The 113,701-nt window shown below is 51.7% G+C and carries 113 protein-coding genes, 2 pseudogenes and 1 other annotated feature (1 of these 116 only partly in view); of the genes and pseudogenes, 73 read left to right on the top strand and 42 right to left on the bottom strand.

The window, feature by feature from the left end:
* Window positions 1-598 carry the 5' portion of a quinone oxidoreductase family protein gene (locus PGR29_RS03895; protein WP_316424090.1) on the bottom strand. The gene continues 350 nt to the left of window position 1, outside the view, so the window shows 598 of its 948 coding nt (coding positions 1-598); its start codon is at window positions 596-598; its stop codon lies beyond the left edge, outside the window.
* Window positions 599-673: 75 nt separating this feature from the next.
* On the opposite strand from PGR29_RS03895, the gene PGR29_RS03890 reads away from it, so the two are divergent.
* The gene (locus tag PGR29_RS03890) at window positions 674-1,129 is read left to right on the top strand and encodes a MarR family winged helix-turn-helix transcriptional regulator (protein ID WP_316424089.1); all 456 of its coding nucleotides are present in this window, start codon (window positions 674-676) and stop codon (window positions 1,127-1,129) included.
* Window positions 1,130-1,159: 30 nt separating this feature from the next.
* On the opposite strand, the gene trpA is transcribed toward PGR29_RS03890, so the two are convergent.
* From trpA to PGR29_RS03865, 5 genes are read right to left on the bottom strand one after another with little or no spacing between them, the layout of a single operon-like run.
* A complete protein-coding gene (gene trpA, locus PGR29_RS03885; protein WP_087859362.1) occupies window positions 1,160-1,969 on the bottom strand; it encodes a tryptophan synthase subunit alpha in 810 nt (269 codons plus the stop codon).
* Window positions 1,969-3,162, bottom strand: a complete 1,194-nt coding sequence (gene trpB / locus PGR29_RS03880) for a tryptophan synthase subunit beta (protein WP_015366207.1) — start codon at window positions 3,160-3,162, stop codon at window positions 1,969-1,971. The genes trpA and trpB overlap by 1 nt, the downstream gene beginning before the upstream one ends.
* A 14-nt stretch (window positions 3,163-3,176) precedes the next feature.
* The gene (gene trpCF, locus PGR29_RS03875; RefSeq protein ID WP_316424088.1) at window positions 3,177-4,535 is read right to left on the bottom strand and encodes a bifunctional indole-3-glycerol-phosphate synthase TrpC/phosphoribosylanthranilate isomerase TrpF; all 1,359 of its coding nucleotides are present in this window, start codon (window positions 4,533-4,535) and stop codon (window positions 3,177-3,179) included.
* Between the two features lie 3 nt (window positions 4,536-4,538).
* The gene (gene trpD / locus PGR29_RS03870) at window positions 4,539-6,134 is read right to left on the bottom strand and encodes a bifunctional anthranilate synthase glutamate amidotransferase component TrpG/anthranilate phosphoribosyltransferase TrpD (protein ID WP_015366209.1); all 1,596 of its coding nucleotides are present in this window, start codon (window positions 6,132-6,134) and stop codon (window positions 4,539-4,541) included.
* Window positions 6,134-7,696, bottom strand: a complete 1,563-nt coding sequence (locus PGR29_RS03865) for an anthranilate synthase component 1 (protein WP_087859366.1) — start codon at window positions 7,694-7,696, stop codon at window positions 6,134-6,136. The genes trpD and PGR29_RS03865 overlap by 1 nt, the downstream gene beginning before the upstream one ends.
* A 35-nt stretch (window positions 7,697-7,731) precedes the next feature.
* Window positions 7,732-7,827: a sequence feature (Trp leader region), on the bottom strand.
* A gap of 159 nt (window positions 7,828-7,986) precedes the next feature.
* On the opposite strand from PGR29_RS03865, the gene rnm reads away from it, so the two are divergent.
* The 8 genes from rnm to PGR29_RS03825 all read left to right on the top strand — a co-directional run bounded on the left by rnm (window position 7,987) and on the right by PGR29_RS03825 (window position 20,918).
* Window positions 7,987-8,868 carry an RNase RNM gene (gene rnm, locus PGR29_RS03860; RefSeq protein ID WP_316424087.1) on the top strand — a complete coding sequence of 294 codons (882 nt, stop codon included), beginning with the start codon at window positions 7,987-7,989 and terminating at the stop codon, window positions 8,866-8,868.
* Entirely contained in the window at window positions 8,865-9,485 is a 621-nt protein-coding gene (locus PGR29_RS03855; protein WP_020078571.1) for an L-threonylcarbamoyladenylate synthase, read from the top strand. Before rnm ends, PGR29_RS03855 begins: the two co-directional genes overlap by 4 nt.
* 327 nt (window positions 9,486-9,812) lie before the next feature.
* The gene (locus tag PGR29_RS03850) at window positions 9,813-12,293 is read left to right on the top strand and encodes a bifunctional diguanylate cyclase/phosphodiesterase (RefSeq protein ID WP_316424086.1); all 2,481 of its coding nucleotides are present in this window, start codon (window positions 9,813-9,815) and stop codon (window positions 12,291-12,293) included.
* Window positions 12,294-12,320: 27 nt separating this feature from the next.
* Window positions 12,321-14,903, top strand: coding sequence for a bifunctional diguanylate cyclase/phosphodiesterase (locus PGR29_RS03845; RefSeq protein WP_316424085.1), 2,583 nt, complete (start codon window positions 12,321-12,323; stop codon window positions 14,901-14,903).
* A gap of 207 nt (window positions 14,904-15,110) precedes the next feature.
* Window positions 15,111-16,013: a 23S rRNA pseudouridine(2605) synthase RluB gene (gene rluB, locus PGR29_RS03840; RefSeq protein WP_045393170.1), complete on the top strand. Its 903-nt coding sequence runs from the start codon at window positions 15,111-15,113 to the stop codon at window positions 16,011-16,013.
* A gap of 177 nt (window positions 16,014-16,190) precedes the next feature.
* Window positions 16,191-17,552, top strand: a complete 1,362-nt coding sequence (locus PGR29_RS03835; protein WP_087859370.1) for an MFS transporter — start codon at window positions 16,191-16,193, stop codon at window positions 17,550-17,552.
* Window positions 17,553-17,570: 18 nt separating this feature from the next.
* Complete coding sequence (locus tag PGR29_RS03830) at window positions 17,571-19,922, top strand: beta-glucosidase family protein (RefSeq protein ID WP_316424084.1); 2,352 nt, start codon at window positions 17,571-17,573, stop codon at window positions 19,920-19,922.
* A gap of 21 nt (window positions 19,923-19,943) precedes the next feature.
* Window positions 19,944-20,918 carry a helix-turn-helix transcriptional regulator gene (locus tag PGR29_RS03825; RefSeq protein WP_271032385.1) on the top strand — a complete coding sequence of 325 codons (975 nt, stop codon included), beginning with the start codon at window positions 19,944-19,946 and terminating at the stop codon, window positions 20,916-20,918.
* Here the strand turns inward: PGR29_RS03825 and cobO are convergent.
* On the bottom strand, window positions 20,890-21,480 hold the full coding sequence (gene cobO / locus PGR29_RS03820) for a cob(I)yrinic acid a,c-diamide adenosyltransferase (protein WP_015366219.1): 591 nt from the start codon (window positions 21,478-21,480) through the stop codon (window positions 20,890-20,892). The genes PGR29_RS03825 and cobO overlap by 29 nt on opposite strands.
* Entirely contained in the window at window positions 21,477-22,238 is a 762-nt protein-coding gene (locus PGR29_RS03815; RefSeq protein WP_316424083.1) for a YciK family oxidoreductase, read from the bottom strand. The genes cobO and PGR29_RS03815 overlap by 4 nt, the downstream gene beginning before the upstream one ends.
* 251 nt (window positions 22,239-22,489) lie before the next feature.
* Between PGR29_RS03815 and sohB the strand changes: the two genes are divergently transcribed.
* Window positions 22,490-23,536, top strand: coding sequence for a protease SohB (gene sohB, locus PGR29_RS03810; RefSeq protein ID WP_063447169.1), 1,047 nt, complete (start codon window positions 22,490-22,492; stop codon window positions 23,534-23,536).
* Between the two features lie 88 nt (window positions 23,537-23,624).
* Here the strand turns inward: sohB and PGR29_RS03805 are convergent, their stop codons facing one another.
* Window positions 23,625-23,876 (bottom strand): YciN family protein, encoded by a 252-nt coding sequence (locus PGR29_RS03805; RefSeq protein WP_015366222.1) that lies wholly within the window; start codon window positions 23,874-23,876, stop codon window positions 23,625-23,627.
* A gap of 410 nt (window positions 23,877-24,286) precedes the next feature.
* Between PGR29_RS03805 and topA the strand changes: the two genes are divergently transcribed.
* The 4 genes from topA (at window position 24,287) to acnA (ending at window position 31,627) form a co-directional block, all read left to right on the top strand.
* Window positions 24,287-26,884: a type I DNA topoisomerase gene (topA, locus tag PGR29_RS03800; protein ID WP_045393156.1), complete on the top strand. Its 2,598-nt coding sequence runs from the start codon at window positions 24,287-24,289 to the stop codon at window positions 26,882-26,884.
* Between the two features lie 312 nt (window positions 26,885-27,196).
* Entirely contained in the window at window positions 27,197-28,171 is a 975-nt protein-coding gene (cysB, locus tag PGR29_RS03795) for an HTH-type transcriptional regulator CysB (RefSeq protein ID WP_015705738.1), read from the top strand.
* 244 nt (window positions 28,172-28,415) lie between these two features.
* Window positions 28,416-28,574: a YmiA family putative membrane protein gene (locus tag PGR29_RS03790; RefSeq protein ID WP_072056445.1), complete on the top strand. Its 159-nt coding sequence runs from the start codon at window positions 28,416-28,418 to the stop codon at window positions 28,572-28,574.
* 380 nt (window positions 28,575-28,954) lie between these two features.
* Window positions 28,955-31,627 (top strand): aconitate hydratase AcnA, encoded by a 2,673-nt coding sequence (gene acnA / locus PGR29_RS03785; RefSeq protein ID WP_087859375.1) that lies wholly within the window; start codon window positions 28,955-28,957, stop codon window positions 31,625-31,627.
* A 46-nt stretch (window positions 31,628-31,673) separates the two neighbouring features.
* Here the strand turns inward: acnA and ribA are convergent, their stop codons facing one another.
* Entirely contained in the window at window positions 31,674-32,264 is a 591-nt protein-coding gene (gene ribA / locus PGR29_RS03780; protein ID WP_015366227.1) for a GTP cyclohydrolase II, read from the bottom strand.
* A gap of 163 nt (window positions 32,265-32,427) precedes the next feature.
* Between ribA and pgpB the strand changes: the two genes are divergently transcribed.
* The 5 genes from pgpB (at window position 32,428) to yciH (ending at window position 36,071) form a co-directional block, all read left to right on the top strand.
* A complete protein-coding gene (gene pgpB / locus PGR29_RS03775; RefSeq protein ID WP_087859376.1) occupies window positions 32,428-33,186 on the top strand; it encodes a phosphatidylglycerophosphatase B in 759 nt (252 codons plus the stop codon).
* A 142-nt stretch (window positions 33,187-33,328) separates the two neighbouring features.
* Window positions 33,329-33,637, top strand: a complete 309-nt coding sequence (locus tag PGR29_RS03770) for a LapA family protein (protein ID WP_087859377.1) — start codon at window positions 33,329-33,331, stop codon at window positions 33,635-33,637.
* A gap of 6 nt (window positions 33,638-33,643) precedes the next feature.
* On the top strand, window positions 33,644-34,813 hold the full coding sequence (lapB, locus tag PGR29_RS03765) for a lipopolysaccharide assembly protein LapB (RefSeq protein WP_087859378.1): 1,170 nt from the start codon (window positions 33,644-33,646) through the stop codon (window positions 34,811-34,813).
* Window positions 34,814-35,007: 194 nt separating this feature from the next.
* On the top strand, window positions 35,008-35,745 hold the full coding sequence (pyrF, locus tag PGR29_RS03760; protein WP_045393148.1) for an orotidine-5'-phosphate decarboxylase: 738 nt from the start codon (window positions 35,008-35,010) through the stop codon (window positions 35,743-35,745).
* Window positions 35,745-36,071: a stress response translation initiation inhibitor YciH gene (yciH, locus tag PGR29_RS03755; RefSeq protein ID WP_015705734.1), complete on the top strand. Its 327-nt coding sequence runs from the start codon at window positions 35,745-35,747 to the stop codon at window positions 36,069-36,071. Before pyrF ends, yciH begins: the two co-directional genes overlap by 1 nt.
* Before the next feature lie 113 nt (window positions 36,072-36,184).
* On the opposite strand, the gene osmB is transcribed toward yciH, so the two are convergent.
* From osmB to PGR29_RS03720, 7 genes are all read right to left on the bottom strand, one after another.
* Entirely contained in the window at window positions 36,185-36,403 is a 219-nt protein-coding gene (gene osmB, locus PGR29_RS03750) for an osmotically-inducible lipoprotein OsmB (RefSeq protein WP_032688354.1), read from the bottom strand.
* Between the two features lie 267 nt (window positions 36,404-36,670).
* Window positions 36,671-37,420, bottom strand: a complete 750-nt coding sequence (locus PGR29_RS03745) for a DNA-binding transcriptional regulator YciT (RefSeq protein WP_087859379.1) — start codon at window positions 37,418-37,420, stop codon at window positions 36,671-36,673.
* 70 nt (window positions 37,421-37,490) lie between these two features.
* Window positions 37,491-37,673: a hypothetical protein gene (locus PGR29_RS03740; protein WP_015366235.1), complete on the bottom strand. Its 183-nt coding sequence runs from the start codon at window positions 37,671-37,673 to the stop codon at window positions 37,491-37,493.
* A gap of 149 nt (window positions 37,674-37,822) precedes the next feature.
* On the bottom strand, window positions 37,823-39,757 hold the full coding sequence (locus PGR29_RS03735) for an exoribonuclease II (protein WP_113373659.1): 1,935 nt from the start codon (window positions 39,755-39,757) through the stop codon (window positions 37,823-37,825).
* Between the two features lie 81 nt (window positions 39,758-39,838).
* On the bottom strand, window positions 39,839-40,999 hold the full coding sequence (locus tag PGR29_RS03730) for a CMD domain-containing protein (RefSeq protein WP_213794813.1): 1,161 nt from the start codon (window positions 40,997-40,999) through the stop codon (window positions 39,839-39,841).
* 191 nt (window positions 41,000-41,190) lie between these two features.
* The gene (fabI, locus tag PGR29_RS03725; protein ID WP_061154898.1) at window positions 41,191-41,979 is read right to left on the bottom strand and encodes an enoyl-ACP reductase FabI; all 789 of its coding nucleotides are present in this window, start codon (window positions 41,977-41,979) and stop codon (window positions 41,191-41,193) included.
* Between the two features lie 242 nt (window positions 41,980-42,221).
* The gene (locus PGR29_RS03720) at window positions 42,222-42,764 is read right to left on the bottom strand and encodes a HutD/Ves family protein (protein ID WP_316424082.1); all 543 of its coding nucleotides are present in this window, start codon (window positions 42,762-42,764) and stop codon (window positions 42,222-42,224) included.
* 198 nt (window positions 42,765-42,962) lie between these two features.
* Here PGR29_RS03720 and PGR29_RS03715 point away from each other — a divergent pair, with 198 nt between their 5' ends.
* A complete protein-coding gene (locus PGR29_RS03715) occupies window positions 42,963-44,393 on the top strand; it encodes a purine-cytosine permease family protein (protein ID WP_316424081.1) in 1,431 nt (476 codons plus the stop codon).
* Window positions 44,394-44,437: 44 nt separating this feature from the next.
* Here PGR29_RS03715 and sapF read toward each other — a convergent pair whose 3' ends face one another.
* Genes sapF through sapC form a run of 3 tightly spaced genes read right to left on the bottom strand, consistent with a single transcriptional unit; the run spans window position 44,438 to window position 47,131 of the window.
* Window positions 44,438-45,247, bottom strand: coding sequence for a peptide ABC transporter ATP-binding protein SapF (gene sapF, locus PGR29_RS03710; RefSeq protein WP_047044986.1), 810 nt, complete (start codon window positions 45,245-45,247; stop codon window positions 44,438-44,440).
* 1 nt (window position 45,248) lies between these two features.
* Window positions 45,249-46,241, bottom strand: coding sequence for a putrescine export ABC transporter ATP-binding protein SapD (gene sapD / locus PGR29_RS03705; RefSeq protein WP_015366243.1), 993 nt, complete (start codon window positions 46,239-46,241; stop codon window positions 45,249-45,251).
* Window positions 46,241-47,131 carry a putrescine export ABC transporter permease SapC gene (gene sapC / locus PGR29_RS03700; RefSeq protein ID WP_316424080.1) on the bottom strand — a complete coding sequence of 297 codons (891 nt, stop codon included), beginning with the start codon at window positions 47,129-47,131 and terminating at the stop codon, window positions 46,241-46,243. The genes sapD and sapC overlap by 1 nt, the downstream gene beginning before the upstream one ends.
* 146 nt (window positions 47,132-47,277) lie before the next feature.
* On the opposite strand from sapC, the gene PGR29_RS03695 reads away from it, so the two are divergent.
* The gene (locus PGR29_RS03695) at window positions 47,278-48,495 is read left to right on the top strand and encodes a tyrosine-type recombinase/integrase (protein ID WP_316424079.1); all 1,218 of its coding nucleotides are present in this window, start codon (window positions 47,278-47,280) and stop codon (window positions 48,493-48,495) included.
* 220 nt (window positions 48,496-48,715) lie between these two features.
* On the opposite strand, the gene PGR29_RS03690 is transcribed toward PGR29_RS03695, so the two are convergent.
* The 10 genes and pseudogenes from PGR29_RS03690 to PGR29_RS03645 all read right to left on the bottom strand — a co-directional run bounded on the left by PGR29_RS03690 (window position 48,716) and on the right by PGR29_RS03645 (window position 55,804).
* Complete coding sequence (locus PGR29_RS03690; RefSeq protein ID WP_071890774.1) at window positions 48,716-48,955, bottom strand: DUF4060 family protein; 240 nt, start codon at window positions 48,953-48,955, stop codon at window positions 48,716-48,718.
* Window positions 48,956-48,962: 7 nt separating this feature from the next.
* Window positions 48,963-49,271 (bottom strand): hypothetical protein, encoded by a 309-nt coding sequence (locus PGR29_RS03685; RefSeq protein ID WP_316424078.1) that lies wholly within the window; start codon window positions 49,269-49,271, stop codon window positions 48,963-48,965.
* Complete coding sequence (locus PGR29_RS03680) at window positions 49,268-49,924, bottom strand: hypothetical protein (RefSeq protein ID WP_316424077.1); 657 nt, start codon at window positions 49,922-49,924, stop codon at window positions 49,268-49,270. The genes PGR29_RS03685 and PGR29_RS03680 overlap by 4 nt, the downstream gene beginning before the upstream one ends.
* The gene (locus tag PGR29_RS03675; protein WP_316424076.1) at window positions 49,917-50,270 is read right to left on the bottom strand and encodes a hypothetical protein; all 354 of its coding nucleotides are present in this window, start codon (window positions 50,268-50,270) and stop codon (window positions 49,917-49,919) included. Before PGR29_RS03675 ends, PGR29_RS03680 begins: the two co-directional genes overlap by 8 nt.
* A 34-nt stretch (window positions 50,271-50,304) precedes the next feature.
* Window positions 50,305-51,464: pseudogene (locus PGR29_RS03670) on the bottom strand (RecT family recombinase).
* Window positions 51,427-54,423 (bottom strand): RecE family exodeoxyribonuclease, encoded by a 2,997-nt coding sequence (locus tag PGR29_RS03665; RefSeq protein WP_316424075.1) that lies wholly within the window; start codon window positions 54,421-54,423, stop codon window positions 51,427-51,429. Before PGR29_RS03665 ends, PGR29_RS03670 begins: the two are co-directional and overlap by 38 nt.
* A 138-nt stretch (window positions 54,424-54,561) precedes the next feature.
* Window positions 54,562-54,720 (bottom strand): YdaE family protein, encoded by a 159-nt coding sequence (locus tag PGR29_RS03660; protein WP_045419483.1) that lies wholly within the window; start codon window positions 54,718-54,720, stop codon window positions 54,562-54,564.
* 8 nt (window positions 54,721-54,728) lie between these two features.
* Window positions 54,729-54,920, bottom strand: coding sequence for a DUF1482 family protein (locus tag PGR29_RS03655; protein ID WP_047053495.1), 192 nt, complete (start codon window positions 54,918-54,920; stop codon window positions 54,729-54,731).
* Window positions 54,920-55,114, bottom strand: coding sequence for a hypothetical protein (locus PGR29_RS03650; protein ID WP_072056187.1), 195 nt, complete (start codon window positions 55,112-55,114; stop codon window positions 54,920-54,922). The genes PGR29_RS03655 and PGR29_RS03650 overlap by 1 nt, the downstream gene beginning before the upstream one ends.
* Window positions 55,115-55,381: 267 nt before the next feature.
* Window positions 55,382-55,804, bottom strand: coding sequence for a helix-turn-helix domain-containing protein (locus PGR29_RS03645; protein ID WP_049031737.1), 423 nt, complete (start codon window positions 55,802-55,804; stop codon window positions 55,382-55,384).
* Between the two features lie 102 nt (window positions 55,805-55,906).
* On the opposite strand from PGR29_RS03645, the gene PGR29_RS03640 reads away from it, so the two are divergent.
* From PGR29_RS03640 to PGR29_RS03405, 48 genes are all read left to right on the top strand, one after another.
* Window positions 55,907-56,137 (top strand): transcriptional regulator, encoded by a 231-nt coding sequence (locus tag PGR29_RS03640; RefSeq protein WP_047053493.1) that lies wholly within the window; start codon window positions 55,907-55,909, stop codon window positions 56,135-56,137.
* A gap of 2 nt (window positions 56,138-56,139) precedes the next feature.
* Window positions 56,140-56,676, top strand: coding sequence for a toxin YdaT domain-containing protein (locus tag PGR29_RS03635; protein ID WP_086630298.1), 537 nt, complete (start codon window positions 56,140-56,142; stop codon window positions 56,674-56,676).
* 349 nt (window positions 56,677-57,025) lie between these two features.
* Entirely contained in the window at window positions 57,026-57,940 is a 915-nt protein-coding gene (locus PGR29_RS03630; RefSeq protein ID WP_163331573.1) for a replication protein, read from the top strand.
* Window positions 57,937-58,680 carry a replication protein P gene (locus PGR29_RS03625; protein WP_163331574.1) on the top strand — a complete coding sequence of 248 codons (744 nt, stop codon included), beginning with the start codon at window positions 57,937-57,939 and terminating at the stop codon, window positions 58,678-58,680. Before PGR29_RS03630 ends, PGR29_RS03625 begins: the two co-directional genes overlap by 4 nt.
* Window positions 58,673-59,032, top strand: coding sequence for a DUF977 family protein (locus tag PGR29_RS03620; protein WP_153676844.1), 360 nt, complete (start codon window positions 58,673-58,675; stop codon window positions 59,030-59,032). Before PGR29_RS03625 ends, PGR29_RS03620 begins: the two co-directional genes overlap by 8 nt.
* 179 nt (window positions 59,033-59,211) lie before the next feature.
* Window positions 59,212-60,516, top strand: coding sequence for an N-6 DNA methylase (locus PGR29_RS03615; protein WP_163331575.1), 1,305 nt, complete (start codon window positions 59,212-59,214; stop codon window positions 60,514-60,516).
* Window positions 60,497-62,695 (top strand): sensor histidine kinase, encoded by a 2,199-nt coding sequence (locus PGR29_RS03610; RefSeq protein ID WP_316424073.1) that lies wholly within the window; start codon window positions 60,497-60,499, stop codon window positions 62,693-62,695. Before PGR29_RS03615 ends, PGR29_RS03610 begins: the two co-directional genes overlap by 20 nt.
* Window positions 62,696-62,702: 7 nt before the next feature.
* Window positions 62,703-63,335, top strand: coding sequence for a hypothetical protein (locus tag PGR29_RS03605; RefSeq protein WP_163331577.1), 633 nt, complete (start codon window positions 62,703-62,705; stop codon window positions 63,333-63,335).
* Between the two features lies 1 nt (window position 63,336).
* Complete coding sequence (locus PGR29_RS03600; RefSeq protein WP_163331578.1) at window positions 63,337-63,969, top strand: HNH endonuclease; 633 nt, start codon at window positions 63,337-63,339, stop codon at window positions 63,967-63,969.
* A 721-nt stretch (window positions 63,970-64,690) separates the two neighbouring features.
* Complete coding sequence (locus tag PGR29_RS03595; protein WP_047053477.1) at window positions 64,691-64,924, top strand: DinI family protein; 234 nt, start codon at window positions 64,691-64,693, stop codon at window positions 64,922-64,924.
* Window positions 64,925-65,032: 108 nt separating this feature from the next.
* Window positions 65,033-65,254: a hypothetical protein gene (locus PGR29_RS03590; RefSeq protein WP_047047353.1), complete on the top strand. Its 222-nt coding sequence runs from the start codon at window positions 65,033-65,035 to the stop codon at window positions 65,252-65,254.
* A gap of 83 nt (window positions 65,255-65,337) precedes the next feature.
* A complete protein-coding gene (locus PGR29_RS03585; protein WP_048228854.1) occupies window positions 65,338-65,934 on the top strand; it encodes a DUF1367 family protein in 597 nt (198 codons plus the stop codon).
* Between the two features lie 4 nt (window positions 65,935-65,938).
* Window positions 65,939-66,139 carry a hypothetical protein gene (locus tag PGR29_RS03580; RefSeq protein WP_049056602.1) on the top strand — a complete coding sequence of 67 codons (201 nt, stop codon included), beginning with the start codon at window positions 65,939-65,941 and terminating at the stop codon, window positions 66,137-66,139.
* Between the two features lie 2 nt (window positions 66,140-66,141).
* A complete protein-coding gene (locus PGR29_RS03575) occupies window positions 66,142-66,723 on the top strand; it encodes a recombination protein NinG (protein ID WP_049056601.1) in 582 nt (193 codons plus the stop codon).
* A complete protein-coding gene (locus tag PGR29_RS03570) occupies window positions 66,720-66,860 on the top strand; it encodes a YlcG family protein (RefSeq protein ID WP_049056600.1) in 141 nt (46 codons plus the stop codon). Before PGR29_RS03575 ends, PGR29_RS03570 begins: the two co-directional genes overlap by 4 nt.
* A complete protein-coding gene (locus PGR29_RS03565; RefSeq protein ID WP_116548388.1) occupies window positions 66,857-67,678 on the top strand; it encodes an antitermination protein in 822 nt (273 codons plus the stop codon). Before PGR29_RS03570 ends, PGR29_RS03565 begins: the two co-directional genes overlap by 4 nt.
* A 157-nt stretch (window positions 67,679-67,835) precedes the next feature.
* Complete coding sequence (locus PGR29_RS03560; RefSeq protein ID WP_116548389.1) at window positions 67,836-68,258, top strand: hypothetical protein; 423 nt, start codon at window positions 67,836-67,838, stop codon at window positions 68,256-68,258.
* Between the two features lie 180 nt (window positions 68,259-68,438).
* The gene (locus PGR29_RS03555; RefSeq protein ID WP_058675830.1) at window positions 68,439-68,738 is read left to right on the top strand and encodes a phage holin family protein; all 300 of its coding nucleotides are present in this window, start codon (window positions 68,439-68,441) and stop codon (window positions 68,736-68,738) included.
* Window positions 68,735-69,277, top strand: a complete 543-nt coding sequence (locus PGR29_RS03550) for a glycoside hydrolase family 108 protein (protein ID WP_143830238.1) — start codon at window positions 68,735-68,737, stop codon at window positions 69,275-69,277. Before PGR29_RS03555 ends, PGR29_RS03550 begins: the two co-directional genes overlap by 4 nt.
* A complete protein-coding gene (locus PGR29_RS03545; protein ID WP_047077968.1) occupies window positions 69,274-69,621 on the top strand; it encodes a hypothetical protein in 348 nt (115 codons plus the stop codon). Before PGR29_RS03550 ends, PGR29_RS03545 begins: the two co-directional genes overlap by 4 nt.
* On the top strand, window positions 69,618-69,893 hold the full coding sequence (locus tag PGR29_RS03540; protein ID WP_048228851.1) for a hypothetical protein: 276 nt from the start codon (window positions 69,618-69,620) through the stop codon (window positions 69,891-69,893). Before PGR29_RS03545 ends, PGR29_RS03540 begins: the two co-directional genes overlap by 4 nt.
* Complete coding sequence (locus PGR29_RS03535) at window positions 69,844-70,038, top strand: hypothetical protein (protein WP_048228850.1); 195 nt, start codon at window positions 69,844-69,846, stop codon at window positions 70,036-70,038. Before PGR29_RS03540 ends, PGR29_RS03535 begins: the two co-directional genes overlap by 50 nt.
* A gap of 156 nt (window positions 70,039-70,194) precedes the next feature.
* Window positions 70,195-70,392: a hypothetical protein gene (locus tag PGR29_RS03530; RefSeq protein ID WP_143830239.1), complete on the top strand. Its 198-nt coding sequence runs from the start codon at window positions 70,195-70,197 to the stop codon at window positions 70,390-70,392.
* A gap of 445 nt (window positions 70,393-70,837) precedes the next feature.
* Entirely contained in the window at window positions 70,838-71,083 is a 246-nt protein-coding gene (locus PGR29_RS03525) for a DUF2560 family protein (protein WP_047053459.1), read from the top strand.
* Between the two features lie 200 nt (window positions 71,084-71,283).
* Complete coding sequence (locus PGR29_RS03520) at window positions 71,284-72,276, top strand: terminase small subunit (protein ID WP_116548391.1); 993 nt, start codon at window positions 71,284-71,286, stop codon at window positions 72,274-72,276.
* Window positions 72,254-73,558 (top strand): terminase large subunit domain-containing protein, encoded by a 1,305-nt coding sequence (locus tag PGR29_RS03515; protein WP_047053455.1) that lies wholly within the window; start codon window positions 72,254-72,256, stop codon window positions 73,556-73,558. Before PGR29_RS03520 ends, PGR29_RS03515 begins: the two co-directional genes overlap by 23 nt.
* A 4-nt stretch (window positions 73,559-73,562) precedes the next feature.
* Complete coding sequence (locus tag PGR29_RS03510; protein WP_045419392.1) at window positions 73,563-74,987, top strand: DUF4055 domain-containing protein; 1,425 nt, start codon at window positions 73,563-73,565, stop codon at window positions 74,985-74,987.
* Complete coding sequence (locus tag PGR29_RS03505; RefSeq protein ID WP_116548393.1) at window positions 74,971-76,083, top strand: phage minor head protein; 1,113 nt, start codon at window positions 74,971-74,973, stop codon at window positions 76,081-76,083. Before PGR29_RS03510 ends, PGR29_RS03505 begins: the two co-directional genes overlap by 17 nt.
* 105 nt (window positions 76,084-76,188) lie before the next feature.
* The gene (locus PGR29_RS03500) at window positions 76,189-76,953 is read left to right on the top strand and encodes a DUF6651 domain-containing protein (RefSeq protein ID WP_045419387.1); all 765 of its coding nucleotides are present in this window, start codon (window positions 76,189-76,191) and stop codon (window positions 76,951-76,953) included.
* A gap of 87 nt (window positions 76,954-77,040) precedes the next feature.
* A complete protein-coding gene (locus PGR29_RS03495; protein ID WP_045419385.1) occupies window positions 77,041-78,177 on the top strand; it encodes a P22 phage major capsid protein family protein in 1,137 nt (378 codons plus the stop codon).
* 39 nt (window positions 78,178-78,216) lie between these two features.
* Window positions 78,217-78,429 carry a hypothetical protein gene (locus PGR29_RS03490; RefSeq protein WP_045419383.1) on the top strand — a complete coding sequence of 71 codons (213 nt, stop codon included), beginning with the start codon at window positions 78,217-78,219 and terminating at the stop codon, window positions 78,427-78,429.
* Window positions 78,430-78,432: 3 nt separating this feature from the next.
* Window positions 78,433-78,843, top strand: a complete 411-nt coding sequence (locus PGR29_RS03485; RefSeq protein WP_048228845.1) for a hypothetical protein — start codon at window positions 78,433-78,435, stop codon at window positions 78,841-78,843.
* Window position 78,844: 1 nt separating this feature from the next.
* Window positions 78,845-79,078 carry a hypothetical protein gene (locus tag PGR29_RS03480; RefSeq protein WP_048228844.1) on the top strand — a complete coding sequence of 78 codons (234 nt, stop codon included), beginning with the start codon at window positions 78,845-78,847 and terminating at the stop codon, window positions 79,076-79,078.
* Window positions 79,065-79,448 carry a hypothetical protein gene (locus PGR29_RS03475; RefSeq protein ID WP_045419377.1) on the top strand — a complete coding sequence of 128 codons (384 nt, stop codon included), beginning with the start codon at window positions 79,065-79,067 and terminating at the stop codon, window positions 79,446-79,448. Before PGR29_RS03480 ends, PGR29_RS03475 begins: the two co-directional genes overlap by 14 nt.
* Before the next feature lies 1 nt (window position 79,449).
* Entirely contained in the window at window positions 79,450-80,001 is a 552-nt protein-coding gene (locus PGR29_RS03470; protein ID WP_045419374.1) for a hypothetical protein, read from the top strand.
* A complete protein-coding gene (locus PGR29_RS03465; protein ID WP_015705691.1) occupies window positions 79,998-80,390 on the top strand; it encodes a phage tail terminator-like protein in 393 nt (130 codons plus the stop codon). Before PGR29_RS03470 ends, PGR29_RS03465 begins: the two co-directional genes overlap by 4 nt.
* Before the next feature lie 23 nt (window positions 80,391-80,413).
* On the top strand, window positions 80,414-81,586 hold the full coding sequence (locus tag PGR29_RS03460) for a phage tail tube protein (protein ID WP_058655343.1): 1,173 nt from the start codon (window positions 80,414-80,416) through the stop codon (window positions 81,584-81,586).
* A gap of 54 nt (window positions 81,587-81,640) precedes the next feature.
* Window positions 81,641-82,123: a hypothetical protein gene (locus tag PGR29_RS03455; RefSeq protein ID WP_058655344.1), complete on the top strand. Its 483-nt coding sequence runs from the start codon at window positions 81,641-81,643 to the stop codon at window positions 82,121-82,123.
* 68 nt (window positions 82,124-82,191) lie between these two features.
* Window positions 82,192-82,455, top strand: a complete 264-nt coding sequence (locus PGR29_RS03450) for a hypothetical protein (RefSeq protein WP_226938417.1) — start codon at window positions 82,192-82,194, stop codon at window positions 82,453-82,455.
* Between the two features lie 70 nt (window positions 82,456-82,525).
* Window positions 82,526-82,882 carry a hypothetical protein gene (locus tag PGR29_RS03445; RefSeq protein ID WP_047053439.1) on the top strand — a complete coding sequence of 119 codons (357 nt, stop codon included), beginning with the start codon at window positions 82,526-82,528 and terminating at the stop codon, window positions 82,880-82,882.
* A 47-nt stretch (window positions 82,883-82,929) separates the two neighbouring features.
* The gene (locus PGR29_RS03440) at window positions 82,930-83,349 is read left to right on the top strand and encodes a zinc ribbon domain-containing protein (protein WP_227818865.1); all 420 of its coding nucleotides are present in this window, start codon (window positions 82,930-82,932) and stop codon (window positions 83,347-83,349) included.
* Between the two features lie 71 nt (window positions 83,350-83,420).
* Window positions 83,421-86,123: a phage tail length tape measure family protein gene (locus PGR29_RS03435; protein WP_058655345.1), complete on the top strand. Its 2,703-nt coding sequence runs from the start codon at window positions 83,421-83,423 to the stop codon at window positions 86,121-86,123.
* A gap of 1 nt (window position 86,124) precedes the next feature.
* On the top strand, window positions 86,125-86,598 hold the full coding sequence (locus PGR29_RS03430) for a hypothetical protein (protein WP_087867641.1): 474 nt from the start codon (window positions 86,125-86,127) through the stop codon (window positions 86,596-86,598).
* The gene (locus PGR29_RS03425) at window positions 86,585-87,067 is read left to right on the top strand and encodes a DUF1833 family protein (protein ID WP_087867642.1); all 483 of its coding nucleotides are present in this window, start codon (window positions 86,585-86,587) and stop codon (window positions 87,065-87,067) included. The genes PGR29_RS03430 and PGR29_RS03425 overlap by 14 nt, the downstream gene beginning before the upstream one ends.
* A 9-nt stretch (window positions 87,068-87,076) precedes the next feature.
* Window positions 87,077-87,457: a nitrite transporter gene (locus tag PGR29_RS03420; RefSeq protein WP_087867643.1), complete on the top strand. Its 381-nt coding sequence runs from the start codon at window positions 87,077-87,079 to the stop codon at window positions 87,455-87,457.
* A complete protein-coding gene (locus PGR29_RS03415) occupies window positions 87,454-90,522 on the top strand; it encodes a host specificity factor TipJ family phage tail protein (RefSeq protein ID WP_116548394.1) in 3,069 nt (1,022 codons plus the stop codon). Before PGR29_RS03420 ends, PGR29_RS03415 begins: the two co-directional genes overlap by 4 nt.
* A 77-nt stretch (window positions 90,523-90,599) precedes the next feature.
* A complete protein-coding gene (locus tag PGR29_RS03410) occupies window positions 90,600-92,528 on the top strand; it encodes a hypothetical protein (protein ID WP_227592447.1) in 1,929 nt (642 codons plus the stop codon).
* Window positions 92,525-93,277, top strand: a complete 753-nt coding sequence (locus PGR29_RS03405) for a hypothetical protein (protein ID WP_116548397.1) — start codon at window positions 92,525-92,527, stop codon at window positions 93,275-93,277. Before PGR29_RS03410 ends, PGR29_RS03405 begins: the two co-directional genes overlap by 4 nt.
* Window positions 93,278-93,323: 46 nt before the next feature.
* Here PGR29_RS03405 and PGR29_RS03400 read toward each other — a convergent pair whose 3' ends face one another.
* Entirely contained in the window at window positions 93,324-94,022 is a 699-nt protein-coding gene (locus tag PGR29_RS03400) for a LamG-like jellyroll fold domain-containing protein (protein WP_116548396.1), read from the bottom strand.
* Window positions 94,019-95,785, bottom strand: coding sequence for a GDSL-type esterase/lipase family protein (locus tag PGR29_RS03395; RefSeq protein ID WP_116548395.1), 1,767 nt, complete (start codon window positions 95,783-95,785; stop codon window positions 94,019-94,021). The genes PGR29_RS03400 and PGR29_RS03395 overlap by 4 nt, the downstream gene beginning before the upstream one ends.
* A 91-nt stretch (window positions 95,786-95,876) precedes the next feature.
* Here PGR29_RS03395 and PGR29_RS03390 point away from each other — a divergent pair, with 91 nt between their 5' ends.
* The gene (locus PGR29_RS03390; protein WP_316424070.1) at window positions 95,877-96,449 is read left to right on the top strand and encodes a recombinase family protein; all 573 of its coding nucleotides are present in this window, start codon (window positions 95,877-95,879) and stop codon (window positions 96,447-96,449) included.
* A 431-nt stretch (window positions 96,450-96,880) separates the two neighbouring features.
* On the opposite strand, the gene lpxP is transcribed toward PGR29_RS03390, so the two are convergent.
* The 3 genes from lpxP to PGR29_RS24895 form a co-directional block, all read right to left on the bottom strand.
* Window positions 96,881-97,789, bottom strand: a complete 909-nt coding sequence (lpxP, locus tag PGR29_RS03385; RefSeq protein ID WP_047053427.1) for a kdo(2)-lipid IV(A) palmitoleoyltransferase — start codon at window positions 97,787-97,789, stop codon at window positions 96,881-96,883.
* Between the two features lie 200 nt (window positions 97,790-97,989).
* Entirely contained in the window at window positions 97,990-98,262 is a 273-nt protein-coding gene (locus tag PGR29_RS03380; protein WP_186277838.1) for a hypothetical protein, read from the bottom strand.
* 79 nt (window positions 98,263-98,341) lie between these two features.
* The gene (locus tag PGR29_RS24895) at window positions 98,342-98,518 is read right to left on the bottom strand and encodes a YnfU family zinc-binding protein (RefSeq protein WP_222103347.1); all 177 of its coding nucleotides are present in this window, start codon (window positions 98,516-98,518) and stop codon (window positions 98,342-98,344) included.
* Window positions 98,519-98,671: 153 nt separating this feature from the next.
* Between PGR29_RS24895 and PGR29_RS03375 the strand changes: the two genes are divergently transcribed.
* Entirely contained in the window at window positions 98,672-98,905 is a 234-nt protein-coding gene (locus tag PGR29_RS03375) for a hypothetical protein (RefSeq protein ID WP_004132711.1), read from the top strand.
* A 19-nt stretch (window positions 98,906-98,924) separates the two neighbouring features.
* Here PGR29_RS03375 and PGR29_RS03370 read toward each other — a convergent pair whose 3' ends face one another.
* The 3 genes from PGR29_RS03370 to cspF form a co-directional block, all read right to left on the bottom strand.
* Complete coding sequence (locus PGR29_RS03370; RefSeq protein ID WP_143830241.1) at window positions 98,925-107,507, bottom strand: GH36-type glycosyl hydrolase domain-containing protein; 8,583 nt, start codon at window positions 107,505-107,507, stop codon at window positions 98,925-98,927.
* A gap of 156 nt (window positions 107,508-107,663) precedes the next feature.
* Window positions 107,664-107,828: a YnfU family zinc-binding protein gene (locus PGR29_RS03365; protein WP_213191361.1), complete on the bottom strand. Its 165-nt coding sequence runs from the start codon at window positions 107,826-107,828 to the stop codon at window positions 107,664-107,666.
* A gap of 81 nt (window positions 107,829-107,909) precedes the next feature.
* Window positions 107,910-108,122, bottom strand: coding sequence for a cold shock-like protein CspF (gene cspF, locus PGR29_RS03360; RefSeq protein ID WP_071787615.1), 213 nt, complete (start codon window positions 108,120-108,122; stop codon window positions 107,910-107,912).
* Between the two features lie 279 nt (window positions 108,123-108,401).
* Here cspF and PGR29_RS03355 point away from each other — a divergent pair, with 279 nt between their 5' ends.
* On the top strand, window positions 108,402-108,620 hold the full coding sequence (locus PGR29_RS03355) for a cold shock domain-containing protein (protein WP_023279058.1): 219 nt from the start codon (window positions 108,402-108,404) through the stop codon (window positions 108,618-108,620).
* 380 nt (window positions 108,621-109,000) lie between these two features.
* Window positions 109,001-109,228 carry a hypothetical protein gene (locus tag PGR29_RS03350; protein ID WP_072051401.1) on the top strand — a complete coding sequence of 76 codons (228 nt, stop codon included), beginning with the start codon at window positions 109,001-109,003 and terminating at the stop codon, window positions 109,226-109,228.
* Between the two features lie 433 nt (window positions 109,229-109,661).
* Here the strand turns inward: PGR29_RS03350 and PGR29_RS03345 are convergent.
* From PGR29_RS03345 to PGR29_RS03330, 4 genes and pseudogenes are all read right to left on the bottom strand, one after another.
* Window positions 109,662-110,319 (bottom strand): annotated as a pseudogene (locus PGR29_RS03345) (SOS response-associated peptidase).
* Window positions 110,320-110,520: 201 nt separating this feature from the next.
* Complete coding sequence (gene sapB, locus PGR29_RS03340) at window positions 110,521-111,486, bottom strand: putrescine export ABC transporter permease SapB (RefSeq protein WP_015366265.1); 966 nt, start codon at window positions 111,484-111,486, stop codon at window positions 110,521-110,523.
* Entirely contained in the window at window positions 111,483-113,135 is a 1,653-nt protein-coding gene (gene sapA / locus PGR29_RS03335) for an ABC transporter substrate-binding protein SapA (protein ID WP_316424069.1), read from the bottom strand. Before sapA ends, sapB begins: the two co-directional genes overlap by 4 nt.
* A 238-nt stretch (window positions 113,136-113,373) precedes the next feature.
* Window positions 113,374-113,658, bottom strand: a complete 285-nt coding sequence (locus tag PGR29_RS03330) for a hypothetical protein (RefSeq protein WP_015366267.1) — start codon at window positions 113,656-113,658, stop codon at window positions 113,374-113,376.
* Between the last annotated feature and the right edge of the window lie 43 nt (window positions 113,659-113,701).

Raw genomic sequence — 113,701 nt, 5'->3', positions numbered from 1 at the left:
CTTGCCCGGCGCTGGCGGCGGCGAATTGTGCGCTAAGCGTCTGCTCATCGGCGGTTAAATCAATACACTCATCGGCTGCGAGGGCGGTCAGCGTCTGCGTATTGCGCCCGGTAGCAATGATTTTTTTCGCACCGAGGTAGCGGGCAATTTGCACCGCCAGCTGTCCGGCGCTGCCGGTGGCGCCGTTAATCAGTACCGTTTCGCCGGCCTGAAACTGCGCCCGCTTAACAAGCGCAGCCCAGGCAGACATGCCCGGATTGGCCATTGCCGCGGCGCTGATGTCGTCAAGCTCATCCGGCAGCGCCAGGCAATTCTGCAGCGCGACCGGCGCGCGTTGCGCCATACTGCCGAACGGCGCGTTGGGGAAAGCAAAATAGACGCGCTGGCCGTCAGGGGTCATACCGACGCCATCGATACCGACGACAAACGGCAGAGTACCGTCAAAACTATAATGATGTCCCGATGCCCGGCCCTTAACCACGTGGCTAATGGCGGCGGCGCGAACGTCAATCAATAACTGTCCGACTGCAGGCTGCGGTTCGCTAAAATCGGCCCATACCGGGCCTTCGTTAAGATCAAATACCACGGCTGCTTTCATAACATTACCTCCTGAAGATAATTATGTGTAAAATGCACATATCGTTCAGGAGCACTATACGCGGTTAACTAATATATGCAAGATGCACATAATGATTACGACATCACCGACTTTCACGGCGCGCTGCTGGATATCATCAGCGTGATGAATCAACCTCTGCGCGATGAGCAGATATTACAGGCGGCAGGGGTGCAGCTTGAACAGATGCTGTTTCCGCTACTGGTGGCGGTAGGGCGCTATGGCCCGGTGGGGGTAGTTGAGCTGGCGGATCATTTAGGCCGCGATTACACCACCGTCAGTCGTCAGGTGAAAAAGCTGGAGGCTCAGGGGCTTGCCTGCAAGCAGGCCAATGCCAAAGACCGGCGGATTAGCGAGGTGACGCTCAGCGAAAAGGGGCAGCGGATGATCGACGCTATTGCCGTTGCGCGGCGGCGGTTAATGAATCAGGTGCTGGATGGATGGTCTGAAGACGAGGTGTCGGCGCTGTTTCGCCTAACGCGAAAATACGCCAACAGCCTGCAGCAGAAATAGCCGCCCGGGGTGAGGCCGGGCGACGAAGGGTCAGATGGTTTTGGTCGCCGCTTTCAGACCATGCACGAAGCTTTTTAGCTCTTCGAGCATTTTTTGCGGCTGCTCAAGGTTGCGCTCGATAATCTTGACGATGGCCGAGCCGGATATTGCCCCGGCGGCGCCGGCGTCAATGGCGGCGGAAACCTGCTCCGGCGCCGAGATGCCAAAGCCCTGCAGCGGCGGCGCGGCGTTATATTCCGCCAGTTTTTCAATCAGATGATGTAGCGGCAGCGCGGCGCGGTTTTCCGCGCCTGTCACGCCAGCGCGCGATAGCAGGTAGGTATAGCCGCGGCCATAGGAGGCAATCTGGCGCAGTAAATCGTCATCGGCATTTGGCGGGCAGATGAAAATCGGCGCAATGTTATGGCGCAGGGCGGCCTGGCGGAACGGGGCGGACTCTTCGACCGGCACGTCGGCGACCAGCACGGAATCCACGCCGACACGCGCGCATTCGGCGTAGAACTCATCAATCCCCGGGCTGAACACCAGGTTCGCGTACATCAAAAGGCCGATTGGGATTGTCGGATGCTTGTGACGGATTGCCGCCAGCATTTCGAAGCACTGCGCCGGGGTGACGCCGGCGGCAAAAGCGCGTAATGTCGCGCCCTGAATCGTCGGGCCGTCGGCCAGCGGGTCGGAGAAGGGGATCCCCAATTCCAGCGCATCGGCGCCGGCTTCAATCAGCGCATCGATGATTTTTAGCGACTGCTCCGGCCCCGGATCGCCAAGGGTGACGAAGGGAACAAAGGCGCCTTCCTGGCGGTTTTTTAACTGTGCAAATAGCGTCTCGTAACGTTCCATCAGATTTCCCCTCGCGCTTTCAAAATGTCGTGTACGGTGAAGATGTCTTTATCGCCGCGGCCGGACAGGTTAACCACCAGCAACTGCTCTTTATCCGGGTTCTCGCGCATCATCTTCAGCGCGTGCGCCAGAGCGTGGGACGATTCAAGCGCCGGGATAATGCCTTCATGGCGGGAGAGCGCTTTAAAGGCATCCAGCGCTTCGTTGTCGGTAATTGACACATACTCGGCGCGCCCGGTGCTGTTAAGGAACGCATGCTGCGGACCCACTGACGGGAAATCCAGCCCGGCGGAGATAGAATAAGATTCTTCGATCTGCCCGTCGGAGGTTTGCATCATCGGCGACTTCATGCCGAAGTAAATGCCGACGCGACCGTGCTTCAGCGGCGCGCCGTGCTCGCCGGTTTCGATACCGTGGCCGGCAGGCTCGACGCCAATCAGGCCAACGCGGGATTCATCAATGAAATCAGCGAACATGCCGATGGCGTTAGAACCACCGCCAACGCAGGCGATCACCGCGTCCGGCAGGCGTCCTTCTTTCTCGAGGATCTGCGCTTTGGTTTCTTCGCCGATCATGCGCTGGAATTCACGCACGATAGTCGGGAATGGGTGCGGGCCAGCGGCGGTGCCGAGCATGTAGTGCGCCTTCTCGTAGCTGCCGGACCAGTCGCGCAGCGCTTCGTTACAGGCATCTTTCAGGGTGGCGGAACCGCTGTGCACTGGAATGACCTCCGCACCCATCAGGCGCATGCGGAAGACGTTCGGCGACTGACGCTCGACGTCTTTGGCGCCCATATAGATGCGGCATTTCAGACCGAGCAGGGCGCTGGCCAGCGCCGAGGCGACGCCGTGTTGGCCGGCACCGGTTTCGGCGATAATTTCCGTTTTGCCCATACGTTTGGCCAGTAGCGCCTGGCCCAGCACCTGGTTGGTTTTGTGCGCGCCGCCGTGGAGCAGGTCTTCACGCTTGAGGTACAGCGTGGTGCGGGTGCCTTCGGTCAGATTGCGGCATTTGGTCAGCGCCGTCGGGCGGCCCGCGTAGTTTTTCAGCAGGTCGGTGAATTCAGCCTGAAACTCAGGATCTTTTTGCGCGCTGACGAAAGCTTCTTCCAGCTGGCGCAGGGCGGGCATCAGGATCTGCGGAACGTACATACCGCCGAATTCGCCGAAATACGGGTTCAGTAAAGTGCTCATTATTGCATTGCTCCTTAATATGCGCGCAGCGTCTGGAAAACGGCAGCCACCAGGCTTGCCTCTTTGATTCCCGGCTGCGACTCTACGCCTGAGTTGAAATCGAGTCCGGCACAGCCGCTTTTCGCGGCTTCTACGCAGTTATCGGCGCTGAGGCCGCCTGCCAGCATCACGTTACGCAGGTCCTGGCCCTGCAGCAGCGACCAGTCGAAGCGTTGACCGCTCCCGCCCTGACCGTTGTCAAAGACATATCTGTCCACATGATTGAGGTTACGCGGCGGCAGCGTTTCGCCGACGCTCAGCGCCTTCCAGATTTGGATCTGCTCCGGCAGCGCCGCGCGCAGGGCATCAATCCAGGCCTGATCTTCGCTCCCATGAAGCTGGACCGCGGCGAGTTTCAATTTGGTCGCACGGGTGACGATCTCTTCAATGGCTGCATCGCGGAATACGCCAACGTAGCTGAGCGGCGCGGCGGCCATTACCGCCTGTGCCTGCTGGTCGTCAACGGCGCGCGGCGAACTGGCGACGAAAATCAAGCCGCCGTAGATAGCGCCCGCCTCCCAGGCGACTTGCGCATCCTGCGGACGAGTCAGGCCGCAGACCTTGTTCTCACCTAACAGCACGCGCTTCACCGCAGCGCTGAGGTCCGGTTGCTCCATTAGCGCCGAGCCAATCAGGAAGCCGTTGGCAAAGTGGCTCAGTTCGCGGACTTCGCCGTAGGTATGGATTCCGGATTCGCTTATCACGGTGACATCCGGGCCGAGACGCGGCGCCAGTTGACGCGTGCGGTTCAGGTCAATCGACATATCGCGCAGATCGCGGTTGTTAATGCCGACGACTTTGGCCTTCAGCGCAATCGCGCGTTCCAGCTCCTCTTCGTTGCTGACTTCTGTCAGAACGCCCATATTGAGGCTGTGGGCGACGGCGGCGAGCTGGCGATATTGATCGTCATCGAGCACCGAGAGCATCAGCAGGCAGGCATCAGCCTGATAGTAACGCGCGAGGTAAATCTGGTAAGGATCGATGGTGAAGTCTTTACACAGTATCGGCTGCGGCGCGACTTTGCTGACAATCGGCAGAAAATCAAAGCTGCCCTGAAAATATTTCTCATCACACAATACCGAAATTGCCGAGGCGTAGTGCTTATAAACCCCGGCGATGGTCGCCGGGTCGAAATCTTCACGAATCAGTCCCTTCGACGGCGACGCCTTTTTGCATTCAAGAATAAAGGCGGTGCGGGCGCCGGCCAGCGCATCGTAAAAATGGCGTTCGGACGGCACGATGTCATTCTGAAAACTGGCTAACGGTTGTTGTTGTTTGCGGGCTTCTACCCAAATCGCTTTGTCGGCAACGATTTTTGCTAAAACGGTCTGCATTATTTACCCTCTTGCCGCTAATGCGGTCACTCTGTCATAGGCCGCTCCGCTGTGCAGCACATCCAGTACCTGCCGGGCGTTGGCTTTCAGGTCTTCATGCCCGTGTAAACGCATCAACATGGCGACGTTGGCGGCGACGGCGGCTTCGTGAGCGGCTTCACCTTTACCTTGTAGCAAGCGCGTGAGAATGTCACGGTTTTCTTCCGGCGTGCCGCCAGCCAGTTGATCCTGATGATAAGGCGTCAGACCGAAGTCGGCGGCGGTCAGCTGATAGCTCTGGATTTCGCCGTTATTGAGTTCGGCGACCACGGTCGGCGCATGCAACGAGACTTCGTCCATGCCGCCGCTGTGTACCACGGCGGCGCGTTGATAGCCGAGTACCCGTAAGGTTTCTGCAATCGGCAACACCAGTTCCGGGCTATAGACGCCAATCAACGCCAGCGGCGGGTGCGCAGGGTTGATAAGCGGCCCCAATACGTTAAACAGGGTGCGCGTTTTCAACTGTTGGCGGACCGGCATCGCATGGCGGAAACCGGTGTGGTACTTCGGCGCGAACAGGAAGCAGACGCCCAGTTCATCCAGCGCGGCGCGCGATTTATCGGCATTCATATCCAGGTTGATGCCAAACGCGGCCAGCAGGTCGGACGAGCCCGATTTACTGGAGACGCTGCGGTTGCCGTGTTTCGCCACCTTTAAACCGCAGGCGGCGGCGACAAAGGCGCTGGCGGTTGAAATATTAATGCTGTTGCTGCCATCGCCGCCGGTGCCGACAATATCGGCAAACTGATAATCCGGACGCGGGAACGGCGCGGCGTTTTCCAGCAACGCGGTTGCGGCGCCGGCAATTTCCTGCGGTTGCTCGCCGCGCACTTTCATGCTTACCAGCGCGGCGGCCAGCTGTTCTGGCTTCACTTCGCCGCGCACGACGGCGGAAAACAGCACGTGGCTCTCCTGCTGGCTCAGCGTCTCTGCCTGGTACAATTTTTCCAGAATCGGTTGTACGACATTGGTCTGTTCCAGTTTCTGCAGCGCCCATGCCAGCGTTTGCTCCAGCAGCAGCGCCCCTTGAGTAGTCAGAATCGACTCCGGATGGAACTGGAAGCCGCAGACGCGATCGGCGTCATGGCGAACCGCCATCACCATACCGTTGAAATTGGCGTTAATGGTGAGCCCGGCCGGAATATTGCTGCCGACCAGTGAATGGTAGCGGGCCACCGGCAGCGGGTTGGCAAGACCGGCGAACATCGCCTGGCCGTCATGCTCAATGCTGGAAGCTTTGCCGTGAAGGATTTCGCCCGCCTGGCCGACATAGCCGCCGTAGGCTTCCACGATGGCCTGGTGGCCGAGGCAGATACCGATAATCGGTAACTTGCCGCGCAGGCGGGTCAGCAGCTCCGGCATGCAACCGGCTTCGCTTGGGGTACCCGGCCCCGGAGAGAGCATCAGCACCGGATTATCCATAGTGCCGATACGTTCAATCAGCGATTGCGCCGGAACGGTATTACGATAAATGACCACGTTGTGGCCGTTAGCCCGCAGCTGGTCGGCGAGGTTATAGGTAAAGGAGTCGATATTATCGAGCAGCAGGATGTCGGCCATTAGAAAGTCTCCTTCGCGTGATGGGCCTGAGCAATGGCGCGCAGCACGGCGCGAGCTTTATTACGGGTTTCATCCGCCTCGGATTGCGGAACGGAATCGAGCACGATACCGGCGCCCGCCTGCACGGTGGCAATGCCGTCCTCTACGTAGGCCGAGCGGATCACGATGCAGGTATCGAGGTCGCCGTGGGCGGTAAAGTAGCCGACCGCGCCGCCGTAGCTACCGCGACGCTTGCCTTCCGCGGCGGCGATTAGCTGCATGGCGCGAACTTTCGGCGCGCCGCTAAGGGTGCCCATATTCATGCAGGCGCGATAGGCGTGCAGGACGTCGAGGTCGCGGCGCAGTTCGCCAACCACGCGGGAAACCAGGTGCATCACAAAGGAATAGCGATCGACTTTGGTCAAATCCGCCACGTAGCGGCTACCCGGGGTACAGATGCGGGCGAGATCGTTACGGGCCAGGTCGACCAGCATCAGATGTTCAGAGAGCTCTTTGTGGTCGGTACGCATCTCCAGTTCAATACGGCTATCGAGGTCGCGATCCAGCGAACCGTCGGCGCGGCGGCCGCGCGGACGGGTGCCGGCAATGGGGTAGATCTCAATCTGGCGGCTGACGGCGTCGTATTTTAGCGAGCTTTCCGGCGAGGCCCCGAACAGCGTGAAATCGTTATCCTGCATAAAGAACATATACGGGCTGGGATTGCTCTTTTTCAGCACATCGTACGAGGCCAGCGGCGACGGGCAAGGGAGGGAGAAGCGGCGCGACGGCACAACCTGGAAAATTTCGCCCGCGCGAATGGCGCGCTGCATTTTGCGCACCACGGCGCCGTACTCTTCATCGCTCTGATCGACGTCGCAGCGCATTTCGGCAACCGTCGTCACTGGCAGCGGCGCGGGCGGCTCATTTAACTGCTGGCGTAGCTGGGCGATACGTTGCAGAAGACGCTGTTTCTCATTCTCCAGCGGCGTGAACAGGCTCGCCTGAATGCGGGTGTTTTTGGTCTGATGGTCGATGACCAGCAGCGTCTCCGCCAGGTAGAAACAGTAATCCGGGCAGGCGGTATCGGCGTTAAGCGGTGGTAAATCTTCAAAACCGGCCACCAGGTCGTAAGCGAACAGGCCGCCGAAGAACATCGCTTCGCGCTCGGCCTGCGGGACGCTGACCAAATCCTGTAACAGACGAAACGCATCGAACACCGATAACGAACACAGGCGAGCGTCTTCATCCAGCAGGGCGCTAACCGGTGGGAAGGTGAGTACCCGGCTGTTCGGCTGGCGCAGATTCTCAATGCCGGACGGCAATGCGTTATCCAGCAGTTCAAGCAGCGCGGCGCCGTTCGCTGACAGCGCCTGGACAGTGACGGTATTGCCAAGTGCGGTAATACGCAGGGCGCTATCCACCAGCAGCAGGCTTTTTAAATCGTCTTTACTATCGATGTCGGCCGATTCCAGCAGCAAGGTTGCCGGGCGCGCGCCGCATAATTGATGGAATAACGCCGTCGGGTTTTCGCGATAGATAGCGTCGCTGGTGAGAAGCTCGAGCGCTGGTTTTGATGTTTGCATTATCATTCTCGCCTGTTCTGTTCATTATTTTGTTCAAAAAAAAGCCCGCTCAGTGGCGGGCCCGGTATCTGTTTGCTGAGTGCAAAACGCGATCACGCCGCCCGATTCCAGGAACGACGCCACCAGCTATGAAGAGTAATAATTTGCGTTTTCATCAGAGATACCCGTTGTGTGAACTTGCGTACTAGTTAACTAGTCCATGAAAATAAAGTCAACCCTTGTTTGCAGATTTTCTTTCTCAGTCGTTATCATAATGCGCTTATTTCAGTTCAGGTCCACCAGGAGCCATTTTGAGCGACACTAATTACGCGGTCATTTATGACCTGCACAGCCATACCGTCGCCTCCGATGGGCGATTGACTCCAGAAGAGCTGGTACATCGCGCGCATGAGATGCGGGTGGGGACGCTGGCAATCACCGATCACGATAGCGTGGCGGCCATTCCGGCAGCGCGTGCCGAAATTGCGCGGGCTGAACTGCCGCTCACGCTTATCACCGGGGTAGAAATTTCCACCCTGTGGGAAAATCACGAAATTCATATCGTCGGACTGAATATTGATATCAACCATCCGGCGATGACGCAACTGCTCTGCGAACAGAAAGCGCGGCGCAACCAGCGCGGGCAGATGATTGCCGAACGGTTGGAGAAAGCGCGAATCCCCGGCGCCTGGGAAGGGGCGTTAAAGCTCGCCGATGGCGGCGCGGTTACCCGCGGCCATTTTGCCCGCTTTTTAGTTGAAGCCGGCTTTGCGAGCAATATTGCCGATGTATTCAAAAAATATCTCGCCCGCGGGAAAACCGGATACGTTCCGCCGCAGTGGTGTACAATAAAACAAGCGATTGATGTCATTCATCATTCTGGCGGCAAAGCGGTGATCGCCCATCCGGGGCGTTACGATCTTTCCGCCAAATGGTTGAAACGGCTGTTGGCCCATTTTAGCGAGCAGGGCGGCGACGCGATGGAGGTCGCCCAATGTCAGCAGGCGCCGCATGAGCGCGCGCAGCTGGCGGGCTACGCGAAACAGTTTGGTTTAATGGCGTCGCAGGGTTCGGATTTCCACCAGCCCTGTCCATGGATCGAACTGGGGCGCAAACTTTGGCTACCCGCTGGCGTAGAAGGGATCTGGCGCAGTTGGGAAGTGGCCGCTGAACAAATTGAGAGGGAAGTATGAGCCAGTTTTTCTATATCCACCCCGATAACCCGCAGGCGCGGTTGATTAATCAGGCGGTGGAAATCGTACGTAAGGGCGGGGTTATCGTTTATCCAACGGACTCTGGTTATGCTCTGGGGTGCAAAATTGAAGATAAAGGGGCGATGGAGCGGATCTGCCGTATTCGTCAGTTGCCGGATGGCCACAATTTCACCCTGATGTGCCGCGATCTCTCCGAGTTGTCGACCTATGCGTTTGTCGATAACGTGGCGTTTCGTCTGATCAAAAACAATACCCCGGGCAACTACACGTTTATTCTTAAAGGAACGAAAGAGGTGCCGCGCCGCCTGTTGCAAGAAAAGCGTAAAACCATTGGTATGCGCGTGCCGGCAAATCCTATCGCCCAGATGCTGCTGGAAACGCTTGGCGAGCCGATGCTCTCGACATCCTTGATGCTGCCGGGTAATGAATTCACGGAGTCCGACCCGGAAGAGATTAAAGACCGTCTTGAGAAGGTGGTCGATCTGATTATTCACGGCGGTTATCTCGGCCAGCAGCCGACGACGGTTATCGACCTGACCGAAGACGCGCCGGTGGTGCTGCGTGAAGGCGTTGGTGATATTAAACCCTTCCTGTGATGTTTCTCGCGGGCGGCGTTTCATGTGTCGCCCGCGGCTTAAATTTATTTTAAAATTCTTTCCGCATTGAGTCGCTCCTTTCTTCTTTATATTATTAGTCCGCTTACGATATCACTCACTGATATTGCTTCCAGAAAGAAATTCAACATTATGTATAAGCTGACTATTTAACCCTCCGACGTGTTTAAGAGGAAGAAAGTACTGTTGATTTTTTTTATGTTTTCCAGTGTTGCCGTTACCTTATATCTGGCGGGTAAAGTCATACATTAAGCCCTGGTGGTATTCAGTGATAATAATCTTATAATAGTGATTAAATACCGTTAATATATGCCAAAGCTGACCTCAAATACCTATCCCATCACCCTGGTAAAAAGCGTACTGGTTGTTTCGCTGCTGGCGTTAATGCTGATTGTTGTCAGCCTGACCAGCCTGTTTAACTATCAGTCGCGTCAGGTCAGTAGTGCCATTGATAAAAAAATCATTGGTTCTCAGTATACGTCTATTCAGCTTAAACTTGAGGATGCTGTCGATCGCCCACGACAAATAACGAATCTATTTTTACAATATATTCAGGGCGAAAGTAACAACATCGATAAGGATACTTTAGTTCCTGAAATGGTGTATTTGACGGCGAGCGCGTTTAAAACCATGCCCGCCTTCCAGAGCCTGTCGTGGTATGCGGAAAATGGCTCCAGTATTGCTGTTATTCGCGATAATCATAGTAATCAAATTTATTTACAGCGAACCCAGCGCGATAATCATCACTCCCTGGTTAAATACAGCGGGTTAAGCCCGCAGACCAATATTGTCAACGTCAATAACGCGTTTAATGTTGCTGATTTACCGCAGTTTCGCCGCGCTCGCCAGCAAACGCACGGGTTCTGGCAACGCTCTCTCTTTACCGGCAGTTTGATCATGAGCTGGAACCAGCCAGTGTACGATAAACAAGGCCGCTTCGTCGGGGCGATCGCCAGCGGCGCCACACCTGCAGATATGACCGCTTATTTACAGAGTCTCCTGCCGGATAAAAGCTATGCTCTTCTACTTATCGATGACAACAATCGCATTGTCGCGCGTTCCGGCAACCAACATAAATGGCAGCAGGATCGCCAACTGATGGCAAAGCTTACCTCGGCGCAGCCGTCGCCGACGTCATTTTCCTTGCGTACTGAGGACGAGTCTTTGTTGGCGACCGCCTTTAGCGTGCAGGACCGCCAACATCTGCTGAACTGGAAGGCGGTACTTATCGCACCACAGCATGCGGAAATGGCGGAAATGAATAAACAGCGTCTACTTGTGACCTTCGCCACGACACTGTTTATTTTTATTCTGATGTTGATTCTGTTGATGATTATTTCTCATTTCACCGGCGCCTTAAAAGACGTTACAGATAAAGTGCATCTGGGGTTAATGCCGTGGAAGAAACCAACTAAACGAGTATTTCCGGAAATAGCCTCGTTGGATGCAGCATTGAGCAACCTATATGCAATTATTCCAGACACTTTCGAATCTAAACGCCGGAAACTGGAAGAAGATAGCGAAACCGGTTTTTTAACCCGTAGCGGTTTACTGCATTGTGAGTCGCTGTACCGTCATCGCAATATGCTGGCGATGGTATACGTTAACAACTACAACTCGGTTAAGAATGTGCTCGGTACGACTCAGGCCCGACAGTTTATTCACCAGTTTACTTTACGCATTCGCAAAATATTGCCTGAAGGGGCACTATGTTGTCGTGATCGAGAAGACTTGTTCATTATCGCTTTTGATGGCATGTATGCCGAAAAGGATGTCGACTGGTACAGCGCGCTACTTGCTTCTGTTTTTCGTATGTCTGCTTCTGATATGTCAGGCGAATCGCATATATTTACTGGCCATATTGGCATGTTGATTGAATCATTAACCCCAGAGAACATCGGCGAATGTCTGATGAATGTTAGTCTGGCTTTACAGCATGCCCAGATGCAGCGTAGCGGTACGAGTAAACTTTTCACGGCCGCCATGCGTGAAGAGGAAGTGAATAATCTGCGTCTGCATCAGGCGTTATGCGACGATCTCCATTCGGAAGGTTTCCATCTCGTTTTGCAGCCGATCGTTTCATTTGAATCGCAGCGGCCTTGTAAAGAAGGTGAATGCCTGATCCGCTGGCAATCAAATGTGTCGGGTTTCGTGCCGCCCGACAAATTTATCGCCCTTGCCGAGCACACCGGCATGATTGTGCCGTTAGGGAAATGGATAATTGAAACCGCCTGTCGTGAACTTGCCGCGTTTATCACGCGCGGCGCGCCGCGTGATTTTAAACTGCACGTCAATATCTCGGCAATTCAGCTTCAGCAACCTGATTTTGCTCAGCATTTGCTGGAGTCAATTCACGCTAATGATTTGATGAACCGCAATATTTGTCTCGAAATCACCGAAAGCGTTTTGCTACATGACACGTGGCGGATTGTCGAAATACTGGCTTATTTACGCCGCCTCGGCGTTTGCGTCGCGATTGACGATTTTGGTTCCGGTTATTCCAGCCTCTCGTATCTGCATTCACTGCCGTTTGACTGTCTGAAGATTGACCGCGGGTTTGTTAGCAATGTGCTAGACGATAAAAAAAGCGAAGCGGTTATTGCCTCGGTGTTAATGCTGGCGCGAAGTTTTTCCGTGCCGCTGGTGGCCGAAGGCGTTGAAACGCGCGAAATGGCGGAAAAACTGCAGGAGATGGGCTGTGATTTGGCCCAGGGATATCATTATTCCCGGCCGAAAACGTTTGATAGTTTTGACGTCGCCAATGGGTTTTTCGTTGTTGAACCGGAATGATGACAAAGACGAGCGGCGATAATAACGATGCAAATATTAAAAAAACAGCTTTCGGTCAACAGTTACCCGTTCACCCTAACTCAGGCCATCATATTTACCTTAGCCACGACAATTCTCGTCGTGCTGCTGACGACATATGCTTTTCTCTACTACGAAGGTTATGCTTTTTTTGATGAGGTGAGTGAGGATATTCTGCGAGCGAAAAGAGTCAATATCGAGGAAGTCATCCACGATTATATTGATGTTCCCGCGCAATCGAACGCGATACTGGTTCATGCGATCGGACGTCAATCCAGTACTGCGATCCCGGTTCGCAGCCTGATCGGCGAAATGGTCAATACCACCAATAACGTCTTCAGCAACAAACATTATCTCAATCTGGTCGGATTTGGCGCAGTAAATGGCGATTTTATTCAAGTGGCGCGCGGCCAGGCCGAGTCGAATGATTATCTTGCGGTAAAAGATGCGCAAACAGGTCACCATCTGACGGCGTATAGCCACCTGACGGTGAACTCATTGGTAAAATCGGTGCTAGCGGATTATCAAACAACGCAACGCGAATGGTATGCGGCGGTTGCCAAAGACCAGAGCTCGCACTGGACAAAACCCTTTCGCGATTATGAATATGAAAATGAAATTGGCGTTGCGTTCAGCTCGCCGGCATTCAATCGCCAGGGACAGTTTGTTGGCGTCGTCGCCAGCGAGTTGCACCTCAACGAACTAAATAAAAGCCTGGAAAAATTTAAACCCCATCCGGAAAGTATTCTGCTGATTGTTAATGAAAAAAATGAGCTCATTTCTTCATCAGTGCCATCATTGACGCGAAATATGCTGGCTGGGGGAAAACACTCACGGTTGAATCTACAAACGCTTGAAAACACTCATTTACCGGTTGTTGTGGCAGCCAGTCACACCTTAAAAACGCATAAACGCACGGGATTGCAGTTTTTTAGCTCCGGCAAAGAAGAATATTATGTTGATGCTTTCCCAATCACCGACCGTGATGACATACTGCACTGGACGGGGATTGTGATTAGCCCAGCGAGAATGATTACCCGTACCATCGTTAAATATATAGCTATCACCATGAGCATGCTGTTTGTCATTTTTACACTTGGTCTGCTGGTGGTTTTCTGTGGCCTGGCGAAGGTGGTAAAACCGCTGCGGGATATTGTCCGTAAAGCGGATCAGCTTGCGACGCACCGCTGGACGCCGCCAGATAATAAGCGTCATTTCCCGGAAATAGCCTCTCTGGAAACCACATTTATGGCGCTATCGCATAAGCTGGCGGAAAGTTTCGACGCCCAACGGCGCGAAATAGAAGAGGATAGAACCACCGGATTATTCTCGAGGACGGGGTTACTGCGTCAGACATCGCTATATCAAGGTAGAAACCTGCTCGCGCTGCTGCATATCAGTAATATGAACGCTATTATCAATTCCTTAAGTACGGAGTATGGTGAAAAATTCATTAGCGATTATATTCTTCGCCTGCGTAATTTACTGCCGACGAATACGCTGATCTCCCGCGATACAGTAGATAAGCTTATCGTGGTTTTTCCAGGACAAACTCAGCCAAAAGAGCATCAGCGCTACAGAGAACTGCTCTCCTCACTATTTATCGACGTCAATAATGAAGCGTCTCCTACGGCAAGCAAATACGTTTATACCGGCAATATTGGCCTGGTGACGGCTGAGATCCACGCAGAGAATATTGAACAAACGTTGCGTGAGGCATGGATTGCATTACGCCATGCGCAGAAACAGGGAAACGGCGTCGCGACGTTTTTCAGCGGCGAGATGCATGAGGCTGAGCTTTATAATATCCAACTCCATGAGCATCTTCATGATGCGATCCAGCAACATGAATTTCATCTGATGCTACAGCCAATTGTGGATTTGCAGGATCAAAGCGCTTTTCAGGAAGGAGAATGTTTGCTTCGCTGGCGCTCCGAAACGGTAGGCGAAATTCCTCCCGAGCGTTTCATCCCACTGGCGGAAGAGAGTGGGCTGATAATCCCGCTGGGGCGCTGGGTTATTGAAGAGGCCTGTCGGGAACTGTCCGCTATGATTCTCCGCGGGGCGCCGGCGAACTTTATTCTGCATATCAACGTATCGGCGATTCAACTCCTGCAACAGGATTTTGCCTGGCATTTAATGGATGTTATCTATCGTAATGGGCTGGTCACGGGCAATATTTGTCTTGAGATAACCGAACGGCTATTGATGAACGATGCTACCAGAATGAGCAGAATGATTGCTTATTTACGTCGCCATGGTATTGCCGTCGCGCTGGATGATTTTGGCGTCAATTTATCCAGCCTCTCTTATTTACATACGCTGCCATTTGATAGCATCAAAATTGATCGCCGTTTGATCTGTCAATTCGCCGATGATGACAAAGCGGAATCGGTGATTGCATCGCTGATTGTGCTGGCACAGGGTTTTAAGGTGCCCGTCGTTGCTGAGGGTATTGAAGATGAGGAGATAAAAGACCAGTTACGCGACCTCGGTTGCCAGAAAGCGCAAGGATACCTGTTTAGTCATCCGGCGCCATTTGCCCACTTTCCCCTTAAGGCAAGTTCATTGACGGCGAGCGATAATCCATAGACAGAGAAATGTATCGCAGTGAAGCATTCATTTTGAAGTTAGTGTAGTATGTTCGCCCACGCAGGCGCGCGCGCTGTTTAACAGTGCTGACGAACGGCGCCTTAAAATGTGTAAAGTATTTATATAACAACAGGTTGGTGGTTTTAATGGCCTGTTGTCGCCAAAGCATATCAGACGCCTGGGAAGGCGACACCTAAAGGAAGCTCTATGAGCGAGAAATTACAGAAAGTGCTGGCTCGTGCTGGCCATGGCTCCCGCCGTGAAATTGAAACTATCATCGAAGCTGGCCGCGTCAGCGTGGATGGTAAGGTCGCAACCCTCGGCGATCGCGTAGAAATCGTGCCTGGTTTGAAAATTCGTATCGACGGCCATCTTATTTCGGTAAAAGAATCTGCCGAGCAGATTTGCCGCGTATTGGCCTATTACAAGCCAGAAGGCGAACTCTGCACCCGTAACGATCCGGAAGGGCGCCCGACGGTATTTGACCGTCTGCCGAAACTGCGCGGCGCGCGCTGGATTGCGGTGGGTCGCCTTGATGTGAACACCTGCGGCCTGCTGCTGTTTACCACCGATGGTGAACTGGCGAACCGTTTGATGCACCCGAGCCGCGAAGTCGAGCGTGAATACGCCGTTCGCGTTTTCGGCCAGGTTGATGAAGACAAGCTGCGCCAACTGGCGCGTGGCGTACAGTTAGAAGATGGCCCTGCAGCGTTTAAAACGATTAAGTTCACCGGCGGTGAAGGGATCAACCAATGGTATAACGTCACCTTGACCGAAGGGCGCAACCGCGAAGTGCGTCGCCTGTGGGAAGCCGTCGGCGTTCAGGTCAGCCGTCTTATTCGCGTACGCTACGGCGATATTCTGCTGCCGAAAGGCCTGCCGCGCGGCGGCTGGACGGAACTGGATCTGGCGCAAACCAACTATCTGCGTGAACTGGTGGAGCTGCCGGCGGAAACCGAAAGCAAAGTGGCGGTGGAGAAAGATCGCCGTCGCATGAAAGCGAATCAGATTCGCCGTGCCGTCAAGCGTCATAGCCAGACCAGCGGCAATCCTCGCCAGGGTAATAACGGCAACCGCCGTTCCAGCACTCGCAACAAGACCAACGGCTAATGCTGTACGTTCCGGCGGTTCCCGCCGGAACGCTCCTCTTTTTCCCTTCGCTTGTGACATTTTTCACACTTTTGCATAAAGACAAGAAACAGGAATTACGCAGACAAATAACGCAAAGTGATGTTATTAGCGTCGCCATATACTGTCGGCACTGATTACAAAAACAGGTAGCCCGCAATGAGTACAACAACAAAGTTATCGGCAAGCTATGTGGTCATCGGCGTAAAAGAAAAGATAGGCTATGGCTTAGGTGATTTCGCCTCTAATTTATCGTTCGGTTTTGTCTCGTTATTCTTACTGTTTTTTTATACAAATATTTATGGCATCAGCGCGGTACAGGCGAGCCTGATCTTTGTGATCGCCCGGGTGATTGATGCAATATTTAATATTTTGATTGGTTTTGCAATTGATAAGACGCAGAGTAAATATGGCAAGCTGCGTCCCTGGCTATTATATGGTGCGATACCGTTAGGTTTTTTAACCGTGTTGTGTTTTGTGCCATTTGGCGGGGAAGCTAAATTTTATTTCGCGCTGGCTTCCTATACCATTTATTGCCTGGCCTATACGGCGGTTAACACGCCTTATTCAGCATTGACCAACCGCCTGACGCAGCATGAAGCCTCGCGCTCGTCGCTGTCCGTGTACCGCTTTGTGTTGGCGATTGTCGGGTATCTGATTGTTTCCACAACCGCCGACTGGCTGATTTCGCCCTTTAACGACAAACAGATGGGCTATGTCTTTGCCGTTTCCTGCTTTGCGCTGTTAGCGACTTTTATGTTTCTTGCCTGTTTTGCCATGACCAAAGAACGAGTTGGCGAAGAGGATGAAATGAATGCGCCGACGCTTCGTGAAATGTTCCGTGCGGTATTAGGCAATGCTCCACTAATTCATCTGTCATTATTTACCGTATTTTTCTATATCGCCTATACCGTCTGGATGGCGATCGCCATTTACTTTATTAAATACATTATCGGCAGCGAAGGGTTTACCGCAACTTTCTTCATGATTCAATCAGGTGCTTATATCGTTGGAACCATCATTTCCGAGAAAGTGATTGCGCTGATAGGAAAAAAGAAAATGGCGCTTCTGGCGTTGTTAATTGGCGTGCTGGGGGTGCTGATGCAATATTTCATCGCTGGTAATAACCTGTGGCTGATAATGAGCGGTGTATGTCTTTACAGCATCACATTAGGTATGGGCTTTGTCGCCATGTGGTCGATGATTGCCGACACTGTCGAATATGCTGAATGGCATCACGGCGTACGCTCTGAAGGCGCAATCTACGGTTTCTTTAACTTCATCACCAAAATTGCGATGGCTATTGGCGGCGGTTGCGCGGGCTGGATGCTGGATCTCTATCACTATGATGCGGGTAATGTGACCAGCGATGCGATTAATGGCATCAATATTCTGATGACGCTCTTCCCCGGCGCGATGTTCGCTATCAGCGCCATCTTCGTAGCCTGCTACTCGTTGGATGAAAATACCTATCGCGATATCGTGCAAAAAATCAGCCTGCGTAAGCAAAGCGCGCTTTAACCTCAAGGAGTCAGAGAGATGAATAACGATTTTAGTACCCTTATTGCCGCCATGTCGGTAGAGGAAAAAGTGGCGCTGCTGACCGGCAGTGGCCTGTGGCGTACGGCATCGTTGCCGCAGCATGGTATCCCCGATATCGTGATGACCGATGGTACGTACGGCGTGCGCTATAGCAGTGCGCAAATAGATGGCAATGAAAAGTGGAGCATGGATGACTTCATCTCGGTGATAACTCAAACCGCCGACCAGGCCAGCGCCGACGAGCCTGTAGCGAAGGGCGGCAGCGAAGCGTTGTTCAGCGCCTCGCTGCCGGCCACCTGTTTTCCGAATGGCTCCAGTCTGGCCTGTAGCTGGGATGTTGAACTAGTGCAGGAAATGGGCGCAGCGCTGGGACGCGAGTGTCAGCAGATGGGAGTGGGTATTTTATTGGGGCCGGGAATTAACATTCGGCGCACCCCGCTGGCTGGACGCGGCTATGAATACTATTCAGAGGACCCGGTCGTCAGCGGGGATATCGCCGCGGCGCTGATTAACGGCTTACAGGCCGAAGGCGTCGGCGCCAGTCTTAAACATTTTGCCGCCAATAACTCCGAGTATCGGCGAACCGAAATGGATTCGATTATTGAGGAGCGGGCGCTGCGCGAAATCTATCTCGCCGGTTTTCAACGAGCGATTGCCAAATCCCGGCCCTGGACGGTGATGTCTTCTTATAACCGTCTTAATGGCGTACAAACATCGCAGGATCCGTTCTTACTGACCCAGGTATTGCGTGAGGAATGGGGATATGACGGTCTGGTGATGTCCGACTGGTACGGTATTAAAGATCGCCCGGCATCGCTGCTTGCCGGCAACGACCTGGCAATGCCGGAAACCCGCCGGGACAAACAAACCCTGCTGGCGGCAATCTCTTGCGGCGAGGTTCCAATGCCGGTGGTAGACCGGGCTTGTTTGCGGATGCTTGAACTGGTCGATAAAGTGCAACGACATCGCCGGCCGCAGACGCGCGCTGACTTTGCCGCACACCATGCGTTATCGCAGCGTTTAGCGGCAGAATCCATCGTATTGCTGAAAAATGAACACAACCTGCTGCCGCTGAAGCCACACAAAACGCCGCGCATCGCGGTGATCGGTAAGCCCGCTCAGGAGCCGGTGATACAGGGCTCAGGTTGCGCCACCACGGTTCCCTATTTACTTGACCGTCCGCTGGATGAGATTTTCGATCTTGCCGGGGATGACTTTAAGGTCTCGTGGGCGCCGGGCGCGCCAGACGACAATCAAAGCGATGAGCAGGCTCTGGCGCAGGCGCGCGATGTCGCCGGTGCCGCCGATGTAGCAGTGGTTTTTGTCAGCACGGCGGTCGGTGAGGATGGCGAGAATGGCGATCGCCAGGATCTGAATATTCTGCCCGCGCATGAACGGCTGATCCGCGAGGTCGCTGCGGTACAGCCAAACGTGGTGGTGGTGCTGGCCAACAGCGACGCGGTGGTGATGCCATGGCTTGGCGAATGCCGGGCGCTGCTGGAAACCTTCTTCGCCGGACAGGGGATGGGGCGCGCCGTGGCTGAAATTCTGTTCGGTAAATGCAACCCCTGCGGTAAGCTGACCGTAACGGTGCCAAATACGCTCGAAGAGACGCCCGCCTGGCTACAGTATCCGGGGGAAAACCTGCGCCATCATTATGGCGAGGGATTATTTGTCGGCTATCGCTATTACGATAAACGCCGTCTTTCGCCGCGTTTCCCGTTTGGCTTTGGCCTGAGCTATACCCAATTCCGCTATGCCAATCTTTCGCTCTCCGCCTCGCGGCTTGCCGAAGGCGAAACCCTGCATGTAGCGTTTGATTTAACGAATATCGGCGACTGTGAGGGCAAGGAGATTGTACAACTGTACGTTGCGGCCCCGGAGGGAGAACTGATCCGCGAGGTTCGCGCGCTGAAAGCCTTTAGCAAAGTGTCGTTGCTGGCGGGAGAGACGCGTCGCGTCGCGCTCGCGCTGCCCGTCGCTGATTTAGCTTGCTATCATCCGGGGCTGGCGGATTGGCTGGTGACGCCAGGGCAGTGGCAAATCTACGTGGGTGCCTCGTCACGCGATCTTCCATTAACGGCAAGCGTTGAGATTGATTGCCCTGCGCGCTACGTACCGCTGCGCGACGACAATTCTCTCCAACAGCTTATTCAACAGCCGGAAGCCTTTGCCCGCGTGGTGGCGCTGATTTCGGCGAAAAGCGGCGTAGCGCCAGACCAGGTACGTGAAAAGCTTATCCGCCTGGCGCCGGATCTGTTCTGTGGTTTGCTCATTGCATTGACTGAATTCCTGGCGCTGGATATCGACCGCGATGAACTCAATGCCGTGCTGGCGGATCATCAATAACAAAAGTTCAGGAGGTAACCCGTGTTCCCGTTTTCAGTGACGCATCCTCGTCAGGTAACGCAAAGCGGGCAGCCGGCGACCGGTAGCGGTTATGAGCTGATCGCCTTCGACGCTGAGAAACTCAACGTTTTTGCCGCTGAGGTGCGCTACTGCGAACCTCACTGGCACCCGGCGCCGGAGCTTATCACCGTCCTTCATGGCGGTTTTACGCTGGCCGTCGGCCAGCGGGAGTGGCTACTACGCGAGGGCGATATGTTGTATATCAACGCGGAGGAAGTGCATTCACTCAGCGCGGAGATGGCTGGTAGCCAGCTGGTTACCGTACAGTTTTCGCCGGGTCTGTTTGATGAAATGCATCCCTCTCCGCGGCTGGAATGGTGCACCGCCGGGCGTGTTGCGCAGAATGCGGATTGGCAGGTGCGCCAGCGGCTCACGGCGCTGCTGCAACAGCTAGTCGATAACCGTACGCCATTCCAGCGTATCGCAGCGATATATTTGCTGCTTGATGCATTGGTGACGGCAGGCGAGCCGCAGGAGCGGGAGGAGAGTTCGCTACGCGAAGAGTCGATGATTAAAAAAGGCATCGATTATATTAATCTGCATTACGACCGGCCACTGACGTTAAGCGAAGTGGCCGAGCACAGCGGGATGAGCTATTCGTGGTTTTCCCGGCTGTTTAAGCGGGTGAGTCGTTACAACTTTAAAGAGTATCTGACTCTGGTACGGCTGAATAAGGCTCGTAATCTACTACGCGATACGCGCACGCCGATCACCGAAATCAGCCATAGCTGCGGTTTTCAGGAGCACAAATACCTGATAGCCGCCTTTAACAAATACTGCGGACTGACGCCGACCGAATACCGCAAACGCTTTGTTTCGCGGCAAAACGTCCTCGACCAGCAACTGGCGCTCGGCGAGGACTGTTTGTGTCTGCCGCTCAATAGCCAGCTCCTGGCCCGACTGGCGCTTAGTAATCAATCCCCATCTGCGCTTTAACCCCGGCGTCAAAGGCGTGTTTTACCGGGCGTAACTCGCTGACGGTGTCGGCTATCTCGATGATCTCGCGGTGGCAGCCGCGACCGGTAATCATCACCGTTTGATGCGCTGGACGGTTGCGCAGCGCCGTCAGCACCTCTTCCAGCGGCAGATAATCATAGGCCACCATGTAGGTAAGTTCATCCAGCAGCACCAGATCCAGGCTGTCGTCGGCCAGCATTCGGCGCCCGTGCTGCCAGACATCGAGGCAGGCGGCGGTATCGCTGTCGCGATTTTGCGTATCCCAGGTAAAGCCGGTGGCCATGACCTGAAACTCCACGCCGTGCGGCTCCAGCAAATTGCGCTCGCCGTTAGGCCAGGTACCTTTGATAAACTGCACCACGCCGGCTTTTTTGCCGTGTCCAACCGCGCGGGTGACGGTACCGAAGGCGGCAGTCGTTTTGCCTTTGCCGTTACCGGTAAAGACCATGATTAGCCCGCGTTCTTGCTGGGCGGCGGCGACCCGCGCATCGACTTTGTCTTTTACCCGCTGCTGGCGCTCGCGGTAGCGTTGATCGCTCATTGGGAGATCCCTGGTTTACGCCCCGGCTGGGCATCAAAGGTCATACCGGTTTTACGCCGGCTATCGTCGCCCATCAACCATAAATAGACCGGCATGATATCGGCGGGGGTTTTCAGTTTTTGCGGATCTTCGGTCGGGAAGGCGCTGGCGCGCATTTTGGTGCGAGTCCCGCCAGGATTGATACAATTTACCCGCAGATGACGGCTTTGGTACTCTTCGGCCAGAACCTGCATCATCCCTTCGGTGGCGAATTTAGAGGCCGCGTAGGCGCCCCAGTTGGCGCGGCCCTGGCGGCCAACGCTGGAAGAGGTAAACACCAGCGAGCCGGAATCGGACTTGAGTAATAAAGGAAGAAGCGCCTGGGTGAGCATAAACGTGCCGTTAACGTTTACCTGCATCACCTGCTGCCATACCTCAGGATCCTGCTGATCCATCGGACATACGTCGCCGAGCAGGCCCGCGTTGTGCAGTACGCCGTCAAGGCGCGGGTAGTGAATGGCGATTTTCTGCGCCAGCTGCTGGCACTCCTGCGGCGTGCATGTCAACAGGTCGAGAGTGAACCAGCGTGCGGCAATGCCGCCGGCCTGTTCAATTTCTTGCGCGACGCCGCACAGCTTTTCTTCATTACGGCCGACCAGTACTACGCTTGCGCTGTAGCGCGCATAGGTGAGGGCGGCTTCGCGGCCGATGCCGTCGCTGGCGCCGGTGACCAGAATGATACGGTCTTTAAGTAGGTGATATTGCGGTTGATAATGCACGGCGACTCCTCTGCTGGCCTGCGTACGGCCACATCTTATTCGGTATCTTACTTTTGCGCTTTATGCCTTAAACGATTGATGATTGCAATCAGTCAAAGGGAAAGTCTTCGCAGAATTAATATCTTGCAACGATTTCATTGCGACAAAAAAAACGGGAATGCGCCTCGCAGCGCACGGAAAGCGCAGAGACTTGATGATAAAGGCTGATGTACACTGTGCGTCAACGTCAGTGCTTTACACAAGGTGAAAACGTGGAATTACTTGCTCAATACGGCTTATTTTTAGCCAAGGCTGCGACTATCGTCGTCGCCATTGCGGTTATCGCCGCCATAATCGTTAATCTGACTCAGCGTAAGAAGCAGCGCGGCGAGCTGCGGGTAACGAATCTTAGCGAGCAATATAAGGAGATGAAAGAAGAGCTGGCGGTGGCGCTGCTGGATGGCCCGCAGCAAAAACTCTGGCATAAAGCGCAGAAGAAAAAACATAAGCAGGAAGCCAAAGAGGCCAAAGCGCGGGCAAAATTGGGCACCGCGGAACCCAGCGGCAAGGCGCGTATCTGGGTGCTGGATTTTAAAGGCAGCATGGATGCCCACGAGGTAAGCGGTCTGCGCGAAGAAATCACGGCGGTGCTGGCTTCGGCGAAGGCGCGTGACCAGGTGGTGGTGCGTCTGGAAAGCCCCGGCGGCGTGGTTCACGGTTATGGTCTGGCAGCTTCGCAGCTGCAGCGCTTACGTGATAAACAGATCCCGCTGACGGTTGCGGTCGATAAGGTCGCTGCCAGCGGCGGCTATATGATGGCCTGTGTGGCGAACAAAATCGTCTGTGCGCCGTTTGCTATTCTTGGCTCGATTGGCGTAGTGGCGCAGATCCCCAACATCAATCGCTTCCTGAAAAACAAAGATATCGATATTGAACTCCATACCGCCGGGCAATATAAACGCACGTTAACCATGTTGGGCGAAAATACCGAGGAAGGTCGGCAGAAATTCCGCGAAGATCTCAATGAAACCCATCAGCTTTTTAAAGATTTCGTGCATCAGATGCGCCCGTCGCTGGATATCGAAAAGGTGGCGACCGGTGAACATTGGTACGGCGTGCAGGCGCTGGAAAAAGGGCTGGCGGATGCGGTACAGACCAGCGATGAACTCCTGTTGAGCATGATGGATAACCACGAAGTCATTAGCGTGCGTTATCAGCAGCGTAAGAAGTTGCTCGACCGCGTTACCGGTAGCGCGGCGGAAAGCGCTGACCGTCTCTTGTTGCGCTGGTGGCAGCGTGGACAAAAACCGTTAATGTAATATGTAATTAAAACAACGCGAGGCTGATACCTCGCGTTGCTGTTTCTGGCTGGCTTAAGCCGAGAGCCGGTCCATCAATGACTGGCGATTAATCGACCAGGTGATACTTATCTGACAACTCATGAGCGAGATACTTGAACATGTTGAATACGGCAGTGCTCTTCGCCGTCGGTAAACCTTGTTCATCAAGATAAAACTCGCCGCTGAACACCAAAACCCCGTTACGCTGAACGACGTTGGTGGCTTCAATTCCGGCTAACGTATCTTCATGATCGCGAATGAGTTGGTTGGCAATTTCAAGTAACGCCTGGCGTTCGATGGGTTGGGTTGTACCTTGCATAACGGACTCCTGTAGTTCTTCGCGGGTAGTCTACGCCGCGAGAGGGCAACGGGCAAATTTTCCATTGATTGTGCAGGGGTAATTGTAACCGGCTAAGAAACATCACTTTACTGGCGGAGTTGGCTTTTGCATGCTAATAAAGTTGCGTAACGAATTTTATCAGGTAGAGTGTGACGCTTTCAGCGATCTGGCAACAGATTTGCTTGACATTCGGCCAAAAATTCTTCGTGCTATGCAACCTGGCTCGCAAAAGCCAGCAAACTCAGCTATCTGGTTTTATGGATGTGAAACTGGGCGTGCAGAGGGTTGATATCCATCGACGTGGCCGCAACATATCAGGCACGTCGCTAGTGGATGGTGAATCAATGTGCGATGTATTCCTGGATGAATTAAATTAGGTAAAGGTGAATATGGGTAAAGCTCTCGTTATCGTTGAGTCCCCGGCAAAAGCCAAAACGATCAATAAGTATCTGGGTAATGACTACGTGGTGAAATCCAGCGTCGGTCATATCCGCGATTTGCCGACCAGTGGCTCAGCTTCCAAAAAGAGCGCCGACTCTACCTCCACCAAAGGGGCTAAAAAGCCTAAAAAGGATGAACGTGGCGCTCTGGTCAACCGCATGGGCGTGGACCCATGGCATGACTGGAATGCGCATTATGAAGTACTTCCGGGTAAAGAAAAGGTAGTTTCAGAACTCAAACAGTTGGCGGAAAAAGCCGACCACATCTATCTCGCAACCGACCTTGACCGCGAAGGGGAAGCCATTGCCTGGCACCTGCGGGAAGTTATAGGTGGTGATGAGCAACGTTACAGCCGCGTGGTGTTCAACGAAATCACCAAAAACGCGATTCGTCAGGCCTTTGAGAAGCCGGGCGAGCTGAATATCGATCGTGTTAATGCCCAGCAGGCGCGCCGCTTTATGGACCGTGTGGTGGGGTATATGGTTTCTCCACTGCTGTGGAAAAAAATTGCGCGCGGTCTGTCCGCTGGCCGCGTGCAGTCTGTCGCAGTCCGTCTGGTCGTTGAACGCGAACGCGAAATTAAAGCCTTCGTTCCGGAAGAGTTCTGGGAGATCGACGCCAGTACTACCACGCCGGGCGGCGATGCATTACCGCTGCAGGTAACTCACAAGAATGACAAGCCGTTCCGTCCGGTTAACCGCGACGAAACCATGGCTGCCGTCGCGCTGCTGGAAAAAGCGCGATATAGCGTGCTGGAGCGCGAGGATAAGCCGACCAGCAGCAAGCCGGGCGCGCCATTTATCACCTCCACGCTGCAGCAGGCCGCCAGTACCCGTCTTGGCTTCGGCGTGAAGAAAACCATGATGATGGCCCAGCGTTTGTATGAAGCCGGCCATATTACCTACATGCGTACCGACTCTACCAACCTGAGTCAGGATGCGCTGAACATGGTTCGCGGCTATATCGGCGACAACTTTGGCAAAAAATATCTGCCTGAAAGCGCTAATCAGTACGCCAGCAAAGAAAATTCACAGGAAGCGCACGAAGCGATACGTCCTTCTGACGTGAACGTGATGGCGGAATCGCTGAAAGACATGGAAGCCGATGCGCAGAAATTATACCAACTGATTTGGCGTCAGTTCGTCGCCTGTCAGATGACGCCGGCAAAATACGACTCAACCACCCTGACGGTACAGGCTGGAGAGTTCAAACTGAAAGCCCGCGGTCGTACGCTGCGCTTTGATGGCTGGACGAAAGTGATGCCAGCGCTGCGTAAAGGCGATGAAGACCGTACGTTACCGGTGGTCAATCAGGGCGACAGCCTGAGCCTGGTGGAACTGACCCCAGCGCAGCACTTCACCAAACCGCCTGCGCGTTTCAGCGAAGCCTCGCTGGTGAAAGAGCTGGAAAAACGCGGCATCGGTCGTCCGTCCACTTATGCGTCGATCATTTCGACCATCCAGGACCGCGGCTATGTACGCGCCGAGAACCGTCGCTTTTACGCTGAAAAGATGGGCGAAATCGTCACCGACCGTCTGGAAGAGAACTTCCGCGATCTGATGAACTACGATTTTACCGCACAGATGGAAGACCGCCTCGATCAGGTGGCTAATCATCAGGCCGAGTGGAAACAGGTACTGGATAACTTCTTCGGCGATTTCACCTCCCAGCTACAAACGGCTGAGAAGGATCCTGAAGAGGGCGGCATGCAGCCGAACCCAATGGTGCTGACCAGCATCGACTGTCCGACCTGCGGGCGTAAAATGGGCATTCGTACTGCCAGCACCGGGGTATTCCTCGGTTGCTCTGGCTACGCGCTGTCGCCGAAAGAACGTTGCAAAACCACTATCAACCTGGTACCGGAAAACGAAGTTCTCAACGTGCTGGAAGGCGATGATGCCGAAACCAACGCGCTGCGCGCTAAACGTCGCTGTCAGAAATGCGGCACCGCGATGGACAGCTACCTTATCGATCCGAAGCGTAAACTGCATGTCTGCGGCAACAACCCGACCTGCGATGGCTACGAGATTGAAGAGGGCGAGTTCCGTATCAAAGGTTATGACGGCCCTATCGTGGAGTGTGAGAAATGCGGCTCTGAAATGCACCTGAAAATGGGGCGTTTTGGTAAGTACATGGCTTGCACCAACGACGAATGTAAAAATACGCGTAAGATCCTGCGTAATGGCGAAGTGGCTCCACCGAAGGAAGATCCGGTGCCTTTACCGGAACTGCCATGCGAGAAGTCCGACGCTTACTTCGTCCTGCGCGATGGCGCGGCGGGCGTTTTCCTGGCGGCAAACACCTTCCCGAAATCACGTGAGACGCGTGCGCCATTAGTGGAAGAGTTGTACCGCTTCCGCGATCGTCTGCCTGAAAAGCTGCGCTATCTGGCCGATGCGCCGCAGCAGGATCCGGAAGGCAATAAAACGCTGGTACGCTTTAGTCGTAAGACCAAGCAACAGTACGTCTCCTCCGAGAAAGAGGGTAAAGCGACCGGCTGGTCCGCCTTCTTTATCGACGGTAAATGGACTGAAGCGAAAAAGTAACCTTCTCAATGGGCCGCAATGCGGCCCATTTTCTCTCCTGTTTTCCTCGTATTACCGCCTCGTGGCTCCCACGTTATAACCGACTTATTATTTTTTGTTAGCATCTATACACTGTAGATATAAATGATATAGTGGTTATAGCGAATCACTTTTTTATTATCAAATCGTCTTATACATCATCGTTTTCAGGACGCATTGTGGCGCTGGTTCGGCGCGCCGCAGGGAATGTCTGGCGTTTTGCCGCCGGCAGGCAGCAGTCTGAACATAATGGGTATTAAGCGGATTCATTTGACGCGTTTACGGATATCAGCCATGAAACTACAGCAACTCCGCTACATCGTTGAGGTTGTTAACCATAACCTGAATGTCTCCTCTACCGCCGAAGGCTTGTATACTTCGCAGCCTGGCATCAGCAAGCAGGTGCGCATGCTGGAAGATGAGTTGGGAATTCAGATATTTGCCCGCAGCGGTAAGCATTTAACTCAGGTCACTCCAGCCGGGCAGGAAATTATTCGCATCGCGCGCGAAGTGCTGTCCAAAGTTGAGGCTATTAAATCCGTGGCAGGGGAGCACACCTGGCCGGATAAAGGCTCATTGTACGTTGCCACCACCCACACGCAGGCGCGTTATGCGCTGCCTGGGGTGATTAAGGGCTTTATTGAGCGTTATCCTCGGGTTTCTTTGCATATGCATCAGGGATCGCCGACGCAGATTGCAGAAGCGGTTTCTAAGGGCAATGCTGACTTTGCGATTGCTACCGAAGCGCTGCATCTGTACGACGATTTGGTGATGCTGCCGTGCTACCACTGGAACCGTTCCATTGTGGTGACCCCGGATCACCCGCTCGCTTCTAAAGGTTCGGTGACCATTGAAGAGCTGGCGCAGTACCCGCTGGTGACTTATACCTTCGGCTTCACCGGGCGTTCCGAGCTGGATACCGCGTTTAATCGCGCCGGGCTCACTCCGCGTATCGTCTTCACGGCGACTGATGCCGATGTTATCAAAACCTATGTGCGTTTAGGGCTTGGCGTTGGGGTCATTGCCAGCATGGCGGTCGATCCGGTGTCCGATCCGGACCTGGTAAAACTTGATGCCAATGGTATTTTCAGCCATAGCACCACCAAGATAGGCTTCCGCCGAAGCACTTTCCTCAGAAGTTATATGTATGATTTTATTCAGCGTTTTGCGCCACATCTGACGCGGGATGTGGTAGATACGGCCGTGGCGCTACGTTCGAATGAGGATATAGAGGCGATGTTCAAAGATATTAAACTGCCGGAAAAATAATCGTATCGATAAATGGCATTTCCTCTGGGGAGTGCCATTTTCTATTATGGACCTTATCAGAACTTATAAACCTCGTTGTAATCACATTTCTGCGGATTTTACCTCATCCCTTTTCCATTATACCCGCTGCGATCAAAATAACGGTTAAAAGCCTTTTAGCTGTTCCTGAATTAGCTGGATCTATTTTATATATCTTATTAAGATTTATCTGTACCTGATGATTTTAGCAATTGGTGGTGATGAAATGATAAACAATATCGATTATGCAAAGCTCGCGATGTCGTACGAACGTCATAAAGCGGAAATCGATCCAACGCTGCGCAGTCAGGTTTGGGGCTCGCTACTGATGGGGCTTAGCGCTTTCTGGTGCATCGTTGCATTATTCATCTGGATTATTAGCTAAAGCAGTTTATCAGAGAAGGTTATATTTCACTTTTGTGACAAAAGGAGGTTGGTAAAATTAGCACCCGGAATTGTGGAACACGGTGGAAGAAATTATTTTCCGACTTATCAGCTTTAAATGTTAATCCATCCTGAGCTAATCATTGCATATCGGTGATTAGCTCTTTTTCTATTCCCGCTTAGTGAACAGGTTCGGAACTTACTCACCCTCATCAAATATATCCGTGCTGTAATACTATTCTCGTCAAAATTTCTGAACTGTACGGTTTTGTCAATTTTAGCAATTTGAGTTGTTATCAAAGTGTTATGCCAAGTTTGTGTTATCTTTAATAAAGACCCTGAGGAGTTCAGGGCATGTATCCCTGTGATAAAGGAGGAGCTATGTCGTCAACACTACGAGCAGCCAGTAAGGATACGCTACAGGTCAAAGACAAAACCTACCATTACTACAGCCTGGCTCTGGCCGCTAAACACCTGGGCGATCTCACCCGACTGCCCAAATCTCTCAAAGTTCTGCTTGAAAACCTCCTGCGCTGGCAGGACGGCGACTCGGTGACGGAGCAAGACATTCAGGCGCTGGCCGGTTGGCTGGCCACAGCGCACGCCGACCGCGAAATTGCCTACCGACCGGCACGCGTGCTGATGCAGGATTTCACCGGGGTACCGGCGGTGGTGGATTTAGCCGCTATGCGCGAAGCGGTAAAACGCCTGGGCGGCGATACCGCGAAGGTGAACCCGCTCTCTCCGGTTGACCTGGTCATCGACCACTCGGTGACGGTAGACCGTTTTGGTAATGAAAACGCTTTTGAAGACAACGTGCGTCTTGAAATGGAACGGAACCACGAGCGTTATGCATTCCTGCGCTGGGGGCAGCAGGCCTTCAGCCGCTTTAGCGTCGTGCCGCCGGGAACCGGGATCTGCCACCAGGTAAACCTTGAATATCTTGGCCGTGCCGTCTGGAGCGAACTGCAGAATGGCGAATGGGTGGCTTACCCGGATACGCTGGTGGGTACCGATTCGCACACCACCATGATCAACGGTCTCGGCGTATTAGGGTGGGGCGTCGGCGGGATTGAAGCGGAAGCCGCGATGCTTGGTCAGCCGGTATCCATGCTCATTCCCGATGTCGTTGGTTTCAAACTGACCGGGAAACTACGTGAAGGGATCACCGCGACCGATCTGGTGCTGACAGTGACCCAGATGCTGCGCAAACATGGGGTGGTTGGCAAGTTCGTAGAATTCTACGGCGACGGCCTTGACTCGTTACCGCTGGCCGACCGGGCGACCATTGCGAATATGTCGCCGGAATATGGCGCGACCTGCGGATTCTTCCCGATCGATGCAGTGACTCTCAGCTATATGCGCCTCAGCGGACGCAGCGAAGAGCAGGTGGCGTTGGTTGAAGCGTATGCCAAAGCGCAGGGCATGTGGCGCCAGACGGGCGATGAGCCGGTCTTTACCAGCACCCTGGCGCTGGATATGGGGACGGTTGAGGCCAGCCTCGCCGGGCCGAAACGGCCGCAGGACCGCGTCGCGTTGGGCGATGTGCCGAAAGCGTTTGCCGCCAGCAACGAACTGGAAGTGAATCAAACGCAAAAATCGCGTCAACCGGTTGATTACACTCTCGATGGGCAACGCTATTCGCTGCCGGAAGGCGCGGTGGCGATTGCGGCAATCACCTCCTGCACCAACACCTCCAACCCAAGCGTGTTGATGGCCGCCGGCCTGCTGGCGAAGAACGCGGTTGAGCGCGGCCTTAAACCGCAGCCGTGGGTAAAAGCTTCGCTGGCGCCGGGTTCGAAAGTGGTTTCCGATTATCTGGCGCATGCGGGGTTGACGCCTTATCTTGATGAGTTGGGCTTTAACCTCGTTGGCTACGGTTGTACAACCTGTATCGGTAACTCCGGGCCGCTGCCGGAACCTATCGAAGAGGCAATCAAAAAAGGAGACCTGACCGTGGGGGCGGTACTCTCCGGCAACCGCAACTTCGAAGGTCGTATCCATCCGCTGGTGAAAACCAACTGGCTGGCGTCGCCTCCGCTGGTCGTAGCCTATGCGCTGGCCGGCAATATGAACATCGACCTGACCCGTGAACCGCTTGGGGTTGGTAAAGACGGTAAGCCGGTGTTCCTGAAAGATATCTGGCCGAGCGGCGAGGAGATTGCTCGCGCTGTGCAGCAGGTTTCTACCGAGATGTTCCGTAAAGAGTATGCCGAAGTCTTTGAAGGTACCGAGGAGTGGAAAGCGATTCAGGTTGAGCGTTCCGATACCTATCGCTGGCAGGATGACTCTACCTATATTCGCCTGTCGCCATTCTTTGATGAGATGGGGGTTGAGCCGAAACCGGTGGAAGATATTCATGGCGCTCGGATCCTGGCGATGCTTGGTGATTCCGTCACCACCGACCATATTTCCCCGGCAGGAAGTATCAAGGCTGACAGCCCGGCAGGACGCTACTTGCAGGAGCACGGCGTGGCGCGCGGCGATTTCAACTCTTATGGTTCGCGACGCGGTAACCATGAAGTCATGATGCGCGGTACCTTTGCTAATATTCGTATCCGTAACGAAATGGTGCCGGGCGTGGAAGGGGGAATGACGCGTCATTTGCCGGACACGCAGCCTATCGCCATCTACGATGCGGCTATGCTGTACAAAGCCGAAGGTACGCCTCTGGCGGTAATCGCCGGTAAAGAATATGGCTCAGGCTCCAGCCGCGATTGGGCGGCGAAGGGGCCGCGTCTGTTGGGCGTGCGGGTGGTCATTGCCGAGTCCTTCGAACGTATTCACCGCTCCAACCTTATCGGCATGGGGATATTACCGCTGGAGTTTCCACAAGGCGTGACGCGTAAAACGCTACAGTTGACCGGCGAAGAGCGGATTGATATCAGCAACCTGCAGGCGCTGCATCCCGCGGCACAGGTTCCAGTCACGATTACCCGCGCCGATGGACAGCAGGAGGTCATTCAGTGTCGCTGTCGTATCGATACCGCGACTGAGCTGACTTACTATCAGAACGACGGCATTCTGCATTATGTGATTCGTAATATGCTGTAAAAGAAAGGGCCAGCGAATGCTGGCCCTGATTCATTCTGGAACTGAATTATTTATTCAGCAGATGCCCCATCTTGGCAGCCTTGGTATCGAGATAGTGTTCGTTTTTCGGGTTACGCCCGACGATGAGCGGCACGCGTTCGACGATATTGATTCCCGCCTCGGTCAGAATTTCGACTTTCTTCGGGTTGTTAGTCAACAGGCGAACCTGCTCGACGCCGAGCAGCTTGAACATGTCGGCGCACAGCGTAAAGTCGCGCTCATCGGCGGCAAAACCAAGCTGGTGGTTGGCTTCGACGGTATCGTAGCCTTGATCCTGTAGCGCGTAGGCGCGAATTTTATTCAGTAAACCGATATTTCGGCCTTCCTGACGATGATAAAGCAGGATCCCGCGTCCTTCTTCAGCGATGTGCGACAGCGCCGCTTCCAGCTGAAAACCGCAATCACAACGCAGACTAAAAAGGGCATCGCCCGTCAGACATTCTGAGTGTACGCGAGCCAGTACCGGGGCTTGCCCCGAAATATCGCCATACACCAGCGCGACATGATCCTGCCCGGTTGCCAGTTCTTCAAAGCCCACCATCAGGAAATCGCCCCAGGGGGTTGGCAGTTTGGCTTCTGCCACACGTTTAAGCTGCATGTGATTCTCCAGATTCTGACAGCACCTGAATGTGCTTTCTGTTTACTACTATTTTGCCACAACGCCGCGACGTTCTCCTAATTACCAACGACCGCCTGCGCGGAAAGCGCACAAACGATCTACTTTCCGTTATGATATTCAGAAGGAAAGAGAAGGAGATACGATGCTGTTAATTGCCAAAAGGACCGCCATCGGGGCGGCGCTATTGCTTGTTATGCCCGTTATGGTCTGGCTCTCCGGCTGGCAGTGGCAGCCGGGTCAAGCCCCGGCCATGTTGAAAATGTGGTACTGGGTGACTGAAACGGTAACCCAGCCGTGGGGAATCATTACCCACGTAGCGCTATTTGGCTGGTTTTTGTGGTGTTTACGTTTTCGTCTGCGCGAAGCGCTGGTGCTGTTTCTCATTCTCGGTGCTGCTATCCTGGCAGGACAGGGGCTAAAATCCTGGATCAAAGAACGGGTGCAGGAACCACGGCCGTTTGTGATTTGGTTAGAAAGAACCCAGCAGGTTCCTGTGGCGCAATTCTATGAGTTAAAACGTAAAGAACGCGCTAAACTGGTGCATGAGCAATTGGCTGAACAACAGACAATACCGGGGTTCTTGCGTAAACACTGGCAAAAAGAGACCGGTTTTGCCTTTCCGTCCGGCCATACCATGTTTGCCGCCAGCTGGGCGCTGCTGGGCGTCGGGCTGTTGTGGCCGCGTCGGCGCTGGGTGACTATCGGTGTGCTGTTAGGGTGGGCGACGGCGGTCATGGGCAGCCGCCTGGCGTTGGGCATGCACTGGCCGCAGGATCTTATCGTGGCGACCAGCCTTTCCTGGCTGCTGGTTACCGCGGCGACCTGGCTCACGCAGCGTTTTTGCGGCCCGTTAACCCCGCCTGTCGAAGAGGCGACGGATATCAAAAAACGCGCAACCTGACGCTGTTTATGTTGATTTTCGCGACACCCGGCCGCATATCATGACGGGTGTCATGCTTTTCCATTTCACCACTGCGGTGAAAATGATACTTTATAGGGCTTGAACGCGTTTTACTCGCGCAACCCACAGAACGGGAAGTCATGTGAAATATTTACTTATTTTCTTACTGGTGTTAGCTATCTTCGTCATCTCTGTGACGCTGGGTGCGCAAAATGACCAACTGGTCACGTTCAACTATTTGCTCGCGCAGGGTGAATTCCGCATCTCCACGTTGCTGGCGGTGTTATTTGCTGCCGGGTTTGCGATTGGCTGGCTGATTTGCGGCCTGTTCTGGTTACGGGTACGAGTATCGCTGGCCCGCGCCGAGCGTAAAATTAAACGCCTGGAGCAGCAGATCGCGCCAGTGACCGTAGCGCCTGCTGATGCCGGCGTCTCTGCGGTCAAGGAATAACCGTCTATGCTGGAGTTGTTGTTTCTGCTTCTTCCCGTTGCCGCAGCCTATGGATGGTATATGGGGCGCAGGAGCGCACAACAGTCCAAACAGGACGATGCTAATCGCCTGTCGCGCGATTATGTCGCTGGGGTCAACTTCCTGCTGAGCAACCAGCAGGATAAAGCCGTGGATCTGTTCCTTGATATGTTGAAAGAGGACACCGGCACCGTTGAAGCCCACCTGACGCTTGGCAACCTGTTTCGTTCTCGCGGCGAAGTTGACCGCGCTATCCGCATTCACCAAAGCCTGATGGAGAGCGCCTCGCTCACCTACGACCAACGCCTGCTCGCCGTCCAGCAGTTGGGCCGTGATTATATGGCCGCGGGCCTGTACGATCGCGCGGAAGATATGTTCAAGCAGTTGGTAGATGAAACCGACTTCCGCCTGGGCGCGCTACAACAACTGCTGCAAATTTACCAGTTAACCAGCGATTGGCAGTCCGCTATTGAAGTTGCCGAACGGCTGGTAAAATTGGGCAAAGAAAAGCATCGCAGCGATATCGCCAACTTCTGGTGTGAGCTGGCGCTGCAGCAGATGGCCAGTAACGATCTCGATAAAGCAATGACGCTGCTGAAAAAAGGCGCGTCAGCGGACCGCAACAGCGCCCGCGTCTCGATTATGATGGGGCGCGTGTGGATGGAAAAAGGCGACTACGCGAAAGCGGTAGAAAGCCTGGAACGGGTGATTGGCCAGGATAAAGAACTGGTTGGTGAAACCCTGGAAATGCTGCAAACCTGTTATCAGCAGTTGGGTAAGCATGAGGAGTGGGAAGCGTTCCTGCGCCGCTGTGTAGAAGAGAACACCGGGGCGACCGCGGAGCTTATGCTGGCGCAAATTATCGAGCAGCAGGAAGGCGCCGAGGCCGCGCAGAGCTATGTGACTCGCCAGTTGGAACGCCACCCGACGATGCGCGTGTTCCACAAACTGATGGACTACCATCTTAATGAGGCGGAAGAAGGGCGCGCGAAGGCGAGCCTGGGGGTTCTGCGCAATATGGTTGGCGAGCAGGTGCGGAGCAAACCGCGTTACCGCTGCCAGAAGTGCGGTTTTACTTCTCACACCCTGTACTGGCACTGCCCGTCCTGCCGTTCTTGGGCGACTATCAAGCCGATTCGCGGCCTTGATGGCCAGTAACTTCTAAAAAAAACCTGACTTTAGTTACAACATACTTGTCTGGGTTTTAGCGTATCCATTTCTGCAGCCGCGTGCCCGCTTTTGTCTGTAGACGGGCAAAACCAGCCTGTCATTTTCCCCACTTCGCAGGTAGAATGCTGCCCGTTTACCTTTTTTGCGCCCTGGCGGCGCTCATCCACAATTAAGGTCCGGTCATGACGTCTACTGCTAGCTCTTCTCCTCGCGTTATCACATCCTCTCCCGTCGTTGTTGCGCTTGATTATGATAACCGTGACAAGGCGTTAGCCTTTGTTGATCGAATCGATCCGCGCGACTGCCGGTTAAAGGTAGGTAAGGAGATGTTCACGCTGCTGGGGCCGCAATTTGTTCGCGACCTGCATCAGCGCGGCTTTGAAGTGTTCCTTGACCTGAAATTCCACGATATCCCGAACACCACCGCACGCGCGGTCGCCGCAGCCGCGGAGCTTGGCGTATGGATGGTGAACGTTCACGCCTCCGGCGGCGCGCGCATGATGACGGCTGCCCGCGAGGCGTTGTTACCGTTCGGAAAAGAGGCGCCGCTACTGATTGCGGTCACCGTATTGACCAGCATGGAAGCCAGCGATTTGCAAGACCTTGGCATCACGCTTTCACCTGCCGATCATGCTGCTAAACTGGCGGCGCTAACCAAACGCTGTGGTCTCGATGGCGTAGTCTGTTCCGCGCAGGAGGCCGTCCGCTTTAAACAAGAGTTAGGACAAGAATTTAAGTTAGTTACCCCAGGGATCCGCCCCACAGGCAGCGATGCGGGCGACCAACGCCGGATTATGACTCCGGAACAGGCGCAGCAGGCGGGGGTTGATTACATGGTGATCGGCCGGCCGGTTACCCAGTCTGCCGATCCGGCTGCAACGCTTGCGGCTATCAACGCGTCGCTGAAATTGGAGGCGTAATGAGCGATTCTAACAGCCGCCTGGTTTACTCTACCGATAGCGGACGTATCGAAGAGCCGAAAGCGGCGCCGCAACGTGCGAAAGGCGATGGTATCGTGCGCATTCAACGCCAGACCAGCGGGCGCAAAGGGAAGGGCGTCTGCTTGATTACCGGCATCGATCTCGATGACGATGCGCTGGCGAAGCTGGCCGCGGAGCTGAAAAAGAAATGCGGCTGCGGCGGTTCACTGAAAGATGGAGTGATTGAAATTCAGGGTGATAAACGCGACTTGCTGAAATCACTGCTGGAAGCTAAAGGGATGAAAGTAAAATTAGCGGGTGGCTAAGATAATTTCTACGAAATAAACAACAAGGCCACGGTAAATACCGTGGCCTTAATTATTGGTAGATGCGTGAGTCAGTAACTACGAAATTATTATTAATTTAATACGCGGGGTGGTTATTTACCAACCTGGTGGCCAATGATGCCGCCAACCGCTGCGCCGCCCAGGGTACCCAGGGTGCTGCCGTCGGTTAATACCGCGCCGCCCAGTGCGCCAGCGCCTGCGCCGATTGCGGTATTACGGTCGCGTTTAGACCAGTTGGAACAAGCGCTCAGGGACATTACTACAGTAACCGCCAGTACGGCCGCAGCCATTTTTTTGCTCATTGAAGTCATCATTTTATTCTCCTGAATAATCTATTCATGGATACACCTTCCTTTAAGCATAGCAACTGGCTATGACTTAAGGGTTATTCCATGAAACTTAAGTTGCGCAGGTGTTGCTCTAATCACGCAGGTGATAGTCACTTCCTGTTATATCGCTAATAATAATTCTACTTATTTTAAAATTTAACGTCAGGTAAAAAATCTTAATTGCGGGTCAGAATACTCTCAGACGCAGAAAGGCTGCCAACGCCATTCTACGGGCGCTGGCGGAAGCGATCAGGCGGGGTCGACTATATCGAGCGTTAAACCGCTCCCGGAGAGCTGCCGGCGGATAGTTTCGCTCAGGTTGTTGTCGGTTATGACGCGATTGAAACGGGCAATCGGGCCCAGTGGATAAGGATGCACAACGCTGAACTTCGAACTGTCGCTGAGTACGATAGCCTCGCACTGCTTTTCCAGCACCGCGTTGACCACATCGGCGCGCATCATGTCGCGGCCGGTAAAGCCGGTTTCGGTCTGCCAGCCGTCAACGCCGATAAACGCCTTGCTGAAGTGCACCTGCTGGATGCATTGACGGGTTAATGGGCCCACCATGCTTTCACTGCGCTTCTGATAAATACCGCCCAGCAGGATGACCTCGCCCGGCGTTTCCTTGAGTAAATGTGCGATATAGCTGCTAACGGTGATGATAGTGATATCACCGCGTTCCGCCAACGTGCGGGCCAGAAGGGCGTTTGAGCTGCCATTTTCGATGAACACCGTTTCTCCGGCTGCCACCAGCGACGCGGCGCGCGCGGCGAGTTCACGCTTAATGGCAAAGTTGGTCATCATGCGGGTTTCGACGTCTTCGCTATCCAGCGGTACGGCAAAGCCGTGGGTGCGGCGCAGATAGCTTTGTTTTTCCAGCGAATTCAGATCCTGACGAATAGTGACTTCGGAGACACCGGTCATCCTGGCCAGATCGGCAACGCTCATGCGGCCTTTATCAATGACCATTTGTAAAATACTTTGTTGTCGGGCGTTCATAGCTACATCACAGTTAGAGGTCTATACGGCGCCCAGCAGGCTTTAAGGCGTGCTGGGGGACAGGAATCAATCAGATTTCCCACGGCGCTTTTGATTGCCCTGAATCCTTCTCTGGCTCGTCGTGAGACAATGCCTGCAGTTCGGCTTTGAGGATCTCCAGATTATGGATCGCCGAGTGATAATCTCCGGCAACCAGAATATCCAGCACGGTATCGATACGTTGGGCGAGCAGGCGGGCATTCAGATCAGACATAGCATTATCCTGGTTACAAAAATGAATGAAATCAATGATGCAAAAAACGGTTGCAAAAGAGAAGCGAAAAAAACGCACATCCTTGCGCAGCTGGCGATATTCACTCAAAACGAGAAATGCATGGCCCCTGGGCAGGGGCCATAAAAGCGTTACGCCGCTGGACGGGCGATGACGCTGCGGGTTTCCATACGAACTTCAGCGATAGTCACGTCGATAACATCGGTGACTTTATAAACCACTTCACCTTTAATCTGTACGGTTCCGTTCTCCTGGCTGCAGACCAGTTCATCGCGCACCGCGTGCAGGAAAGGTGCCGGAATAAAGGCGACAGCGCCGTTATCGACCAGGCGCACGCGCATGCCGCCGCGACTGACATCAATGATTTCTGCCGCGTAGCGGGTATCGGTTCCGGCTTTATCGTTGAGGAAGCGAGCATACAGCCAATCTGCGACGTCACGTTCCGCCATACGGTTCAGACGACGACGTTCCGCCATCTGCACGGTGATATCATCCTGCGGGCGACCAATGGTCTCGCCTTTAATGATGGCCTTTAACAGACGGTGGTTGATCATATCGCCGTATTTACGGATTGGCGAAGTCCAGGTGGCGTAAGCTTCCAGGCCAAGGCCGAAGTGCGGACCCGGCTCGGTACTGATCTCCGCGAACGACTGGAAGCGACGGATGCGGCTATCGAGGAAACCTGAAGGCTGAGCATCCAGTTCGCGGCGCAGTTTACAGAAGCCGTCCAGTGTCAGGACTTCCAGCGGATCGACGTGTACATCGTGCGTTTTCAGCAGCGCGGCCAGCTGCTCGGTGTTAGCTGGGTCGAAACCGGTATGCACGTTATAGACGCCAAAGCCCAGGTTATCGCGAAGCACGCGTGCCGCGCAGATATTAGCGGCAATCATTGACTCTTCAACAATGCGGTTGGCGATGCGGCGCGGTTCGGCAACGATATCCAGCACTTCACCTTTCTCACCCAACACGAAGCGATAATCAGGGCGGTCTTTGAACACCAGGGCGTGGGTTTGACGCCATTCGCTGCGGCGCAGGCAGACTTCCTGCAGCAGTTTGATTTGCTGCGCGATAGCGTCATCAGCAGGCTGCCATGAGCCTATATTTTCCAGCCAGTTGGAGACGTCGTCATAAGCCAGTTTGGCTTTAGATTCGATGGTCGCGGCGAAGAATTCGATATTATCTTCAATAGCGCCGTCAGCCGCCAGAGTCATGCGGCAGGCGAGTACCGGACGCACTTCGTTGGCGCGCAGCGAGCACAAATCGTCAGACAGTTCGCGCGGCAGCATCGGGATATTAAAGCCCGGCAGATAGTTGGTGAAGGCGCGAATTTTCGCCGCGTTGTCCAGTTTGCTGCCCTCGGCAATCCACGCTGTCGGATCGGCGATAGCGACGGTCAGCAGAAGTTTACCGTCGTCGGCGCGCTCTACAAACAGCGCGTCGTCCATATCTTCGGTGCTGGCGCTGTCGATGGTTACAAACTCAAGCGCCGTCAAATCGCGACGTTCCAGTCCTTCATCGAGCATCTCGGTGGCAACGCCATTCGGCGCTTCTTTTTCCAGGTTATGACGCGCCAGCGTCACCCACCACGGCACGAAATGATCGTCGCTAAAGGTGATGAATTGCGTTAATTCGGCATAGAAACCGCGGTCGCCTTTCAGCGGATGGCGACGCATTTCAGCCACCGCCCAGTCACCCTGTTTGAAATCGTGTTCTACGCCACGCGCGGCGCGGCAAGGGATGGCGTCTTTCAGCAGCGGATGATCAGGAACAATAGACAGACGATCGTCTTTTTTCTGCACTTTGCCGACAAAACGGGTCAGGAAAGGCTCAACCAGCTCTTCCGGCTCGGCGCTTTCACGTTCTTTTTCCGTATGGACCACAGCGATAATACGATCGCCATGCATCACTTTTTTCATTTGCGGCGGCGGAATGAAGTAGCTTTTCTGCGAGTCGACTTCGAGGAAGCCAAAACCTTTTTCCGTACCTTTAACGACCCCTTCAACGCGCGGGGTCTGGGAATGCAATTGCTGTTTAAGCTGCGCTAGCAGCGGGTTGTCCTGAAACATAATTAGGTTTTTTCGTGGCTAAAAGAGCGGCTGACATTTTTACGCGAATATGCCTGCCTCAGCAAGCGCTGTTTCAGCATTTTACGTCGCTTGACGTACCTCGCCGAGGGCGACTTTAAGCCGATTCAGCCAGCCGCACAGGCCGCACCACGCCAGCAGATCGATAGCTTCAACGCGGGAAAGCCCATATTCAGTGAGGGGAGTTAGCTGCGCGGCGCTAAAACGGTCCGGCGCACGAGTCAATAGCTGCGCCGCCTGCAGGAAAACGTGTTCCAAAGAATGGCTTTGCGCCCAGTGCTGAATCATTCGTTCATCGCCGCGCAATGCCTGCAACAATCCGTTGTCACCTGTCCAGCGCGCGGCCCAGGCGTTAAAACAGCTGACGCTGCCGTTGATTCGCGCCGCCAGCAATGCCGCCATTGCGCTTAAGGGCTGCGCAGAGTTATCCAGTTGATTCAGCAGTTGATGCAGCAGTGCTAACGCCCCTTCATCCGTTGCCAGAAGGGGGGCGAGAGGCTGCAGGCCGGGATGACGGTGCCATGCGGCGAGCCTGGCTTGCCTGTCATCATTGGCGTAACGCAGGTCGGCATCATCGATATCCAGTGACCACTCTCCGGTAACATCAGTAAAGCGTTCTGCCGGGGCATCATCCTGCTGCGGCATACCTGGAAGCCAGCGTACCGGCTGGCCGAGCGCGGCCTGAAATGCGGCCACCGCGCGGGCCTGAAAACCCACGAAGCCAATAATTTGGTTAATTAACACAATATCGCGGCTGGTCAGTCCTACCTCATCAAGCTGACGGCGGGAGACCTCGTTGATAACAGAAGGGGAACTGGCTAACTGGCGGGCGTACTGGGTTATCTGCGCCAGCCGGTGATTACTCTCTCGTGAAGAGTCTGGGCCCGGTAACGGCGCCAGACGCGCGGCGTAGTGGTTACACAAGCGCTGTACGCCGTAGACCTGAGCGACGGTCAGGGCCGTGCTGAGACGGTCGTAGGCATTAAAGGTTTGTAATCGGGTGACCGTGACGCTGTCCGGGAAAAGTACCTTTGCCAACTGACGCGCGGGCGCCAGCCAGCCTTCATGAGGGTGGCTAAGATCGGCTGCGAGTGGCAGATCGAGCAAAAAACGGTCATCAACGTCAGCGGCCTCCGGGACCAGAGGAAGAACCTCGACCGGGCTATTGGTTGACTGGGTCTCGTGATACCAGTGGTTTTTGCCATACACGCGGCGTTGCTCCATGGGCGTTCCTTGTTCGGTAGGTGGCGAACCGCCGTTTCGCGGTACCTCTTTGCACAACTATCCTGGCGTAACCCTGAAGCAGGAGAAAATATTGATACGTACTAATAAATAGCGGATTGGAATAACAGAAGAGAAGCGTAAGCAGAGAAGGGAGAGAGAGCCTCCTCACCGGGGTGAGGAGGATAGGGAACTTATTTCAGTTCCAGTTCGTTCATCGCAGCGATGCTGAAACCGCCGTCAACGTGAACGACTTCGCCGGAGATGCCCGCAGACAGGTTAGAGCACAGGAAGGCCGCGCTGTTGCCGACGTCTTCGATGGTGACGGTGCGACGGATCGGGGTGACCGCTTCGCAGTGCGCCAGCATTTTACGGAAATCTTTGATACCGGATGCCGCCAGGGTGCGGATCGGACCCGCAGAGATGGCGTTAACACGAATACCTTCCGGACCCATCGCGTTCGCCATATAGCGGACGTTGGCTTCCAGAGACGCTTTTGCCAGACCCATAACGTTATAGTTCGGGATCGCGCGCTCAGCGCCCAGATAGGAAAGGGTCAGCAGCGCGGAGTCCGGGTTCAGCATTGAGCGGCAGGCTTTTGCCATCGCCACGAAGCTGTAGGCGCTGATGTCGTGGGCGATTTTGAAACCTTCGCGGGTGACGGCATTAACATAGTCGCCATCTAACTGGTCAGCTGGCGCATAACCGATAGAGTGCACGAAACCATCAAATTTCGGCCATACTTTTTCAAGTTCAGTGAACAGCGCGGTGATGCTTTCGTCTTCAGCCACGTCGCACGGCAGCACAATGTTAGAACCCAACGCAGCAGCAAACTCTTCTACGCGGCCTTTCAGTTTTTCGTTCTGATAGGTGAATGCCAGTTCAGCCCCTTCACGGTGCATTGCTTGCGCAATACCGTAGGCGATGGACAGTTTACTGGCCACGCCAGTGATCAGAATGCGCTTACCGGAAAGAAAACCCATAGCTTTAATCCTTATCGTTATTGCTTATTTTTACTCTAACAATCAAACGGTTAACGTTGTTATTTCAAAATAACTCAAATTTAGCCAGGAATTATATCCCACTGAAGACCCCTTGTGTCACGATTTTTTGTGCCGCCTATCGCAACGCAGCGCGTAAGGACAAATGCGCTCACTCCAGTATATCACCGGATAATCACTACGTTTTACCGTGAGATCACGACGCGTTACCGATATTTCTGCGGTTAACGGCGCACGATCGTGGTGAGTAACAGTAGGGCGTTTGCCGTGAGCGGCGCGAGTTCGCCCGGCGCTTGCTGATGCCAGAAAATACCCGATTGCGCTTCACATTGCTGTTCACCAAGTTGCCAGCGACCCTGCAATACCCACGCGACGCCTTCGTCGCCGGGAGTTTGTACATCGTTCACGACCCGAACCTCGGCGGCGGCGCGACTGCGCTGGGTCATGATATTAAAGTCGAGACCGCGCTCGCGGATCCCTTCGCTACGCAGCGGCCACTCGCCGGCAAAAGCCCAGGGCTGCCACAGCGCTAAAGGGTGATCGATAGCTTCGCCTTTCAGACGCAGCGGCTGCCCGGTCAGTAGGGTAATGACACGATCGACGCCGGGAAAGCAGGAAAACGGACCATCATTTTGTAGGGTGGCAATGCTGGCTCGCCACAAAAAAGGGGCATCAGGAGAAGGTACACAGACTATCTCACGGGTCTCGCCAGCGCCATTTTTCCAGGGGGTGACGGGCAGAGTGGATAGTTGGACGCGAACGATCATGAGCGGTACACCTCGTTAAGCGCTGCCTGCGCAGGCGTTAATCAACGTTATTGTTATGGTTTTGTTACTTTTTGCAATACAAAGAATTTACATATTCATCACAAAAATAGGATGCGTGCGGTGCGGGTAGTTGTCAATGCTTGTATATACAGGATCGGTCAGATGGGGAGTCAATGAAATAATAATAGCGAGGTACCTATGTCTTCTTTTTCGTCTACAGACGGGCAACCAAAAAGTAATGAGGCAGGATTAAAGGAAACGCGGTCGATTGATTACATTCCCGAACGCGAGAGGCATGGGCATCCGTTTAGCCAGTTTACTCTGTGGTTTGGCGGCAACCTGCAAATTACCGCTATTGTCACCGGCGCTTTAGCCGTGGTGCTGGGCGGCGACGTGGTGTGGTCGCTGATAGGCCTTCTTCTTGGACAGGTGTTGGGGGCGGCGGTGATGTCGCTGCATGCCCTGCAGGGACCACGGCTGGGTTTGCCGCAGATGATAATCAGCCGCGCCCAGTTTGGCGTCTTTGGCGCGGTAGTGCCGCTGGTACTGGTCTGCGTCATGTATGTTGGCTTCTCCGCCAGCGGTACCGTACTGGCCGGGCAGGCGATGGCAAAACTGTTAAGTATCAGCAACGTTGCCGGCATGCTGCTATTCAGCGCGATTATTATTGTTATTGCGGTACTGGGTTATAAGGTGATTCATAAGCTGGGTAAACTGGCGAGCATTATCGGCATTCTGGCTTTTGTCTATATGTTCGTTACGCTACTGATGTCGGCGGATCTCACGGCCCTGGCGCAAAATAACCATTTCTCCCTGCCGATGTTCCTGCTGGCCGTGTCGCTGTCATCGTCGTGGCAAATCGCGTTCTGCCCGTATGTGTCCGACTATTCGCGCTACCTGCCATGCAATGTATCGGCAACGAAAACGTTCTGCTCGGTATTTTTCGGTACCGTATTAGGAACCCAGACATCCATGACGCTAGGGGTATTTACTGCCGCGATTGCCGGCAGCGCTTTCCCCGGTCATGAAGTGAGTTATCTGGTGGGATTGGGTAAAAGCCAGGTGATGGCGATGGTCATCTACTTTGCTATTTGCTTTGGCAAAATCACCTTCACGACGCTTAACGCCTACGGCAGTTTTATGTCTCTGACCACCATTGTTTCCGGTTTCCGTCGCCAGACGGCATTGTCGCAGAAATGCCGCGTCGCTTTCGTCGTCCTGATGGTCGCGGCTTCGTGTATTATCGCGCTGCTCAGCGAGCCGGCTTTCTTAAAACACTTCACCCATTTCCTGTTATTCCTGCTGGCCTTTTTCGTTCCCTGGAGCGCCATCAGCCTGACCGATTACTACATTATCTCTAAAGGCGCGGTCGATATTCCGGCGCTTAGCGACCCGCATCAGCGCTATGGTTTCTGGAATCTGTATGCCATTACCATTTATATCATTGGCGTGCTTATTCAACTGCCGTTTATTGAGAACCCGCTGTTCCATGGTTCGCTGACGTGGATATTCGCCGGCAATGATGTGTCATGGATTATCGGCTGGGTAGGTACAGGATGGTTGTATTTTGCGCTGCGCCGCTTTGACCGCCGACCATTACCGGCGCAGAGCGTGTTCCCGCAGTCATAAAGGGCAGGGGCGGCTATTATGCCGCCCCTGAAGGAAAGTTAACGCTATTTGCCATCTTTTCGCCAGGCGTCGGCAGTCAGCGCTTCGCCAAAATGGCCGGCGATCAGCCGCTTGGTCAGATCATGCAGAGGCGAGGCCAGTACATCAGCAGTGCTTCCGCGCTCAACCACTTCGCCCTCATGCATCACCAGCACCTGATCGCTGATGTGCTTCATCATCCCCAGATGCTGAGTTACGTAGATGTAGGATATTCCCTGTTTTTCCTGTAGTTCCAGCATCAGGTTGATTAGCTGCGAGCGCATTGACATATCCAACGAGGCCAGCGCCTCATCGCAGATAATCACTTTCGGACGCAGGATCAAGGCACGAGCAAGACCCAGGCGTTGTTTTTGCCCCGGCGCCAGCATATGCGGATAGTAGCTGACGTGGTCAGGTAGCAGACCCACCATGCGCATCGTCTCGATAATCTGCTTTTCCCGGGCTTCTGGTTCAAGATCGGTATTGAGGCGCAGCGGGAAATCGAGGATCTGCGAAATACGCTGACGCGGGTTAAGCGAGGTCGAGGGATCCTGAAAAATCATACGAATACGCTGGCTGCGGAATGAGTAGTCGCCAAACTCCAGCGGATGGTCGTCAATCAACAGTTCACCGGTGGTTGGCTCAACCATCCCGGCCAGCATTTTGGCCAGCGTTGATTTACCGGAGCCGTTTTCACCAATAATTGCCAGCGTCTGACGCTCGCGCAGGGTAAAGCTGAGCGGCTTCACCGCCTCTACCGTCTGACGGTGGAACCAGCCGGTACGATAGCGAAAGGTCTTACTCAGATTGCGAACTTCCAGCAATGTTTCGACCATTTCACTCTTTCTCCATGTTCAGCGGGAAATGACAGGCGTACAGATGATTACGCGCGCCGGTCAAACGCGGCGTGACGATACACTCGCGTTGCGCATAGGGACAGCGCGGCCCCAGCCGACAGCCGATCGGAAGTTGTTCCAACAGCGGAATGGCGCCTGGCAGGGTATTCAGCCTACTTTTATGCGGCATTGAGCTGCCGAAGTCCGGGATCGCGCGAATCAGCGCCTGCGTGTAGGGGTGATGAGGAATGGTCACCAGCTCTTCGCTCGGCGCGGTTTCCACCGTCTGCCCGCAATACATGACGTTAATTTTATCCGCCCATTTGCTGAGCATCTGCATATCGTGACTGATCAGCAAAATAGTGGTGTTGTTGTTCTGGTTGAGCCGGGTCAGCAGGCGAATAATCTGCGCCTGAGTAGTCGGTTCCATGGCATTAGTGGGTTCATCAGCAATCAGCAAGCGCGGCTGGTTGGCAAGCGCGATGGCGATCATAACCTTCTGACATTCGCCGTCGGTCAGTTCGTAGGGGAAGCTGCGCATAATATCTTTGTGATCTTTAATCCCCACCCGGTGCAGCAGTTCGATGGCGCGGCGCTTGCGCCAGCCAAAGCGTTGCCACCAGTGGCCTTTAAAGGTCCAGCCGGGGATATTTTGCATCAACTGCAGCCCAATACGCTCGGAAGGATCGAGACAGGATTGCGGCTCCTGGAAGATCATCGATACGTTGTGGCCAATCAGTTTGCGGCGCTCGCGGTTAGACAGGCGCAGCAGATCGATATCATCAAAACGCATACGGTCGGCGGTGACCCGCCAGTTATCTTTAGTGACGCCGCAAATCGCCTTGGCGATTAAGCTTTTGCCGGAACCTGATTCCCCCACCAGACCACGGACTTCACCTTCAGCCAGCGTCAGGCTGACCCTATCGACGGCCTTTACCCAGCCTTCGTTGGTTTTAAACTCAATGGTGAGATTACGTATATCCAGTAACGGCATTATTGGACCCCGGCAATAATTGCGCGGCGAATACCGTCGCCCAGCAGATTAATGAGCAGTACGCTTATCATAATGGCCGCCCCCGGCAACATGACCGTCCAGGGAGCGACGTAAATCAGTTCCAGCGCGTCGCCGAGCATGGCGCCCCATTCCGGAGAGGGTAGCTGGGCGCCGAGGTCGAGAAAACCGAGCGCGGCAATGTCGAGGATCGCCATCGACAGCGCGCGGGTAATTTCGGTGACCAGCCCGGCGGTAATATTAGGCAGAACCGCAAACCAGAGAATATTGAGCGTGGAAGCGCCGTCGAGGCGGGCGGCAATCACGTACTCTTTTTCCAGTTCATCGTGCACCATGCTGTAGACCGAACGCACCATGCGCGGCAGCAGAGCCAGCCAGACGGCGAACATCGCATGGCTAAGATGCGGTCCGGCGAAAGCGACGACGATAATCGCCAGCAGCAGCGACGGAATCGATAGCAGGGTGTCGAGAATATGGTTCATTACCGCTGAACGTAAACCATGGGTGGAACCAGCAATCACGCCAAGCACCAGGCCGAACAGCGCGGCGCCGAGCGTGAGCACAAAGGCGCCGCCGACGGTCGGCGCCGCGCCGCTGAGTAGTCGACTCAATACGTCGCGGCCAAGGTCGTCGGTGCCGAGGAAGAACGACACTTCACCGTAGCGCGACCATGAGGGCGGCAGCAGCTGGTAGCCAAGGAACTGCTGATCGATACCATAGGGCGCGAACCAGCCGCCGAATACGCATAGCAGCACCAGCGCGCCGCAGCCGTATAAACCAATCATCGCGGTGGTATCGCCGTAGAACTTACGCCATACGGTGCGCAATGCGCCCGGCGGGCGCTTTTCGAGATAGACGCTATCGTAGGGCATATGTATCCGTTTTAAGTTTGTTAGTCATGCTTTATTTCTTTTCAATAATCCCGCTATTATCAACGCCTTGCCAGTATGTAGCGCTTTATTTTTGTGTGTTCTTCATAGATTTGAAGGTTATCAATTTACGTATAATGTGTACACTGATGTGTATATCTTCTTCCGGAGTGTACACATTGCTTACCGACACAAAATTAAGAAAAGCTCTTGGCAAAAAAAGAGACCAAATCGAGGTCATTTCAGACGCACATGGTCTGAATGTCAGGTTGTCTACATCCGGCAGTATAACATTCTTTTACCGCTACAGATGGAACGGGAAAGCCGCTCAACTAACGATTGGTGATTATCCAACCACCTCATTAGCTCATGCGCGAGAACGTAGGCAGCAGTTCAGGGCTTGGCTAGCGGAAGGGCTTGATCCTAGACGGCAAGTAGTACTCGAGAAACAGAAAAAAGTAGAAGCGCTTACAGTGAAAGAAGCATTCGATTACTGGGAGAAGTACTACTGCATCCCTGAAGGTCTGGTAAAAATCAAAGTTAACCGCCGCGACTTCAATAATCATATAGCCCCAGTGCTCGGAAATATGATTGTAGATCAGACAACTAAAGCTCACTGGCTAAATCTTTTTGACGGTATGGGGCGAAGAGTGGTTACAGGGCAAATGCTCGGTTTGATGCAGCGCACATTTCGTTTCTGTTCCAACCGTGGGGTAATTAACGTGAACCCTATTGAAAGCCTTAGACGATCAGATGTAGGGCTCACAGCAGCTGTAAAAGATCGCAGGTTAAGTGATGATGAAATCATTACAGTTTGGAATGCCCTGCCTGAGATGAAATATAGGCAGCAATTGATAATGAAGTTTCTCATTATGACTGGCTGTCGAAGTACAGAGATCAGAACAGCAAAATGGGAATGGTTTGATTTCAAGGAACAAACATGGACTATCCCGGCAAGTGACTATAAAACTGGGAAGTCGGTGAGAAGGGCGCTTCCTGAGGCTGTAATACAGATGATGGTAGCTGAAAAAGAAACATCAGTTTCAAAACATGTTGTGACGTTGTCACGATACAGGGGGCCAGAAGATGACAGGCCGCCACTTCAACCAAACGTGGCTCTGTTCTCTGCGCAGATAATTGCAAAAACAGGGATGAAACCTTGGTCGCTTCATGATTTGAGAAGAACACTGGCGACGCGCCTTTCTGAATTAGGTGCGCCACCACATGTTGTGGAAAAGCTACTAGGGCATCATATGTCTGGAGTCATGGCGCGGTATAACCTCCACGATTATTTGGATGATCAGCGTCATTGGCTTGCTGTTTGGCAGCGTCATCTTGAGAAGTTGATTGGCCAGCCTCTGGTTTGATACTCATGTTGTCTTCCCAGGCAAGAAGGTCTGACAAACGCCATCTTTTAGGGCTGCCATTTATTTTTGGCTTCGGAAACGGCTGAGAAAAGTACGATGGCATCCGGGATGGAGTGCTCCAGAAATACAGTGTGCTGCGCGAAATTTTGTATCTGGACAGAATGTCACTGGTTACCAATATTTCATCTTGGAAATGAGATGCGTTATTCATAAAAGCCCCTTAGTTACATTGTCCAGGAAGATGCTGCAGCCTGCGGGCGCAGCTCATAGCAGTAGCCACGTAACTACAGCGTCGGTTAACCACCTCAACAGTGATTTTTGAACCCTGCACCACGACGGTATAAGTCCGCTTCATTTTCTGCCGACCATAATCGCCATAAAGCTCTACGTGTTTTGCCAGTGCGGCATCACAAGCCTGGCGGCCTAGCGGTGATTGCTTGCTTCGGTTTATCAGTCGCATATCCACCTCACACAAATACATCAACCGGATCGCCAGCTGCTCGCGCGTTGTCGTTCGCTTCACGGCGGAGGCCGAGAACATAGCCAACGGGATCCCAACTGGACAGAATTACGTTGAGCTCTTTCTGGCTGTGCCATGTTGTCATGCGCTTTTTAAGCGCGGTGGCGCAGGCGCGTACGTTCGCTCGTGTGGGGCCGGCCATCTTCATGCACAAGCACAAAGTCAGAAGCAGATCCGAATATTCGTCGGCGGCCGCGCGCAATGCCGCAGGGTCGATGCTGGCTTCCAGCTCAGGTAATCGATGTTTAAGACTCATGCTGCACCGCCTTTTACGCGCTTGAACTCGATAACCCAAACCCAGGGATTAGCATTCCAGTTTTCCTGCCCGTAAATCGATTGCCACAGGTAGGCAAAAGCATCGGTAGCATCAGGCTCTGGATTGGCGCATCCGCATGGCTCAGGTTCCCCGCAATTCAGACAGCCACCGTCAATAATGCCTTCTGCTCGCGCATCCTCTTCGCTGATAGCGTTCAACCGCTCAACCCGCACGTCTGTAATTTCCAGCAGAATGCGGCTGGCCCAGCGCGGCATGTGTAGTGATGGTGTCCACTTCTCAGGCGTTGCCGCTTTATTGCAGACAGCTACAGGCACGCGATGGGTTTGCTCCGTCCACGAATTTCGCACGCTGGCTTTGTATACCAAGGTGGCAACGTCTGTAGCCCGGCTATGCACCCGAAATGTTTCACGCGCCCAGATGCGGTCGCCGACGGCGCCGAACGGGCATGGGTGCCAGAAGTCGCAAGCATGCTCTGCATCTTCGCTCCACGGCCATTTGCTACCGTCTTCGCGCTCACCAATTTCAGTGAACCGAGTCTGTTTCCATTTGATAGGCCGCCGGGTCTGCGTCTTCCGGCCGTCGAGAATGGCCCGCACCATCTCACCGTTAAAAATCATTCCGCGCTCAGTCATTCCAGGCCTCCAGCTCGTTCTGAATTTCCTCGTCGATCTCGTCGTTGGTAGCTTCTTCATTCAGGTAGTCGCGCGCTTCTTTGAGATAATGCTCTCGATGCCCGTCGTACCATGCCGAGAACTCTGGCGACCAGCCATTCCTGTCACCCACATCAGCGAAAAAATCGTGCATTGCGTTGTTGTAGGCCAAGTTTTCAACCATGCAATACGCCGTAGTCAGTGCCACCTCACGGATGTAACCGCGGAGATCGCGCTTGTGCCAATAGGGGCTATATTTCGAATCGCAGCGCCCTTTGAATTCAACTTCCCAGCGGCGTATGCATCGTGCGTTAAGTGATTTGCTCATATCGTTACCGGGAGGGCGAACCCTCCCGCCTCCCTTAGCCCAGGTATTCCGGTTTCATGTCGTCCAGGGTGATACGGAACTGGTCATACAGTTCATCACCCAGGTGGCGGCGCGATGAGGTCAGGGTGCTTTCTGCCTTCGCGAATAACGCTTCGGCTTCCGGATCCCCAGGGTTAGGAAGTGAATTTATGGCAGCCTCAACCTTGTTCTTCGCATCAACAAGGTAGTAGCGCTTCACCGCCTTATTTTTCAGTTCGGTATAAAGAGCAGTACCCAGCAGAGCTTTCTGTGATTCGATGTCTGCGCGAATGGCTTTGGCCTGATCCACTGAGTCAGCTGTATCAATTCGGTCGCGGAGTCCATCGGCAAGAGAATCAATGCTGATACCTGTACCCTGTTCGCTGGTGGTGGCGTCAGAGCTGCTGGTAATCTCAGCTACAGACATTCTTTGCACCGGCGCCGGATTGATTTCTCGTTCTGTTCGTTGCTCAACTTCATCCGGGCTATAAACACCCAGAATCACTTCAGGGCAGTACAGGCGAGCCCAGTATTTCACGCCCAGATAAGCGATCTGCTGCTTCGGGTTAGAAACCCACAATGGTGAATTGCGAGTTACAACACCCGAGAGATAAAGCGGCTCACCCCAGGTGATTTCTGACTCACCGCGAAGAATCGCGCCGACCTGAACAAACAACCCGATTTCGTCTTCATCAGTCCAGCCGCGTACCCGTTCGGTAACGGTGTATTTCCCACTTTTACCGTGTTTTTCCCTGGTGATTTCCTGCGTCCTTGTGCAACGCTCCCAATCGCCGCCGTAGCGGTAATGAAATCGACCGTTGATAGCACTGGAGCTGGCGATTACCGCGTTGACGAGCTGGGCTTCATATCCGAGTACGCCATTTACCAGATGCGTTTTTTGCGCGACCGCATAGGGATTCATGCCCCACTGCATAGCCTGCATAACGATGGCCATGCAATCGGCTGGCTTACCTGCAAGGTGAGCTGGCACTGTCACTTGTGAATCAGCCATAAGGTTTGCGAAAGCAGTTAACTGACCGAGAGCCTGAACGTTAAAGATCGCGTTGCTAGCTGAAATGGTGTTTGGTGCTTGCTGTTCGGCTGTAACAATGTTGGTATTTTCCATGACTGTTCCCCTTTATGCCTGTACGCGCAGCGCTTCAAGACGGCGCACATCAAAATCGTTAAGTTCTTCGGTGTAGTCTTCAGTGATCGGAGCCGGCCATTCGCCAGTGTCGAAACCGTTCGCGATGGCGCGCATTGCTTTGCGGTATTCCAGCATGCCGAGCTCCAGTAGCTCTTCGGATGCCTCGATAATGGCGATCCAGTGGTAGTTCTCGTCTTTGTTGACGAAAATCCAGAAGAACTGATCCAGAGCAGCGGTTTCGCAGTACATGGCCGCGCTGAGGTGGTAATCGCGCTCAATGATTTCCCTGTGCAACTTCGCGCGCAGGCCTTCCTGCTTGATGTTCCACATGCTGATGGTCTTCAGGTCCGCACCAATGCGCAGGCCGCTCATGTCTATCTCAAGGTCAGGGCGTACGCGAACTTCCAGCCCGGTTTCCTCATCTATACCGAAATAGCTCACTTCAACGGCGCGGCTCGGATGCTGGAGCAACTTGCCGGCGGTGGGGTGGTTCAATAGTGCTTTCTGAATGTCCAGCGCAGTGCTCATCTGATGGCGGGTAACCAATATTTTTCCTTCCGGGTTTTCGCGCCATGCATCCAGCAGTTCGTCGGCAAACACGGCATCCGGTTTAACCGATTTCACAGCCTGAATCAGATCCGCTTTGGTGCCTGATACTTTCAGCGGCTGCGCCTTCTGGGTTTCCTGAGCGACCATGTCAGGATTGATAATCGCCAGTTGTTCCAACATGGCATCACGGCTGCCGCTGGTTTTAACAGGCGCAGGCAGGGTGGCGTTGTATTCTTTGATGCAGGCCTTCATTGCTGACGCGGTAAAGTTTTTATCGTCACCAACGATTCGCTTGAACTCGTCAGGTAATTCCAGATACGCAATACCGATTGCATCTTTGTCGCCGCCCAGCGGTACCGGAGCGGGCAGGGTGGCGTTGTGCGCCTCCAGCAGCGCCTTGATGTCGTCAGCACTCAAAAGCGGCGGAAGACCGGCGTTGTACTCGTCGATAAACGCGCGGATCGTCGCAGTCGTGGTGAAGGCGCCTTCCGGGATTTCCGGCTCGATGCTGAATTCTTTTTCCAGCTGTTCAGGCTGCAGCGCCAGCGCATGCACCAGATTGCCCATATCCAGAACAGGAGAGCGCATTTTTTCAATGACTTTCGAGACGTGGCGTTTTTCGAAATACATCAGAGATATACGGGCATCTTTAACCTGAGTCGAACTGGTGCCGTTCGCCGCGTGGTAAACATCGTTCGGAACACCTTCATATCGACCGGGCTCGAAGAATTCAGGCCATTTTGTTGCTTCCGGCTCTGGCTCATGCTCTTCTTCTGCAGTTGCTGATTGCTGGTCCTTCAATACTGCCGCGGTAAGGTCAGGGCAGCGCTCAGCAAGAATGTCGCGCATGTTCACGGCATCTGCTTGCGGAGCAGTTGCATCAGTGCCTTCGCTTGCTGATACCGCATTATCATTTTCGTCTTCGACTGGCTGAGCCGTTTCCATCTGCACATCGCTGGTGGTTTCCCCGGAATTAGCTGGATGTAATTTTTCTTCTGCAGCGCGCTGGCGCGCCTGGTCCACGATAGAAAGTGCTGATGCTGATGCTGATGCTGGCTGGCTATCCATCAGACCATCAATCGAAAAAACACCATTGCCCATGTTTGAAACTTCAGGCTGTTTGGGTTTAGTCAGGTCTTCCGTTACCCAGTTCGGCGCATCCGGATCGCTTACTCCGTCGATATATTCACCTCGCTCAGCTGCGAGAATCTTATCCACGGCTGACTGTTCAGCGACGGCGGCAGATGACACATGCCCGGCTTTCTCAAGCGTTTCAGCAAAGGGCGTTTCATGCTTATGCTCTGTCAGGTTCGCATTGATATAGGTCTGCAGACTTACCGGGAAATGATGAATATCGCTGGTGGCGCCACGAATGAGGGCAAAAATGGCAGCGCGTGAATAATCCAGGATGCCTGCGGTTTTACGCAGCGCAGCAGACCATTCTTTGAACGGGCTTTCTTTTTTCTGGACGATTTCTTTAGCCCGGCGATGAATGGATGCCGGGAAATTGTAGATATCGAAATCCATCGGCATTGTGGCCAGCGCAATCTCAACATCAAGCGTATCAAGGGTATGGGTGTAGTCAGGGTTGCGATCGGTTTTATTACCGCCGCCAGCATTCGTGCCGGTATCCGTTTTCTGAACAGCAGAAATATAATTGCCGGCAGACCATTCGCGAACGAGTATGCCGCGGTCAATGTGCGGAGTTTCAAACCACAGTTTTGCAAACTGGATACGCTTGCCCAGTTCGTGGCGCTTACCTTCAGGAAATACAGCTTTGTTGGCGCTGGTAAATTTCCACAGGGTAGGCATGTCGGCATCCTTCAACCCCTGGACGTTCTCAGCGGCGAGAATCAGATCCTGCACTGCGGAGTTATCGGTATTCATTTCCAGAACTGCGAGCTCTTTACGGTGAGGAATACTGATTTGATAGACGTGGTTATCATTCGCCATGTACTGCGCCAGCAGCTTAATGCGGAACGGCTGCTCAGCAATATTGAACAGGGCGTTTGTATCGTTTTCGTATTCAGCATTGCCGAACGATTCCACGGTATCGACATCACCAGCATCGTCAGCACTATTGTCATCAACCAACTCGCCAGTGACAGGGTCAGAGGATACCCCAGCATCATCGGTGTGATGAACGTCCATGGGCTCTTGTCCTGGCTTCAGTGCCCAGGTACGACCGTCGTCGGCTAGCTGGTAGCGTTCGCACCATGAGTGATCGAGCACGCCTTCAGCTGGCAGGTCGTTAAATACCGGGAAATCGGTACGGATTGGCTTTTGATAGTCTTTTCCGCGGCCTGTTTCAATCTCAGCATCTTCCAGGTCGACGTCCAACTGCAGCAGCGCGCGGGATTCGGTTTTTGCAGAACGCCAGATTACGGCATCGGCTTTACCCGATTTTTGAGTCGCTTTTATCAGATAAAAATATTCCATGTGATAGCCTCAATTTTGGATGTAGAATCCCTCGGGCCATTGATAGCGCCCATTCAGGGTGTTCATTGGTTTTTGGTAAATTCCGGTGGAACTTTGGTCGGTGTCACCGGACGTACAGCCCGCTTCGGCGGGTTTACGTTAGGCCTCGTTGGCCATCTGGTCGTATTGACCGCACTTCGTAGAGCAATAGGTTCTTTCCCGTGGCGCCAGTTGCGAACCGTGAATGATGAGGATGGTCATTTTTACTTCCTTGCCTTCCTCAATCGGCTTGCGGCAATAAGCGCATTTCTTCTGCATAACTCCCCCTACATTTGCGCCGTAAATGCGGCTGGGTTTTCTGCTAATACTCCCTTTAGCTGGTAACAGTTTTCTTCAACGCCCTGCTCAACAGCAGCTTTCTTACAATCCGACTCGCTGTCATATACACCGAGAAGAACGTCCTGATTTCCGCCAGTCAGCATGCCGACAGTGAGAACCAAAGCGTAAAAACTACCCATCAGTGAGTCCCCGCTAGTACAAGGTTTTCTTCTACGCTTCGTGAAGCGTAAGGACGGCGAATATTGCGTAAGTTTCCCTGCGGTTCGTGCCAGTAGAGGCCATTACGGTAATCAAATGAAACCAGCCAGGCTGCGCCGGTACGCTGATTACGCATTTTGATCGCTCGACCGCTTTTTGGTACTGAATCAGCCATATGTGACCACCAATTTGATGATTACTAACCAGAAGATAATTCCGACGCCCAAACAGATGATGAGTGAGCGCCAACCGTTTTTACTCATCTGAGCCCTCATTGCCTTGTCGCCGGCCAGCGGAACGTTTACCACCTGACAACAATGCGGTTTGTTGTCGATGAGCTAAATTTACAACCAATAATTTCAATAGTCAAATGATTGAAACTAAATTTAGTAATTGAGGGCGAAAAAAAACGCCGACTATGTCAGCGCTAGGGGGCGGGTAATTAGCGATTAAGGTCTTTTATCAAATCACCAACATCGTCTTTTAGTGCTTGAAGGTCTCTCAAAACGCCCTTTGCGTGAAGGATTAAACGTAGTTTTTCTGCTTCGGGAAGTTGGTTAAAGATGCTTAGGAGCGCTTCTTCGGTAACATCGAGTTTTTTGGGAAGGCCTAGTTGAGCTACCAGTTCGGGATCATCTGTATCAGGCTGCATGAAATACCAATGCTCGGGCTTTCCCGTTACTTCAGCAAGCAACTTCAGCTTCTTGCCCCGCGGTATAGAACTTCCTTTCGCCCACTTCTGCACCGCCTGCGGCGTTACACCAACGCGGCGGGCTAAATCGGAAAGGTTCCAACCATGCTCAGTAATGGCTTGGTTAAACCTGTAAGCAAAAACTTGATTGGTTTCGGTAGTCATACTTTCCATTTTACAACTCCATGTTTCAGAAGTAACTGAAACAAATTGGAGTAATTTAATTGAAACATACGGTTTCAATGTGTATGCTTGTTTTCAACAAAAGGAGGAGTCATGAACGAGCAACTTAAAAACAAAGTTAAATCAATCACTACACAAACCGCGCTTGGTGAGGCAATGGGACTTTCATCTCAGGCTGTAAGTCGCTGGATGAATTCAGGAAAAGTCCCCACATCACGGGTGCGCGCGCTTTGTAAGTTTCTTAATTGGCAGGTTACACCTCATGAAATTGATCCTGAGGCGTACCCAAACCCCACCGACGGTCTGCCGAAACAGGAAGACTGACCATGCAAACACTTTCCTTTCAACAAAATACCGGATTCAACCCCGGCGCTCTGATAAAGCGAAATCAGGCGAAAGTGGAAGATCACGACGGCATTCGTTCTGCCGTTCGCGCCTGGGCTGCAGCTAAAGGTCAGGATGTTGTTTCGGCATACATCATCGATGAGTGGCGCCAGCAGGGCGGGGAAGAAATTGAATTTCCTGCGGACATCAGCCGCGCCCGCCAGAAGCTTTTCCGTTACCTGGATAACGAGGTCGATTCGGAAAAGTATCGCGCGAATGTGCGTCTTCTGACGCCAGCCATCATGGCCGTACTCCCGCTGGAATACCGCCACCGCCTGTTGCCTGAAGACAATTTCATGTCCCGCCTGGCACGACTGGAGAAAGAGACCAGCGAAGCGAAGGTAGCTGTTGCTATGGGAGCTCCACGCCATCAAAAGCTGAAAGAACTGAGCGAAGGAATATTCGAGATGTTCCGGGTTGACCCAGAGCTAACGGGGCCGCTAATGGCAATCGTCACCTCAATGCTCGGCACGTTGTAGCTGGAGGTTTACGTGAACCATATCGAATTCATTGAGAAAAACGTCCGCGAAGAGCTTATCCGGCAGGGCTTTACCCAGGCAGTGGCTCAGGGGGGGCATTTCAGGCCGTCGATATGTACAAGCGCATGTCTCAGGCAAGTCGTAAGGGAGGCATTTTTGATGATGTTATGCGCCACGCCAGGCTGTGGGCTGAGAAGCAAACCAGCGCTGCAGAAAAGCGAGAAGCAAAGAAATCAATCCGTAAGGGGAATAACCAGGTTGGGCTGTTCTGAGTGGGTGAAGACTGTTGTGCGCCAACACAGCCAGTCTTCGGAGTGTGAAAAAAGGGCTCTTAGTTCACGGAGTGAGTATGTCAAATACCGCTGAAGTTATCAATTTTCCGATTAAAACCGAGCGTTCGGGAGGTCAAATGGCCGACCTGGCTAACGGGTATACCAAGATCGCAAACGAGATACAGAAGCTCAAGCCACGTCTGCGGATGTCTGGTCGTGAGTGGCAGTGTCTTGAGGCTGTTATCTGGCTTACCTATGGATGGAACAAGAAGCAGGACCGAGTAACAAACACGGTGATTGCTGAGTTGACAGGCCTCGGAGAGTCGCATATTTCCGACACAATCAAATCTCTCGCGGAGCGGAAAATTATCTTCGCTCATAAGCAGGGAGTGATGAAAATTGTCGGTATAAATACTGAGCTATCTGAGTGGATTTTAGACAAACCGAAAACGGGAAAACTCTTCCCGGAATCGGGAAAAGTGTTACCGAAAACGGGAAAACCTTTCCCGGAAACGGGAGACACCCAATACAAGAACAATAGTAAAAGATCTTCTTCGTCTCGGAATTCTAAAGAATCCCGAAACGAGGAAACTTTGAAGTTTCTCTCTCGTCATCCAGAAGCGGCCGATGGGATTTATACCCCTGCGGGTAAATCCTGGGGAACAGCTGACGACCTCAAAGCCGCGCGATGGATTTTCGATAAAGCCCTTACCGTGAATGCCTCCCTCTCTGAGCCGAACTGGGTTGAATGGGCGAACACCATCCGCCTGATGCGCCTGCAGGACAAGCGCACTCACTATGAGATCTGCGAACTGTTCAAGTGGGCAAATGAGGACGGTTTCTGGCAGGAAAACATCCTTTGCCCCTCAAAACTACGTAAGAAATGGGATCAGCTCACAACTAAACGCCTGCGCAGCCATGGTCCATCAAGAAACTCATCAGGCGCCAGTGCGCTGGACAACACAGACTGGATCGACGGGGTACTCGAATGAAATCTATCGCAGAAAGCATGCACAACTTCGACCGTGAAAACTTCCAGCGAGTGGCTGCCGGGCTTCCGGAAATGCAGGACGAGCAGGCAGTAAAGCGCCAGGCGGCCAAGACTGCGGAGATCTTCAACGAGCTGTTCCGCCAGCTGCTTGCCGTATTCCCGGTGTTGGCCAACAAATCTGTGGAAGACCTCAACGAGATGCGTCGCCAGTGGTTGTTGGCGTTCAAAGAGAACGGGATCACCACAGTTGAGCAGATTAGCGCAGGGATGCGGGTTGCGCGCAAACAGGAAAAACCATTCATGCCATCACCGGGACAGTTCGTCGCCTGGTGTCGTTCTGAGGAGGCGGTAACTGTAGGCCTGCCAGATGCGAATGAGCTGGTTGAAATGGTTTACCAGTATTGCCGGACTCGCGGCCAGTATCCAGACGCTGAGTCGTACCCATGGCCTGAGCACAAAATCGGACCGTTAACGCTGAAACACAAAGCCTGCTACTGGATGGTTACTGGCTTGTACGCAGACATGCGCGCAAACGGCCTCAGCGACACTGAGCTGCGACGTAAGGCGCAGGATGAGCTGCTGCGTATGGTTCGTCGCTTGAATGCCGGGGAAGTGATTCCCGAGCCGGTTAAACAGATCCCAAAGCTTGGCGGACGTCCGCTGAGTAACGAGCAGGGCTTAAACAAAATTGCGGAAATCCGCGCGAAATTCGGTTTAGGCAGAGGGCGGAATCATGGCTAGAGCATTGTCAGCAGTTGAGCGCAGAGAGTACGTCCGCGCAGTGATTCGGATCACCAGGCATCAGGGGCGCCTCACGACCACCGAGGCAATGAAAAAACTGGGGCTGAGCCGCGCTACTGTCCAGCGGTATTTTTCCGAAGCAGAAGCGACCGGCGAGGTTGTCCGGCATGGTCGTTTGGGGCTGTTCCGCGATCAGCGGGCCGTCATCGACTTTGACATGAAGCGTTTTGGCCTGGTGCCGAAAGTTGCTGTTGGGATGAATTACAGCCTGCTTGGCAGTCCTGTTTTTCAGCGAGTTTTAGATGTTCAGGAGGCTATTTTTTCCTACATGCCAACATCGTCAAGCCGGTAGCATTATGTCAATCGCAAAAAATGAGTGAGGGCATCCAAAAGAAGAGCATAAACACTTGCACTCTAACATATTGATTCTTTTGTGATTTTATGATTGTATTTTACTTGTTGATAAGGACCGTACTTGGTAAGATCCTAAGATCTTTCAGCTCTATCACATGGTAACGCAGGCAATTATTGATGAATAGTTTTATTAAATACAATGAACAACTAAGAAACTTATATTCATCATATATTAATGAAGCAAATACAGACCATTTTGAAAAATTTTTTAAAGAAAATGATCCGCATGAGTATTTGCGGTTGAATGAAAGTATTAACTCCTTAAGAGATTTGGGGATTTTCTTTACAGGAGAAGAACTGTCAGCAGAATGTGCTAAGATTATAGCAAGTACTTTGAATGAACATTCAAAAGTCATTGACCCATGCTGTGGTGCTGGAAATTTGTTAGTTGCACTCACTAAGTTTTTGCCAGTTTGCAAAACACTAACAGAAACTCTTGCAAAATGGAATTCTCTGCTTCATGGGTTTGATTTAATTGAAGATTTCGTCGACGCTGCGAAAATAAGGATAATATTTCAGGCATTAAATCGTGGTGTTCATATTGATGAAAAAAATCTTCAAGAAAATATGAAAATCCTCACCAATATAAAATGTAAAAATGGTTTGGATGATGATGTTTCGCAGGATGCCTTTTCGCATGTCCTTATGAACCCTCCTTATAACCAATCTCTTTTGAAAGAGTATAAATATTGGAGCGGCGGTAAGGTAAACCTTGCAGCAGTCTTTGTTGATAAGTATATAACTGATGCTAAAAAAGGTATGCATATTGTTGCTATACTTCCTGATGTTCTAAGAAGTGGTACACGATATGAAAAGTGGCGTTGTGCGATTGATCAGTTAGTATCTGGTGAAATAAAATTAAAAGGGCGATTTGATAAAAAGACTGATGTTGACGTGTTTATATTAAATGGTTTTATTAATGATGTTAATTTAGGCTTGAATTGGGTTTCAGAAAAGAAAAAATACCAGCAATTATCTGATTATTTCTCTGTTTCTATTGGAAAAGTTGTTCCATATAGAGATCCACAAGAGGGTGAACCCCATGCCTATATATACCCTGGATTATTAAATTCTTGGGATGAAATTGATAGCAATGATATCGCTTCAATCAGGAGGCATAGAAGCATACCTGTTTTGCCACCTTTTATTACCATTAAACGAACCTCTTCACCGAAAGACAAAAATAGGGCCGGGGCTCATTTAATATATGGTTCAAAACCTGTTTATGTCGAAAATCATCTTATTGTTATAAAAGCTAATGATGACAATATAACTAAATACAAAAAATTACTAGACCATTTGAAATCGGCCGAAGTTAATTTTTTCCTTAATGATGTCATTAGATGTAGACATCTTACGGTAAAGGTTGTAAAGGAAATTCCATTTAAATTAGAGGTAAGTGATGAAGAAACTATTAAATAGCTATGCTTTTGATTTATCTCCCAGAGTACCGTTGCAACTTGGTCGGGAAAGTATTGCTAGTTCGAGTACTGCAATAACCGAATTGGTAAAAAATTCTTACGATGCTGATTCTAATTTAGTGGAAATAAGTTTTCATAAATTAGATAAGCCTGTTCCTGTATTGATCATTGAAGATAATGGGAATGGAATGAGCCCTGAAATGCTTATCTCATCTTGGCTTAAGATTGGGACTGAAAATAAAGTTAGAAATAGTATTTCAGAAAAGGGGCGAATTTTAACTGGAGCAAAAGGTCTCGGTCGACTTGGTATTGACAGGTTATGTCGTCGAATGATCTTGCAAACTAAGACCAAAAATTCAGATACAATACTTCAGTTAGATATTGACTGGAAAAAATATGAAGATAGTGGAAAGAGTTTTTTTGATATAAAGCATAATTTATATTCATTACCCTTTCCATATTCTGATAAATATGGCACTGCATTAAAAAATGGGCAAGGGACAAGGATTATATTAGTTGGTCTAAAAGATGATTGGACAGGTTATTTATCGAAAGACCTCAAGCGAGATTTAAGATTACTGGTATCCCCGTTTTTTGCAAAAGATGAATTTCAGATAAAAATTGCAGATGATTCAGAGGAATCAACACGTTTGGATTCTTCTGAAATTCTTGATTACGCGAGATGGTCAGTTTCGGCATCGATTAATGATGATGATTCAATATCTTGTACGTATAAATATAATAATGAAGAAGTTAAAACAATAAATGAATCTTGGGCTAATTTCATTACTAATAGATTTTCAAAACCAACCTGTGGATCATTAGAATTCAAGCTTTACTTTATCCCTAGAGAATCTGTCAATGATATGGATTTGAACGTCAAACACATACGTTCATTTATGGATGCGAATCAAGGCGTACGTATCTATCGTGATAACTTTAGAGTCAGACCGTATGGCGAACCCTCAGGAAAAGGTGATTGGTTAGATTTGGGTATGCGTAGGATAAAAAACCCTGAAGGGATGAGGCAAGGCAATTGGAAGGTTGGGCCGAATCAGATTGTTGGTGCCGTTTTTATAAATAGAGATAACAATAAAACGTTAAATGACCAAGCGAACCGAGAAGGAATTGTTGAGAATGATGCATATTTTGATATGCGTTCATTTGTTTTAAAGGTAATTGAGCATTTTGAATTATTAGCTGTTACTAAAGCACAATCAGAAATAGAACCTCGACCAACTGTTGCAATCAATAACTTAAAAGAAAGTAATTCTAAGACCAATGATGCTATAATTGCACTGAAAAAACAATTAAATGAAAGTATTAAAAATAAAAAAACAAAAAATAAAGATCTAAAATATATTGCTAAAAATATGTTAAAGGTCGCAGAAGAACAAGAAAAGAAAACTGAAGAATTTCAGGAGTTAGTTGAACAAATAGAACATGTAAAAGATACAATGGCAAATCTCGCATCTCTAGGAATATTAACAGTTTGTCTTGGTCATGAAACAAAACAGCATACCAGTATGTCGGTTGTTAACATATCCAACTTGAAAAAAATGATTGAAGGAGATATAGGAAAGTTAGATGTTAAAAAGGCTATGGTTAAGGTTAATGCCCTAGATAATAGTATTCGTTATATTTCCGATTTTGCAGGTTTTGCGCTAAGTAATGTAAAGCTTGATAAGCGTAAAATGAAAAAGATTAACTTAAGAGTATTAGTTAACGATGTAATTAAAATTTTTTCTCAGTCACTTAATAAAAGTAATGTTGAGGTTGTAAAGGATTGGGATGAAAACATTGATTTCTATGTGAGGGGATTTCAAATTCATTGGGAAAGCATTATTATCAACTTTTTAACTAATGCGTTGTGGGCCCTAGAGGGAAAGGGAATAGGCTCTCGCTGTATAAAAATAGCCATTAGAATAAATGAAGATAAAAAAGATATTGAACTACGATTCATGGATAGCGGTCGAGGTATCGAAAAAGGAATAGAGGATAGAATTTTTGATACAGGTTTTAGCACTAAAAAAGATCCTAAAGGGACTGCTACAGGCACAGGAATGGGGCTTTCAATAGTTAAGGATTTTGTGGTTGGTAAGCAAAAAGGAGAACTAAAAGTCATCGCGGCAGGTGAGTTGGGTGGTGCTGAATTCATAATAAATGTTCCTGAATACTGAGGTTTACATGAAAAATGTAATATATATCGATGATGATAGTGAAGCACAAGAAGCTTATAATGATACTTTGCAGGAACTTTTTGGGGATGAGTTCGAGCTTATATCTATAGAGCCAAAATTTGATATCAAGGATATGATGCAGTATCTTCAAAGCGTAAACAGCGTTGTTGCATATATTCTTGATGAAAAATTGAATCAGTTAGGGAAGGCTCATTACCTTGGTCAAGAATTAGCCAGGGAAATAAGAAATATTAATTCAAAAATCCCAATATATATTTTCACTGCTTATAAAGATGAGTTCGATAGTTCATATGGACCAGCCGAAATTGAATATGTTATAGCGAAGGACGAGTTGGCTTATGAAGATAAAAAACACTCATTGTCTGCAAAGATAAGGCGCCATCATAATGTATTTAATGATGTTTTATCTGAGAGGGCACAAAGACTTGATGAATTGTTGATTAAATCTTTAAACAACAATCTGACGTTAGATGAACAAGTAGAATTTGAACGGTTAAATATGTTGCGTTCAAGAAGTATTGATTTGCAAGAAGCCGACTTAGCTAAAGAACTGCAATCTTCTATAAATGAAACTGATGAAAAACTTGCAGAAATAGAACGTTTACTAAAAGGTGATTGAAATGTTTTACCCTATCCTAAAAAGGCGCAATAACTATGATAAAAAAGATGATGGCACATATTATAGATATTCTTTCTACAGAGATGCAATTTTAGAGGATTGTCAGGAACGCTGTGTTTATTGCGACCTTTTATTAAAGGAGCATGCTTATGAAGGGATGCATTTAGATCATTTCAGGCCTCAAAGTTTTTTCAAATCGCTGTCAAATGACCCACATAATCTTGTCATCTCTTGCCCAAAATGTAATGTTCTTAAATCTAATCATTGGCCTTGTGATAAAACTCAAAATAATTCCCCCAGTCATGATGATGACGTCGGTTTTATAGATCCGTTTTCAGAGCGCTTAAGCGATTATTTATATGTTGATTCTGATGGAGTTGTTAAATCCAAGAAGAAAACTGCAAAATATATGATAGAACTACTAAAGTTGAATCGTAAAGCCAGGGTTCTTTTAAGGAAAAAAAGAATGCAGTATCATATTTCAATTAAGTTAAAAGAGTCACTTGATCGACAGATGAATAACCTTTTTGATGAACTGGTTGACGGTGTGGTCAGCAAGGAGTTAGCTTCTGCGAAATATTGTAAACTTAAGCAGGCGAGCGATAAGATACATGATTTACTAAAACTTCTGTGAACGTATCTCAACATGTCTTGACTATTTTAAGTTATAGTCAAGACATGAAGTTGTGTCGGTGTTAAACATAGATAACATTCAATTCACTGTGTCTTTACTTCATGATTTTTTCATGAACAACGAGATGTAAAAACATATAAGTAATATTGATTTTTTTGTCGCATACTGCTTCGAACCTTTTAGATAAAGAAATAATTGGTTCTTTCATATCATTGCGTTATTTCGTCTATGATGACAATGATAAAGCCTAAAGTAGAATATTTTATACTTTTTAAGTTATGTGGAGACTCAAAAAGTCGTTACTGAACTTCTACCAAATAGGCTTTGTTGTGGAAAGGATCTACGATTAACACCATTGAAATCACTAAATTTAGGGGCGCTATTCTTGTTCATATATTGCTGGTCGCATAAAAACTTTACATAAAATAAAATGTAACCTGCGCAAAAAGTGCCTCTACCGGATTGATAAATCAACTGCATAAGTATGCTGCACACATATTAAGTATTTGCACGGATAAGTACTGGTACGTTTAATATTCGACGCTTAGGCAAGCGAAATCCTGTGATCTCACCTCGGACCTGCTAAGGTGATTATATATTTTAGTGAAAACTTTAGAATAAACAGGGGCATGGCATTATCAAAAAGTGATGTAAAGGGGTTGACCATTTCATTCTTCAGGTATACTGTTTATTTATACAGCATTGGCATGAGGTGCTCCTTATGAAAATAGAACTCACAATTGCAAAAGACAAAAAACTCCCTACAGGGGCTGTTCCTGCGCTTGAAAAGGAGCTTCTACGCCGGTTATCCGAGTCCTATGACGACTGCAAATTAAGAATACGGATCACCAGCAATGATGGGCTCAGCGTTTTGGGCGGCGCTGACGGCGATAAAAAGCGTGTAGAGCAAATCCTGCAAGAGACGTGGGAAAGTGCTGACGACTGGTTTTATTAGTTTAATTGTGATGGTGGCGGCTCTTATCCCAGAGCATCGCATTCGCGTTTCCCTTGATGCTGCTACCCGTTTTTTATGAGTGCGTCTGTATGTCGCTCAGGGGGTAATGTGACAGATGGTATTGAGCCAAATCAGAAGGAGAATCTTTGGGCTACCGTCACGGATGGTTCCGGACATGTTTTGTGCTCATTTCGATTAGCTTTGAATGACCGAATCCTTCTAACGAATATCAATAGCGAAGTGTCGGTGAGAAAAATTGCAAAAGATGAACACCTCTGGACAAGGAAATCGTTGGTGGAAGTTATCAAGGAAATGGGCTCTAAAAATTGACTCTTAACAGCTAGCTACATCATACTTGCAGTGCTGGTCTGAACAACCAGCCACCTGACAGTGATGCGCCACCGGAGAACGTGATGGCGCAACTTCACTTAATAAAACATTCTCAAGGTATCCTGATCCCCGCAACGCCGGAGACCAGCGATTTTCTTCAAACAAAATGCAAGCTCGGTGCCGTCCTGGAGGCCGAATATAAGCTTGTCCGCAACCCGGCGTTTCACCGCCGATATTTCGCCTTACTCAATCTGGGCTTTGAATACTGGGAGCCTACTGGCGGCGCAATCTCTTCGAACGAGCGCAGGCTAATTCTCGGTTATTCCAAATTCCTTGCATCCCATGGTGGCAATGAATCGGTATTCCAGGATATCGCCGAGCAATATCTTGACCGCGTCGCAGAAAAACGAGCCGGAAGCATCAGTATCTGCAAATCCTTTGACGCCTATCGCTCATGGGTAATCGTGGAAGCCGGCCATTACGATGCGCTTCAGCTGCCAGATGGCACTCTGAAAAAGCACCCACGCAGCATTTCTTTCGCGAGTATGGACGAAACCGAATTCCACCAGCTTTACCAGGCCTCACTGGATGTGCTCTGGCGGTGGATTCTGTCCCATAAATTCGCCAGTCGTGAAGCTGCTGAAAATGCAGCGTCTCAATTGCTCAGCTTTGCGGGGTGAATCGATGAAATATTCATGGTTTCACCATCACGACTGCACGACCGAGCAGGCCGATGAACTGATAGATAATTACCGCAAACGCGGGGTAAAGGTCGAACGTAGTTTAAACCAGGACTTTACGACCTGGACCGTCAGCGCTCAGCTGGTGGAAGACAAGAATCCACCGCGCCCTGATTCCCGCTGGCGCAACCGGATGTGGGGTTGAATATGGCAAAGAGACCCCAACGACGCTGCAAAATCTGCCGGGCGAAATTCACTCCAGCTTTCGAGAACCACCGCTGGTGCTCTCCTGAGCATGGCGCTGAATTTGCCATGCAGGAATTGGAGAAGAAGCGCGAAAAACAGGCGCATGCGAAAGCGAAGAAAGAGCGCGCCGAATGGCGTAAACGCAAAGCCTCGGTGAAGCCCCTCAGGCACTGGGAAGATATGACCCAGCGTGTCGTTAACGACTATATCCGCGAACGAGACTACGACTTGCCATGCATCAGCTGCGGCACTTTTGACACGGTTCAGTGGGAGGCTGGTCATTACCGTTCCCGCGGTAAAGCATCGCACCTGCGTTACAACGAGGACAACATTCACAAGCAGTGCCATCACTGCAACGTGCAGATGTCAGGAAACCAGCAGCAGTACCGCATTGGCCTGGTAGAGAAAATCGGCGCTGAGCGCGTCGAGGCGCTGGAAAACAACAACACCCCTCACCGATACACCATCGAAGAACTGGAAGGCATCAGACGCCATTACAGCGCGCTACGCCGTGCGCTAATAAAACAACGGGAGGCCGCATGAGCCGTGACGGTATCGAACGTATCCGCGAACGCTGGCAAAAGCTCCGCCTCTGCCGGCACCGCGGAACAGTAATGACCGATTATCGAATTTTGAAAAACTTTGTCCGCATTTATCAGTATCTGGGAGAAATAGCATGAACCTCGAAAATACAGTGAAATACCACTTCGCGAAGTCCACTATGATTAGCGATTCTCCACGAGCGACGACATCAGACTCATTAACCGGCACTGACATTATGGCTGCAATGGGCATGACACAGGAACGTGCTGCTATGGGGTATAGCGCTTTTCTGGGCAAGATGGGCATTAGCAACAATGATCGAGAACGAGCTATCGGTCTATTAGCTGAATATGCGCTGACAAAATGCGATAAAGTTGCCGCGCTGCGCAAGCTCGCGACGAACGTAAAACCTCAGGTTATTCAGATCCTCGCAACGTTCGCCTTTGAGGACTATTCGCGAAGCGCTTCCAGCAAAAAAAAATGTGACTGCTGCTGCGGTTCCGGATTCATCGACGTAGAGGTCTTCACCAACAAAGTATCGTATCCGGACGGCAAACCGCCGAAGTGGGTCAAAGTTACAAAGGGGATCTATCCATCATACTGGGAGGAGGTGAAGTCGGTCCGGGAGCAGGTCCGGGTGCTTTGCCAAAAGTGCAAGGGAAAAGGGACTGTTAGCGCTGCCTGTAACGACTGCCACGGTCGGGGGAAGGTAGTGAACCAGGATGAGACGGAGAAGCAGGGAGTGCCTGTCATGGGCAACTGCAAGCGCTGTGGTGGTCGTGGGTATGAGCGAATCCTCTCCACTGCTGTGCAGAGTGCCATTTGCCAGGTAACGGATGCCATCACCCTGGATACATGGAAGAAGACGGTTAAACCATTTTTTGACGAACTGATCACTAAATTCGATATAGAAGAGGCATGGGCGGAGGGACAGCTCAAACAAATAACGCGCTGAGATATTTACTTTTCCCGAATTCGTGTTAATTTGTTCTAACGATGGGCATTGTCTGTTCACCGTTGATCAACCCGCCAGCGAGCGGGTTTTTTTATGGACATAAATTACCATTGCCATTCGCATGTGTATAATTCCCTGCTTTGCATCAGGCGATATTATGAGAAAGATTATTTTCCCAGCATTGTTTTTAGTGGCTTCCGCGCATGCCACTAACCAGCCAACGATGATGGTTTTCAAATGCTCTCCAGAACATTCTAAAAACAACACTATGGTTACTTGGCAAGATGTGAAGAAACAAGATGGCTGGCATCGTTATGCTAGCTGGAAAGATAAGGAGGGAGAGCATTATGGCATTGAACTGTATTTCAATGGTTCATCGCCTAATAAGGATGGACAGATTGAGGATATATATGTGTTTGGCAATATGGATAGCCAGAAAAAAATATCAGGACCCGCAATCTCTATGATTCTCAATAAAAAGGCAAAGTTGCTAACTTACAGTATTACGAACGACTTGGTAGGGTCGGACGTGCACAACCCTCTGGAGAAAGGGACGTGCACCTTAAGCGATAAAGGTTAAATCTACTATCGAGCCACATCAGTATAACAACTTCATTAAAGCTGCCTTTTGGCGGCTTTTTTTATATCAGGCTCACGGGAATCATCTGCGACGAGCTTGGTTGATAAATCAGCCCAACGGTCCTGACCCTTTCAAACACACACAGCACCCCGTTTTTTCGGAGGTGATATGGCTAAACGTATGCAAGATAAAGAAAGCATTGCCGGAGTCTCATGGCTGATTGTCCTTGCTCTGTCATGCTGGGGCGGTCTTGTCCGATACCTGATTGACGTTAAGCAAAACAAAGCTACCTGGAGCTGGATTAACGCTCTCGCGCAAATCGTGGTTTCAGGATTCACCGGTGTCATCGGTGGGCTTGTCAGCATAGAAGGCGGCCTAAGTATTTACATGATTCTGGCCACTGCCGGTATCAGTGGGACTATGGGTTCTGTAGCGCTCACGTATTTCTGGGAGCGAATCACCGGAGTGAGGGCACAATGACAGCAGACCAGATTATCGAGGGTATCCTCGGCAAAGAGGGTGGTTATGTCGATCACCCCTCTGATAAAGGCGGCCCTACTCGCTGGGGTATCACGCAGAACACAGCGCGTGCATACGGTTACAAAGGCGATATGAAAGAGCTCCCTCGGGAAACTGCGAAAGAAATCTATATGCAGCAGTATTGGCTGGAGCCCAAATTTGACAAGATCGCCGAATTGTCACCATCAATCGCAGAAGAGTTATGCGATACCGGCGTCAACATGGGGCCGCGTGTTTCCACAACGTTCCTTCAGCGTTGGCTGACGGCACTGAACCAACGCGGCAAACTATATCCCGACCTGAAACCTGATGGCGTCATTGGGAACATCACGATCGCCGCGCTGCGCAGTTACCTAGCCGTACGGGGTAGCGCAGGGGGCACGGTGATACAGAAAGGGTTGAACTGCAGTCAGGGCGCACGGTATCTCGAACTTGCGGAAGCGCGGGAAGCCAATGAAGAATTTCTCTTCGGGTGGGTGAAGGAGAGAGTAAACCTATGAAGCTAATTATCTTCTTTCTGCTTGCGCTGGTGGTTGTTTTAACGTTGTTGCTGTTAAGAAAGTATACCCGGATTGAGTTTGTGGGACATGCTCGCCTGTTACTTAGAACTTGGTCTGTTCGTCTGGGGACTGCTGGCGCGCTGGTCGGTGTATGGGCGCAGTCATTCCCGGATGCCGCGCTTCATGCTTGGGCAATGCTGCCGCCGGATATCAAAAACATCCTTCCGCCAAATATCGTTGCACTAATTAGCCCTGCGCTGGTAGTGCTGGCGGTGCTCTCACAATATGTACGGCAGCCGGCATTGAAAGATAAGGCCGACAAACAGAAAGAGCCGAAGCAATGAGTTTTGAAATTATTGCTGGGCTGGTGGTCCTTATCCTGGGTGCTATCGCTGGTGCATTCGGTATTGGCCATGCTCGCGGTACCAGCAAGGCAGAAGCCAAATCAGCACAAACGCGTACTGAAGAGAAAGCCGCTGCTAGCGTCGCCGCGTCTGAACGGAAAGAGGAAGCCACCAGAGAGGCCTGCAATGTACAGCAGACAGTTAGCCATATGCCTGATGACGATGTTGATCGGGAGCTGCGCGAAAAGTTTACCCGCCCCGGTGGTGGTTGATACGGCCTGCAACTGGGTACGAATCATCTACCTGACCGACCACGATATCGATGTGCTGGATAAGCAGACCAAGCGCGACATTCTGGCGCACAACAAATCAGTGCTGGCCAATTGCTCGCAAATTACAGAGAAGGGTGCTAAGTAATACAGAGAAGGTCTAACTTATTGATATATATACTGCCACATTAGTAAAAATCTGAAAGCGAGACAATAGAGCGGTAAACAATGAAAAGTTTGTATCTAATTCATGGGCGCTAATGCACTATTGATTTTTAAATTCCTTCAATCTAAGAAGCTGCCCATGACGAAAAATTCACTTCCTAAACTTCCCCACGATTATCGTTACGGAGACGAACACTCAATCCAGCCTCATTCTGATGGGGAATATTTTGCGCCACAGGGGTGTGTTATCAAGTCTGTTGATCTTTCTAACGGAATGGTTATCTATGTTCCTATCCAGCGCTACATTGAGCATTTAAATATATGGGTCACTGTCTAAGGAACCCTCGAGTAATTTGTTAGCAACCCACTTGGTTGGAGCGAATTGATCATTGGTATCAAAAGAACAGCATATACATCTTTTGTTCTGGTTCAATGTTCTGGATAGTAGTGAATAATTAATATAAAGGGCTTTTTCAGTAATTAAATGATATCGATAGCCAAAATGAAGCTATCATCTCGTAACTACTGCCAGCTAACACCGAAATGGCAGAGGTCAGTTATTAAGCAGAAAAGTCTCACCCGGGTGGCTCCTTAGAGATTTTAGTTTTCTAACTGGTATTAACCAAAGGTCGCATCTTTATGCGGCCTTTTTTATTGTGCGCAACAAGTATCCTGTAGGTAACCGCTCTGCTTGTATACGTGGCAAGGATAAATGCGAATGCATCACAGAGGCCATTCTCAGAGTGACCTCGATAATGCCCCACATCGCACAGAGGTAAGACATGTCAGAGATCACCGCATCCGAACAAATCCGCCTAGATATCATCAAGAAAGTTAACTACGACACTGCCGCGGCTAAGCTGGCCATTGATTGGGTTGGCGATAGCTATCTCAAAGCAGAGCTCTTTGCAGACTCTTTCGATCGTGTTTACACGGAAAGTGAGATTGTCTCGAAAACCCGAAAGGCGATTCAGGAAGCAACCGAAGCGCTGGCACTGTTTGATACAGTCACGGAGCAGTCCAGTTAAGTCGTTACAGCAGGCATTCTATGAGTGCATGTGATAATGACGATTTGTGGTGTACTTGTTAATCGTCAAAGAAGCAGGAGATAGAACGCAACTATCACGATGGCTACCCTACAGAGAGAGGTACACCCGAGCCAATATGTACACCACAACCCACACAGGCCACAGGCGTTCGCTGGTGGCTTTTTTTATTGGAGTAATCCATGGCAAAGCCGGACTGGGGCGAGCTTCAGCAACGGTTCCTGTCCGATCATGCCGCAACCGGCGTATCACCGAAGGATTGGTGTGAAGCGCAGGGACTGAATTACGCTACTGCCCGCCGATATATCAAGAAACCCACTGCGCAAACTGCGCAAAAACCTGCGCAGAAGAAATTGCGCACTGCGCAAAAGGAAAAGTGCGCAGAAGAGCTGGTGGATAGCAAACTGAGTCCAAAGGTAAAGCGCTTCATTGCCGAATACCTCAAGGACAATAACGCCACTGCCGCCGCAGAGCGAGCGGGTTATAGCGACCCAAACTATGGCCGTCAGCTTCTAACGAATCCTAACGTTACGCAGGCCATTGCGCAGCAGCAGAAAGCATCCATTGCGCGCACGCTGGGAAGTGCTGATGAAGTGCTTGAGCAGATGTGGCGGCTGGCAACTTTCGACGCCAACCAGCTTTCTCAGTATCGCCGCGGTAGCTGCCGTTACTGCTGGGGCTTCGGTCATCAGTATCAGTGGCGCGATGCCGTAGAGTACGAAGAGAAGCGCCTCGAAGCACTTGAGCGTAAACGTCGGGAACCTTTGGATGATGGGGGATACGGCTACGACCACACTAGCGCACCTAACCCGGAATGTCCTCGCTGCAATGGGGATGGTATCGGCCAGCCTTTCTTCGCTGATACGCGCAAGCTGGCGCCTGATGCAGCGCTTGCCTATTCCGGCGTGAAGCTCGGAAAGAACGGTGTGGAGATAACCGCTATCAGCCGCGAGCGAATGTTCGAGGCGGTGATGAAGCGTCTCGGCCTGGCTGATAGTGAATTCGCCCAGCGCCTGCAGCAGATAGAAATTGAGCGCCGGCAGCTGGAGATCGACAAACTTCGCAAAGAACTGGCCGCTGACCCGGAAGATGACGAACCAACGCCAGTTGCGATCAATATCAACGTAGTCGATGCGCGAGTGAGGGAAGAGGATGGCGATAGCACCGACGCTTAACGTTCCTCAGGCCAAATTCCTTGCGATGCAGTACAAGTTTAAGGCCTATGTCGCCGGCTTCGGTTCTGGCAAAACATGGGTCGGTTGCGGCGGCATCTGCAAAGGAATGTGGGAACACCCAAAAATCAACCAGGGTTACTTTGCCCCTACGTATCCGCAGATCCGTGACATCTTTTATCCCACCGTTGAGGAAGTAGCCAATGACTGGGGGCTGAATGTCAAAATCAACGAGGGGAACAAAGAGGTTCACTTCTACGCCGGGCGCCAGTATCGCGGAACCACGATCTGCCGCTCGATGGAGAAACCACAAACCATCGTTGGTTTTAAAATTGGTAACGCGCTGATTGATGAGCTGGACGTGATGCCCGCGCAAAAGGCGCAATTAGCCTGGCGAAAAATCATCGCGCGTATGCGTTACAAGGTGCCCGGCCTGCGTAACGGAATAGACGTCACCACGACGCCGGAAGGGTTTAAATTCGTTTATCAGCAGTTCGCAAAGGCTGTGCGTGATAAACCCTCTCTCTCAACGCTGTACGGACTGGTTCAGGCCTCGACGTTCGACAACGAAAAGAACTTGCCGGCGGACTACATCCCGTCATTGATGGAGTCATACCCGCCGGAACTGATAAAGGCTTATCTGCGTGGCCAGTTCACCAACCTGACCAGCGGGACGATTTACCATCAGTTCGATCGTAAGCTGAATAACTGCCGGGAAGAGGAGCAGCCCGGCGAGCCTCTGTATATTGGTATGGACTTTAACGTCGGGAAGATGGCCGGGATTGTTCACGTGTTACGTCTGGGGCTTCCGTTTGCGGTGAATGAAATCGTGAAGGCTTACGATACCCCTGACATGATTCGCATCATCAAAGAACGGTTCTGGCTGTACGACGGCAAAGATTATCGCAAGGTGCGTGAAATCTATATCTATCCGGATGCTTCCGGTGATTCTCGTAAATCCAGCAATGCCAGCGCCACTGATATCGCCCAGCTTAAGCAGGCTGGCTTCAATGTGGTTGTTAATGCATCAAACCCACCAGTGAAAGACCGCATCAACTCGATGAATGCCATGTTCTGCAATGGCAACGGCGAACGTCGCTACAAGGTGAACGTACAGCGCTGCCCGGTGTACGCAGAATCGCTCGAACAACAGGTCTGGGCCGAGAACGGTGAGCCGGATAAAACGGCGGATAACGATCACCCTAACGATGCCGGCGGGTATTTCATTGTGAAGCAATTCCCGATCATCAAACCAACCGGAAAAGTCACCCAACTGCGGATGTAAAAACATGCCTGATATTTCAACGCCCAACCTCGACTATAACGATATGGTTGAGGCATGGGATATTAATGATGCGCTGATGGGCGGCACGCTGGAAATGCGCCGGCAGGGCAAGAAGTATCTCCCGAAATGGCCGAACGAAGATCCTGAAAGCTATAAGGAGCGTTTAGCTTCGGCAACGTTACTACCTGCCTATGAAGAGGCCATTAAACAAAACATCGGGCGAGTGTTTGCTGAGCCGACGGTATTGAGTGAGGACTCTCCTGAACAAATACGAGAGTTGTCGCCAGATATTGATATGGAAGGAAACCGGCTCGATGTCTGGGCACAGCAATTTTTCAGCATCGGATTCCAGTATGGTCTGGTACATGCGCTGGTGGACTTCCCGAAAATTGACCCGGAGGCAGTAAAAACTAAAGCCGACGAAAAAGCCGCGGGATCCCGCCCGTATGCCACGATGTTAAATCCTCGCCAGGTCATCGGCTGGAAATCGAAAGTGGTTAAAGGGAAAGTGGTGTTGACCGATCTGCGTATCAGAGAGGTCATCATTATTGATGGCGATGATTACGGGCAAACGAAAGTTGAGCAAATACGCCATATCATGCCGGGTAAGGTTGAAATTTATCGCCGAAATAAAGGTGAAAATGGTGAAAGCCAGTGGCAGATTCACGACGAGTGGGAAACCAGTCGCGATGATATTCCCCTGGTGACGCTTTACACGAAGCGAACAGGCTTTATGCGCGGTTCACCGCCACTGCTTAATCTCGCTTTACTGAATATCAAGCACTGGCAGAGTCAGAGTGAACAGGACAACATCCTGCATGTCGCTCGTGTGCCGTTGCTGGTGGCTTACGGTCTGGCTGATGGCGAAACGTTGACGATAGGTTCTTCCTCTGCGACTCGTTTCGATGACCGCCAGCGGCAGGGACTGGAATATGTCGAGCATACCGGGGCTGCGATTGAAGCCGGTAAGATTTCCCTTGAGGATCTGGAAAACCAGATGCGTCAGGCCGGCGCAAAATTGCTGCGCGCGGAAAACACATCGACTAAATCCTTAGACCAGACTCACGAAGAGCGGATGCAGGAGAATTCACCTCTCTACACCATGGCAAGCTCGCTTGAGGATGCGCTCGATAATATCCTGCAGATTATGGCGGAATGGCTGGGCGAGAAAGAAGGCGGCAATGTCGATGTACGCACCGAACTGGACGTTTCAGCCCAGACGTTTGATGCCGCAGCTGCAACGGCTGTTCAGTCGCTCCGTCAGGGGGGGGATATACGTCAGGTTGATGCTGTTCGCGTTTTGCAGGCCCTCAAATTTATCGATCCGGACGCGAAGCCCGAAGAGGTAATCGACGAGTTGCGGAATCAGCAGGTCACGCTTGCCGGCGGGCTGAGTAACCAGGGGGGTGCAAATGGCAACGGCGAATGACAAGCTTCAGGATGAATCGATAGCGCATGCGATATGGGTAGCGCGGTACAGCACCAGCGTTGCAAACAGAATGATAAAAATCCTGAATGACAGCGATGCGGAACTGACAGCCAGATTGCTGGTGGCGATGGATAGCCTGGATGCTGAAAGCTTTACCGTGTCGCGACTGGAAGCGCTGCTCGTTAGTGTCAGAGCTCTCAATCGCGAGGCTGTGCAGTCAATGTACGCGGGACTATCTGATGAGCTGCAGCAACTCGCTCAGTACGAAGCAGGCTTTCAGCTGAGCCTGTTCCAGTTTGCGATCCCCGATGATGTTCTATCGCTTCATCCACTGGTGGGCATTTCACCGGATGCCGTTTATGCAACTGCGATGGCACAGCCGTTTCAGGGGCGCCTGCTTTCGGAGTGGACAGATAACCTTGAAGCTGACAGGATGGCAAGAATATCCAATACAGTGCGGCAGGGTTTTCTCCTGGGCGATACGCATGAGCAAATCGTCAGAAAGGTCCGTGGTCATGCTAACCGTGGCTATCAGGATGGCGCGCTGCAGATGAGCCGCTCCAATGCCGGCAGTATTGTAAAAACGGCTGTGGGGCATCTTGCTTCGACGGCCAGGAAAAGCTTTGCAGATGCGAACGATGACATTTTGAAGGGTAAACAGTGGTTATCCACTTTGGATAACCGTACATCAAAAGACTGTCGGATTCGCGACCGCCTCAAGTACACACTGGATAACAAGCCGATCGGCCATAAGGTGCCGTATCTGCAGGGACCCGGGAAAATCCATTTCTGCTGTCGCAGCGTCGAAACCTACATCCTGAAATCGTCTGATGAGCTGGGTATTGCTGTAGGGCAAATATCCGATAGCTCACGTGCCAGCATGGACGGGCAGGTGCCTTCGGATACCGATTATCAGGGCTGGTTCTCGCGCCAGTCGTTCACTCGCCAGTCCCAGATCGTTGGCGTAACTCGGGCCCGACTGATTCGTGACGGCGGCATGTCGCCCGATGACTTCTACAACGACAAGGGCGAATGGCTGACTCTGGAGCAACTGCGTAACCTGGATGCTCAGGCGTTCAGCAACGCCAGACTTTAAAGCTTTTTAAGTCTTCAATCAGGCTGCCTCCGGGCGGCCTTTTTTATTGCCGTGATCCGGATGGTGAGCGGTGCAACGGTCGGATGACCCCGAAAAGGTAACCACATGAAACTGAAAACAGTCGAAGTTAACGGCAAAAGTTATGCAGAAGTCGATGCGAGCGGTTTACCCGTCTATGTCCACGATGACGGCCAGGAAGTTGGTTTTGATGCTGTGCAGGCCGTTGGGAAAATCTCCTCTCTGAATGGCGAGGCGAAATCTCATCGTGAAGCCAAAGAAGCAGCTGAAGCCAGTCTGGCTAAGTTTGCCAAAATCGGTGATCCGGCGAAAGCACTCGAAGCGCTGGAGATGATGACTAAAATAGACCAGAAAAAACTGATCGACGCGGGTGCCGTTGATCAAGTTAAAGCGGATATCACCAAATCCTTCCAGTCCCAGCTTGATGAAGCTACTCAGCGTGCGACGACCCTTGAAGGCCAGCTTTATAAGGAAATGATCGGCAGCCGGTTCTCTGGCTCGAAATTCATCGCAGATAAAGTGGCAATCCCAGCAGATATGCTTCAGGCGCGTTTCGGTCAGTCCTTCAAAGTCGAGGATGGTAAAGTCGTTGCCTATGACGGTTCAGGCAACAAAATTTATTCACGCTCAAAGCCGGGCGAACTGGCGGCCTTCGATGAGGCGCTGGAATTCCTGGTGGAGCAATACCCTCAGAAAGACCACATTCTGAAGGCCAGCGGCAACCAGGGCGGCGGCTCTCGCCAGTCTCAGCATTCACTCGGGCAGAAAACGATGAAACGCGATGCGTTTACCAGTTTGAGCCCGACAGATCAGCAATCAACTCTCAAAGACGGTATCACCATCGTCGATTAATTCTTTGCCAGCCGCCGGATGGCAGCTGGTGCCGGAGCTGGATAGCTCAACCAACCCTATATTTTAATCTCCAAGGAATCCAAACACATGGCTAATACGCTTACCGGGTTGATCCCGACTATCTTTACGGCTCTGGATACCGTATCCCGCGAACAGGTCGGTTTTATCCCGGCTGTATCGCGCAATGCGAAAGCTGATGCTGCGGCGAAGGATCAGACTGTTACTGCGCCAGTTGCTCCACCGGCAACCACAGTTGATATTACGCCGGGGGCTACTGCACCAAATGATGGCGACCAGACGATCGGTACCGTTGATGTCAAAATCACCAAATCCAAAATGGCCCCGGTCAAATGGAACGGCGAAGAGCAGTTGGCCCTTGGTCCGGCCGGTACTTACAACACCATCCTGGCGGATCAGTTCAAGCAAGCGTTCCGTGCGCTGGCAAATGAGATGGACTCGGATCTCGCGGCTTTGTATTTCGCTTCCTCCCGCGCTGTCGGTACGGCTGGTACTACTCCATTCGGGATTGCTGGCGATCTGTCGGATGCGGCAAATGCGCGCCAGGTATTGTCCGATAACGGCTCCCCGACTACCGATTTGCAGATGGTCCTTGGTTCCTCTGCGATTGCTAACCTCCGTGGTAAACAGTCAGTTCTGTTCAAGGTGAACGAGTCTGGTACCGATGCGCTGCTGCGTGAGGGTATCGTGGGGCGACTGGAAGGATTCAACATCCATGAATCCGCGCATGTTAAGAAACGCGCGGCATCGGCTGCCACTGATTATCTGGTAAATGGTGCAAAATCGGAGGGTGATATCCTGATCGCGATTGATACCGGCACGGGTTCTTTCACGGCAGGTGATATTGTGACGTTTGATGGTGATAGCAACAAATACCTCGTTGCTGCAGCTACTGCTACCACTATTACCCTGGCAGCACCGGGCTTGCGTCAGGCGCTGGCGGATAACTCCGCGATTACTACCGTAGGTGGATATACCGCAAACATGGCATTCGACCGTAACGCGTTCCTGCTGGCTGCGCGTACCCCGGCAATGCCGCAGGGCGGTGATACTGCGGATGACGTCATGAACGTTACTGACCCGGTGTCAGGCATCACTTATCAGGTGGCGCTGTACCGTCAATACCGTCAGGTGCGCTACGAAGTTGGCCTGTCTTGGGGCGTAGCGGCAGTGAAAACTGAGCACTCGGTTCTGCTGTTGGGTTAATTATCGGGGGCTTCGGCCCCTTTTTTTAGTGGAGGGCTTATGGCCGGATTAACCAAAGAGCAGCGTGCTGAACGTGCTGCAGCAAAACTTGCGACCGTGCAGGTTGACGCCAATACTCCTGCACAGCAGGAACTGCAGCTGGTGGCGATGATTACCGATTTCCCGGCATTCCCCGGCGCTCCTAATACAGCCAACGTTCACCCTGATGAAGTGGAGAACTGGAAGGCGCACGGCTGGAAAGAAATGGAGTGATGCATGATCACTTTCGTCACCGTTGAAGATGTCAATTCGATACTCGGTGCCACCTGGGCGGATGAAAGCAAAAAAGCCAAATCTGTGCTGATGGCTAATACCTGGATGAATGGACTTAACCTGAAAATGCCGTGCGATAAGGCAACTCACGAAACCATCATTCCTGACGATGTAAAACAGGCTGGCGCCTATGCGGCGCTGGCGGCGGCAAATGGCGGGCTGTATCAGCAGAAAACTGACTCGGGGGTATTGCTGAGTAAGGCCGTTGACGCTGACGACGTTTCTGTTTCCAAAACCTTCTCAGAACTTGCTACCAACAGCTCTGCATTGCTTGATTCTGACCTGCAGCTGGCTCTGGCCATGCTTAAGCCATACGGTGTTAATCAGTCGCAGGTGCGGCTGGTGAGGGGGTAACATGCAAAATCCGGATGTGCATTATGCCGGTGACGGGCTCGGTCCTCGCGATGTGTTTGTGAATGGAAACCCGATCAGACATGTCGTTTACGCAAACCCGGCAAAGGGCGTTGTTGAGTTTGCTCCGCTCCCGCTGCGGGTTAAGCGCAGCGGCGCAATTTATACCCGAAAACTCCACGGTACGGTGATCGTTAAACCTCAGCAGCGTAGTGGTGGGTGCAATGGGAATTCGTGACGAACTGCAAACCGAAGTCGCTGCGGCATTCGATACCGACCTGAAGGATGCTGTTAAGGATTTCACTGGAACATACACCGTACGAGGTGACTGGGACCCGGTTACGGAAACCGGCACTGAAACGCAGGTGACTTACTCGGGGCGCGGAGTGCTGGCGCGCTATAAACTCCGCCGCATCGATGGTGTTAACATCCTTCATGGTGATGTGAAACTCACAGCCCTCGTAAATGAGGTCACCGACAAGCCAGAGGTTGAGCACATCATCACGGCACCTGACCCGATCACTGGCGTACTCCAGCGCTACGAGGTCATTACCGCTTCTGCAGACTCTGCTGGTGCTGCGTACTCCATTCAACTGCGGAGGGCGTGATATGGCTAAGGGCTGGAACATTGACCCGGCGGCATTCGCCGGGCTGGTGGAGGACGACGTCAGGTTACGGCAAAGAACCATCGCCATTCAGCTGCTGAATGAAATCGTCCAGCGATCGCCTGTAGGTAACCCGGAGTTATGGGCTATCAACGCCACTGCGGTGCAGTACAACAAAGCGGTAGGTGAATGGAACGAATCTCTTTATGCCGATCCTGCCAACCTGACAAAGACAGGCCGTCTCAGAAAGAAAGCACGTGTTAACGATGGCATGGATATCCGGCGTCCGGCTGAGTATCGCGCAGGAACTTTCCGGGCGTCACACTTTGTCAGTATTGGAGAACCAGATCATTCAATACCATCAGAGCCTGACCCGCGCGGAACAATGACATTCCTCAACGGGAAAAATATCATCAATCAGGCGCCGGCCTACTCGGTGATTTACATTCAGTCAAACCTCCCTTACTCCGTACCGCTGGAGAATGGCCACTCTACGCAAGCGCCGACAGGCGTCTATGCCGTCTCATTTAATGGTGTGATTCAGGCCTACAAATGACCCTCACAGAAATAAGAAACGTTGTCATCAGACGAATGACGACGCAGACCGCTATTGCCCAGGATGCGGTGGATTATCCAAACGGTCCTGTATTCGATCCCAGCGGTCGAAAAATCTGGGCGCGTCTTACTGACATCCCCGGACAAGCAGGTGCTAACGAAATTGGAGCGGGCCCGACTGTCCACCGAACAGGGGTTCTCATCATCCAGCTTTTCGTCCCTGTTGGTTCAGGCACTCTGCAGCTGACTCAGGCCGCCGACAAATTAACGCAACTCTTCGAGTTTCAGGACGACGGAGCGCTGAGTTATTTCGCCGTATCCGCCATCCCGGCAGGTGAAACCGATGGCTGGTCTCAGCTCAATCTTCAAATCCCTTATCGCGCTCTGTAGCGCACAATCAACAGGAGGCTCCTGTGAGTTCAGGCGCAAAAGTAGTAACCGCGTTTATTCGCGAAACCACACCGGGAGAGACACCCTCTGCTGGTGTCTGGAACCTGTTACGCCGTTCGTCGTTCGGGCTGATGCCAACGCAGAACACCAACGATAACGATGAAATCGGCGGTGACCGTATGGCGCAGGGCGTTTCCCGTGGCACGATTGATGTCGGCGGTGATGTCGGCACCAAATTTCGCTGGAATCAGCATGATGATTTTCTGGCGAGCTGTTTCGGAGCGGATTGGCTCGATAATGTGCTGACGATGGGCAACAACCGCATTACTTTTTCAGTTTCTTCATACGCTGATGATGTAGGGATCGCACAGATTGCCCGCGGTTGCCAGGTTGCAACTTTCCAGATTGAAATCCCGAATGATGGCGACATCACTGCGACCATTACCTTCGCCGGGCTTGACTGGGAAACCAAAGCCGACGATACCAGTTATTTCACTAACCCGGTGGATGGTGCTGGCGCGCTGCGCTATTCGTTTAAGGAAGTGACAGGCCTGAGTCTGAACGGGGTGGCGGGTGGTGCCGGCTTCTGTGTGGATACGTTTAATATCCAGTTTGATAACAACATGCAGACTCAGCGTTGTATCGGTACCGGCTCAGCATTTGCTGGCGCAAACATTCCGACGACCTTTACACCGTCAGGCCAGATCACGCTGTCATGGTCCAAGGCGGCTTGGGAGATTTATAAAAAAACCTTCACCGGCGAAACGGTGCCGTTTACCTTCACGCTGGAGAACGCCGAAGGCGCTTATACATTCAGCTTCCCTGAAGTGCAGATTTCTGGCGACTGGCCGGACGCCGGGAATACTGACATCGTACAGGTTCAGCTCGATATCACGGCCGCCAATACGCCGCCAACGATTACCCGCGCGCCAAAAGTTCCGGCGACGGCAATCAGTGTTGCGCCAGCCACTTCAAATGGCGCAGTCGGCTCTACGGTGACATTAACCGCCACGCTTACGCCTGCTGATTCAACAGATATCGTCCAGTGGAAGTCATCGGATCCTGCGATTGCCAGCGTAGTTTCTACCGGGCAAAAAACGGCGAAAGTGACCCGCAACGCTGCCGGGAACGCCACGATCACCGGGAAGGCTCGCACCTTTACGGCAACGTCTGAAATCACTGTCACCGCACCTTAATTTCCCTGACCCGTTCCGCAGAACATCGCGGTTCGGGCTTTTTATGGAGTCTGTATGCTGATTATTTCTTCTCAACTTGATCTGAGTGGCGAGCGTTGGTTTTGCCCTTTTAAAAAGCCTGATGGCCGTAAAAAGAAATACACACCGGAAGAAGAAGCACTGTTTAAACTCCGTCTGCTGGTGGCCAGCAGCGAGAATCCACAGTATCGCTCACGTAATGCGCTGGTGCGGCGCCATATCGACAAAATGGACGCGAGCTATCAGGTCGGTACCGACGCTTTCGATCTCGCCAGCGTAGGTGAAATTGACTCGATTGATGATCTTCTCATCGATAACTGCGCGCGCTTCCTTTTGAAAGACTGGGAGGGAGTAGGTGAGCTGGTGGATGGTATAGAGAAGGCTGTAGCGTATACACCCGAACTTGGCGTCGCGTTATTGAAGCAGAACCCCGCGTTGTATTGGCTGATTCTGGCAGAGGCTGCGAACATAGCTCAGGGTAAGGAGCAGCAGACTCAGGAAACCGTAAAAAAGCCCTAGAGGCGCAGGCGTGGCTAAAGGAGTTCGGGGGCGAAAGGGGAGACAAGGCAAAATGGCGCCGGGAGCAATTGAACCTTCCGCCGATTCCTGAGCCAGAAATTGATCCAGTAACAGGGGAGATCCTCAATGCCTATGCCATGATATCGCGCAGCAGGAAATATGCCGGCATGGCCGGAGTACCGCTCCCATTATCCCTGAATGATATTGAGCTATATCTGGCATCGCGCACCATCCTGATTGACCGCACCGAGTTTGACGCCGCTATCCTGGCGCTCGACGATGCGTGGCGTGACGAGTGGGCAGCGGAGCAGAAAAGACAGGAAAAACGCTAAATAATTGTAGCATTGCGATGCACAACTCATGTGTTAGGATGTTTCCGATTGCAATCAAAGGAAATATAAAATGAAAAAAGTCATCGCATTGGCGCTTGGAGCGCTGTTACTTTCGGGGTGTACTGTGCGTGTTGCAGATTTAACTGTAGCAAGCACCAAAAACTACAACCTTAATGGGGGCAAGTTCTACAAAGGTAAACGAGTTACTGCTGAAGATAGCTACCCGGTCATCATCTTCCCTACAGGGATCCCTAACGTGAAAACTGCAGCAGACCGCGCGATTGAAAAAGATCGTTGTGCTGTTGGTCTGTCAGACGTAGTTGTCACTCAGCTAAACCATGCTTTCCTGTTTGGTAAAATAGGTCTGCGTGTTGAAGGCAACCTCGTGATTGACCGCAGCCTGCCGGGTTGCGAGAACGCAAGCTGATTGATAAGGCCACCTTCGGGTGGCTTTTTAACTGATTGGGTAGGCAAGTGAAGATTATTGGTTATATAGCGATTGCAATAGGGGTGATCTTTGCGATATCTGCGCTATTCATGGATGTGACAGTAGCGACAAGCGGTGGTTACAGGGTTAACAATCTTGGATTAATGTCATCGCGCCAAAATTACATGATATTTGGAGGGTTCGTAGCCATCGCCGGTATCATCGTTGCTCTGGTGGGCGATAAGTTAAAAGGGTCCAAATGCCCTTACTGCGCAGAATTAATAAACTCCGAAGCGGTGAAGTGCAAGCATTGCGGGAGTGATGTAACCCCTTCGAAGACAATAGTTAACACTAACGATGCTGGCGCCAGCGATAGGCTGGCTGACGTTAATGTAAAGTTAATCGCGGGGATTGTGCTGGCGGTCTTTGCGGCGATTATCGGCGCAATAATGTTTTACCGTCAATGAATTAAAAGCCTAACAGTTCTAAAGCTCTAACCTCGCTTCGGCGGGGTTTTTTATTGCCCGGAGATCGCTAAATGACAGAACAAACCTCACGCCTCGCAATCATTATCGACAGCTCTGGGGCAGAAAAGCAGGCCGATAATCTCGCAACTGCACTGGTTAAAATGACTCAAGCTGGAGACCGTGCAGCTACGAGCGCTGGCAAGGTGACAAAGGCTACGGACGAAGAAAAGCAGGCTCTATCTGAACTTCTCGATCGTATTGATCCGGTGAATGCCGCCCTGAATAAGCTGGACAAACAACAACAGGATTTGGCGAAATTCAAATCTAAAGGGATGGTAGATACAGATACATTTGAGCTTTATTCAAAGCGAATTGAAGAGACTCGTAACAAATTAACCGGTTTTCGTGACGACTTGAAAAAAACTGGGCAGTCTGCTGCCCAAACAGCTTTTGCAATGCGCATGATCCCCGCTCAGATGACGGATATCGTAGTCGGACTCTCTACAGGCCAGTCCCCTTTTATGGTGCTTATGCAGCAGGGTGGGCAGTTAAAAGATATGTTTGGCGGTATTGGGCCAGCTATTAAGGGAGTTGGTACCTATGTAATGGGGTTGGTTAATCCATACAGTGTGGCCGCTGCCGCAGTTGGTCTACTGACTTATGCCGTCTATCAAAACCGCCAGGAGATAGATGCCGCAACGAAAATCGCGACAACGTCACTTGGTGCTAACGGCGATGCGGCAGAACGACTGGCGCTCAATATGGTCGCTATATCTGACAAAACGGGTCAGGCTATTGATGACGTCGGCAACATGTTTATTACGACCAATGACGGTGCCAGCGAGGCAGTAAATAAATTAATTGATGTCGGATATAGCTACGATGAAGCACGACAAAAAGTTTCTCAATATAAGGATTCAGCTAATTTTACGGCTCTGAATGCTGATATTGACATGCACCGTCGAGAGATACTGAAAATTGGCGACTCTTGGACGGCAGCGGCAATAAAGGTCAAAAACTATTACACAGCTGCCGACAAAGGTAAGCAGAATGTTGCTCTTGGCGGCGCAATTGACCCAACGATGAGATTTATCGGACAGGCCATCGACCTACAATCAACGATGAATACTCTGACTATTGAGGGAAATAAAGCTGTCGCAGAGTCCGTTGATTGGATTAATAAGGAATATCTGGCGGCTGATAGGGTCGCTGGAGCCGAAGCAAGACTAAAGGAAGCGAGGGCACAATCAAGAAAAATAGCTTTCTCAGGGAACAAAGAGGCGATTGAACAAGCTAATGCGCTAATTGCCGTTCGTGAAAAGGAATTGGAGCAGGCCAAAAAACAGGGCAATGAAAAACCTAAGAAAGAGATAAAAGGTAAAACATTTACAGAGGACGCAGCAACTCGGCTTCTTGACCAGATACACCAGCAGACTGCCGCGATGCAGTCCCAGTTGGATGCCAGCGATAAACTTAATAGCGCTACGCAGGCACGGGTAAAGTTCGAGCAGCAGATCGCTGACCTCAAATCTAAAACGCAGTTAACTGCCGACCAGAAGTCGATTCTTTCCCGTTCTGACGAAATATTGCAGGCCTATAAGCAGCAGGAGGCTTTGCAGAGTTCAGTTAAAACGCTGGATGACTACCGGAAAATGCAGGAGCAAATTGCACCAAAGGAATTGCGCCAAAATGAGACGCTGCAAAAACGCCTCGAAATTCTTCAGAAGATGGTTGAGCTGAAGAAACTGACGCCGGAGGCTGCAGGGAAGCAGGCGAGCGACCTGATTGGTAAATCAGTGCTGCCTGATTCCGTTATATCAGGTGTGAACAAGGCTGGTGGTACGCTGACGTCTGGAGCAACCAATAGCGACCTGTCAGGGCAGGGATTGAATATGATAGGGCTGCAAATTGATCCGCAGCTGGAGGTTATCGAAAAGCTGAAGCAAGCCCAGACTGATTATGCTGCCTGGCTGAATCAGCAACAACAGGCGATCACACAAAATACTTTACTGAATGAGCAGCAGAAGCAGCAGCAACTGCTGGCCCTCCAACAGCAAGGGCAACAGAACCAACTGGCACTAAGCACCGCAGTTAATGCCGCACAGATGCAATCAGCGCAAAACTCTTTCTCCGGTATCACCGATTCGATGGGGGTGATGTTTGGTGAACAATCCGCGATGTATAAGGCTGCGTTTGTTACTCAGAAAGCATTCGCGATTGCACAAGCCGCTCTGCAACTTCCTATGGCAATGGGGCAGGCGCTGGCCGGTTTACCGTTCCCCGCTAATATTGCGGCCATGGCTTCAGTTGTCGGGCTAATGGCATCTATAACATCCAGCATCTCCAGCGCTGCCGCCGTCGGCTTTGCTTCTGGTGGATATACTGGCTCAGGCGGAAAGTATCAGCCGGCAGGTATTGTCCATAAAGGGGAATATGTCTTCGATCAGGAGTCTACAAATCGAATCGGCGTGTCGCAGCTTGAGGCATTACGGAACGGCAAGCCGCTTGATGCGACATTGGGGCGTTCGGGGTTTGGGACTGGCGTTCAGAACGTTAGCAGCGACAACAGCCGGCGAACCACTGTTCATGCGCCGATTACCCAAGAGTTTAACCTTCAGGGGGTCACGCCTGAGCAACTTAATTCTACTCTAAACCAGAATAACAGACAGCTTTCCAGGCAGTTGAAAGGGGAGCTTACGAAGGAGGTCATGATGCCGCAGGGTGATTTTGGCCGCGCTTTAAAGAGTCGCTACGTGAGGGGGTATAAGGAATAACATGGCAGATATCCTTTACCCACACGACTATCTCCCAATGCCACTGCAGGAAGGCTATGGATTCCAGCCTGTAAGCCCGTTAAAACGAACCCAGTTAACCACCGGCCGCGCGCGGCAAAGGCGAGCTTATACGTCCACACCGACGCAGGCTAGCATCACTTGGTTTATGGAAACCGATGCGCAGGGACTGGCGTTTGAATCCTGGTTCCGTGATGCGTTATCTGACGGGGCTGCATGGTTCATGATGAAGCTGCAGACGCCGGCAGGTATTAAGTTTTACAAATGCCGCTTCACAGATATTTATCAGGGACCGGTGCTGGTGGCCCCGATTTACTGGAAGTACACAGCGACGCTTGAATTATGGGAACGCCCCCTTGCTCCTGCCCCATGGGGTAATTACCCGGAATGGATCGTCGGCAGCTCACTGCTGGATATTGCGCTGAATAAGGAGTGGCCGAAGCATGACGCAGATTAAACGCCTCTACGCCAGCAGCGGGACGGAGGTGATCATTGAAACTCTGCAGATCACCATTGGATCTGATGTTCACTACCTGTGCCAGGGCTACGAAGATATTACGGCAACGACGGAGAACGGCGATACGGTAACATTCACAGCCTGCGCAATAGACATTGCGCTGCCGGCGCGCAATGCGGACGGCACGCAGGACCTAAAATTTGCCCTGTGCAATATCGATGGTGTTGTGTCCACGGCTATCCGCAATGCGCTGGCTAACCGTCTGTCTGCATTGCTGACTTACCGGAGTTATATCTCTACAGATTTAGCAGCGCCTGCGGCAGTGCCTTATACGCTGAAAATAAAGTCTGGTTACTGGACGGCGACAGAGGCACAGATCACTGCGGGTTACATGAACATCCTCGATACCGCCTGGCCGCGTTACCGCTATACGCTCCCTTTATTCCCCGGTCTGCGTTACATCAGCTAAGGAATCCTAATGTTTAATCCTGATAAATACCTTTCAGTCACATGGCTGAAGGGCGGCAGAGTGTATCCGCAACTCGACTGCTTCGGCATTGTGAACGAAATCCGGGCTGACCTTGGACTACCTCTCTGGCCTGAGTTCGCCGGGGTGACAAAAGACGACGGAGGGCTCGATCGAGAAGCGCGCCGGATGATGCTTTCACTGGAACGCTGTGAGCCTTGTGAGGGCGCCGGGGTGGCCTGTTATTCCGGTTCAACCGTCACCCATGTCGGTATTGTTGTCAATATCGGTGGCCTGCTGCACGTGGCGGAATGCAATCCAGGAGCGAACGTCACCTTTCTGGCTTTGCCGCGATTTAAGCGGCGTTTTGTCAAAGTGGAGTTCTGGCAATGACCATTCGTTTTTACCCATCCCAACTGCCTGGTGAACCACTGGAAACGCATGAACATGGTGTAACCAGTATTCGCAACTGGCTGGTGGAAAATGTTGAAGGTTACGAGGATCGGGATGTGCCACCGCTGACCATTGAGGTTGAGGGGCAGTCAATTCCGCCAGGCGAATGGGCTACTTTCGTGATCCACCCTGACAGTGATGTCCGGCTTTATCCTGTGCCTTTCGGGCTTGAGGCCGCTACGATTGCCTGGATAGGAGTGGGTATCGCCGTCGCATCTGCGGCTTATTCATTGTTCATGATGAGTAACATTGATGCCGGCGGCTACACGTCATCCACAGGGCGAAGCCTCGACCTGAACCCCGCTAAAGCAAACAGCGCGAAACTGGGTGATGCGATTCGTGAAGTTTTTGGGCGCGTGCGTATTTATCCGGATTATGTCGTGCAGCCCGTTACCCGGTTCGATGCCGACGATCCTACGAAGATGCACGTCCAGATGCTGCTGTGTCTCGGTGTCGGTGAACTGATTTATACCAATGGCGATATCAGGGTAGGCAGCACTCCTGCATCGACGCTGCCAGGTTTCAGCAGTACCTATTATCCGCCAGGCGCGGACGTTTCCGGTGATGAGCGCAGTGAAAACTGGGTCAACAGTACGGAGGTTGGTGGGGCATCATCCGGTACCGGGCTGGATATGGCCCAGACGTCGCCGGATGCTGACGATATTATCGCGGACAGCATGACCGTCTCTGGATCGAGCGTGACGTTTACCGGGCTGGATACGGATGATGATGACGATAGTGACGAGAACGACAACGAACTGCCACCCAGCTGGGTCGCCGGCGCGGTGGTTGAACTGAAAGCCCCGGCAAACTACCAGATCACAACGGCAGCCGGATATAGCGTAATCGCAAGCCCACTGCTGACGGAAATCGCGCCGGTGGTTGGTATGCCGGTGACGCTGGGGTTTAACTCAGTCGATTACGATCTGTTTATCGCGTCATATACTCCCGGTCAGGCTGCAGTGCCCGGCGCCGGGGGGAGTGCGGCAAAAGTACAGGCCAGTGCGGCCCCGACTACCTACGACTTTTCGACAAGCTCCAGCACGTTCACGATCACCTGGCAGGGGGTTACCTACACGGTATCGCTGGTGACGAACTATGTCTCAATGTCGGGACTTCTGTCGGCCATCACCGAGGGACTCACTGGATCCTCCTTGGTCGCGCAGGACAACGGTGGAACTGTATTGATAACCGAGTCGGCCAGCCCGTTTGCGGGTGGGGCGATCACGTCCTCGTCGCTGCCGGCATCTGTCTTCGGTGATGCCCCGGTTTATACCACCGGTACGGCATCAACCGGCGGGAGCCCAGCGGTAACGGCATCTGTGACACTCGCCTATAACAGCGCCACGGGCACCGCATTCTCCGGGATGCCGGAGGGTGGGCAACGGCTTTCACTTGCTCATCGCGGGAATGAGTACCGGATTGTGTCATCTGACGGCACGACGGTGACGGTGGCGCGCATGGTTAACGGTACCGTTGATGATTCGTGGCCGGGATTCGCCGCAAGGACGATGATTGACTATGAGGCCACTGGTCTTAACGACAACAATAGCTGGATGGGACCGTTTCTCGCTTGTCCGGATAATGAAGTCGTAAATGCTTTTGAGGTTAACTTCTCTTTTCCCAGCGGTATTTGCGGTTTCGGGAAATCCGGCGGCAAAAATTTCCGCAACGTTGATTATGAAATTCAGTACCGCGTATATGGTTCTGGTTCGGGCTGGGTGAGCAAAACTGGACGGTACCGGATGAAGAACGTTAATGCCCTGGGGTTCACTGAGCGATTTGAATTGGCTACCCCTGGTCTGGTTGAGGTGCGGTGCCGGCGGCGTAATGAGCAGGGGAGTAAAAACGCCAGGGACTCTATGTACTGGCAGGCGCTGCGCGGCAGGTTACTGACCCGCCCGGCATCATATGCCGGAGTATCGTTAATGGCCGTGACGGTGGAATCTGGCGGCAAACTGGCGGCGCAGTCTGATCGGCGCGTAAATGTTGTGGCCACGCGCGCCTATGAAACCGGAACGGCCAGAACCATCTCGGGTGCTCTTCTGCATGTCGGGAATTCGCTGGGGCTGGAGATGGACGTCGACACCATCGCCGCGCTTGAATCCGCGTACTGGACGCCACGGGGCGAAAATTTCGATTTTGCCACGGGCGACAGTATCTCGGCGCTGGAAATGCTGCAGATGATAGCCAATGCCGGGAAATCCCGCTTCCTGTTAAGCGATGGCCTGGCGACGGTCAACCGTGAGGGGATTAAGCCATGGACTGGCGTGATCACTCCGCATGAGATGGTGGAGGAGCTGCAGAGCGGATTTACCGTACCATCCGACGATGATTTTGATGGCGTCGACGTGACGTACATCAACGGTGTCACTTGGGCAGAGGAGACCATTAAATGCCGGACGCCCGACAATCCCACACCGGTGAAAATCGAGAACTACAAACTTGATGGGGTACTGAATGAGGATCACGCCTACCAGATCGGGATGCGCCGCCTGATGAAATACCTGCAGCAGCGGGTGACCTTCCAGACCACTACCGAGCTGGACGCGCTGTGCTACAACACGGGCGATCGCATTGTGCTCACGGATGATATTCCGGGTAACAACACGATTTCCTGTCTGGTGGAGGCGATGACAACGGCTGGTGGCGTGACAACGTTCACCGTTACGGAGCCGCTGGACTGGTCTTTCGAAAATCCCCGCGCGCTGATCCGCTATCAGGATGGCTCTGCATCCGGGCTGATGGTGGTGAGTAGGGTGGGCGATTTTCAGCTGTCAGTCCCGCACCTGAGCGAGTTTGATGACCCGATGAAGGTTGACTTGTCATCGGAAACCATCGAGCCGATCCGTCTGGTATTCTGCGGCTCAACGCGCCACGTCTACGACGCCATTGTAGAGGAGATCGCCCCGCAGTCTGACGGAACCTGTCAGGTCACCGCTAAAGAATACCTTGAATCGTTTTACCAGTACGACGACGCCACATACCCCGGCGATGTCGCGTAATACCCCATAACAACCCCTAATTAACTCTTTTCGCTCAAACCCTCGTTTGGGCGAATCCTCTTTTTGGAGCAAAAAACATGGCCGAACTTAACCCGCCTTTGGGAACGACGACGCCTGAAATTTTCCTGGATAACGTCAAGCGCGCTGACAAGTTGGTTAACGGCCCGGAAGGAACAGTTAACGACCGCGGTGGTGAGCCACTTGACACCTGGCGCCAGATGATGGCGAAGAATGATGAAATTCGTCAAAACCTGATACCGCTCAGCAGGCAGTACATGAAGATTGAGGCGGCGCAGGCGGATATTGCCAATATCCCCGAAGGGAGCACAACCTATGTACGTAGCGGTATCGGTAGCGCTCTGGCGGATGAATACATTAATAATTCAGGGACCCTTGAACCGACTGGCAGAAAGATGCCATCGCAACAGGCCGTTCAAATAAACGATGATTTCAGGGTGGATGTTACTCTGGGCAGCGAATCGCAATGGGTTGATAACAGCAGCAGTTCAGCCAAAACCACGATAATGGCCGATGCTTCAGGACGCGAGGTTATTTACGCAAACCATAGCGCAAAAAAAATAATAGCCTATGGACAGCCACTGGCTGATAACAAAACGGTTTCGGAATTAGGTTCTGAAACATGGGTGATGGATGATAGCAATCCGACAATCATAATTGAGCTGGTGGATAAGTCGGGCCGTATTGTTAAATATTTGGACCTTGCTTCCGGGCTTTATTACGTATTTGGTAAAGCTGTAGGGACCGAACAGTCGTCAATTGTGTACCCGACGTTTATTCCTGAATTCATGGACGCTCGTAGCTATGGGCAGAGTTTAAGTATTTACTCGCAGGGCACTCCGGGTCTCGCTACGCCCACCGTGAAGACTTTCAGGTTTGATACGGGAGTCCTTACCTACAACAAGAATCCGACGTCACTTGTGGCGCTGGAGGACCCTACGTCTAGCCAGTACATGCAAAGTCAAATCCATGACTTCCAGACCAAAGTTTCGGATGCGTCAAACAGTGAGTTTCTTCTTGCTGCATCGGGGTTAGGCGGTACGCCATTCTCAGGGCTGGAGCCCGGAACGGTGGTCTATACCCAGTTCATAAACACAATCCAGAAGGCAAAAGACCTGGCTGATGCGCGGGGAGTCCAGTATGGGATGTTGTGGTTTAATTTCCAGCATGGCGAAACCGATGCTTCTCAAGGAACCGGGTATGCCTACTATCGGCAGAAATCGAAAGAGATGCAGGAAACCACTAACGCTCATGTTAAATCTATTTCAGGGCTGAATCATGATGTGGTCATGTTCACGTATCAGATGGCGACACATGGCCGTTATGACGGGACAACATATCCCAGCTATGAAATACCGCTGGCTCAACTGGATGAGGCAATCAGTAACCCGCTTATCCAGCTCACGACGCCGATGTATATTTTCGACTATGCCGATGGGCTACACCTCACGAATGACGGCTATCGTCACAGGGATATTTTCTTCTCGAAAGCCCAGAAGTTTTACTACGAAAATAAAAAACCATGGCTGCCGTTATATCCAACTAAAGTCAGCCGTATCGGCAATACCTCTGTCCTGCTTGATCTGCACGTCCCGGTTGGCCCGGTTCAGTTCAGTACCGATCGTGTGACTGCTGCAACTGATGGAATGCAGGGATTCGAACTATGGGCAGAGAACAGTGACGGTACGCTAACACGCCTGGCTATTTCATCGGTCGCTATCGTAAGCGGCTCACGCATTAAGGTTGTTCCTGCGGTTCCGTTTAATGCGGCTGATAAAATTTATCTGGCCTATGCATTCACGCCGGAAAACCGTGGCGCCGACAGTGGAGGCGGTATCTATCCAAACTGGCCCGCCGGATATACCGCCGGGTGTCGTGGAAATGTTTGTGATTCTGATGATTACGAATCTGATCTCCGCGATAAAAACGGCAATCCCTATGAACTCCGCAACTATCTAACTATTTTCCGGAAAGAGGCTATTTCATGAGCTATTTATTCACCCGCCTGTCTATTGATGTGCCATTTGATAATCCAACTTATGTTGATGAAAGCTCTGTCCGCCGCCTCATTAATCCGGAATTTAATCCGGAGTCTGGTTTTGTAAACTGGATGTTTGGTGGAAGTGCTGACAGCCTCACGTCACTGTCTGGTGGCCATGTTATGACGCCTTCGGCTGGTGCTTTGCCAACCTACAAAAACTCATCACTGGTTCTTCCTGCGGTGGCGACAGGTTTTAACGGCCTCAACACTGAATATAATGACTCAAACAGCATGACGCTGACCGCTGTCATTCAGTATACCGGCGCAGCAACGCAGATACTTCTTGGTGTAAATACCGGAACGCAAGGAGAGTGTATCTATATGAGCGGTACCAGTGTACTGACCCACCTGGTGCGTAATGCGCAGGGGGCATCAGTGACAACTGAAATTCCGGTGCCAGCCGGACTAACTGCAGGAAAGTATATTTTCTTGGCGTTCAGCCGAAACGGGAACAACCTGATTTCAATGGTAGGAGGTGCATCCACGCAGGTTAATCTGACGGATTCTGTTAAAACCCCTGCAACAGCGGCGAAAGTTGGGCCAGGGAATACGGCATATAATGCAAACGGGTTTTCAAAACAGTTAGAGGTGGTTGAGTGTCTGTATCGGGATGGCCCGACCACGCTTGCAGACCTCCAGACTGCCTATGCAAATTCGAAAACGCGATGTGCTTTACGCGGAATATCATTGCTATAAATCAATTGCTTATAAAACGGCTATCGACTTTGATAGCCGTTTTTATTTAGTTCACCACTACGCCTCGCATAGCCATAATACTTTTCATCTTGTCACGGACATCTGTCTGTTCTGCATCAGACAATACGCGATTGTAGACGGCGAATATCCCCATTAAACCGGGAAGCCCCATATTCTGCTCCGGGCTCTGGCCACCATTCAGGATCAGGGGCAGTGTCGATTTCTTACGTATAGAGATAGCAGAAGTATGTTTATCACCGCTCGCCCTGGTGATAGACGCTTCTGTATTTGATACCGCTACGGTGAAGCGCGTCCATCCACCTACTGCGCCACCGTGGCTCACCTGAACAGTTGACTCAACACTATTCCCCGTAGCCACCTGTAAAATGAGCGTGCCCGCGGCTTCAATTCGCAGCTGCAGACCACCAAACGGGGCGATACCGGGAAATAAGTTGGAGAACAGACGGCCCGACACAGTCGGCTGGCTCATATTGATACACAGTGCAAACGTCATTTCATCAGTTTCAATGATCCCCGTATCAGCACCATGCGCACTGTCTGCAGTCGTGCGCATCCCCAGTTCAGTAAATTCATTGCCGGTAATCAGATCATACCCGTTGCCACTTGAATCATACTGGTCCTGCATCCCGTAAGTCGCAATACTGGCGCTATCGTTGAGAATCATTTCAGGCTCGGCCAGTTCCAGATCGTCGGCATTCACCACACCATCACAAACAAGAATCATACTTCCTCCAGTTTTAATAATCCCATCTGTCCCACGCTGGTAGTGGCTCCATTCGCGACAATGGTCAATTTCATTTCGGTCATACCCTCCGGGATCACCACGTCATAACTGAACGTCCTGAATCCGTCCGTCGAATGGTTCCAGGGGCGAATTCCGGCAATATTTGCTCCGTTGGCTTCGAGGAAGCAGGCGGTTGCCGCGTTTTCATCCACATCAAATTTCACTCTGAAACTGAATTTCCGGCGCTCACCTGGCGTAACCGGGATAGTCTGTGACACGCGCGCGCTGGTATTCCCGGCGCCAGTCACCACCAGAACGTTACCAACGACATCAGGATCCGTGGTTAATGACACGGTTCCGCTTTCAACAACCCATCCTGACGGCAGACCATTCACGATATCGAGAAAGAGTGGGTTGATAATGGCATTCGGGCCTCCTGAGGTGACCGGATTGGAGATAGCCATCTGTGGATAAACCGGCATCATGAAAGGTGCCAGCGCTTCCGCCAGTGCTTTACCCATATGAAAAGCACCGAGTGGCGCAGGGTGTGATGGGTCAGGAGAGCCATCCTGAAGTTTGCCGTTATAGCCCGCCTTCCAACCGTCGGTTTCCGGGTCAACAGTGATTGACCGCATATCAACGAACGGAAATCCCTGCTCAATTGCATACGCGCGGGTAAAAGCGTTTATCGCATTCTCTCTGGCTTTCAGAGCCGGATCGCTGTTGTTCTGGGCCGCCATGCTACACACCACCGGGATAATGCCATTCTTGCGGAACTGGGTGAGGATGTACCGAATATTGCTGGTGACCGTTGCAATGGTGAATTTAAAGTTCCCGGCGCTATCTTTCTGAATGACATCGTTACGCCCTCCCAGGAAGGTAATAAATCTGGGCTTTGCTTCAATGGCTGGCTGTAAGTGGACGCGGATCATATCGGCAGTGGTATAACCGCCGGTAGCCCACTGGCCAACATACTGCAACTGCCCGTTGCTGAACAATGATGCCCATACCTGCCATGACCTGGCGTTATAAGCATTACCATCCAGCCCATTCGCCGTTAATGAATCCCCAAAACCGCCAAACGTGTTTTGCAAAAGACCCTGGTGGGTTTCCAGCGGGATACCGCGATACTCAAGTGTGGCGTTGCCGTCGTCGCGAACAGCCAGAACCCTGAATCCTCCAATCACCAGATTAAATAAATAGCCTGCTCTGGCCCGCCGAATTGATGATGTTCCGATGAGAAGAGAGCGCAAGATATTCAGGTAATCAGCAAAGGATTTGCCTGGTAACTCTTTCTCACCATTTTCATTGATTGAGAATAGCCGTCGGCCTTGCCGGGTCAGAATATCCAATGGCCTTTTTTTACGACTGACAGTGTTTATTCCGCGCGTTCGCATATCGGTCGCGCGCGCAAAGTTATGGACCATCTCAATGAATTCCTGAGAGGCCTGTTTACGTCCGGTAGGTTGCAGGATGCCGTTAACGTTAATTACTTCATAGGCCAGATAATCGTTATCCTGGCTGCGTATGAACGTTGTACTTCCCTCCATAATGTTTGCAATATCAGCCTGCGCCGCCTCAATCGTCATGTACTGGCGACTCAGTGGGATCAGGTTCTGATGGATACCCCGCCACGAATAAAGCGGATCACCGGCGCGGTCGGGAACGGTCGTCGGCTGTCCGTTGACCAGCTTATCCAGGCGCGTGGCGTTATCGAGCAACACAGCGGGAGAGGTATCCCCCAGCGGCGGATTAAAGGCCATGTTTTTTGCTCCAAAAAGACGCTTCGCCCAAACGAGGGTTTGAGCGAAAGTCCGGAGATTTTTACAATCAGCTATTTCAAAGGGTTATGTGATGCTGATTGGTTACGCCAGGGTGTCTACCGGGGATCAGAACCTCGATTTACAGAAAAACGCACTGATTCGAGCAGAATGTGAGCTTGTTTTTGAAGATATGGACAGCGGGAAAAATGCCAGGCGACCTGGTTTAAAGCGTGCGTTGCGCAGACTCAAGCCTGGTGATGTGCTGGTGGTCTGGAAGCTGGATCGGCTTGGGCGCAGCGTGCGCGACTTAATAACCATGGTATCGGAGCTACAGCAGCGCGGCGTAAACTTTCGCAGCCTGACTGACTCGATCGACACGTCGACCCCTGCAGGCCGTTTCTTCTTTCATGTCATGAGTGCGCTGGCAGAAATGGAACGAGAGTTGATCGTCGAACGTACTCGCGCTGGTTTAGCCGCAGCAAGGGAGCAGGGGAGAATTGGAGGGCGGCGTCGGGTAATGACGACTGATATCGTGGAACATTGCCGCCGGATGCTCGCAAATGGAGCTACCCGACAGCAGGCTGCAGATGTTATTGGGGTTGGGGTAAAGACGATTTACAAATATTTCCCTGTAGCTGGCGTAGGGAATTTTGAGAATCAGTAATCGTCAGGGATGTTGGAGATACCGCCCCACACGATAATCAGGCCAAGTATAGTCATGGCAAATAAGGTTACAGATACGCCTGAGATGATTAAAAATGTCATATAGTTCCTTGAGGTGTGTGTTGTCATTCATTAGACAGCAGGAACTGTAGAAGGTTGTGAGCTTTACAAATTTCTGGCAATCGTTTTTTGGTTAAGTAAACGGCCAATGGCTATATGTAAGAGTCAGTTGGGAACCACCAAGTACTTACTCGGGAACCTCTTGGTAAAGAATTGCAGGGATAATCGGAGATAGTTTGAAGACTACTAAGATATTTCCCCGGAAAACATTGCCTCATCCTTATAAACTTAAGGTTTTCAACGTGGTAAAGCCTGCTGCTATTACAAAGTAGTCAGCAAGATAGATTCATGGTACATGACAAGTAGAATGGTTCATTTATATAAAGAGGCTTCGCCTTCAGGACGCGTTTTGAATCTGCGATGCATCCACAGGTATTGCTCAGGGGCTCGGAGAATTTCATGCTCGATGATCTTATTCATATAACCCGCTGCGGCGACCTTGTCTTCCCCTGGATAGCCTGACAACGGATTGCTGATATACATGCGATAACCTTTTTTATCGCTACGTCGAATCATGCTAAGTGTGATCAGTTGTGCACCTGCGAGTTTTGACAGAGCATATGTTCCGTTCGTTGAGGCTGCTTTTTTTACCGAGAAAAAAGGTGCAAAAACGCTTCCCTTAGGCCCATAATCCTGATCTGGTGCAAACCACACGGCTTCACCAGCTTTCAATGCATGAACAAAACCAGATAAATTACGCCGATTAATCATCGCCTTATTTGAACGCATACGACCTTTTGTCTGTACCCATTCCATTAATAGATTATTGTGTGGGCGATACGTAGCCATCATAGGATGGCATAAACCCATTACTCTTCCACACAACTCAAGGGACATAAAATGAATCCCGACAACCATTACCCCTCTGGTCGCACCGGTCAGGTTTTCAAGCCCTTCGACATCAAACCATTTTTTGACTCTCGCATCACTCCAGAACCAGGCCATTCCTGTTTCCATCAGTCCCAGTCCGAGAGAAACAAAGTTTTTCTTGACCATCTGGTTTCGGGCAAACGGTGTCATTCCTGGAAAGCAGAGTTCGATATTTCTAATCGCAATTCCTTCCCGACGTTTCAGAAAGGGTCTGGATATTTTTCCAAGACCAGAGCCCAGAATATGTAAAACCGGGTAAGGAAGCTGAACGAGAAGCCACAGCAGACCCAAACCAGTCCAGGTAAGCCAGTAGCGGGGATGGAGTAAATTATAAGTAAAAGTCTGTGACATAAATTTCCTTAATGCTAATGGAGTTATAACGCAAAAGGGAAATGCTGAGAAAATTCGTCTTTAGCGATACTCATTCTTTTAGACAGTTTGAATTCGTATAAATTCAGAAGAAACAATTTCAATTACTGGCAACAGTTTTTGAATAGTCAGGGATACATTGTAAATCAGCAAAGTTATGCTGTTATAACTTCATGGGTTTTTCATTGATATTCAAGAAATTGTCTTCTGGATTCATTATCATCAAGGTACTCAAAAGAAAGAAGGCGAATTTTGGTAAGTTTATAAAACCACTCACAATCGTTTCGTTGAATAATTTCGCCTGGTTTGAAACATATCCCGGATGCCACCCGGATAATGGCATATTTACCATTACTAAACCTGACCCGGTGAATACAGAAAGGTTGGCCAGCCTGCCCGTGACAGCTGTTCGACAGGATACGTCCTTCAATAAAAACAGATTTTTTAGATTTCATTATCATACCCTCGACAACTGCAGTACAGGAGGAACGTTGTCATTTTCCGACATCACTGACGTTAAGTGGCAGAAGCTAATCAGCCGCCGATACACCAGCATTCTGAAGGTCTGAACAACAGTCCGCAGGCAGGGCACTCAAGAACCGCATCTTTTCTTAGCTTACCTGCTTTCTGATCAGCTCTGTGTGCGCATACCGGGCAGGCAACATGAACCGGTCTTTCTTTAAAATTTCTGAGCCCTTTTGTATAAGACATAAATGATTCTCTGAGGAATACAGTAATTATTATACGCTTTGATATAAAAATAACTGGCATAAGTTATGTTAAGTTGTGTCTGAATCAGGATGTAAGATATTGAAAATTGAACGTCTGATTTATGATACACTATCCTTCCGTGAGAAATTTATGATGAAATCAGAAGACACCCTTGACTGGTATCCGGCACAACTACCGCCAGTGAAAATTATTCTTGGTGAAGCCGTGCTGGCTGTGGGTAAACAGGGCAGACCGATTAATACCCGCACCTTGCTGGAATACCTTCAGGTCATGCAGGACAAACAAAAAAGGCGGGATGACAAAATCGCCATGCAGACTGCGATTGATGTTCTCAGGGATAATCAGCGCATTAACGGCAGACGTTAATGCACCTCCGGGATCAGTGTCAGTTCTGAATGATCTCAACCGTATGGTTTTGTCCATCATCCTTCAGCGGTATTCTGTCATCAGGGAGGAGAACACCATCCAGCGTCACGGAATATTCTGCATCGCCGCGTGAGACACTAATCTGATAGTGGCTTTCACCATACTGATAAGCAATAGAAAAAGACGGCCACGCATCCGGTAATAGGGCATGAACACTAAAGTCAGTGCCGGTGCGTTTTATCCCCAGTAATTCCTCGGTAAGTAAACGCCAGGCCCAGCCTGCAGAACCGGTGTACCAGCTCCAGCCTGCACGACCAGTATGGGGAGCTACGCTGTAGACATCAGCACTCATGACATAAGGTTCAGCTTTATAAATCCCGACAGAGCCCGCATTGAGAGTATGATTTACAGGGTTGAGCATTGACCAGAGTTGCCAGGCACGTTTGGCATTCCCCATCCGGGCAAATGCCATCACGGCCCAGATGGCGCCATGAGTATACTGCCCTCCGTTTTCCCGCACACCGGGCAGGTACCCCTGTATGTAGCCCGGATTTGGACCGTGTCCGTCGAAAGGAGGCGTTAACAGTTTGATCAGCCCGCCTTTGTTATCCACAAGGTGCTTATCCAGCGCCTGCAGGGCCTTTGCGCACCGTCCCGGGCTCGCGGCACCGGACAATGCAGACCAGCTCTGCGCAATCGCATCAATCCGGCAGTCCTGTGAGGTTTTCGATCCCAGGGGAGTACCATCGTCAAAATACCCGCGCCGGTACCATTCCCCATCCCAGGCGTGGGCTTCGAGATTGCTTTGCAGGCGCAGAGCCTGTGAATGGCACATCGCGGCGACGCTTTCATCCAGCCTGCGCTCCGCCAGCGCTGCAAACCGCTGCAAAATGTCGTACAGGAAGAAGCCCAGCCAGACGCTTTCACCTTTGCCTTCGATACCCACCCGGTTCATCCCGTCATTCCAGTCACCAGCCCCCATCAGCGGCAGGCCATGCCCCCCGAACCGAAGTCCATGGCGAATAGCTTTGACACAGTGTAACCAGAGAGTCTCTCCGATGCCGCTGATGACCGGCGTGTCATAGACAGACTCTTCACCAGGCGGAAGCGGGCGCCCCTCCAGATAAGGAATGTGTATTCCCAGAGCCTCCATATCCCCCGTCGTTTCAACATAGTGGCAAACGGCAAGCGGCAGCCACAGGTAGTCATCTGAACAACGGGTACGGACACCGTTACCGTGTGGTGGGTGCCACCAGTGCTGCACATCCCCCTCGATAAACTGCCGGGAGGCACAGAGTATTATCTGTTCACGCAACCGGTTCGGATCAGCATGGCTCAGTGCTAGTGAATCCTGCAACTGATCGCGAAAACCATATGCACCGCCAGACTGATAGTAACCACTGCGGGCCATAAGACGACAGGCGACTGTCTGATATAACAGCCAGCCATTGACCAGTAAATTTACTGACGTGTCGGGGGTGTTAACCACGATTTTATCGAGCACATTGTGCCAGTGGTTATGAATCCGGTTCAGCTCCTGGCGGACTGTATCCTCGTTCATGTAATGGGCCAGCGTCTCATTAGCACAAACATCATTCTCTTCTGCGCCGAGGATAAAAATAAACGTCCTCTGATCCCCATCAATTAATGTTACCGTCGATTGTACCGCCCCGCAGGGATCCAGACCGGCGCCCGTGTTACCTGAAAGCCTGCGCAATTTCATGGCTGACGGCGCGTGAAGGGAACCATTACGGCCAATAAACTCCCGACGGTCCCCGGTCAGCGAACAGTCATTACCGCTGACGGCAAAAAATGCAGTTCGGCCTCCACCATTATCACCATAAAAGTTGTTCGCCAGCACCCCGCAACCGCCAGACGTTCTGGCCGCATGTGTCACAATGTGAGGAGCTGAGCGAGTTCGTGATCCTCCGAGCGTCCACTCTACATAACCTGTGACGGAGAGTTGACGTGTCCGTCCCGAAGAGTTACTGAGTGTCAGGAGCACCAGTTTAACTGGCGCCTCTTCGGCAACCAGGACCGTCAGCTCGCTGTCTATTCCACTCTCTCGATGGGCAAAAACGCTGTAGCCAAAACCATGCCGGGTCAGGTAATCACCGTGTCCGCGAACAGGCAACGCTGTCGGTGACCAGTTTTCCCCGGTCTCTTCATCACGCAGATAAAACGCCTCGCCAGAGCGATCGCTCACAGGATCGTTTTCCCAGGGTGTTAACCGGTATTCATGGGCATTCTCATACCAGGTATAGGCCTGTCCTGCCTCTGAGATCACGCTGCCAAAACGGGGATTTGCCAGTACGTTTGACCAGGGAGCCGGTGTCTGCGCATTTTCCCGCATAACAATTTGATATTCCCGTCCATCCTGAGAAAATCCACCGAACCCATTGAAATAGCATAACTGACTGATATCGGGGGGCCAGTCCGTATGTTGATTACGCTCGCGCACTGCACGCGGCATGAATGCTATGACCGGCGATTTCAGGGTATGGATACGCTGGTTAAGCTGCTCATTAATACTCCCTGCGCGGTCATCAAGATAAAGACAGGCCACGCTCATCAGAAGCAACTTATCTTCTGCGGAGAGATGCTCGCCATTACGGACAAAAAGACCGCCCGTTTTGTCCAGCAGACTGGCTTCAGACCCCGCATAAATTAATTCCATAATTTGATTTTGTAATCCCTGCTGGTAGCCACCGGGGCTGTTATTCAGGATAACCAAATCAACATCCAGTCCTTTCTGTCGCCAGTAACGGTGTGCCTGAATCAGTGTGGTCACTGAGGCGATACTTTCTTCGCCGGTTATACTGAGCAGTACTATCGGCAGATCGCCTGAAATTGCCCAGCCCCACAGACCGGACTGACCACGCCGGTTGCGGCTGATCACCTGGCCTTCAGCGCGTAGCTCCTGGACAGGGTAAAGCACAGCACTGGCGAGACGATTAAACAAAGTTGCATCATCTTCACTGGCATTCATCTGGCGTAATACCACCAGACTGTGAGACCAGGCCAGTTCAAAGACGCGATCGGCAATAGGGTAATCGCGATATTTTTCCAGCAGGGCCAGGCTCTGCTGGCGGTTCTCGCTGATACCATAAACGATATCAATCGTAACCGGATGCCCCGGCTGTAGAGTGATGGAGTGACGTATAGCCAGTATCGGATCCAGCACTGACCCCGACGTGTTGCTGAGCGTCCCTCCCGCCTCTATTGCCTGGGCATTCGCAGGATTTCTGCCACGTCCAATAAACCTTGCCCTGTCCGTTTCAAACGACACGTTATTTCGGTTATCGCCGTGCACCACCATCATGTGAAACAGGCAAGGACCCGGTTCATCCGGTGAGCGCGGGCGACGGTGGCAAAGAATAGCGTCACGCTCAGGAGCCAGCTCAGTCTGAATAAACAGATTGCTGAATGCCGGGTGTGCCAGATCGCTGGCAGCCGCTGCCAGGACCACTTCAACATAGGTTGTCAGCTCCAGAGAGCGAGGCTTGCGACCACGATGAATCAGTGTGAGCCGTCGTAATTCAACATCATCCTCCGGAGAGATCACCACCTGAGTTTTGACGCTGAGTCCCCCGAAGCTGCGTCTGAATTCTGCCCCCGCATCGGTGAATAACACTTCCTCGTCTTGTCCGCTGATGTAGCCTGTCGGTTGCCAGGTATTGCTCCACACATCTCCCGTCTGGGTATCGCGGATATAGCAGAATGCTCCCCAGTTATCACGGGTGGTATCACTGCGCCAGCGTGTTATTGCAATATCGTTCCAGCGACTGTAACCGCCGCCGGCTGCGGTCAGCATCAGATGATAATGGCCGTTGGACAGAAGTTGAATATCCGGGGCAGGGGTATCCACGCTATAGAAAATACGGGGTTCATAGCGGATGGGTTTGACCCTGCCCTCATGAGATTCAAAATGACGGCGCGGACTGTACAGATCGACCGCATCCGGCACGCGCTCCTGTAACAGCAGACTCGCTGACCGGAATACCGTACTGGACATAAAGCGTTCAGTCATGGGGGCGTCAAGCAGCACATGAGCCAGCGCCTGAAATGCCATACCCTGGTGATGCGCCATCCAGGACTGTACCACCGCATAGCGCTGACCGGTTGCAAGACGTGAGGGGGTATAGTCCAGCGCTTCATAAAAACCGTATTCTCCGCGTGCACCTTTTTTTTGCAGCCTGAACAGGTTCTCACAGGCTTTCTGCGGGGAAACCATCAGCGCCAGCAGCGTGGCGTAAGGAGCAACAACCATGTCATCGGCAAGCCCCCTGCGCAGACCGAGCCCCGGTACGCCAAATGCCTGATACTGATAATTATGCTGAACATCAAAAGCATGATAGCCAGACTCTGAAACACCCCATGGTACCCCGCGTTCTTTCCCCCAGTGAATCTGGCGCATAACCGCCGACTGACTCATTTCATCGAGCAGGCTGCCGGGCCAGGTGGGCATCACCAGATTCGGCATCAGATATTCAAACATGGATCCGCTCCATGACATCAGGGCCGTTTCATTATCAATCGTGGTAAACAATCGACCCAGCGCGTACCAGCTTTTAAGAGGCAGCTGATTAGTCGCAATGGCAAGAAAACTGGTCAGGCGGATTTCAGACGGCAGGAGATCGTAGTGGCTCTTGTCAGGCGTATTCGTGTCACAGTTATAACCGACGCTGAGCAGACTGGTTGCTTCACTGTACAGAAAGGCGAAATCCATCCGGGCATGCTCATCCAGCCGCTGTTCCAGCTCGGTGATAATATTGAGTCGCATTCGGGCCTGCTCCGCCACTGACGCCGGAGGCGTTTCTGTACCGGTTAATGTCGGACGGGCAAGCTCGCTCAGCGTCGGCAGCGTCTGCTCATTCCAGGATACAGGTAACCAGCCAAGCAACAGAGACCACTCATGGCAAAGCTGAACCAGTTGATGCTCCAGATGTCCTGCCCAGCGCATCTGAAGAGGTGACCCCTGATGGCATAACATGGTCAGATGGTTGCACTGGGTGCGCATGTTTTTCAGTTCGCTGATAAACGCCTGCGGAGAGAGCGACACCGCATTCAGGCAATGCTTGCGCAGCAGTCTCAGGCTGTCAGGTGGGTTCTTACCCCACTGTTTTTCCAGAATATCCAGCGTATCGTTCAGTCCTGCCAGTATCTGTTGGCTGCTTAAAACAGGCTGATGACGCATGGCGGACAGCCCTGCACGCAGCGTCAACAAATGCCCGGCCATGTTGCCGCTGTCGACGCTGGAGATATAGCGTGGACTGAGGGGGACCAGCGTACGGGTGTCATACCAGTTGTACAGATGGCCCCGGTAGTGCTCCATTTTATCCAGCGTGTCGAGTGTGAGCGACACGCGCCGGAGCACCTCTCCGCCGGGCAGGTAGCCAAAGTCCCATGCCGTCAGGTTAGCCATTAGTGAAAGACCAATATTGGTAGGAGAAGTTCGGTGTGCCACCGTCGGTTGTGGTATTTCCTGATAATTATCAGGCGGAAGCCAGTTCTCTTTTTCTGTGGCAAAGGTTTCAAAAAATGCCCAGATTTCACGGCTTGTCTGGCGTAACAGCTGTTTTTGTTCCTGACCTGGCGAAAAAACCTTACGCACGGGCTGACGACTCAGCCAGCTCATCAGCAACGGCGCCACACACCATACCAAACCGATCGGTAACACAATCCCCAGCAGCTGGGGGGCCAATTTTCCGGTCAGAATTATCAGCGTCACGCCACCGGCAACATTCAGCCACATCGCCTGATAAAAACGTGCAACAGTGGATCTGGCCTGATTGCTGTCCTGGCTGTGGCTGACCCACTGGCTGAGGTGACGCCTGCTTATCCCCAGTCGCCATAGCGTCACGGCGATCGCTTTCAGCGAATATCCGGCTTCGTGTGGCAGTATCGCAAAATTAAGACCGATACCTGACAGACGCTTCAGCGCGCCCGCCATTACAAGTAACAGATGCGGCTTCAGGCGACGGCGCAGAGGTTTATTGAGAAGGTCATGGGTGATGCAGAGGAGGGCTGGCAACAGCCAAATCAGTGACAGTATGCACAGCCAGTAAACCGGATTGGGAACCCAAAGCAGGGTGAAGTAGAGCAATACCACTAAAGAGGGGGCGACCAGGCTGCGACGCAGATTGTCGAGTAATTTCCAGTAAGAAAGCGCGGTCAGTGGATTCCGGGTACGGGTTCCATCGGCTTTTCTGACGTGTGGTTTCAGCCAGTTAAGCAGTTGCCAGTCACCCCGGATCCAGCGTGAACGGCGTGCAACGTCCGACAGATAATTATTAGGGTACTGTTCGTAGAGTAACACCTCACTCAGCAGACCCGAGCGCGCATAGCACCCTTCGAGGAGATCATGGCTGAGAACCAGATTTTCCGGGCAGGTATTGGCAGTGGCCTGCATAAAAATGTCAACATCGTAAATCCCTTTGCCCACGAACGACCCTTCCCCAAAGAGATCCTGATAGATATCCGAAGACATCATAGAATAGGGGTTATTACCCGGTATGCTGCTGCGCAGGGCGGCGTAACGCCCCTGACCGTTACGTGGTATCTCCTCAGCAAGACCGGGTTGTAAAATACCAAATCCTTTGACCACCCTCTGGCGTACCGGATCATACTCTGGCGTATTCAACGGATGGGCCATCGCCGCGACCAGTTTGTGAGCCGTATCGCGCGGCAACACCGTATCACTGTCCAGGGTAATGACGTATTTTATGTGACCCGGTAAAAGGTGGGCAGGCATGTCTGCAACGCTGACGAATTGCGTTCCGGGATGGCGCAACCAGCTGTTCAGTAACGCCAGTTTTCCCCGCTTGCGTTCATAGCCCATCCACGCTCCTTCCGAGGGGTTCCATTCAGGCTGACGATGTAACAGATAAAAACGTGGTCGGCCGGAGGGGTAGCGGCGATTCAGCACCTGCGTATCAGCGATAGCCTGTCTGAGCAGCGCGTGACTTTCCGGCGAGGGTTCATTTTCAGAATCTGCAAAATCAGTGAGCAGCGCGAACCTGAGATTTTCGTTTTCATTCCCCAACCAACAGACTTCAAGACTGGAGAGGAGCTGGCTGAAACTTTCGTGGCTGGTCAGCATGCAGGGGATGACGATCATGGTGGCACTGTCAGCGGGAATGCCGGTTGAAAAATCCATCCCCGGCAAGGGGCGAGGAACGCGAAAACGGGTGGTTGCGTCACTGAGTAAATCACTCATTAACTGAGTTAAAGCGATAACCAGAGGTAATATCACCGCGATTAACAACCAACCTGCGCCCTGCATGGCAGTTTCGTGCAATATTGCCGCGGTCGCTGCGGTTGTCAACAACGCCAGGCTACCAAGCCATGACAGCAGGGTTATTCTGTTGAAACTGTGCCGCAAGCGTATGAGTCTTGAGGTGTCTGCCAGGAGATGTATATCCAGTGCCTGTCGACCTTCGCCGGCGAGATAATAACCAACATGATGTTCCGGTGTATTGGGGGCTTTTTCCTCTGAAAGCGCCAGCACCCTGTCAGCAACCTCAGGCTCGCTGAGCCCACTGTCTCTGGCCAGGACCTCAACTACGTGCCGGTAATGATCCCGGGTATTGAAGTGCATCCGGGGATAGATACCGGCAGGATCATTGCTTAATACCTGTTCGACGACGCTTATCGTTTCGGCGAAATCAGCCCAGTCCGTTTCACCCAGTAATCGCAGACCTGCGATGCTGTTACTGACAGACAGCTGGCTGGCGGCAAGCTGTTGATTGAAGTTATTTATGAGAATGTCAGTGGTGACTCCCTGTTCCCGAAGGCACTGATCAACCCAGGTAAGAGGTAACGACAGCGCGTTGCCGTGCCCCTGCAGACGCCGCACCAGTTCTGCGACAAACGCGCTGGATAACGGAGGACGGGAGCGCGCCAAATCGGCAACCACCATAATTAAATCACCAGGCGCACTCTCTGCACATTCGAAAATCCTGGTTATCCACGTATCTGCCAGGTTTCTGTCCTGTTGCGCTTTTATCACTTCCATACTGATACGACGAAGATTTTCAATCAGCGCCAGTCGAAGCATTCCCGGTAATGCCCAGACTTCACCCAGCGTCAGCGGCGTCACCTGTTGATAGGCAGCGAGATAGCTGGTCAGACTGGTGGCATCCCAGCGGCCATCACCGTGAGCAATGGCCTCTGATGCGATATGATAAATTCTTGGGCAATTCAGCGGCGACATCAGCGACGGGAGACCTTTACCAAAACTTTTCGGCAAGTGCTGGCGGACGGTACGGATTTGCTCCTCAATCAGATAATAATTGTCCAGCAACCACTCCCCGGCGGGCATGATACTGGTCTTTTTACCTGCATTAAGCTCATAGCAGTTTTGGGTGATAACGGCCTCATTGTCGCCAAGCCGTTTCAGAAGATAATAGGGATGTTTATCCGGTGATACTTTATGGGTCCGCGCCAGCTTCTGACCATAGCGTTCCATCTGGGCAGTCGAAAAGAGTTCTGACCGCGGAGTGCTTTCGCTTGCAGGATCGTTCGCCGAAAACGTTACGTTTTCGGCAGCATTCACCGGAATACGGGAGCGGTTAAACCACGCTCTGGGGTTCATTTTCATAGCATTGCTCTGATGCGACATTAGCGCGCAGGAGCAGTTGCGAAATCAGTTCAGAAACGTTCTCTCAGGATGGGCGTAAGGCATCAGGGATTTAACAGCTGCTGGGATTTAACTTAAGTATAGAAGATGGTTCTGTCCACGGCGGATCAGTTGATACTAGCGCCGTGAGATAAACAGGGCTTTACACCGAGGGCAAAGCATGGCCTGATTGCGCCGGATTTTTGCCATCGGTTGAACTGATTTGAAACCACAAACAGTGCAGACAACAGTGGCAGTAGATGCACCGCTGAAGAATTTCATTGCGTAATTGATAATAGACATAACCATTAACCTTTCAATGAATGAACTTCACCGTATCACATATGGTTAAGATTTAATCTGTTTATTTTGTGACCCTGAAATTCAGGAGAGGTAAATGTTCGCAGCCACAGGCCCTCTGGGACCATTGATCCGACAGAATTCTATGCGGCTTCCTGGGATGAGTAATTCTGATTCGCGGGAGTTAACGGCTGAAATGTGAAGCAGAACATCTTTTCGCCCATCTGAAGGGATGATGAGGCCTTTACCACTGAGAATGTCAAAGCTTTTGACAATGCCTGTCATTTTATGGGACAAGTCGATTCCTTATTAAAAACACGTAAAGACTATACATTCAAAATAGTATATTGCCACACTTAATTTTCCTGCAGGACTTCTGGATGGCTAAAAAATAATTTGCGTATTAGTATCTCCCGTGTCTTAATGAATCCTGTTAGTTCAATGTACAAACGAACGTTAAACATTTTCTGGTCAGTCCTCATTACCAGGCGCTATCGCTGATATCCCCTCCTTTTGAGTCATACCTTTAATACTATACGTTTACTATTAATACTATCATGTATAACGGGAGTCAGTATGTCCACAAGAATTAAAGGTTTGGTAAAATGGTTTAACGAAGATAAAGGTTTTGGTTTCATTTCACCTCTTGACGGAAGCAAGGATGTCTTCGTCCATTTTTCCGCACTCCATGGTGAGAATTTCAATACCTTATTTGAAGGGCAGAAAGTTGAGTTCGCCATGCAGAGTGGTGAAAAAGGGCCTGCTGCTACAAACGTAATACTTTGCGATAAATGAAGATTTGTGGGCCCGCGACAACGATGAAGGATTATTCCTGAGTAGACAGGTCCATAAATTAAATCAGAGAAAGTCGGTTGTTTTTTTAATATCAGGTCAACATGTTTTTCGCAATTATGAGTGTGCTGACCGATGTGATGAAGTGCAGGACTGCTGCCTGAAAGCCTGAAAGCCTGAAAGCCTGAAAGCCTGAAAGCCTGAAAGCCTGAAAGCCTGAAAGCCTGAAAGCAGAAGCTAACTGCTTGTTAAATAATAAAGTGCGTAAGAGACGAGACTGCCTTCGAAAGCATCACGTCCCTGATTGTATTTTAATGGCATCGGCATTTAACATCACTGATAGAAGAGAGTGACGGGAAAGACTAACAGAATTATGGTGGCATATGATAAAAGTACTCGTTTTCTTTAATACCGAATCCTGTAAAGTCATGACCGTTCCGGAGGGTACATCCTCAATCAGACAGGAATACCCAAACGGTGAAGAAATACATCTACAGATTATGTCTGCAGGCTTTCCTTCATTAACCGGTGATCATGATGTTATTTACGTAGCCTCTGACAGACAGTTAATGTCACAGGAAATACTCGATGCGTTCCGGAAATATTTATAGCATTTTCGTTATGTTCTCTGCTTCAAATTGAATTGCGTATTTACCCTATTTATCAGAAGCGAACAAAAAATGAGTTAAAATCTTTGTGGCTTGCTAATAGCAGGCCTTTTTTTTACATGTTCATTTTTAATAATCGTTCTCATATAAGGAAGTCACTCTTTGTGCACTGACAAAATGCAGATATCTTTCTAACCTGATGACTTTGCTGCTGGAATGTTCATCATGCACGACTGAAGCCGCGAGTCATGGGGGGATACCTAAATATTTACCGGGAGGAACCCGGCATCATATTGATACATCCAGACAATGCAACAAGGGCTTTTTCACCGGATATTCCGTTTTCTGACCCAGTAAGTTATTATCGAAAAATTATTATTTATTTCCGCTTTTGGCATTAGGCGTACGTCTGGCTATGTGCATTTGATTGCCTCAATCAATTATTCCCCTGATTTTTCACATTTCTTACGGCGCGCGTCACTGCATGCCAGATAAATTTGTCTGCGGGCACGGTGCCATTCGCAGCTAACTCCTCTGACTCTTTCCCTCCAATGTCCTGCCTCATCCATTATCTTGCTGCTTCTGGCGACAGTACCAGAGACTGGTGGTCGTGGATATCTATTAGACCTTTTTCTGTTGCTGCGGTGACGATCAGAAAGCCTTCTGTTCCGTCTCCACGTTCAAATGGTGTGCTTCCGATTGCCGCCATGAATATCGGCTGGCCATCGGCGCGATGGATAAAGTAGAGTGGGTTGCTTCTTGTCACCTTCTTTCTTCCATCCGAAGCCCCCATCAGCAAAGCAGATCGCCCGGCCATGTTGCCATAGCGCCTTAAACATCCTGCTGGTGGCCACAGTTTCAACACGCGCGTTAATCAGTGGAGCCTTATCCCAGCACCCGGGCGCATAACCCCAGAAGACAGGATCGATATGCAGTTGTTCGTCGCGTTCGCTCAGGAGCAAAACCTTTGTACCTGGCGACACGTTGTACCGGCCGATTGGTTCGGGGTCATAAGCGATATCCCGCTCAGCCTCTTCAGCCAAATAAGCCAGGTACTCTTCACGGGTTTGTGATTGAGCAAAGCGTCCGCACATGGTTACCTCCCGTTTGCAGACTGAAAGTATAGAATGTGTGGAGGAGTAGGAAGAAAACTCCGACAGCAATCAAACTGATGACTGTCGGAGCTAACGTTAAAAACAATGTGTACAAAATTGTGTATTAAAGTCAGGAATATCGAACAATTTTAAAATTTAACTCATTGTTTTTAATTGATAAAGGTTTTTGCTTTGTAGGTGCTATCGTAGGGCATACCATTCCTTATGTTTCAGTGGGTTAGCCATGGCTCCTAAAATATCCGAGATCACATTGACGATAATGACCAGCGCGCCGATCACCATCACTCCGGCGGAAATCGCCGCGTAATCCTGCTGGCGGATAGCGTTGATCAGCCAGCGCCCCAGCCCCGGCCAACTGAAGACCATTTCGGTAATCATTGCCAGCGTTAACATAGTGGAGAACTGCAGCCCCAGGCGCGGGATCACCGGCGGCAGGGCGTTGTGCAACACGTGGCGGTGGAGAATCGTCCTGCGGGTGACGCCACGGGTCGCCGCGGCTTTAACATAGTTTGTATCATAGACTTCGCTGGTACTGATGCGCATCAGACGGATCACTTCGGTGGTCGGCGCGACGGCCAGGGTTAACACCGGCAGGACCATATGTCGTGCGGCGCTAACGATCATCTCATGGCGCCAGGGTGAATCGGATAGCCAGGCATCAATGAGCGCGAAACCGGTCACCGTTTTTACTTCGTACAACAGATCAAAGCGGCCGGAGACAGGTAACCAACCCAGCGTTAGCGAGAAGAAAAGGGTAAACAGCAACGCCAGCCAAAATACCGGGATAGAGAAGCCCACCAGCGCCAGGGCGCTAATGAGCGTATCCGGCCATTTATTACGCATGATCCCGGCAATCATTCCCACGGGAATGCCGACCAATAACGCAAAACCAAATGCCAGAATGCACAGCTCCATCGTTGCCGGGAAGACCACTTTAAGCTGTTCGGAAATCAGCTGGCCGTTGATGCTGGAGACGCCAAAATCCCAGTGCAGCACCCCTTTAAACCAAAACAGCCAGGCATTCCACAGCGATGCGCCCTGCAGCGGCGCGTGCGGCGTGAAATAGCTGAGACTAAAGCCGATAAAGGTGAGGAAAAACAGCGTCACAAGCAACAGCAGCAGGCGGCGCAGGGTAAAAATAATCATGGTTTTTTCACCTCTTCTTTTTCGCGCGACACGCCTGCGAAGGAGGCGTTGCCAAACGGACTCAGCACCAGTCCTTTCATATCATAACGATAAGCCTGCAGCCGCAGCGAAGAGGCCAGCGGCAGCACCGGCAGCTCGCGGGCGAGAATATGCTGCGCCTCTTTATAGGCTTCGATGCGCGAGGCCAGCTGCTGCGAAATCAGCGCTTTCTGTAATACCTCATCAAACTCGCGGTTGCACCAGTGGGCGAGGTTGGTCTGCGAACCAATCGCCGCGCAGCTTAACAGCGGGCGGAAGAAACTGTCCGGATCATTACTGTCGGTGGCCCAGCCGGAAAGCGTTAAATCGTGGCTCATGTCCATCAATCGCGCCTCCTGGAAACGGCCTTCAACAGGAATAATAATCACTTTGACACCCACCTGCGCCATATCCGCCTGTATCAGCTCGGCGGTTTTCAATGGGCTGGGGTTCCACGCCTGGGAACTGGTCGGCACCCACAGTTTTAAAGTCAAATTACTCAAACCCAGGCCCTGCAGGCGACGACGCGCCTCCGCGGGGTTGTATTCGGTAATTTTAGCGTCGTTGTCGTAGGCCCACGAGGCGCGAGGCAGCATCGAGGCCGCGGTTTCCGCGGTGCCGTAGTAGATCGATTGCATCAGACGCTGGTTGTTGATCGCCAGCGCCAGCGCGTGGCGAACTTCCGGGTTATCCAGCGGCGGTTTAGCGGTGTTGAAAGCCAGCCAGGCGATATTCATACCCGGGCGCAGCGTCAGACGCAGGCGCGGATCGTCGCGCAGGATGGTGAGCTGGCTGGCGGCCGGCCAGGCGAGCACGTCGCATTCGCCGGTTAGCAGTTTTGACAGACGACCGGTGCCGCCGGAACCGAGATCCACCACCACCTGCGGCATCAAGGGTTTGCCGCGCCAGTAGGCCGCATGGCGCTGCAGGCGGATGTACTGCCCGGTGCGATACTCTTCCAGCTTAAACGGACCGGTGCCGACGGGCTCGCGGTCAAGTTGTTCTTCGCGGTCGCTTTTGGTCAATTGCGCGGCATACTCCGCCGACATGACCGAAGCATAGTGTGTTGCCAGATGCCACAGGAACGAAGCATCCGGCCGTTTCAGGCGAAACTCGACGGTATGGTTATCCAGCTTACGAACGCTTTCTACGGTATCGGCGAACTGCAGACTATCAAAATAGGGGAAGCTACTGCCGTTAACGCTGTGCCACGGATCGTCGCGGTTAAAGATGCGCCCGAAGGTAAAGATGACATCATCAGCGTTAAAGGCGCGGGTCGGTTTAAACCAGTCGGTAGTCTGGAACTGGACCTTATCGCGCAGATGGAAGCGGTAGGTGGCGCCGTTATCAAGCACTTCCCAGCTTTCCGCCAGTTCAGGTACCAGACGATAGGTATAGGGGTCGACGTCGAGCAGGCGATCGTAGATCTGGGCGGCTAGGGTGTCGACAATCAGGCCGCTGCTGACTTTTTGCGGGTTAAAGGTATTTACCTGCCCGCTGACGCAATAGACAAATCCGCTATCGCGGATATCGGCATTAGCTGGCAGCGCCGGAGTCAAGGCCGGTGCGGCAAAAGCCTGCCCGCACAGCATCGAGGCTGCCGCTAAAAGAGAGGACAATTTCAGGCGCATATTTTCTTTTTGATCATAGAGCAGAGCTCTATCTTATTAATATTAAATGACATTTACCACCACCTTTACGACATCGAGGGGGATAATGCGGTCACCGGCAGCGCATGTTGTCCAGCCAGTTGGTCAATTTAGTGTCGGAAATAAACCAGTATTATGAAACATGGTATCTTTTTATCGCCAATTTCTCCAGTTAGCCATCTGCTGGCGTTCTGCAATCGGCGGGCGCGAGTGGCGGGGATCAGAGCGGAAGGAGCTGATTGTAGCGGGCAATATAATCTTTTGGCGTGATCTCCAGTTCTCCGCCGTCGCGATGGATGGCGACGAAAGTACGCAGTACCAGCCCGCTTTTACGTTCTGATATTTCCCAGCCTTGTTCGCTGTAGGCATCACGCGTGGAGCGCACGCAGAGATCCGAAAAAATCATCATTAAAGAGAGGGCTGGCGCATGATGATTTTTCATAGTGTGAATCAGACTGGCATGGGCGGCATAGCGGGTTAGCGTATGAGAATTAACCGGAATCACGTGAATTTTCAGTCCATTGAATATAATTGCCGCCGATGATAAT

This window comes from Klebsiella sp. 141203 (assembly GCF_032601985.1).
In the GTDB taxonomy this organism is placed as follows: Bacteria; Pseudomonadota; Gammaproteobacteria; order Enterobacterales; family Enterobacteriaceae; genus Klebsiella; species Klebsiella aerogenes.
This window is presented reverse-complemented; position numbering and strand designations above follow the sequence as displayed.

What these genes read in the sequence shown, in the direction of transcription:
- PGR29_RS03580 (WP_049056602.1), top strand. Translation starts at nt 65,939, where the DNA reads ATGAAATATTCATGGTTTCACCATCACGACTGCACGACCGAGCAGGCC.
- PGR29_RS03435 (WP_058655345.1), top strand. Translation starts at nt 83,421, where the DNA reads ATGACAGAACAAACCTCACGCCTCGCAATCATTATCGACAGCTCTGGG.
- PGR29_RS03380 (WP_186277838.1), bottom strand. Translation starts at nt 98,262, where the DNA reads ATGAAATCTAAAAAATCTGTTTTTATTGAAGGACGTATCCTGTCGAAC.
- PGR29_RS03365 (WP_213191361.1), bottom strand. Translation starts at nt 107,828, where the DNA reads ATGTCTATTATCAATTACGCAATGAAATTCTTCAGCGGTGCATCTACT.
- PGR29_RS03355 (WP_023279058.1), top strand. Translation starts at nt 108,402, where the DNA reads ATGTCCACAAGAATTAAAGGTTTGGTAAAATGGTTTAACGAAGATAAA.
- PGR29_RS03610 (WP_316424073.1), top strand. Translation starts at nt 60,497, where the DNA reads ATGAAGAAACTATTAAATAGCTATGCTTTTGATTTATCTCCCAGAGTA.
- PGR29_RS03545 (WP_047077968.1), top strand. Translation starts at nt 69,274, where the DNA reads ATGAAGCTAATTATCTTCTTTCTGCTTGCGCTGGTGGTTGTTTTAACG.
- PGR29_RS03690 (WP_071890774.1), bottom strand. Translation starts at nt 48,955, where the DNA reads ATGCGACTGATAAACCGAAGCAAGCAATCACCGCTAGGCCGCCAGGCT.
- PGR29_RS03350 (WP_072051401.1), top strand. Translation starts at nt 109,001, where the DNA reads ATGATAAAAGTACTCGTTTTCTTTAATACCGAATCCTGTAAAGTCATG.
- fabI (WP_061154898.1), bottom strand. Translation starts at nt 41,979, where the DNA reads ATGGGTTTTCTTTCCGGTAAGCGCATTCTGATCACTGGCGTGGCCAGT.
- PGR29_RS03400 (WP_116548396.1), bottom strand. Translation starts at nt 94,022, where the DNA reads ATGATTCTTGTTTGTGATGGTGTGGTGAATGCCGACGATCTGGAACTG.
- PGR29_RS03720 (WP_316424082.1), bottom strand. Translation starts at nt 42,764, where the DNA reads ATGATCGTTCGCGTCCAACTATCCACTCTGCCCGTCACCCCCTGGAAA.
- topA (WP_045393156.1), top strand. Translation starts at nt 24,287, where the DNA reads ATGGGTAAAGCTCTCGTTATCGTTGAGTCCCCGGCAAAAGCCAAAACG.
- PGR29_RS03575 (WP_049056601.1), top strand. Translation starts at nt 66,142, where the DNA reads ATGGCAAAGAGACCCCAACGACGCTGCAAAATCTGCCGGGCGAAATTC.
- PGR29_RS03615 (WP_163331575.1), top strand. Translation starts at nt 59,212, where the DNA reads ATGAATAGTTTTATTAAATACAATGAACAACTAAGAAACTTATATTCA.
- PGR29_RS03585 (WP_048228854.1), top strand. Translation starts at nt 65,338, where the DNA reads ATGGCGCAACTTCACTTAATAAAACATTCTCAAGGTATCCTGATCCCC.
- PGR29_RS03395 (WP_116548395.1), bottom strand. Translation starts at nt 95,785, where the DNA reads ATGGCCTTTAATCCGCCGCTGGGGGATACCTCTCCCGCTGTGTTGCTC.
- PGR29_RS03500 (WP_045419387.1), top strand. Translation starts at nt 76,189, where the DNA reads ATGAAACTGAAAACAGTCGAAGTTAACGGCAAAAGTTATGCAGAAGTC.
- PGR29_RS03455 (WP_058655344.1), top strand. Translation starts at nt 81,641, where the DNA reads ATGCTGATTATTTCTTCTCAACTTGATCTGAGTGGCGAGCGTTGGTTT.
- PGR29_RS03555 (WP_058675830.1), top strand. Translation starts at nt 68,439, where the DNA reads ATGCAAGATAAAGAAAGCATTGCCGGAGTCTCATGGCTGATTGTCCTT.
- acnA (WP_087859375.1), top strand. Translation starts at nt 28,955, where the DNA reads ATGTCGTCAACACTACGAGCAGCCAGTAAGGATACGCTACAGGTCAAA.
- PGR29_RS03890 (WP_316424089.1), top strand. Translation starts at nt 674, where the DNA reads ATGCAAGATGCACATAATGATTACGACATCACCGACTTTCACGGCGCG.
- pgpB (WP_087859376.1), top strand. Translation starts at nt 32,428, where the DNA reads ATGCTGTTAATTGCCAAAAGGACCGCCATCGGGGCGGCGCTATTGCTT.
- PGR29_RS03515 (WP_047053455.1), top strand. Translation starts at nt 72,254, where the DNA reads ATGGCGATAGCACCGACGCTTAACGTTCCTCAGGCCAAATTCCTTGCG.
- PGR29_RS03430 (WP_087867641.1), top strand. Translation starts at nt 86,125, where the DNA reads ATGGCAGATATCCTTTACCCACACGACTATCTCCCAATGCCACTGCAG.
- osmB (WP_032688354.1), bottom strand. Translation starts at nt 36,403, where the DNA reads ATGACTTCAATGAGCAAAAAAATGGCTGCGGCCGTACTGGCGGTTACT.
- PGR29_RS03535 (WP_048228850.1), top strand. Translation starts at nt 69,844, where the DNA reads ATGTTGATCGGGAGCTGCGCGAAAAGTTTACCCGCCCCGGTGGTGGTT.
- sapB (WP_015366265.1), bottom strand. Translation starts at nt 111,486, where the DNA reads ATGATTATTTTTACCCTGCGCCGCCTGCTGCTGTTGCTTGTGACGCTG.
- PGR29_RS03370 (WP_143830241.1), bottom strand. Translation starts at nt 107,507, where the DNA reads ATGAAAATGAACCCCAGAGCGTGGTTTAACCGCTCCCGTATTCCGGTG.
- PGR29_RS03865 (WP_087859366.1), bottom strand. Translation starts at nt 7,696, where the DNA reads ATGCAAACATCAAAACCAGCGCTCGAGCTTCTCACCAGCGACGCTATC.
- sapD (WP_015366243.1), bottom strand. Translation starts at nt 46,241, where the DNA reads ATGCCGTTACTGGATATACGTAATCTCACCATTGAGTTTAAAACCAAC.
- PGR29_RS03715 (WP_316424081.1), top strand. Translation starts at nt 42,963, where the DNA reads ATGTCTTCTTTTTCGTCTACAGACGGGCAACCAAAAAGTAATGAGGCA.
- PGR29_RS03550 (WP_143830238.1), top strand. Translation starts at nt 68,735, where the DNA reads ATGACAGCAGACCAGATTATCGAGGGTATCCTCGGCAAAGAGGGTGGT.
- ribA (WP_015366227.1), bottom strand. Translation starts at nt 32,264, where the DNA reads ATGCAGCTTAAACGTGTGGCAGAAGCCAAACTGCCAACCCCCTGGGGC.
- PGR29_RS03490 (WP_045419383.1), top strand. Translation starts at nt 78,217, where the DNA reads ATGGCCGGATTAACCAAAGAGCAGCGTGCTGAACGTGCTGCAGCAAAA.
- PGR29_RS03410 (WP_227592447.1), top strand. Translation starts at nt 90,600, where the DNA reads ATGGCCGAACTTAACCCGCCTTTGGGAACGACGACGCCTGAAATTTTC.
- PGR29_RS03630 (WP_163331573.1), top strand. Translation starts at nt 57,026, where the DNA reads ATGTCAAATACCGCTGAAGTTATCAATTTTCCGATTAAAACCGAGCGT.
- PGR29_RS03640 (WP_047053493.1), top strand. Translation starts at nt 55,907, where the DNA reads ATGAACGAGCAACTTAAAAACAAAGTTAAATCAATCACTACACAAACC.
- PGR29_RS03390 (WP_316424070.1), top strand. Translation starts at nt 95,877, where the DNA reads ATGCTGATTGGTTACGCCAGGGTGTCTACCGGGGATCAGAACCTCGAT.
- PGR29_RS03530 (WP_143830239.1), top strand. Translation starts at nt 70,195, where the DNA reads ATGACGAAAAATTCACTTCCTAAACTTCCCCACGATTATCGTTACGGA.
- PGR29_RS03625 (WP_163331574.1), top strand. Translation starts at nt 57,937, where the DNA reads ATGAAATCTATCGCAGAAAGCATGCACAACTTCGACCGTGAAAACTTC.
- trpCF (WP_316424088.1), bottom strand. Translation starts at nt 4,535, where the DNA reads ATGCAGACCGTTTTAGCAAAAATCGTTGCCGACAAAGCGATTTGGGTA.
- trpA (WP_087859362.1), bottom strand. Translation starts at nt 1,969, where the DNA reads ATGGAACGTTACGAGACGCTATTTGCACAGTTAAAAAACCGCCAGGAA.
- PGR29_RS03415 (WP_116548394.1), top strand. Translation starts at nt 87,454, where the DNA reads ATGACCATTCGTTTTTACCCATCCCAACTGCCTGGTGAACCACTGGAA.
- PGR29_RS03635 (WP_086630298.1), top strand. Translation starts at nt 56,140, where the DNA reads ATGCAAACACTTTCCTTTCAACAAAATACCGGATTCAACCCCGGCGCT.
- sapA (WP_316424069.1), bottom strand. Translation starts at nt 113,135, where the DNA reads ATGCGCCTGAAATTGTCCTCTCTTTTAGCGGCAGCCTCGATGCTGTGC.
- PGR29_RS03505 (WP_116548393.1), top strand. Translation starts at nt 74,971, where the DNA reads ATGGCAACGGCGAATGACAAGCTTCAGGATGAATCGATAGCGCATGCG.
- PGR29_RS03595 (WP_047053477.1), top strand. Translation starts at nt 64,691, where the DNA reads ATGAAAATAGAACTCACAATTGCAAAAGACAAAAAACTCCCTACAGGG.
- PGR29_RS03830 (WP_316424084.1), top strand. Translation starts at nt 17,571, where the DNA reads ATGAATAACGATTTTAGTACCCTTATTGCCGCCATGTCGGTAGAGGAA.
- PGR29_RS03560 (WP_116548389.1), top strand. Translation starts at nt 67,836, where the DNA reads ATGAGAAAGATTATTTTCCCAGCATTGTTTTTAGTGGCTTCCGCGCAT.
- rluB (WP_045393170.1), top strand. Translation starts at nt 15,111, where the DNA reads ATGAGCGAGAAATTACAGAAAGTGCTGGCTCGTGCTGGCCATGGCTCC.
- PGR29_RS03405 (WP_116548397.1), top strand. Translation starts at nt 92,525, where the DNA reads ATGAGCTATTTATTCACCCGCCTGTCTATTGATGTGCCATTTGATAAT.
- PGR29_RS03745 (WP_087859379.1), bottom strand. Translation starts at nt 37,420, where the DNA reads ATGAACGCCCGACAACAAAGTATTTTACAAATGGTCATTGATAAAGGC.
- PGR29_RS03470 (WP_045419374.1), top strand. Translation starts at nt 79,450, where the DNA reads ATGGCTAAGGGCTGGAACATTGACCCGGCGGCATTCGCCGGGCTGGTG.
- PGR29_RS03740 (WP_015366235.1), bottom strand. Translation starts at nt 37,673, where the DNA reads ATGTCTGATCTGAATGCCCGCCTGCTCGCCCAACGTATCGATACCGTG.
- PGR29_RS03465 (WP_015705691.1), top strand. Translation starts at nt 79,998, where the DNA reads ATGACCCTCACAGAAATAAGAAACGTTGTCATCAGACGAATGACGACG.
- cobO (WP_015366219.1), bottom strand. Translation starts at nt 21,480, where the DNA reads ATGAGCGATCAACGCTACCGCGAGCGCCAGCAGCGGGTAAAAGACAAA.
- PGR29_RS03835 (WP_087859370.1), top strand. Translation starts at nt 16,191, where the DNA reads ATGAGTACAACAACAAAGTTATCGGCAAGCTATGTGGTCATCGGCGTA.
- pyrF (WP_045393148.1), top strand. Translation starts at nt 35,008, where the DNA reads ATGACGTCTACTGCTAGCTCTTCTCCTCGCGTTATCACATCCTCTCCC.
- PGR29_RS03685 (WP_316424078.1), bottom strand. Translation starts at nt 49,271, where the DNA reads ATGAGTCTTAAACATCGATTACCTGAGCTGGAAGCCAGCATCGACCCT.
- PGR29_RS03425 (WP_087867642.1), top strand. Translation starts at nt 86,585, where the DNA reads ATGACGCAGATTAAACGCCTCTACGCCAGCAGCGGGACGGAGGTGATC.
- PGR29_RS03850 (WP_316424086.1), top strand. Translation starts at nt 9,813, where the DNA reads ATGCCAAAGCTGACCTCAAATACCTATCCCATCACCCTGGTAAAAAGC.
- PGR29_RS03600 (WP_163331578.1), top strand. Translation starts at nt 63,337, where the DNA reads ATGTTTTACCCTATCCTAAAAAGGCGCAATAACTATGATAAAAAAGAT.
- PGR29_RS03420 (WP_087867643.1), top strand. Translation starts at nt 87,077, where the DNA reads ATGTTTAATCCTGATAAATACCTTTCAGTCACATGGCTGAAGGGCGGC.
- sapF (WP_047044986.1), bottom strand. Translation starts at nt 45,247, where the DNA reads ATGGTCGAAACATTGCTGGAAGTTCGCAATCTGAGTAAGACCTTTCGC.
- PGR29_RS03570 (WP_049056600.1), top strand. Translation starts at nt 66,720, where the DNA reads ATGAGCCGTGACGGTATCGAACGTATCCGCGAACGCTGGCAAAAGCTC.
- PGR29_RS03525 (WP_047053459.1), top strand. Translation starts at nt 70,838, where the DNA reads ATGTCAGAGATCACCGCATCCGAACAAATCCGCCTAGATATCATCAAG.
- PGR29_RS03540 (WP_048228851.1), top strand. Translation starts at nt 69,618, where the DNA reads ATGAGTTTTGAAATTATTGCTGGGCTGGTGGTCCTTATCCTGGGTGCT.
- PGR29_RS03675 (WP_316424076.1), bottom strand. Translation starts at nt 50,270, where the DNA reads ATGAGCAAATCACTTAACGCACGATGCATACGCCGCTGGGAAGTTGAA.
- trpD (WP_015366209.1), bottom strand. Translation starts at nt 6,134, where the DNA reads ATGGCCGACATCCTGCTGCTCGATAATATCGACTCCTTTACCTATAAC.
- PGR29_RS03445 (WP_047053439.1), top strand. Translation starts at nt 82,526, where the DNA reads ATGAAAAAAGTCATCGCATTGGCGCTTGGAGCGCTGTTACTTTCGGGG.
- yciH (WP_015705734.1), top strand. Translation starts at nt 35,745, where the DNA reads ATGAGCGATTCTAACAGCCGCCTGGTTTACTCTACCGATAGCGGACGT.
- PGR29_RS03730 (WP_213794813.1), bottom strand. Translation starts at nt 40,999, where the DNA reads ATGGAGCAACGCCGCGTGTATGGCAAAAACCACTGGTATCACGAGACC.
- PGR29_RS03660 (WP_045419483.1), bottom strand. Translation starts at nt 54,720, where the DNA reads ATGCAGAAGAAATGCGCTTATTGCCGCAAGCCGATTGAGGAAGGCAAG.
- trpB (WP_015366207.1), bottom strand. Translation starts at nt 3,162, where the DNA reads ATGAGCACTTTACTGAACCCGTATTTCGGCGAATTCGGCGGTATGTAC.
- PGR29_RS03475 (WP_045419377.1), top strand. Translation starts at nt 79,065, where the DNA reads ATGGGAATTCGTGACGAACTGCAAACCGAAGTCGCTGCGGCATTCGAT.
- PGR29_RS03805 (WP_015366222.1), bottom strand. Translation starts at nt 23,876, where the DNA reads ATGCAAGGTACAACCCAACCCATCGAACGCCAGGCGTTACTTGAAATT.
- lpxP (WP_047053427.1), bottom strand. Translation starts at nt 97,789, where the DNA reads ATGTCACAGACTTTTACTTATAATTTACTCCATCCCCGCTACTGGCTT.
- PGR29_RS03485 (WP_048228845.1), top strand. Translation starts at nt 78,433, where the DNA reads ATGATCACTTTCGTCACCGTTGAAGATGTCAATTCGATACTCGGTGCC.
- PGR29_RS03680 (WP_316424077.1), bottom strand. Translation starts at nt 49,924, where the DNA reads ATGACTGAGCGCGGAATGATTTTTAACGGTGAGATGGTGCGGGCCATT.
- PGR29_RS03655 (WP_047053495.1), bottom strand. Translation starts at nt 54,920, where the DNA reads ATGGGTAGTTTTTACGCTTTGGTTCTCACTGTCGGCATGCTGACTGGC.
- PGR29_RS03495 (WP_045419385.1), top strand. Translation starts at nt 77,041, where the DNA reads ATGGCTAATACGCTTACCGGGTTGATCCCGACTATCTTTACGGCTCTG.
- lapB (WP_087859378.1), top strand. Translation starts at nt 33,644, where the DNA reads ATGCTGGAGTTGTTGTTTCTGCTTCTTCCCGTTGCCGCAGCCTATGGA.
- cysB (WP_015705738.1), top strand. Translation starts at nt 27,197, where the DNA reads ATGAAACTACAGCAACTCCGCTACATCGTTGAGGTTGTTAACCATAAC.
- PGR29_RS03510 (WP_045419392.1), top strand. Translation starts at nt 73,563, where the DNA reads ATGCCTGATATTTCAACGCCCAACCTCGACTATAACGATATGGTTGAG.
- PGR29_RS03855 (WP_020078571.1), top strand. Translation starts at nt 8,865, where the DNA reads ATGAGCCAGTTTTTCTATATCCACCCCGATAACCCGCAGGCGCGGTTG.
- PGR29_RS03665 (WP_316424075.1), bottom strand. Translation starts at nt 54,423, where the DNA reads ATGGAATATTTTTATCTGATAAAAGCGACTCAAAAATCGGGTAAAGCC.
- PGR29_RS03645 (WP_049031737.1), bottom strand. Translation starts at nt 55,804, where the DNA reads ATGGAAAGTATGACTACCGAAACCAATCAAGTTTTTGCTTACAGGTTT.
- PGR29_RS24895 (WP_222103347.1), bottom strand. Translation starts at nt 98,518, where the DNA reads ATGTCTTATACAAAAGGGCTCAGAAATTTTAAAGAAAGACCGGTTCAT.
- sapC (WP_316424080.1), bottom strand. Translation starts at nt 47,131, where the DNA reads ATGCCCTACGATAGCGTCTATCTCGAAAAGCGCCCGCCGGGCGCATTG.
- PGR29_RS03650 (WP_072056187.1), bottom strand. Translation starts at nt 55,114, where the DNA reads ATGGCTGATTCAGTACCAAAAAGCGGTCGAGCGATCAAAATGCGTAAT.
- PGR29_RS03845 (WP_316424085.1), top strand. Translation starts at nt 12,321, where the DNA reads ATGCAAATATTAAAAAAACAGCTTTCGGTCAACAGTTACCCGTTCACC.
- PGR29_RS03565 (WP_116548388.1), top strand. Translation starts at nt 66,857, where the DNA reads ATGAACCTCGAAAATACAGTGAAATACCACTTCGCGAAGTCCACTATG.
- PGR29_RS03375 (WP_004132711.1), top strand. Translation starts at nt 98,672, where the DNA reads ATGAAATCAGAAGACACCCTTGACTGGTATCCGGCACAACTACCGCCA.
- PGR29_RS03520 (WP_116548391.1), top strand. Translation starts at nt 71,284, where the DNA reads ATGGCAAAGCCGGACTGGGGCGAGCTTCAGCAACGGTTCCTGTCCGAT.
- PGR29_RS03735 (WP_113373659.1), bottom strand. Translation starts at nt 39,757, where the DNA reads ATGTTTCAGGACAACCCGCTGCTAGCGCAGCTTAAACAGCAATTGCAT.
- PGR29_RS03605 (WP_163331577.1), top strand. Translation starts at nt 62,703, where the DNA reads ATGAAAAATGTAATATATATCGATGATGATAGTGAAGCACAAGAAGCT.
- PGR29_RS03480 (WP_048228844.1), top strand. Translation starts at nt 78,845, where the DNA reads ATGCAAAATCCGGATGTGCATTATGCCGGTGACGGGCTCGGTCCTCGC.
- PGR29_RS03790 (WP_072056445.1), top strand. Translation starts at nt 28,416, where the DNA reads ATGATAAACAATATCGATTATGCAAAGCTCGCGATGTCGTACGAACGT.
- PGR29_RS03695 (WP_316424079.1), top strand. Translation starts at nt 47,278, where the DNA reads ATGTGTATATCTTCTTCCGGAGTGTACACATTGCTTACCGACACAAAA.
- PGR29_RS03620 (WP_153676844.1), top strand. Translation starts at nt 58,673, where the DNA reads ATGGCTAGAGCATTGTCAGCAGTTGAGCGCAGAGAGTACGTCCGCGCA.